The organism is Pseudomonas sp. 102515 (assembly GCF_031085165.1).
Classification (GTDB): domain Bacteria; phylum Pseudomonadota; class Gammaproteobacteria; order Pseudomonadales; family Pseudomonadaceae; genus Chryseomonas.
This window is the reverse complement of sequence record NZ_JAVHTY010000001.1, coordinates 1,410,384-1,522,351: the sequence shown is the minus strand read 5'-3', so window position 1 is coordinate 1,522,351 and position 111,968 is coordinate 1,410,384. Positions and strand designations below refer to the sequence as shown.

Genomic DNA, 111,968 nt, shown 5'->3' with positions numbered 1-111,968 from the left:
CCTCAGGTCCAGCAGGTGGTCGATGGGCGAGCGGCGATGGTAGAGCACGCCCATTGAGAAGACGGTATCGAAGCCGCCGTCCAGTACGGGCAGTTCTTCCAGCGTCAGTGGCAGGTGCCAGGTGGGCAGGTCGGGCAGATAGCGACTCAGGGCCTGGAACTGGCAGTGGAACAGCCAGTTGGGATCGACGCCCAGGACCAGGCTGGCTCCAGCACCAAGCATGCGCCATTGGTAGTAGCCGTTACCGCTGCCGACATCCAGGACGCGCTTGCCTTGCAGATCCAGGTGGGAGGCGACCCGGTCCCATTTCCAGTCGGAGCGCCATTCGGTATCGAGATGGAGATCGAACAGCTTGAAGGGGCCCTTGCGCCAGGGCCGCAGTTGCAACAGTGCCTCGCGCAGGGCCCGGTGCTGCTCCGCGGTAGGAGCGCCAGCGAGGCGCACCGCCTCTCGCAGGTCGACAGCTTCTACAGCGATTTCGGGGAGAGCATCGACAGCTGCTTGCCAGCGCTGCAGATCGCCGTGGCCACGGGCGTACTTAATGGCCAGGACGGCTTCGAGCGACTGGGACCAGGTGGCCAGTGGGGTAGCGGCAAGTGCCCGCTGCAGGGTTGCGAGGAAAGAGGGGTGGGTCATGGCAAGGCGATCAGGGAGGTGAAGTTGAGGCATTGGAACCAGGGCACGACGGTGGTGAAACCGGCGGCCTGCAGGCGCGCGCGGTGTTCCTCCAGGGTGTCGGTGAGCATGACGTTTTCCAGGGCGGTGCGTTTCTGGGCGATTTCTAGCTCGCTGTAGCCATTGGCTCTCTTGAAGTCCAGGTGCAGGCCGTTGAGCAGCGCCTGGGTCTGAGCGTCCGGGAAACGAATCTTTTCCGACAGCAGCAGGGCACCGCCTGGCAGCAGGCTGGCGCGCAACCGACGGAGCAGGCCCAGGCGCTGTTCCGGAGCGATGAACTGCAAGGTGAAGTTGAGCGCGATCACCGAGGCCGACTCGAGCGGAACCTCGAGGATGTCGCCTTCCACGACCTCGACTGGCAGCAACTCCTCATGCATCGAATCCTGGGCGCTGAGGTATTCGCGACAGCGGGTGGCCATGGCCGTGGAGTTGTCGATGGCCACTACCCGGGTACCCTCGGCGCTGACATGACGGCGCAGGGCCTGGGTCACGGCGCCCAGGGAGCAACCGAGGTCATAGAGGCGGCTGTTGGGCTGGGCGAACCGCGCCGCGATGACGCCAAGATTCTCGACGATGGTGGGATAGCCCGGCACGGATCTCTTGATCATGTCGGGAAAGACGCGCACCACGTCTTCGTTGAAGGTGAAGTCGGCAGGAGGCTGCGGCGACGCGAACAGGCGGTCGGCTTCGCTCATGGGCGGTACCTGGAAAATCGAAAAGGGACATTGTACCCCTGGCAGGTACTGCAGGACGTGGCGTCAGCGGATTTCGATACGGCAGTCGAAGCGGGCCTGGGGCTCGGCTTCGGCATCCCAGGGCTGGCGGGCCTGAAGTTCGAGATGGGCGCTGCCGACGCTCTGGGCGCGGAAGCGCCAGAGGGACTGACCGGCGCTGCCGATGCCGCCCTGATCCTTGCGCTGTTCGCGAAAGACTTCCGGGCCGAGTTGCCTGAGGTTGTCGCTGCGCTGGAGGATGGTCCAGCGATAGCCGCTGGTGGGATCGCTGGGCAGGGTCAGGGTCAGTTCCTGGCCCGTATGCATGGCCAGCGGGGTGCAGTCGCTGTCGTCGCCCAGGATGAGGTTGCCACTCGGCGGGGTACTGCTGCAGCCGGCCAGGAGCAGACAGCCGCAGAACAGAAGACGGTTGGACATGAAGACCTCCGGGGTATGACGGCAAAACGCAGAGCATACCCCAAGAGATTGGCCGGTCAGACTAGAAGAGCACCTTGGCCACGTCGGCGAAGCGCTTGGCGAAGTGAACGGTCAGCCCCTCCTTGAGATAGGCAGGCAGCTCTTCGAAGTCACCACGATTGGGCTCCGGCAGGATCAGTTCACTGATCTTCTGCCGCCGTGCTGCTATGACCTTTTCCCGTACCCCGCCGATGGGCAGTACCTGACCGGTAAGTGTCAGCTCGCCGGTCATGGCCACGTTCTTCTTCGGCGCCTGGTTGCGGGCCAGCGACAGCAGGGCGGAGGCCATGGTGATGCCGGCGCTGGGGCCGTCCTTGGGCGTGGCGCCTTCGGGTACGTGCAGGTGGACGAAGGCCTGGTCGAAGAAACTCGGATCGCCCTTGAAGTCCTTGAGATGCGCGGTGACGTAGCTGTAGGCGATCTCGGCAGATTCCTTCATGACGTCACCCAGCTTGCCAGTGAGCTTGAAACCGCGATTCAGGGTATGGATGCGCGTCGCCTCGATCGGCAGGGTGGCACCGCCCATGCTGGTCCAGGCCAGACCGGTGATGATGCCGACTCCGGACAGCACCTGTTCCTTACGGAAAGGCGGCATGCCCAGGTAGTCCTCGAGATCCGAGGCACCGATCTTGACCTTGAGCTTGGGATCCTCGATGAGCCGGACCACCGCCTTGCGCACCAGCTTGCCCAGTTGCTTCTCCAGCTGGCGCACGCCGGCTTCGCGGGCATAGCCTTCCACCAGGGCCTTGAGGGCACTGTCGGTGAGCGTCAGGCGATCCTTGGGTACCCCGGCCTTGTCCAGCTGCTTGGGCCAGAGGTGGCGCTTGGCGATGGCCTGCTTCTCTTCGGCGATATAGCCGGAGAGACGGATGACCTCCATGCGATCGAGCAAGGGACCGGGAATGGAGTCCAGGGTGTTGGCGGTGCAGACGAACAGCACCTTGGACAGGTCCAGGCGCAGATCCAGGTAGTGGTCGAGGAAGTCGACGTTCTGCTCCGGATCCAGGGTTTCCAGCAGCGCCGATGCGGGGTCGCCCTGGTAGCTCTGGCCCATCTTGTCGATCTCGTCGAGCATGATGACCGGATTCATCACCTTGACGTCACGCAGCGCCTGGACGAGCTTGCCGGGCATGGCACCGATATAGGTGCGGCGGTGACCCTTGATCTCGGCTTCGTCCCTCATGCCGCCGACGCTGAAGCGATAGAAGGGGCGGCCGAGGGATTCCGCGATGGACTTGCCGATGCTGGTCTTGCCCACCCCGGGCGGACCCACCAGCAGCACGATGGAACCGGTCACCTCACCCTTGAAGGCGCCCACGGCGAGGAATTCGAGGATGCGATTCTTGATGTCGTCGAGCCCGGCATGGTGACGGTCGAGCACCTTGCGCGCGTGCTTGAGATCGAGCTTGTCCTGGCCGTGGACTCCCCAGGGCAGGTCGGTGGCCCAATCCAGGTAGTTGCGGGTGACACCGTATTCCGGCGAGCCGGTCTCGAGGATGGACAGCTTGTTCAGCTCGTCCTCGATACGCTTCTGGGCGGCTTCGGGCAGGATCTTGCCCTCCAGGCGCTGGCGGAAGCTTTCGATGTCGCTGCTGCGATCGTCCTTGGTGATGCCCAGTTCCTGCTGGATCAGCTTGAGCTGCTCCTTGAGGAAGAATTCGCGCTGGCGCTCGTTGATCTTGCGATTGACCTCGGCGGACAGCTCCTTCTGCAGGCGCGCGACCTCGACCTCCTTGCGCAAGAGCGGCAGGACCTTTTCCATGCGCTGCAGCATGGGCACGGTATCGAGCACCTGCTGCAGTTCGTCGCCCGGCGCGGTGGTGAGGGCGGCGGCGAAGTCGGTCAGCGGCGAAGGGTCATTGGGGCTGAAGCGATTGAGATAGTTCTTCAGCTCTTCGCTGTAGAGCGGATTGAGCGGCAGCAGCTCCTTGATGGCGTTGATCAGCGCCATGCCGTAGGCCTTCACCTCGTCGCTGGGATCGGGGCTGGGGCGCAGGTGCTCGACCTCCACCAGATAGGGCGGGCGCTGCCGGCGCAGCCAGCCGCGGATACGCACCCGCGACAGGCCCTGGGCGACGAACTGCAACTTGCCGTCCTGGCGGGTGGCATGGTGGATGCGCACCAGGGTGCCATGCTGCGGCAACTGGTCGGGATCGAAGCCCTCGACATCGCCGGGCTGCTGCTCCATGTAGAACAGCGCCAGGCAATGGTGGTCGGTCTTGGCCACCAGTTCCAGGGTTTCCGCCCAGGGCTCTTCATTGACGATGACGGGCAGGACCTGCGCCGGGAAGAAGGGCCGGTTGTGGATGGGAATGACGTAGAGCTTGTCGGGAAGATTCTGGCCAGGCAGGACCAGGCCGGTCTGGCCGGCTTCTTCGCTGAGAATATCCGCTTGATTGTCCTGATCGCTCATTGGCGTACCTTGGGCTTGTATGTGAGGCCAACATGGGGCGAGGGCGGCGCTTTTTCAACGCAGGCAAAGACCTGTCCTTCTTGACCGCCGGGTACCGCTCGAAGTGCGACGGCCAGGACGAAGCCTGGCCACCGCGACGATAAAGATTCCCTCGGCACTGCCGCTAAAGCTGAAGTCACGCCGCGAAGCCGGCGAGAGTTTCCAAGGGCGCGTGGTGGAGAGCAGCGGGTGAACAAGCGTTGGTTTATGGCGGGATGGTTGGCCTTGGGCCTGGGAGCTGCGCAGGCGGCCGAGGTCGCGGTACAGGTGGTCGACGGTCAGGGGGCACCCCTGGCCGATGCCGTGGTGATGCTGTCGGGCCAGGGCCTGGTGCCCGAACGGCATCCCGCGGCCATCGATCAGCAGAACCGACGGTTCGTCCCCCATGTCCTGGCAGTGGCCATCGGGACGGCGGTGAGCTTTCCAAATACCGATGACATCCGTCACCAGGTCTATTCCTTTTCCAGTCCGAAACGCTTCGAGCTGCCGCTCTACCACGGGCTTCCCAGCACGCCGGTGGTGTTCGACCAACCCGGCGTGGTGGTGGTGGGCTGCAACATCCACGACTGGATGGTGGGTTACGTCTACGTGACCACCGCCGGGCGCTCGGTGGTGACCGACAGTCAGGGCCGCGCCCGACTGGAGGCACCGGACGGTCATTATCAGCTGGCACTGTGGCATCCCGACCTCAGCGACAAGCAGGAGGTCGCCCAGCCCGCGCTTGATGTGGCGGGCAAGCCGGTGACCCTGAAACTCCAGCTGGCGGTTCAGCCGAAGCCGCAGCCTGCGGAACCGGCGAGCTCGGCTTTCGAGGATGCCTTCCACAAGGCCACGCACGATGAAGCTCATCCATAGTTTCCAGACCCGCATCGCCGGCAGTCTCTTCCTGCTGATGCTGGTGGTCATCACCCTGGTCTATCTGACGGTCAAGGCCGCCACCGAGGCCAGTGCCGTGCGCCAGTCCTATGACCAGCTCGACACCGGGGCGCGGGTGTTCCGCCAGGTGCTGGACGGACGCTGCCGCCGGCTGAACGATGCCGTGCGGGTGCTCGCCGCCGATTTCGGCTTTCGCGATGCCGTGGCCAGCGGCGACGTACCGACGCTGAGGTCGGTGCTGGCGAACCATGGCGCCCGGGTGGGCGCGGGCGATACCTACCTGCTGGACCTGGACGGCCGGCTGATCGCCAGCACCGTGGCGGCGCACAGCGAAGGCGAGCGTCTGCCCGTCGCGGTGGTGTCGGGCAATGACGGCAGCTGTGTGCTGGCGGGTACCGGCCTGCCGCAATTGCGGGTCACGGTGACGGTCCGGGCCCCTGTGCCCATCGCCCAGGTGGTGATGAGTTTCGCCATGGATCAGGCCATGACCGAGGAATTTCGCTCGCTGATCAATCTGGACGTAGTGTTTCTCGGCGAAGCCGCGCTGATGGCCAGTACCCTGCCGGAGGAGCAGGGACGGCTGCTGCTGCATGAGCTGGCGACCTCACCCCAAGGCAGTGATATCTGGCAGATGACCCTGGGCGGCCGGCTCTATCAGGTCAAGCGGCTGACCCTCGGGACCGCCGAGCATCCGGTACAGGTTTATCTGCTGCGTTCGCTCGACGTGGCCATGGCCGAGTTCGAACCCCTGCTCCGGCAACTGGCGCTGATCGCCGGCGGTGCCCTGCTGGCGGCGCTGCTGGGCGCGCTGTGGCTGGCGCGTAACCTGGCCCAGCCGTTGCGGCAGCTGTCGGTCATGTCCTGGCGGATCGGCCGGGGGGACTATGGGGTCAAGGTGGAGGTCCAGCGCCGCGACGAATTCGGCCGGTTGGCGCAGGTGCTCGAGGAGATGCGCCAGGGAATCGCCGAGCGCGAGCAGCGGCTCAATCACAATGCCCTGCACGACGCCCTGACTGGTCTGCCCAATCGCATCCTGGCCGAGGAGCGCCTGCGGGTCTTCATCGCCACCCAATCCCAGGTCTCGCTGCTGTACCTGGGGTTGGATGGCTTCCAGGCGATCAATGAAAGCGCCGGGGTCGCCGGAGGCGATCGCATCCTCCGGATGGTGGCCGAGCGGGCGCAGGTACTGTTGGCCGGGCATGGCTGCGTGTCGCGCCCGGTGGGCGACGAATTTCTCGTGCAGATCTGCCGCGTCGGTCTGGAAGGCGCGGTGGGGCTCGCCGAGCAGCTGCGCCTGTCGCTGGCCGAACCCATCGAGTGGGAAGGTCAGCTGTATCGTCTCAGTTGCCGGATCGGCGTCGTCGAGTATCCGCGCCATGGCGACGATCCAACCCAGCTGATCGAGCGCGCGCGCAGTGCCATGCTCGATGCCGGCCAGGTGCCGGATCGCCTGCGGGTCTATGATGAAGGTCGGGATGCGGCCCAGCAGCGGCGTTTGCAACTGGTCCACGATCTGCCGCTGGCGGGCGAGCGGGGTGAATTGATGCTGGTGTTCCAACCCAAGGTGGCCTTGCAGGGCAGTGGGCCACACCAGGCCGAGGTGCTGCTGCGCTGGCGCCATGCCGAACTGGGCATGGTCTCGCCGGGTGAATTCATTCCCCTGGCCGAGCGCAGTGGCAGCATGGCCGGACTCACCCGCTGGGTGATCCAGGCGACGATCCGGCAGCTGGCGCTCTGGCAGACCCAGGGACGCGAGGTCAAGGTATCGTTGAATGTCTCGGCGGTGGATCTTGCCGATACCCAGCTACCCGAGCGGGTGATGGGTTGGCTCGATGACGCCAGTGTCTCGGCACGACAGCTGACCTTCGAAATCACCGAGAGCGCCATCATGGCCGATCCCGAAGCGGCCATCGCGCTGCTGACGCAGCTGTCCGTGCTGGGCATCCGGCTGTCGGTGGACGACTACGGTACCGGGCATGCCTCCCTGGCGCATCTGAAGCGGCTGCCGGTGGACGAATTGAAGATCGACCAGTCCTTCGTGAAGGAACTGGCGCCGGGCAACGATGACGCCGTCATCGTCCGCTCGACCATCGAGATGGGCCACAACCTGGGTCTGGAGGTGGTCGCCGAGGGGGTGGAGGAAGCCCGGGCCCTGGCGCTGTTGCGCAGTTGGGGTTGCGATGTGATCCAGGGTTACTACATCAGCCGCCCGGTGCCGGCCGCGGAATTCGAGACCTGGATGGAGCGGCAGAACCAGCCGGTGCCGGAGGCGCTGTCATGAATCACGGCTGGTGGCTGGCTGGCCTGCTGCTGGCGACCGGTGCCCAGGCCGACGGCGGCAAGCTGCTGGCCACCGGCGGCGCCAGCAGTCTGGAAGGCGCGGCGGGCGGTGGTATCACGCCCTGGGCGGTGATCGGTGGCTACGGCGAGAGCGGCCAGCCTGGCGCCACGGCCTTTGCCACCCGGGTGTGGACCGGCGACTACCGGCTCGATGCGGCCGGCGTGGCGGTGGCCTACGGCAATCGGGTGGAAGTCTCCTATGCCCGGCAGCGCCTGGACATGCCGACCCTGCACCGCTTGATGAAGCTCGAGCAAGACAGCCTCAGCCAGGACATCGTCGGTGCCAAGGTGCGCCTGGCGGGCGACCTGATCTACGACCGGCTGCCGCAGATCGCCCTGGGCGTGCAGTACAAGCATCAACGCGATTTCGGCATTCCTGCCGCCGTGGGCGCGCGGCACGACAGCGATGTCGAGGGCTACCTGGGCGCCAGCCGGCTGTTGCTGGGCGGTGCTTTCGGCTACAACCTCTTGATCAACGTCGGCCTCAGGTACAGCCGCGCCAACGAGATGGGGCTGCTGGGCTTCGGTGGCGACCGCACCGACAGCCGCCAATGGCTCAAGGAAGGCTCGGCCGCGGTGTTCTTCAATCCTCGCTGGGCGGTAGGCATGGAGTATCGCGAGAAGCCGCAGAATCTGTCCTTCACCCGGGAGAGCGACTGGGTGGATACCTTCGTCGGTTACTTTCCCAACAAGCACCTGTCGCTGGTGCTGGCCTATGCCTGGCTGGGCGAGATCGCCACCTTGGACGATCAGCAGGGTCTCTATCTGTCGCTGCAGGGAAGCTACTGATGCAGGCGAGACCCCTGGCGCTGCTGGCGCTGCTGCTGATGCTGGGTTGCACGCCGCAGCCGCCGGCGGGTGATCGGCTCTATCAGGAGCTGGGAGGCCAGCCGGGCATCACCCGGATCGTCGAGGGGATGCTGCTCAATGTGGCGCGCGACGGACGGATCCGGCACTACTTCGCCAACGTCGACATCGCGCGACTGCGCAGTCTGCTCATCCAGAAATTCTGCGCCGATGCGGGTGGTCCCTGTCGCTATGAAGGGGCGAGCATGGCGGAAAGTCATCGCGGTCTGAATCTGCAACCCGCCGACTTCAATGCCCTGGTGGAAGACCTGCAACTGGCCATGCAGCGTGAGGGCGTCCCGGAGCAGGCGCAGAATGCCCTGCTGGCGCGCCTGGCGCCGCAGCGCGGCCAGGTGATCCGCCAATAGCCTGCCGGCCGTCGCTGTTTTCGAACCTCATCCGCGCCACAGTCTCCCTAGGCAAGACGCCTACGAGAGGAATGATGCTTGAGCAAGACGACATCAGCGGCCGATCTCGGCCTGACGCTAACGTTGGACGACGAATCGGCACTGTTCGGCTGGTTCCTGGCGAGCTACCTGTTCGGCAAGCGCATCTCCCAGGCCATCGCCGCCCAGGCCTGGACGGTGCTCTACCGCACCCACGGCCGCGACACGCCGCGCAAGCTGCTCAGCCTGAGCTGGCAACAACTGGTCAACTACCTCGGTGAGGGGCATTACCGACGTTATGACGAGAGCACCGCAACGCGCCTGCTGGACGCCTGCCGCCACCTGCAGGGGGATTATGGTGGCAGCTTCCTGAGGTTGCGTGAGGCCAGCGCCGATCGTGCAGAGTTCGAGCGACGCCTGCAGACCCTGAAGGGGGTGGGCCCCAAGACCTGCGAGATCTTCATGCGCGAGGCCGGCCCCTTGCTGTTTCCCGACTGAATGGACACCGCCGGCACGGGGCCGGCGGTATCCACCACGGACGGCGGGCTGTTATTCGCCCAGGTCCGCCTTGAGACGGCTGCCGGCATAGGCCTGGGCGTCCTTGGCCTTCTGCACCACGGCAGCGGTGCCGAAGAACTCGTGGGTAACGCCCGGATAGACCTTGCGCTCCACCTGGACGCCGGCCTGGCGCAGGGCGGTCTCCAGGAAGCCACCGTCATCACGGAGGGGATCGATCTCGGCATTGACGATGGTCACCGGCGGCAGGCCGGCGAGATCGGCCCGGGTCAGGTCCAGGCGCGGATCCTTGAGGTCGGCGGGCGTACGGGTCACCTGCTCGACGAACCACAGCATCATCGGCCGATTGAGCGGCTTGGCGTCGTCATACTGCTCGTAGGACGGGGTATGGGTGTTGGTCTGGGCCACCGGATAGACCGACAGCACGTGCTTGGGCGCGGTGAGACCGGCCTTGCGTGCCGCCACGGCGGTCGCCACCGCCAGGTTGCCCCCGGCGCTTTCGCCGGCCAGGGCCAGGCGCTGCGGATCGCCATTCAGCGAGCCGGCATGGGTGGTTACCCAGCGATAGGCCGCCAGGGCGTCGTCATGGGCGGCGGGAAACTTGTATTCGGGCGCCTGGCGATAGTCCACCGACACCACGATGGCATTGGCCTGCTTGGCCAGACCGCGGGCGCCACCGTCGTAAACGTTGCGATCGGCGAACACCCAGCCGCCGCCATGGAAATACAGGATGACCGGGAAGGGACCCTGGCCTTCAGGGGTGTAGATACGGGCGGGCAGCACGCCGGCGGCACCGTCGACGGCGCGGTCGACGCTGGTCACGCCGGGCACCAGGGCCTCGGGCTGGGTGGGGCGACCTTCGTCCTGCAGGACGCCCTTGACCGCATCGGCGATGGTAGGCTGCTTGCGGGCCTGCTGGGCGGTGAGTTTTTCCACGGCCTTGGGATCGAAGCTGGCGTACTTGTCGAGCACCTTCTGCATGTCGGCATCGGTACGCGCCATGCTCTTGGCATTGCTGACCGCTTCGGCACCCAGCGAACGTTTTTCCGGATCGCGGGCGCAGCCGGTCAGGGCGAGGCCGGCGCCAACCAGAGCCAGGGCGAGGAGGGTGGGTTTGCTACGCAAGACGGACAGCGGCATGGTGAAAATCCTGTGCGAATTCGAAGGGACTACCTGCAAACCGACATACTTATCGCGCGAGAGGTTCCGGCGAGCCGCCGGCAGGACTCTGGTGATCGTCCTGCTGGGGCTGCCGGGTACCCACGCCTTCGCCGAGCCGGCGGCCTACTGGCGCTGGCGCAGCAACACGGATGGCCAGGAGTTCTGTACCCAGACGCCGCCGGGCGCGGGCTGGGTCCGGGTCGCGGGGCCCTTTCGCGATCTGCAGTGTCGCGAGCCGGGCAACCTGCCCTTGCGCCGCTGGGCCGTACCGCCGCAACAGCGCTTCTAGTTCGAGGTTTCCGCGGCCTTGACCAGGGAGGCGCCGATCTCGCCTTCGTAGCGCTGCCATACCGGCTGCATGGCCTCGCGCCAGCGTGCCCGTTGCTCGGGGGTGAGGGTGATGATCTCGCTGCCGCCCGCGGCGGCGAGGCGTGCGCGATCACGCTGGTTTTCCGCCTCGGATTGCTTCTTCACCTCGAAGGTCACCTGGTCGATGATTTCTTCCAGGGTGCTGCGTATGGCGAAGGGCAGGGTGCGCCAGCGATCGGCCTTGACGATCAGCATGTAGTCCAGGGCGCCGTGATTGCTTTCGGTGAAATAGCGCTGCTGCTGGTCGAGGCGCTGGCTCCAGTAGTTGGACCAGGTGTTCTCGGTGGCATTGACCGTGCCCGTGGTGAGCGCCTGCAGGGTCTGGTTGAAGGGCAGCCTGACCGCCGTGGCGCCGAGTGCTTCGAACTGGCTCTGCAGGACGTCGGAATTCTGGATGCGGAACACCAGCCCCTTGGCATCGCCGGGTTCGCGCAAAGGCTTGCGCGCCGCCAGCTGCTTGAGGCCGTTGGGCCAGTACGCCAGGCCGATGATGCCGGCCGGCTCCAGACTGTGCAGCAGCTGGCGACCACTGGGTCGGGCCTGGAAATGATCGAGGGCCGCGCGACTCTCGAAGAGGAAGGGCAGGTCGAACAGCTTGAGCTTGGGGCTGAGGTCGGTGAGCTTGCTGATCGCCGGTGCCAGGATGTCGACCTTGCCGTCCTGTAGCGCCTGGAGTTCGTTGGCATCGGTGAAGGCCGTGCCGCTCGGCATCACCTCCAGCTGGACCTGCCCGGCGAGGCGCTGCGCCACCAGTTGCTGGAACAGCTGAGCGCCCTTGCCCTTGGGGGTCTCCGGTGCCACCACATGGGAAAACCTCAGGGTGATGACCTCAGCGTAGGTGGACGTCATGGGCAGGGCAGCGGAGAGCAGGGCGCAAAGGCCCAGGATCGACGGTTTCATGGCAGGTCCTAGTGGTTATTCTTGGAATCCTTATAGGCGTACTTTACCAGTGCGACGTCAGGTCGCAGGGCCTGTGGGAAGGCGTTGGCTGCCGTTTGGCGGATCACCGGGAGAATCGGCATCACGCTGGCGTTCCAACGTCCACACCCATGAGAAGGATGCGTCCATGAATACCGCTCAAACCGTTCGTCTGCCCGATGGCACTACCGTTCCGGCGCTGGGCCAGGGTACCTGGCGCATGGGCGAGAACGCCGACCTGCATCGCCAGGAGGTCAGCGCCCTGCGCCAGGGCCTGGACCTGGGGCTCACCCTGATCGACACCGCCGAGATGTATGGCGAAGGCCGCGCCGAGGAACTGGTGGGCGAGGCCATCGCCGGGCGGCGGGACGAGGTCTTCCTGGTGAGCAAGTTCTATCCCAAGAACGCCACCGAAGCGGGGGTGCCCCTGGCTTGCGAGCGCAGCCTGAAGCGCCTGGGCGCCGATGTCATCGACCTCTATCTGCTGCACTGGCGCGGCCAGGTGCCGCTGATCGAGACGGTCATGGCGCTGGAGAAGCTGCGCGACGAAGGCAAGATCCGCCACTGGGGCGTGTCCAACCTCGACACCAGCGACATGCTCGAATTGAACGACGATCGCTGCAGCGCCAACCAGGTGCTCTACAACCTGGCGCAGCGCGGCATCGAGCACGACCTGTTGCCCTGGTGCCAGCGTCAGCAGATGCCGCTGATGGCCTATTGTCCGCTGGGGCAGGGCGGTGATCTGTTGCGACACCCGACTCTGGCTACCCTGGCCGAACGGCATCAGGCCACCCCGGCGCAGATCGCCCTGGCCTGGGTGCTGCGGCAGCCGGGTGTGATCGCCATTCCCAAGGCAGGCGATGCCGGACATCTCGAAGAGAACGCGCGGGCCCTGGATCTGCGGTTGAGCGAAGAAGACTTCGCCTTGCTCGACGGTGCCTTCCCGCCACCGCAAAGCAAGACGCCGCTGGCGATCATCTAGCCGCCGCGGATCAGCCGGCGCAGGGGAAAGCGAGTGGGGTGGCAGGCTTCGGCCACCCGTCGTGCCACCGGCAGGGGTTCGTCTTCCAGCCAGGCCGCCAGCAGTTCGGCGGCCAGCGGAGTGGTGATCAGGCCGCGCGAGCCGTGCGCCAGATTCACATAGAGCCCCGTACGCCAGGGCGCCGCCTGCTCCGGTACCTGGCGGGCATCGTAGGCCAGCGCCTGGTACTGCTGGGCGAAGGCGGCTTCATCCACGACCGGGCCGACCAGGGGCAGGTAGTCCGGCGAAGTACAGCGAAAGGCCACCCGACCTGCCAGCGTTTCGGCCTCGTAGCCGGCCGCCAGTGTCGGCGACAGTTCGGCGAGCAAGTGCAGATTGCTCTGGTGTTCCGCCTGGCTGGGTTCGGTATCGTCCCGGTCGAAGACGAAGCTGGCGCCCAGGCAATGCCGACCTTCCCGCGCCGGGGCGAGATAGCCCTCGCCGCAGACCACGGTCGCCAGCGCCTGGCTGTCCGGGGTTTCCGGCAGCGCGGACAATTGCCCACGGATCGCCTTGAGTGGCAGCTCAGGTAGCAGCGTCCTGGCCTGGGCGGCGCTAGCCACCACGACCACCGTCGCCGCCAGCGGCGCACCCTGGGTGCTGGCCTGCCAGCCGTGCTCGGTTTGCTGCAGGGCGGTCACCTCGGTATGGGTGACCAGCTCGATATTCGGATGGGTCAGCCAGTGGGCGCACAGGGCGGGCGGATGCACCCAGCCCCCTTCCGGAAAGAACAGGCCGCCTGCCGTCAGACCGATTCCGGCCCTGGTGCTGGCGGCTGCGCTATCCAGCGGCCGCAGCAGATCGGCGGGGAAGTGCGCCGCCAATTGTGCCTGCCGCTGGGCGTCCTTGTCCGTCAGCGCCAGTTGCAGCACCCCGCAGGGTGACCAGGCAGCGCCCGTTGGCAGGGCCTGCAATTCGCGCAGGGTCAGGCCGAAGCCATCGAGGATCAGCCGACTTAGCGGGGTGTCATGGGCCGACAGCTTGAGATAGAGCACGCCCTGGGGATTGCCGGAGGCTTCCCGGGCAGGGGCACCATGGCGCTCGACGACCCTGACCTGCCAGCCGCGGCGGGCAAGACTGGCGGCGGTGGCGCATCCGGCGAGACCGGCGCCTATGACCAGTGCCGTGCGCGGCCCCTGGGGGTGCGGTGGCCGAGCATACCAGGGCACCTGGGGCGGGGTGACGGGGCGTTCCAGGACGCCGGCCAGCATCTCCCGCTTGTGGCCGAAACCGGGCACCTTGGCCATGGCGAAGCCCGCCGCATTGAGGCCACGACGGACGAAACCGGCGCAGGTGAAGGTTGCCAGGGTGGTGCCGGCATGGGACAGCCGCGCCAGTTCGGCGAACAGCGCGGGCGTCCACATCTCGGGATTCTTGGCCGGGGCGAAGCCATCCAGGAACCAGGCGTCGCAACGGGCATCCAGCTCGGGCAGGCGCTCCAGCACATCGCCGATGAGCAAGGTGAGGGTAATGCGCCCGTCACCCAGGATCAGCCGCTGGAAGCCCGGATGGATGGCCTGGTACTGCCGCTGCAGCGCCGCGCTGTAGGGGGCCAGTTCCGGCCAGAGGGTCAGTGCCTGGGCGAGATCGGCAGCGGTCAGCGGAAAGCGCTCGACGCTGACGAAATGCAGGCGTGCAGCCCTGGGCGCCAGGGCGTCGAACAGTTGCCAGGCGCAGAGGAAGTTGAGGCCGGTGCCAAAGCCCGTCTCGCCGATGGTGAAGACCTCTCCAGCGGTCAACGCGGCGAAGCGGTCGGCCAGGCGATTCTGCTGCAGAAAGACGTAGCGCGTCTCTTCCAAACCACTGGCGCGGGAAAAGTAGACATCGCCATAGGCGCGGGAGAGGGGTTGCCCGGAGGCGTCCCAGTCGAGCTGGGCGTGCTGGAAGTCGGTCATGAGCGGCGCGGCCTGGAATTCAGGGCGCGCAGTCTAATGGATCAGGGGCAGCCGGTCAGACGTTGCTGACGGATTGGCGCATCAGTCCCTGGGCGGTTTGCAGCCGCTCGACATAGCGATCGATCTGGTTGAGGGCTTCTTCGCGGCTGAAGAAGGGGCCCTCCAGGGTACCCTCGCGGGTGGTGAAGAAGAATTGACCGTTGACCACGCTGACGCGCTCGCTACGGAAATGGGTGCTGGCACCCGGGTCGTCATTGCGTTTGCCGAACATGGGAATCTCCTCCTCGTCTTGCCAACAGACCATGCCCAGCGCCGCGGGTTGCCCCGTTCGGCCGAATTGCGGTCCGTCTGTCTTCCTTAGGTGTAGCACCCTAGCGGGCGCTACGCCTGGGCGGAAAAAGCGCGACGAAATTGTGAGGATGATCACGCGGCGCGTGACGGTGTGGTCAGGGTATGGCCCTGAACGGGTTAGCTTTCGCGTTATAACCACAGCGTGATCCGATCTTTCCCGCCCGCTCTGGCGGGCGGCATAGTGCCGCTATCCCTACCTGCATCAGGAGAACTGCCAATGACCATCCGTCTGGGCGACATCGCCCCCGATTTCGAACAGGAGTCCAGCCTGGGTCGCATCCGCTTCCATGAGTGGCTGGGCGACAGCTGGGGCGTGCTCTTCTCCCATCCGGCCGACTTCACTCCGGTCTGCACCACCGAACTGGGCCTCACCGCCAAGCTCAAGGACGAATTCGCCAAGCGCGACGCCAAGGTGATCGCCCTCTCGGTAGACGGTCTGGAATCGCACCAGGGTTGGATCAAGGACATCGAGGAAACCCAGGCCACCGCCGTGGGCTTTCCGATCCTGGCCGATGCCGATCGCAGCGTCTCGACCCTCTACGACATGATCCACCCCAATGCCAACGACACCCTCACCGTGCGCTCGCTGTTCATCATCGATCCGCAAAAGAAGGTGCGGCTGTCGATCACCTATCCGGCCAGCACCGGGCGCAACTTCGACGAGATCCTGCGGGTGATCGATTCCCTGCAGCTCACCGATAATCACAAGGTGGCGACTCCGGGCAACTGGAAGGATGGCGACGACGTGGTCATCGTGCCGTCACTCAAGGACGAGGAAGAAATCAAGCGGCGTTTCCCCAAGGGCTACACCGCGGTGAAACCCTACCTGCGCCTGACGCCCCAACCCAATCGCTGAAATCTCCTGCGACAACCAGACCCCGGCCCAGGCTGGGGTTTTGTTTTTCTGGTTATAAACAAGTGCCTAAAGGGTATTTTTAGGGAATAAACACCCGCTGCTAAGGTCCGCTCATTCCTTTTTCGAGCGGCGCGACACCGCTCTTTTTTCTTCAGGAGACGGCGATGCAGGTGGTGACTTTGGCAGGCAGTCCGGCAGCGCGGTCGCGCTCCAGCGGGGTGCTGGATCTGGCAGCGAACTGGCTGCAGGGGCGCGGCGTGGAACTGTCCCGCTGGCGCATCCAGGACTTTCCCGCCGCCGACCTCATCGGCGCCCGTTTCGACAGCCCGCCGGTGGTGGAACTGATCGCCCAGCTGAAGGCCGCCGATGGCCTGGTGATCGCCACCCCGGTGTACAAGGCCTCTCTGGCCGGTGCCCTCAAGACCCTGCTCGACCTGCTGCCCGAACGCGCCCTGACCCACAAGGTGGTGCTGCCCCTGGCGACCGCCGGCTCCAGCGGTCACCTGCTGGCCATCGACTACGCGCTGAAGCCGGTGCTCTCGGCGCTCAAGGCCCAGGAAATCCTCAACGGCGTCTTCGCCGATGACAGCCAGGTCAGCTACACCGAGACCGGGGTCGCCCTGACCCCGGCGCTGGAGCAGCGCCTGCACGAGTCCCTCGAACAATTCCACGCGGCTCTGGTGCGACGTCCCCAACCCCTGACTCCCGAGCTCCTCGCCGATCGCATCGGCCAGGCGCGTTGGGGCATCTGACCAGGAGCGTTAGTCATGCAGTTCTCCTTCACGCGTTCGCTGCTCGCCGTTTCCCTGCTGACCCTGGCCGCTGGCCTGGTCCAGGCGGAAGAGACGGTGCGTATCGGTTACCAGAAGTACGGCACCCTGATCACCCTCAAGGCCCGCGGCACACTGGAGCAGCGCCTGGCCAAGGACGGCGTCAAGGTGCAGTGGACCGAATTCCCCGGTGGCCCGCAGCTGCTGGAAGGCCTCAACGTCGGCAGCATCGACTTCGGCGTGACCGGGGAGACGCCGCCGGTGTTCGCCCAGGCCGCCGGGGCCGATCTGGTCTACGTGGCCCACGAACCGCCCGCGCCCACCAGCGAGGCCATCCTGGTGCCCAGGGATTCGCCGATCCGCTCGCTGGCCGATCTCAAGGGCAAGAAAATCGCCCTGAACAAGGGCTCCAACGTCCACTACCTGCTGGTGCAAGCGCTGGCCAAGGCCGGCATCCCCTATAAGGACATCCAGCCCGTGTACCTGCCGCCCGCCGATGCCCGTGCCGCCTTCGAGCGCGGCGCGGTGGACGCCTGGGTGATCTGGGATCCCTACCAGGCCGCCGCCGAGACCCAGTTGCAGGCACGCACCCTGACGGATGCCACGGGCCTTGCCGACAACCACCAGTTCTATCTGGCCACCCGCAGCTTCGCCAACGCCCATCCCGGGCAGGTCGGCGCCATCGTCGACGAGGTGCGCTCGGTGGGTGAGTGGGCCAAGGCCCACCCGGACCAGGTCGCCGCCCAGGTGGCGCCGTTGCTGAACCTGCCGCTGGAAACCGCCGAGCGGGTGGTCAAGCGCCAGGGCTATGGCGCCCGGTTCATCAGTCCCGAGGTGACCGCGCAGCAGCAGAAGATCGCCGACGCCTTCACCGCCCTCAAGTTGATTCCCAAGCCGCTGGTCATCCGCGACGTGGTGTGGACGCCGCCCGCCAGTCTGCAGACCGCTGCCGCCAAACCCTGATTTCGCCCGCTGGAGAAAGTCCCATGAGTCTCGATATCTTCTGGTTCCTGCCGACCCACGGCGACGGCCACTACCTGGGTACCGCCGAAGGCGCCCGCGCGGTCGACCACGGCTACCTGACCCAGGTCGCCCAGGCTGCCGACCGCCTGGGCTTCGGCGGGGTGCTGATCCCCACCGGCCGCAGTTGCGAGGATTCCTGGCTGGTGGCCGCCTCGCTGATCCCGGTCACCCAGAAACTCAAGTTCCTGGTGGCCCTGCGTCCCGGGATCATCTCGCCCACGGTAGCGGCACGGCAGGCGGCCACCCTGGATCGCCTGTCCGGCGGCCGGGCGCTGTTCAACCTGGTCACCGGCGGCGATCCGGACGAACTGGCCGGTGACGGCCTGCACCTGTCCCACAGCGAAAGATACGAAGCCTCGGTGGAGTTCACCCGTATCTGGCGCCGCGTGCTGGAAGGCGAGACGGTGGACTACGACGGCAAGCACATCCAGGTGAAGGGCGCCAAGCTGCTCTATCCACCGCTGCAGCAACCGCGCCCGCCGCTGTACTTCGGCGGCTCCTCTGATGCCGCCCAGGACCTGGCGGCCGAGCAGGTGGAGCTCTACCTGACCTGGGGCGAACCCCTGGACGCGGTACGCGAGAAGATCGAGGCGGTCAAGGCCAAGGCGGCCGCCCAGGGCCGCACGGTGCGTTTCGGCATCCGCCTGCACGTGATCGTCCGCGAGACCAATGAAGAGGCGTGGAAGGCCGCCGACCGGCTGATCGCCAACCTGGACGATGCCACCATCGAAAAGGCCCAGGCCGCCTTCGCCCGTTTCGACTCGGTCGGCCAGCAGCGCATGGCCGCCTTGCACGGGGGCCGTCGCGACAACCTGGAGATCGCTCCCAACCTCTGGGCCGGTGTCGGCCTGGTGCGTGGCGGTGCCGGGACCGCCCTGGTCGGCGACGGTCCCACCGTGGCCGCGCGGGTCAAGGAATATGCCGCCCTGGGCATCGATACCTTCATCTTCTCCGGCTATCCGCACCTGGAGGAATCCTATCGGGTGGCCGAACTGCTGTTCCCGCACCTGCCGGTCAAGCGGCCGACCCAGGTGGAAGGCGCCAACTACGTGAGTCCCTTCGGCGAGATGGTGGCCAACGACATCCTGCCGCAGAAAGCGGCGCAGAGCTGAGGGAGGCGGGCATGAACAGCACGACCGAACGTCAACTGCAGCGCCTGGCGCCCTGGGTGGTGCCGGTGGCCCTGATCGTCGCCTGGCAGCTGGCGGTCAGCAGCGGCCTGCTGTCCAGCCGCATCCTGCCGTCGCCGGCGGCGGTGCTGGCAGCGGGCTGGAGCCTGGTCAAGAGCGGTGAGCTCTGGCAACACCTGGCCATCAGCGGCTGGCGCGCCGGCATCGGCTTCGCCATCGGCGGCGGCATCGGCCTGGTGCTGGGCTTCATCACCGGATTGTCGAAATGGGGCGAGCGCCTGCTCGACAGCACCCTGCAGATGGTGCGCAACGTGCCGCACCTGGCGCTGATCCCGCTGGTGATCCTCTGGTTCGGCATCGACGAGTCGGCCAAATTGTTCCTGGTGGCCCTGGGGGTGTTCTTCCCCATCTACCTCAATACCTACCACGGCATCCGCAACGTCGATCCGGCGCTGGTGGAGATGGCCCGCAGCTACGGCCTCTCCGGGGCGCGGCTGTTCTGGCACGTGGTGCTGCCGGGCGCCTTGCCGGCCATCCTGGTGGGGGTGCGCTTCGCCCTCGGCCTGATGTGGCTGACGCTGATCGTCGCCGAGACCATTTCCGCCAGCTCCGGTATCGGCTACCTGGCGATGAATGCCCGGGAATTCCTGCAAACCGACATCGTGGTGCTGGCCATCCTGCTCTACGCCGTACTCGGCAAGCTGGCGGATCTCGCCGCCCGCGGCCTGGAACGTGCCTGGCTGCGCTGGCACCCGGCCTATCAGAAGGGAGCCCACGCATGACCAGTCTGCAAGCCGTTCCGCCGCTCTCGCGCGGCATCGCCCTGAACCTGCACCAGGTGGTCAAGACCTTTGGCGAGCGCACCGTGCTCCATGGGATCGATCTGGAGATCCCGGCCGGCCAGTTCGTCGCCGTGGTGGGCCGCAGTGGCTGCGGCAAGAGCACCCTGCTGCGCCTGGTGGCCGGTCTCGACCGTGCCAGCGGCGGCACCCTGCTGGGGCAGGACGAACCCCTGGCGGAGCACCGCGAAGACACCCGGCTGATGTTCCAGGACGCGCGCCTGCTGCCCTGGAAACGCATCATCGACAACGTCGGCCTGGGCCTCAGGGGCGACTGGAAGCCCCGCGCCCTGGAAGCCCTGGCGGCGGTCGGCCTGGCCGATCGCGCCCACGAATGGCCCTCGGCGCTCTCCGGCGGCCAGAAGCAGCGTGTGGCCCTGGCCCGCGCCCTGATCCATCAACCGCGCCTGCTGCTGCTGGACGAACCGCTGGGCGCCCTGGACGCCCTGACCCGCATCGAGATGCAGCAACTCATCGAAGGCCTCTGGCAGCGTCATGGCTTCACCGTGCTGCTGGTCACCCATGACGTGGGCGAGGCAGTGGCCCTGGCCGACCGCGTGGTGCTCATCGAAGACGGCCATGTCGGCCTGGATCTCGACGTCGACCTGGCGCGTCCCCGGGCCGCCGGCGATGCCCAGCTGGCCCGCCTGGAGGCCGAGGTACTGGCCCGGGTGCTGCAGCAGCCGCTCAATCCCGATCTACCCGAAATCGTGCAACCCCTGCCCACGCAACTGCGCTGGGCCTACTGATCGTCCATCCAAGGAGTTCTGCCATGACCATCAAGGCCATCAACGTTCGCAACCAGTTCAAGGGCACCATCAAGGAAATCATCGAGGGCTCGGTGCTCTCCGAGATCGACGTCCAGACCGCCGCCGGCATCGTCACCTCCGTTATCACCACCCGCTCGGTCAAGGAGCTGGAGCTGGTGGTGGGCAGCGAGGTGATCGCCTTCGTCAAATCCACCGAGGTGTCCATCGCCAAGCTGTGATGCGGCCCTGGTAGTGAGGAAACCCGCCCTGGTGGCGGGTTTTTTGTTGGGCGTTGGGTTGTTGGGCTTCACTGGCGCTCAGCCCAACCTACGCCCTGCCACGATTCTGCAACCTGCATCGGTTCCAATGCCGCCTTTGCCCGGAGGAACAGGGGTGCGGCGACAAAGGGGGGTGGCGCTGCTGATGGCGCTCTGGGCGCTGGCGCTGGTGGCGGCGCTGTTGCCGGTGCTGTTGGCCGAGGGCCGCGCCGAACTGCAACGGGCGCGGCTGCTGGAGCACGAGACCCTGGCGCGGACGCTGGCGGCGGGAACCGAACAGGTGGTCGCGCAGGGCCTGGTGCAGGTTGGGGCACGCCAGCGCCCCGAGTTCTGGCAGAGCCTGAGAGGCGAGGTGCTGGCCTATGAGGTGGAAGGTGCCAAGGTCCGTGCCCAGCTGCGCGATCTGCGTGGCTGCTTCAACGTCAATGCCCTGGCCGGTCCGGAACGTGACCTGGCGCTACGGCAATTGAAACAGCTGCTGGCGCAGCGACCTGGTGGGCTGGGCGAGCCGGGCCTGACGGCCCAGGGCTTCGCCGAACGCCTCGCCGACTGGATCGATGCCGACGGCGAGACCCGCGAATTCGGCCTGGAGACCCCTGACGCCCTGCGCCTGGCGCCGCCGGTGCTGGTGCCCAATCTGCCGCTGGCCGAGATAGGCGAGTTGGATCTCGTGGTACCCACGCGATCCGGTCGGCATCTGCAACTGCGCGAACTCTGCGCGCTGCCGGAAACCGCGGGCTGGCGACTCAATGCCAATGCCGTGGGGATGAGCCAGCTGCCGCTGCTGGAAGCGCTGTTTCTCGACGAGGTGCCGCGGGAGACCCTGCAGCTGCTGATCACCGCGCGGCCGGCCCAGGGCTACGCCACTGTCGAGGCCCTGCGCCAGGCCTTGCCGGGGGTAGGGGAGGAGACCTTCAGCCTGCTGACCCAACGACTGATCCTCAACAGCGGCGACTTCCTGCTCGGGGTCGAGGTGAATCGCGATGGCCAGGTCTTTCGCCAGGTACGGCAGCTGGCCGCCCAGGGCGTGAGTCGCTGGCACGCGGCGGTGCCGGCGCAGCGGGTGCGCTGGCTGGCCACGCGAGACACCACCCTCTGGGTCCCCGGACCGGACGGGGCGGAGGCGTTGCAGTAGGGCGCGATAAACCAGGGATTGATCTGTGCTGCAGAGCCGTAGCGCGGAAAACGGCGCAGCCTTTTCCGCGCGCAGGTAGAACAGGCTGGCGCTGCTGGCCAATCCACGCGACGGCTTTCGAGTCCGCTGCAAAGCAGAGGGCTCCCACGGTCGTGGCCGACCGGGGAGCCCGGTCGTCCCGGACTCGATCAGACGCCGATGGGGCCGCCGTCGAGCTTCTGGATCACCACGGTGGAGGCGCGGGGGCGCACCTTGGTGCCGGCCGGGGTGGCCTCGGTGGCGACGTCGCTGAAGGGCCAGTTGTCCGGGTGCTGAACGTTGATGAACATGGTCGTCAGGTCCGGCGTCCAGGTGATGCCGGTGATCTCGCAGCCGTTGGGGCCGACCAGGAAGCGGCGCAGGGCGGTCTGGTTGGTGGCCGAGAGGGCGACCTGCTTGCCACTGCCGTCCACCACCTGGGCCGGGATGACCGCCAGCAACTGGTCGTTGGTGTACTCGGCGACGGCGTTGTCGCTGTTGTCGGTCTCGATCCAGAGGATGCCGCGGCTGTCGAAGGCCAGGCCGTCGGGACTGGCGAACTGGTTGAGTTCGGTCAGGCCGGAGCGGTTGATGTCGGGCGCCGCGCCGGCGTCCGCGCCGAAGACGAAGATGTCCCAAGTGAAGTCGGTCTGGTTGCTGTCGTCCTTCCAACGCACGATGTGGCCGTTGACGTTGGGCACCCGCGGGTTGGCGGCATTGGCGGCGGTACGCGCGGAGTTGTTGGTGAGGGTGACGTAGACCTCGCCGGTGAAGGGGTTGACCGTGGTCCACTCCGGGCGGTCCATGGGGGTCGCGCCCACTGCGTCGGCGGCGCCGCGGGTGTTGAGGATGATGCCGGCCAGGTCGCCGTAGAGGGCGCCCAGGGTACGGCCATCCTTGGTCGGCGCATTGACCGTCAGCGGCAGCCACTTGCCGTTGCCACCATCGTCGAAGCGGGCGACGTAGAGGGTGCCGTTGTCCAGGTACTTGGCCCCGATGGCCAGGCGATTGGCCGAATTGGCATCGGCCGGATCCCAGGTGGCGGCGGAGACGAACTTGTAGATGTATTCGTTGCGCGAGTCATCGCCCATGTAGAACGCCAGCGGCTGGCCAGCGACCGGAATGCCGTAGGCCGAGCCCTCGTGGCGGAAGCGACCCATGGCGGTGCGCTTGGTGGCCGGCGCGGCGCTGTCGTAGGGATCGATCTCGACGATGTAGCCGTAGCCGCTGGCTTCGTTGCGGAAGTCCTGGTTCGCGCTGGCGCCCGTGGGGGTCAGGTCGAAGCGGCGGAATTCGTTGTCCACCTCGCTGGCATCACCCGCTGGCGTCTCCCAGCCATAGTTGCTCTTGTTGGTGATGCCGATGCGTTTCTGGTCGACCGGCAGGGTGCCCTTGTTGACGAAGATGCCCGGCCAGTTCTCTTCGCAGGTGAGGTAGGTGCCCCAGGGGGTGAAGCCGTTGCCACAGTTGTTGTTGGTACCGCGGGTACGGGTGCCGTCGGGGGAATAGGGGGTGATCAGGTTGGCGTTGCCGCGCAGCGGGCCGGCGACTTCCATGGGCGTAGCGCTGGTGAAGCGGCGGTTCAGCGCGTCGTTGGTCACCACCTGCCAGATGCCGTTGACCTTGCGGATGCGGATCACCGCCGCCCCGTGGGCGTTGATCTCCTTGCGCACTTCCTCGGCGGGGCGCTTGCCGTGGGTGGTGGTGGTCGGGCCGTTGGGGTGCAGCACCTTCTGGTCGATGTATTCGTAGTTGATGGCCAACAGGCCGTCGCTGCTGGAGTTGTTCAGCGGGAAGAAGTGCATGCCGTCGTGGTGCATGCCAGCCGCATTGGCCTGGTCGGTGGAGGTATTGCTGCCATCGCTGCGCCAGGCATTGGCCAGGTTGTTCAGCGGGGTACCCCAGGGCGCCAGGGTGCGGGCGCTGTAGCCGGAAGCCAGGACGATGGCATCGAGACGGGCGCCACGGATGGATTCGAAACCAAGCTTGAGCTGCGGCGCCGGAGTCGGCTGGCTGGGAGCCGGATCATCGTTCGAGCCGCCACCGCCGTCGAAGCAGGCGGTCAGCCCCCCGCCGGCGATCATGGCGATGGCAGCGCCCAGGCCGCCCTTCATGACGCTGCGGCGCGACAGGTAACGGTCGACGACGGCGTCCAGCGGTTCGTTGCCGCTTTCATTGCGGTTACGGTCGTCGCTCGTGAAAGTGCTCATGCGCAAAGCTTCCTTGGTTGATCACGGGAGCGGCGACTGTAGGAAGCCTCTGTGATGGTCTGGTGACCGAAAGGTTACAGCCGGGCATTTCCCGGCGGCCACCTGTAACCGTTTGTAACTGGTTGTTTTGTCATGAATTTGTAGCTTTCCGACGCCTAGGATGCCGCCCTCTCTAGCGCGCAAGGCAGACATCGGATGGGCAACTGGGCACGACGCCAATTCTTGGGTTGGCTCGCCGCGGGCGCCACGGCGCCCCTGCTGGGCGGCTGTGCCCGTGGCTTTTCCGCCAGCCCGGTCGACGCCGATCTGCAATTGCTCTATGTGGCCGACACCCTGGATGCCCGCGAACCCGGCTGGCCGGTGGTGCCGCGGGTGCGCCTCGGTCCGGCGGGCCGCATCGGTGTCGCGCCCTGGCGTACCGGGGCCGACGCGGCCCGTCTCGCCCCGGCGCTGGCGCCGCTGCTGGATGCCGGGCGTGGCGATGGCCAACGCTACGGTGGCTATGCCGCCCTGGCCTGCCAGCTGATCCAATTGCGTACCCGCCAGGGCGCGACCCGCAGCCTCACCCTGGAAAATGGTCAGTGCTGGAACGGCAGCGGCCTGACCCAGCTCACCCGTGGCGAGGCCGGGGTCGACGGCAGCCAGCTGCTGGGCAGCGAGGTCCGGGTCAGCAGCGACGAACGCCTGCTCTGGCCCGACCGCAGCACCGCCCTCTATCGCCGCTACGGTCGTCCGGTACTGGGCGCCACCCTTACCGAGGCGCAGCGCACCGCCCTGGGCGTCGCCCCCTTCACCCTGATCGAGCGGGAGGGCGTGCGCATCGCCCTGGTCGGCGTGACCGATCCCTATGCCAGCGATCAGCAAGCGCCTCTGGCCGACTGGTATGCCCGCCTGCGTCCGGTGCTGGCCGAGGCACGGGACAGAGCCGATCTGCTGGTGGTACTGGCCGATGTCGGCAGTGGGCCGGGGTTGTGGCTGGCGGAGCGGCTGGAGGACGCGGACCTGCTGCTCTGCGCCCGCGGCCAGGATCTTTGGCCGGAGCTGATTCCGGTGATGCGCGGCAGCGGTCGTCCGCTGCCGGTGTGCCTGCCCGGTGCTCGCGGGGTTGGCATCTTCGAGATCCACTGCCGAGGTGGGCGCGACGGATGGCACCTGGACGCGGCCTTCCATCCGGTGCAGGCCGAACGCGTCCCTGATCGTGCCCTGCTGGAAAGCTACCAGCGCCAACTGGCGGTAGCCCGCGCGCCCCATGCCGGCTGGCTCGACCAGCGCCTGGCCCGGGCGCCGGTGGATCTCTGGCGCCGCGACCTGCTTGGTGGCAGCTGGGACGCCCTGATCGCCGCGGCCCTGGGCGGTGGCGATGCCCAACCGGTGCTCCTGCCCGGGCTGAGATACGACCTGCCGCTGCGGAGGGGCGACTGGATCACCCGCGAGCACCTGATCACCCTCTGTGGCGGCCACGAGGCCACGGTGCTGGACCTGCCCACCTCGGCCGACGGCCTGCGCACTCTGCTGGAGGAGGCCGCCGACAATCGCTTCGGCGAACCCCTGCTGCTGGACAACAGCCAGGATCTGCCGCGGCTGATGGGTGCCCAGTGGAGCTGCCGCTACGGCGCGCCGCGCGGCCAGCGCATCGGACCGGTGCAGGTGCCGCTGGGCGTGTCCTTCACCTGTCGCACCTTCGCCCTGGGGCGCGAGCTCGGCGCCGGCGAGGCGCTCTGGCAGCGTCTGGAAACCTATCTGCGCGCCCGTCCCGCCGACTGGGGCGTGGCACCCTTGCCGCTGCCACGCCTGGAGTTCGTCGAAGGCCACCCGGGCTGGCATCCGCTGGCTGCCGTGCGGCAGCGGCTGGAGCGGCTGGCCTGATGGCGCGGTTGCTCAGCCATCCCCTGGCGCTGCGGTTGCTGACCTTGCTGTGGCTGGGCATCGCCGCCTGGCTGGCGGCGCGGGTGGTCTGCGATCTGCGCCTGCTGTGGCTGCCGACGCCCGCACCCAGCGTCCACAGCGAGCCGTCACCCGCCACAGATCTGCTGGCCGGCCACTGGCGCGCCGCCAGCCAGGCGGCACCCAGCACCCTGCCGATCCAGTGGGTCGGGGCGATCAAGGCGGTGCCCATCGACGGCTCCGTGGTGGTCCTGCGCCACGGCGATCGTCAGATGTCCCTGGTCCTGGGCGACAGCCTGGCGCCTGGCTTGGTGCTGACCGCCATCGACGCCCAAGGCCTGGTCTTCAGCCGGGCCGGCCGCGAGGAGCGGCTGCCGTGGCCTGCGCCGCGTGAGCTGGTGGGCCTCGCGGCCAGCGGTACGGCCAAGCCGGCTGCAGTCAAGGCGCCGCCCCTGCCAGTGGCGGAGGAGGGCGACCTGGCCAGCCTGCTTCGCCGCATTCGCGCCACCCCCGTGCGCGAGCACGGCGAGCTGACCGGCTACCGCCTGCAACCCGGCGCCGAGCCGGCCTTCTTCAGTGGCCTGGGCCTGGAGCCCGGCGACGTCCTGCGCCGGGTCGACGCCGTCCCCGTGGCCGATACCCGCGCGCTCCTGCAACGCCTGCCGTACTGGCGCGCCACCGGCGCCCTGACCCTGGAACTGGAACGTCAGGGCCGCGCCCTGGCCCTACCCGTGAGACTGTCCCTGTGAAGAAACGCAGCTATTGCGGCCTGCTCCTCGCCTTCTGGCTGCTCGTCGCCCAGGCCGAACAACGCTTCGAGGTCAATTTCGAGAACACCGAGATCGACCTGTTCATCGAGAGCGTAGGGCGTATCACCGGCACCAACTTCGTCATCGATCCCCGGGTGCGCGGCACCCTGACGGTACGCAGCGCCCAGCCTCTGGCCGCCGACGAGGTCTATGCCCTGGCCCTGGCCCAGTTGCGCGCCAACGGCTACGCCGCGGTGGAGCTGGACGACGGCAGCGTGAAAGTCCTGCCCGAGCAGGCGGCCCGGGCCGAACCCCTGCCGGTGGAGGTGGACGACGGTGCCCCGGCCAAGCCCGGTGCCGGCGATACCGTGGCGACCCGGGTATTCGCTGTGCGCGGCGGCAATCTCGAACAACTGCTGGGCATCGTCCGCCCGCTGATGGACGCCCGGGTCGGGGTCGCCACGCCCTATCCCGCCAGCAACCTGCTGGTGGTGACCGACTGGCGCAGCAACCTCAGCCGCATTGGCCAGTTGCTGGCGCGGCTGGATCGCGGTCGCGACGAGCCGGTGGAAATGATCGCCCTGCGCCACGCCCAGGCGCGCGACACCGCACCCCTGGTGGAGCGCCTGCTGGCCAGTCGCGGCCAGGCTGGTGGCGGGGTCCAGGTCCTGGCCGACGCGCGCAGCAATGCCCTCATGGTGCGTGGGGACGAAGCCGTGCGCCGCCAGGTGCGTCGGCTGGCGGCCGAGCTGGACGTCTCCCGCGATGCGGCCAGCGACACCGAGGTGGTCTACCTGCACCATGCCAAGGCCGGCGAGGTGGTCAAGGTGCTGCGTGGGCTGAGCGGCGAGGTCATCCAGGAGGCGCGGGTGGAGATCCCCGTGGCGGTGCCCGTTGGTAATACCACCCCTATAGAGGGTGGCGGGGAAGGGGAAAACTCCTCTGCCAAGGCGGGCGGCGGGGCCTTGGCGGCAGGGGCGCCCGGCATCCGCCTGGAAGCGGACATGGGCACCAATTCCATCGTGCTGATCGGCCCGCCGCGGGAGCTGGCCGGCTACAAGCGCATCATCAGCCAGCTGGACATCCGCCGTGCCCAGGTGGTGGTGGAGGCGATCATCGCCGAGATCACCGACACCAAGGCCAACCAGCTCGGTGTCCAGTGGCTGTTCCTCGACCGCAATGGCAACCTGCCGGCAGGAGGCGTCAACTTCACCAATGGCACGCCCATCAACGGCATCGCTGCCGCCGCGGCCAATGGCGACACCAGTGCCCTGGGCAGTCTGCTCTCGGGCATGCAGGGCATCTCCGCCGGCGTCGGACGCCTCGGTGGCAGCGGGCTGAACTTCGTCACCCTGTTGCAGGCCATGCGCAGCGAGAGCGGCTTCAACCTGCTGTCGACACCGACCTTGCTGACCCTGGACAACGCCGAGGCCTCCATCATGGTCGGCCAGGAGGTGCCCTTCGTCACCGGTTCGGTGACCAGCAACAACGCCAATCCCTACCAGACCATCGAGCGTCGCGAGGTGGGGGTGAAGCTGCGCCTCAAGCCGCAGATCAACGAAGGCGACACCGTGCGCATGGAGATCGTCCAGGAGGTCTCGTCGCTGGCCGACAACGTCCGCGCCAGCGACGTGGTCACCAACAAGCGCGAGATCAAGACCACGGTGATGGTGGAAGACAACGGCCTCATCGTCCTCGGTGGCCTGATCAGCAACGAAGGTAACGACAGCGACCAGCGGGTGCCGCTGCTGGGCGACGTGCCGGTGCTGGGCAATCTCTTCAAGTCCCGTACCCGCTCCAGCACCAAGCAGAATCTGGTGGTGTTCATCCGCCCGCGGATCCTGCGCGATCCGGCGCTGGTGCAGCAGATCAGCGAGGACAAGTACCGCGGCATGCGCGCCGCCGCCCCGGCTGCGGCCTTGCCGGCTACGCCGCCGGGCACGCGCGGCGCGCCCAGCTTGCAGAGTCTCTATCCCTCGGCGCGGGCGCGCCTGGACGGACTCTGATGACCCCGACGCTGCCCTATCGCCTGGCCCGCCAGGCCGGCATCGCCCTGGCCGCCCAGTCCGACGGCTATCGGCTGCTGTGCCGCCTGGATGCGGACCTGGCGCTGCTGCAGGAGGTGCAGCGCCGCCACGGTCCGCCGCAAACCTGCGAATGGCTCCCGCGCGAGGTCTTCGAGCAGCGCCTGGGTCCGCTCTACGAAGCCGGGCAGGCCAGCACCGAAGCTTTGGTGGAAGGCCTCGGCGAGACCGTCGACCTGGCCGGCCTGATGGAGGAATTGCCACGGGTCGAGGACCTGCTCGACAGCGCTGGCGAGGCGCCGGTGATCCGGCTGATCAACGCCCTGTTCGCCGAGGCCCTGCGCCTGGACGCCTCCGACCTGCACGTGGAGACCTTCGAGCAGGCGCTGGTGGTGCGGGTACGGGTGGATGGAGTGCTGCGCGAGCTGCTGCGCCCGCCGCGGGCACTGTCGGCCATGCTGGTGTCGCGGATCAAGGTCATGGCGCGGCTGGACATCGCCGAGAAGCGCCAGCCCCAGGACGGCCGCATCACCCTGAGAGCCAGCGGTCGCGATGTCGACATCCGCGTCTCGACCCTGCCTGGCGTCCATGGCGAGCGGGTGGTCATGCGGATCCTCGACAAGCAGGCCAGCCTGCTGGAACTCTCGCGTCTCGGCCTGCCGCCGGCCCTCGACGTCGGCCTGCGCGGCGCGCTGGCCCAGCCCAACGGCATCCTGCTGGTGACCGGGCCCACCGGCTCGGGCAAGACCACCACCCTCTATGCCAGCCTGGGGCTGCTCAACGAGGGCAGCCGCAGCATCCTCACCGTGGAGGACCCGGTGGAGTACGCCTTGCCCGGCATCGGCCAGACCCCGGTCAATCCGCGCGCCGGCCTGACCTTCGCCAGCGGCCTGAGGGCCATCCTGCGCCAGGATCCGGACGTGATCATGATCGGCGAGATCCGCGACGTGGAGACCGCCGGCATCGCCGTGCAGGCCAGCCTCACCGGCCACCTGGTGCTCTCCACCCTGCATACCAACAGCGCCCTGGGCGCCATCACCCGGCTGCGTGACATGGGGGTGGAACCCTTCCTGCTGGCGTCGAGCCTCAAGGGCGTGCTGGCCCAACGGCTGGTGCGGCGGCTGTGCGGCTGCGCCACCTGGCGTCCGGTGCGGGCGGCCGAGCGGGCGCTGCTGCCGGGGCTGGCCGGGCTCGAACGGCTGCGCGAGCCCCAGGGCTGCGCGGAGTGCAACGGCAGCGGCTATCGCGGTCGCCTGGGGCTCTATGAATTCGTCGCACTGGACGCCGAGCTGGCCGAGCTCATCTATCGCGGTGCCGGCGAAGGCGAGATGGCACGGCTGCTGGAAGGCCGCCGCGCCACCCTGGCCGAGAGCGCCCTGGAGCGCCTGGCGGCAGGCGAGACCAGCCTGGCGGAGGTGCTGCGTGCGGTGCACCAGTAAGGTCCTCGGCGGAGCGCTGCGCTGATGCCGGCCTACCGCTACCTGGCGCTGGATGGCGAGGGACGGCGCCAGCGCGATGTCATCCAGGCCGAGAGCGAGCGTCATGCCCGCCAGCTGCTGCGCGAGCGCGGCCTCTTTCCCCGCGCCTTGCAGGCGGCCGCTCCGGCGCGGGGCGTGCGCAGTCGCGCCGCGCGGCTGGATGCCAACAGCCGCACCGACTTCACCCGCCAGCTGGCGACCCTGGTGGGTGCTGCCATTCCCCTGGCCGACGCCCTGCAGATGCTGGAGCGCCAGAGTCGCCAGGCGGCGCTCAAGGCGCTGCTGCTGGATCTGCTGGGCCAGGTACGCGAAGGCTACACCCTGGCCGACAGCCTCGGTCGCCATCCCGGCACCTTCGATCCGCTGTACCTGACCCTGGTGGCCGCTGGCGAGCGTGCCGGACGCCTGGGGCCGGTGCTGGAGCGCCTGGCCGACTATCTCGAACGGGTGCAGCGCCAGCGCCACAAGGCGCGTACCGCGCTCATCTATCCCCTGGCGCTGGCCTTGGTATCCGTCGCGGTGGTGGCGGGCCTGATGACCTTCGTGGTGCCCAAGCTCACCGAGCAGTTCATCCACAGTGGCCTGCAACTGCCGTGGATCACCCGCGTCCTGGTGGCCGTCAGCGACGGTCTGCTGGTCTTCGGGCCCTGGTCGCTGGGCCTGGTATTGCTGGCCGGCTTCGGTCTGCGGCGCCTCCTGCGCCAGGTCGAGTGGCGGCGGCGCTGGCATCGCCAATTGCTGTGCCTGCCCCGCCTGGGCGAGTTGCTGCGTACCCTCGACAGCGCGCGCCTGACCCGTAGCCTGGCGATCCTGGTCGGCAGCGGCATCCCGGTGCTCGAAGGCCTGCAGGTCAGTCGCGCCACCCTGGGCAATCAGGTCCTGCGCGATGCCCTGGAAGCCGCCATCGAACAGGTCACCGCCGGCACGGGCCTGGGCCGAGCGCTGGATCGCACCGCGGTGTTTCCGCCGCTGCTGGTGAACATGGTCGCCAGCGGCGAGGCCAGCGGCACCCTCGACGCCATGCTGGAACGGGTCGCCGATGCCCAGGAGCGGGATTTCAACCAGCAGGTGGACCTGGCCCTGGCGCTGTTCGAGCCGGCGCTGATCCTCATCCTCGGCGGGGTGGTGCTGGCCATCGTCCTCGCCATCCTGCTGCCCATCATGCAGCTCAACCAGGCGCTCAACCTCTGATGCACCCCAAGGAGACTTTCGCGATGCGTTCTCACGCCGTAGCCGCCCGCCAGGCCGGCTTCACCCTCATCGAGATCATGGTGGTGATCTTCATCATTGGCCTGCTGGTGGCCATCGTCGCGCCCAACGTGCTGGACAACCAGGACAAGGCCATGCAGCAGAAGGCCCGCGCCGATCTGGCCAGCCTGGAGCAGGCACTGGACATGTATCGCCTGGACAACTTGCGCTATCCCACCGCCGAGCAAGGCCTCGCCGCCCTGGTGAGCAAGCCGACCCAGGCTCCGGAGCCGCGCAACTATCGCGCCGACGGCTATATCCGCCGCCTGCCGGAAGATCCCTGGGGCGCTGCCTATCGCTATCGCATTCCGGGCGAGCATGGGCGGGTGGATCTCTACTCGCTCGGCGCCGACGGTCGCGAAGGCGGCGAGGGCAGTGACGCCGACATCGGCAACTGGACCCTCTGAGCTGCCATGCCGGGGCGCCTGAGCGGCTTCACCTTGCTGGAGCTGATGGTCGTGCTCTTGATCGTCGGGCTACTGACCACCGTGGGCGTGGCGCGCCTGGGTGGTGGCAGTCCCGCCGGGCAGTGGCGATTGGAAAGCCTGGCGAGCGACTTCCAGCTGGCACGGGACAGCGCCCGCCGCAGCGGACGCATCCTCGGCTGGCAGGCCGACGCCACCGGCTTTCGCTATCTGGCGCTGGTGGCCGATGCCCGCGGCCCACGCTGGCAGCCCCTGGCCAGCGCCGATCTGCCGGACGGGCACTGGCCCTCGGGACTGCGCCTGGCCGAACCGGCCAGCGCGCAGCCGCGCCTGATCTGGTGGCCGAACGGCGATACCCGTGCTCAGCGCCTCGCCTTCGCCGAAGAGGAGCGGCAGTGGCTGCTGGTGGTGGACGCGCGCGGTCGCGCCTCGGTGGAACGGCCATGAAACAGACCGGCTTCACCCTGCTGGAGGTGCTGGTGGCCCTGGCCATCGTCGCCTTCATGGCCGTGGGTGTCAGCCAGGTGATCGGCCAGCGGCTGGACATCGCCGGCGTCGCCCAGTCCCGCGAACGGGCCCAGCTCTGCGCCCGGGAACTCCAGGCCCGCTGGCAGGTGGAAGGCCTGGCGGCCGGCCAGGGCGAACTGAGCCAGGGGGGCGAGCGCTGTTACTGGCGTCTGGAGGGCACAGGCGGGCCCCTGGGCGGGCAACGGCTGACGCTCTATGCCGATGCCGCCCTTAGTCGCGCGCTGGGCAGCTGGCCGATCCATGCCGGAGCCCAACCATGAGGAGCCAGGCGGGCATGACCCTGATCGAGGTGCTGCTGGCCATCGCCCTCACGGCGCTGCTCGCCGTGCTGCTCGGCGGGCTGGTCAATCTCTGGCTCGACGCCCGTGGCCGGCTGGCTGCACGGGTGTCGACCGATGCGCTGGTGCTCGACCTCTGCGGCCTGCTGGATCGCCGCCTAGGAGGGCTGGTCCTGCGACCGCTGCAGGAGCACCGCCTGCCGCTGCACAACGCCCTGCTGGACTGGCGCCCCGACGAGAACCGGCTGGACTGGGTCGCCCTGGATGCCCTGCCGCTGGGCATCGACCAGGGCGCCGGTCGCCTGCGCCGCCAACGGCTGGAATGGGATGCCGCCCAGGAACGGTTGCGACTGTGGCGCAGCGCCGAGCTGGATGCGGTGGATGCCCCGGTCTGGCAACCGGTGCTCGACCAGCCAGGCGTCGAGCGCCTGCAACTGGAATTCCACGGCGACGGGCGCTGGCTCGCCTATCCGCCCCAGACCGAGCCCGCCAATGGGGTACGGCTGACCTTTACCCTCCAGGGTGCCGGCTATGTCTGCACCTTCGCCCTGCCTCAGACAGGTTGACCCCATGCTCGCCTCCCTCCCGCTCGGGCGCTTGCTGCCCCTGCTGCGCCGCGACCTCAGCCCGGCCCATGGTTCCGCTCGCCTGCTCCTGCGCACGCGGCGACCCGGTCCTCCGGGTCCGGACAATCCGCTGGTGGCCGCGCATCTGCGGGATGCCAGCCTCCAGGCCGGGGCGACGCTGCCTGCGGCCGCCCAGCCGGTGACCCTGCTGTTGCACGGCGAAGACTGCAGCCTGTTCGACGTCGCCGCGCCCAAGGGGCTGCGTCCGCACGAGTGGGGCCTGCTGCTGGAAGACCAGCTACTGGCGGACGCCAACGGCCAGCACCTGGTCTGTCTGGGTCGCGCCCCTGGCCGGTTGCGCCTGCTGGCCTTGGATCGGGCGCTGCTGGAGGCCTGGCGTGAACATTGCGCCGCCTGTGGGTGGACGGTGGTCGCCTGCTGGGTCGACTTCCAGCTGCTGCCCGAGCCCACCGCCGAGGGTGGGATCGGTGCGCGCCTGGGCGACAGCCTGAGATTCAAGACCCGCGTCGCGGACCACGACGTCTGGCTGACCTGGCCACATACCCTTGAGGCCGATTTGCCGCCGGCCTTGTCCGCTCTGCTCGACGCCGGTCCCGAGGCAACCATCGATCACCTCTGGCCCCGGCCTACTGCCGGCGTAGCGCCCCGGGATCTCTGGCCGCGGCAAGGTCAGCGCCGGCGACCGTCTCTGGGACTGCCTCGGCCCCTGGTACTGGGCATGGCCGCTGCCGCCGTGCTGGCCACGGTGCACCTGGGGCTGCAACAGGTCCAGCACTGGCGCCGAGCCCAGGTGGACCGGGCCTATGTCGCCCACCGCCTGGGCCTGACCAGCGACCGGCTCGATGCCGGCCGCGCCGCGCGCGAACTCCAGCTGGCCAGCCGGACCCAGCGGCAGCTGGAGGCGCAATGGCGCCTCTGGCAGCGCCTCGGCGATCCGCTCGCTGCCGCCTTGGCGGCCCGGCCAGGCTTGCGGTTGGTGGAATGGTCGCTGGACGAGCAGGGCATCCAGGTGGTGCTGGAGGGTCCTGTCAGCCTGGACAAGGCCTTGCGCACCCGGCTCGGCGAGGAATTCGCTACCCTGCAGTGGCAGCGGCAGGCCGGGTGCCTGACCCTTCACCTGGCGGCCCCGACGGAGACGCGACCATGAGTATCATCCTTCAGCGCTGGCAGCGGCTATCCGCCGAGCGCCAGCGGGCGGCCCTCGGCGGACTGGTCATTCTGCTGCTGGCCGCCATCCTGCTGTTGCGCCCCACGCCAGGCAGCCGACCGGCCACGGTGGACTGGGTCCGCCTCGCCGAAGAGGCCCGCGCGCTGCCCGTCGCCCAGCCGCTGCAGGAGGCGGACTGGCGCGGCGCCGTGAGTGGCGTGACCTTCAGTGCGCTGACCCTGGCTGAGCCGGCCTGGCAACTGCGTGGCGAGGCGGTGGATGTCGGGGCGGTGGAGCGGCTGCAGGCCTGGGCGCGGGCGCGGGGCTGGTTGCCGCGGACCCTCAGGGTCCGCAGCCAGCCGACTGGCGTGGCCTTCGAGCTGGAGGTCCTGGCGGTGCTGGTGGGGCGGACGCCATGATCCGCTGGCTCGCGCGCTTGGCCTTTACCCTGTTCACTGTCCTGATCTTCGTCTCGGGCTGCCTGCTCTATTGGCCCGCAGCGGACTGGCTGCCGCGGCTGCTGCCGCCCCAGGTCACCTCGATCGGTCTGCAGGGTTCCTTGCGCGCCGGTGGCATGCAGCGCCTCGACTGGCCGGGCGGTGGTGCCGGCCCCTGGCAATGGCGACTGCAATGGCCGGGCGCATTGCAGGTCACGGTGGGCGAGTCCGAGGCCGCGCCCTGGGGCTTGATCCTGAGCGGTTGGCCCTGGCAATGGCAAGCCGATCTCGCAGGTGGCGATCTGCGCTGGTTGCAGGCACCGGGGAGCGCCCTGCTCGCCGGTCGGCTGGTCGGCGATGTCCGGCTCGGAGGCAGTTGGCGTCGTTGCCAGACGGCCAGCGGCAGCTGGCAGGGCGCTGGGCTGCAGGCCCTGGTCCCCCGGCGACTCAGCCTGGGCGAAGCCCGGTTGCAGGTGGATTGCCATACTGCGCCCTGGCTGCAGGGCGTCTTCGAGCGCACCGGCCAGCATCGCCTGGAATTGCGCCTGAGCCTGGCCAACTGGCGGGGGCAGGTACGGGGTACGGCGCAGCCCGGCAGTGAGATTGCGCCCATGCTGCAGGGTATCGGCTGGCTCAAGGCCGGTCAGAGCGAGGTGTCGGGTCGCTTCTAGGCACGAGAGGGCTCGATCAGGCGACGCGCAGGCCCTGAGCCGATCCCAGCTTCGCCAAATGGATCAGACCTTCTTCCCACTGCCGATGCCCGGAGCGGGTGTTGATATGGCCGGCACCCGGGAGGATGTCCAGCTCGCTCCCCCAGGCCTGGGCCAGGGCTTCGGCTCGGGCGAGGCTGATGGCATGGTCGTTGTCCGAGGTCACTACCCTGGAAGGGAAGGGCAGTGGCTGCCGTGGCAAGGGCGCGAAACCCAGCAGTTCCATCGGGCAACCCGGGCGCTCGACGTCGGCCGGCGCCACCAGCAAGGCCGCCAGCACCCGCTGCCGACGGGCCACCGGAGCGCTGGCGGCCCAGAGCGCGACGGTCACGCAACCCAGGCTATGGGCGATCAGTACCACCGGGGCATTGGCCTCGGCGATGGCCCTGTCGAGAGTGGCGACCCAACGCTGCGGATCGGGATGCTGCCAGTCGTCCTGTTCGACCCGCCGGGCATCCGGCAGACGGCGCTGCCAATGGGTCTGCCAGTGATCGGGGCCGGAGCCTTGCCAGCCGGGGAGGATGAGATAGCGGGTCATGGCGGTGCTCCGCGGGCGAAAGGGGAGCGTCGATAGTGCCGGTGGTTGATGCGCAGGAGAAAGAATAAAAGGCGCTTTGGTTATGCCTGGAGCTCAGGCTTTGGTTGGAAGTAATAGACCGTAGGTTGGGCTGAGACAGCTTCATCGTCGAAGCCCAACAGGGCCAATGTCGAGTTGCTGATGGGCTTCGCTGGCGCTCAACCCAACCTACCAAGGCTCCCGGATGGCCTACTCGTTCCGCCCCAACCGTTCCACTTCCTGCAACCAGCGCAATCGCTGTTCCTCGTCCGCCGCCCGCACCGGCGAGTACTCGTGGACCTGCAGCACCTGGATGCCGCAGGCCTCGAGGCCTTCCTGGATGCCCTGGCGATGGGGTGCCTGGTTGCGCAGGCGCTGCCAGGGGGAGGGCGGGGTGTCGGAGGTGACCAGCAGTTCGGCGCTGCGCCCGGTCAGCAGGGGGTCGCCGCCCCAGGTCTGGTCGCGCTGGGCGAAGGCGAAGCCTGGTTGCAGGACGCGTTCGAGAAAGCCCGCCAGCACTGCTGGCAGGCCGTTCCACCACACCGGGTAGATGAACACCAGGTGCTCCGCCCAGTGGATCTGCCGCTGGGCCTCCAGCAGGTCCGGCTCTAGGGTCTGGGAGAGGTCGTAGCCCTCGCGCAGCACCGGATCGAATTGAGCCTCGGCCAGCTTCAGCTGGCGCACCACCTGACCGCTGGCCTGGGCGCCCTGGACATAGGCGTCGGCCAGGGACTGGCAGAAACTGGTGCGCTTGGGATTGCCCTGGATGACCAGCAGGCGCCGGCCATCCCCCTCCAGCGGCGTGGCGCCGCGGGCCTCAGCCACGGCCACCGGCTTCCAGCATGGTCTCCGGGCGCACCCACTCGTCGAACTGCGCATCGGTCAGGTAGCCGAGTTCCAGCGCGGCGGCGCGCAGGGTCTTGTTCTCGGCATAGGCCTTCTTGGCGATCTCGGCGGCCTTGTCGTAGCCGATGTGGGGATTGAGCGCCGTCACCAGCATCAATCCCTGTTCCAGGTGCTCGGCCATCTTGTGCTCGTCCGGCTCCATGCCGGTGACGCAATGGGTATTGAAGTTGCGACTGCCATCGGCCAGCAGGCGGATGGATTCCAGCACGTTGTGGGCGATCACCGGCTTGTAGACGTTGAGCTGCAGATGACCCTGGCTCGCGGCGAAACCGACGGTGACGTCATTGCCGATCACCTGGCAGGCCAGCATCGACAAGGCCTCGCACTGGGTCGGGTTGACCTTGCCCGGCATGATGGAGCTACCCGGTTCGTTGGCCGGCAGCCTGACCTCGGCGAAGCCCGCACGCGGACCGGAGCCCAGCAGGCGCAGGTCGTTGGCGATCTTCATCAGCGCCACGGCCAGGGTCTTGAGGCCGCCGTGCAGGGCCACCAGGGGCTCATGGCCGGCGAGGGCGGCGAACTTGTTCGGTGCGGTGACGAAGGGCAGGCCGGTGAGTTCGGCGATTTCCTTGGCGATGGCTTCGTCGAAGCCCTTGGGCGCATTGAGGCCGGTGCCTACGGCAGTGCCGCCCTGGGCCAGTTCCAGGACCGCCGGCAGGGCGTTGCGGATGGCGCGCTCGGCCAGGTCCAGCTGGGCGACGAAGGCTGACAGCTCCTGGCCGAAGGTCACCGGGGTGGCGTCCATCATGTGGGTGCGGCCGGTCTTGACCAGGTTCTGGTAGCGCGCCGACTGCAGCGCCAGGCCGCCGGACAGCTCGGCGATGGCCGGCAGCAGGTCGTTCTGCACCGCCAGGGCGGTGGCGATGTGCATGGCGGTGGGGAAGCAGTCGTTGGAGCTCTGGCCGCGATTGACGTGGTCATTGGGATGGACCGGCTTTTTGCCGCCCATGCCGTTGCCGGCCAACTCGTTGCTGCGCCCGGCGATGACCTCGTTGACGTTCATGTTGCTCTGGGTACCGCTGCCCGTCTGCCAGACCACCAGGGGAAACTGGTCATCGTGGAAGCCGTCGAGGATCTCGCTGCTGGCCTTCTCGATCAGGGTGGCGACGTCTTCCGGCAGTTCGCCGAGGCGCAGGTTGACCCGCGCGGCCGCCTTCTTCACCGTCGCCAGGGCATGTACCACCGCCAGCGGCATCTGCTGGTTGCCGATGGCGAAGTTTTCCAGCGACCTTTGGGTCTGGGCGCCCCAGTAGACGTCGTCGGCTACTTCGATGGGGCCGATGCTATCGGTTTCGGTGCGGCTCATGGCGGTCTCCGTTGATGAGGTAGGGTCCAGCTAGTTTGGGCAGCAGGTTAGCGCCAGGGTTCCCAAATGGGAGATATTCTCAACTGGGTGGCTGTCCTCGATGAGTTCAGGCCAGGTTCAGCCGCTCTGTGGCACACTCGCGGTCCATTTTCAGCCTCCTGAAGGATGCCCATGAAGAAGACCCTCCGTACGCTTGGCGCCGTAGTCGTGCTCGCCAGCGCCAGCAGCTTCGCCCTGGCCGATGCCAAGAGCCACGCGGCCGACGCGGAGCGCTTTCTCAAGCTGGCCAACGCCGACAAGCTGACCACGCCGGTCTACGCCCAGGTCCAGCAGCTCTTCGCCCAGCACTTCGAGCAGGCCAAGGCGCCGGCCAAGAAAGCCGTGCTGGAAAGCTACACCGCCCGCGCCAACCAGGCGCTGGACAGCACCATCGGCTGGGAAAGGATCAAGCCCGAGATGGTCAAGCTGTACACCGACAACTTCACCGAAGACGACCTGGAAGGCCTGATCAAGTTCTACCAGTCCGATCTGGGCAAGAAGATGATCGCGACCCTGCCGCGCCTGTCGGCGCAGTCCGCCCAGCTGACCCAGGCCAAGCTGGAACAGGCGGTACCCAAGGTCAACGGCATCCTCGCCGAGATGGACAAGGAGCTGGGCGTGAAGCCGCCGGCCGGTGCCGAGAACGCACCGCCGCCCGCCAAGCGCTGAATCCAGCCTTTGCCCCGAAGCCCGGACCCGTTCCGGGCTTCGTCGTTTGTGGGCCGACCGGAGCGATTCCGGGCGGGCCGCGAGCCCGTTAGAATGACGCTTCTCACAGTCGAGGTATCCCCATGAGCATGCGCGAACGTATCCAGTCCAGCCTGAGCCTGTTGCAACCCGAGCACCTGCAGGTGCTGGACGAAAGCCACATGCACAGCCGCGGCCAGGAGACCCACTACAAGGCGGTGGTGGTCAGCGAGCATTTCGCCGGCCTCAACGCGGTGAAGCGCCACCAGAAGGTCTATGGCACCCTGGGCGAACTCATGGGCCAGTTCCATGCCCTGGCGCTGCACACCTACACCCCAGCGGAGTGGGCAGCCCAGGGCCAGGCACCGGATTCGCCCACCTGCCGCGGCGGCAGCACGCACGACCTGGCGGGCTGAGCCTCGAGAGCCCTGTTCAGTGGCAGTCCGTATTGGTTAAAATTTGATCGGCGCCGGCATCCTTGCCGGCGTTTTCGTCGAAGAACCTGTTTCACGACCTCGCGAGCTAGAGACAAACAAGGCGAAAAGGGCTGAGGAAGCGGATCGGACTCGCGCTCGAGTTTACGAGTGGTAAATGAGCATTCCGCAGGCCTTTTCAACGCCGTTTGGCCGACGCGTAGCAGGTCATGAACAGGTTCTAACCGGTCCGCCCTTTGCGAGGGCGACCCCTGGGAACCCGAAGATGACCGACAAGATTGTCGTGGCGGCCTTGTACAAGTTCGTCACCCTGGACGACTACGTCCAATTGCGTGAACCCCTGTTGCAGACCCTCCTGACCCATGACGTCAAGGGCACCCTGCTGCTGGCCGAGGAAGGCATCAACGGCACCGTTTCCGGCAGCCGCGCAGGCATCGACGCCGTGCTCGCCTGGCTGCGCGCCGATCCGCGCCTGGTCGACATCGACCACAAGGAATCCCACTGCGCCGAGCAGCCCTTCTATCGCACCAAGGTCAAGCTGAAGAAGGAGATCGTCACCCTGGGCGTGCCCGGCGTCGATCCCAACCGCCGCGTGGGTACCTATGTCGAACCCCGGGACTGGAACGCCCTGGTGGACGATCCCGAGGTGCTGGTGATCGATACCCGCAACGACTACGAGGTGGGCATCGGCAGCTTCAAGGGCGCCATCGACCCCAAGACCAAGAGCTTCCGCGATTTCCCGGCCTATATCCGCGAGCACTTCGATCCGGCGCGGCACAGGAAGGTCGCCATGTTCTGCACCGGCGGCATCCGCTGCGAGAAGGCGTCGAGCTTCATGCTGCAGGAGGGCTTTCCCGAGGTCTTCCACCTCAAGGGCGGCATCCTCAAGTACCTCGAAGAAGTGCCCGCGGCCGAGTCCCGCTGGGAAGGCGAGTGCTTCGTCTTCGATAACCGCGTCACCGTGACCCATGACCTCGCCGAAGGGGTCTATGACCAGTGCCATGCCTGCCGCACGCCGGTCTCGCCGGAAGACATGCAGTCACCGCATTACCGCCCCGGCATCAGTTGCCCGCACTGCTGGGATTCGCTGTCGGAAAAGACCCGCGCCGGCGCCCGCGAGCGGCAGAAGCAGATCGAGCTGGCGCGCCTGCGCAACGAACCCCACCCCATCGGCCGCGATCCGCGGCTGAACACCATGCCCAGTCCCGAGGAGGTCTAGGATGACCGGTCGCCTGCTCTATGTGATGGACCCCATGTGCTCCTGGTGCTGGGGCTTCGCTCCGGTGGTCGAGCGCCTGGCCGAGCGGGCGGCCGCCCAGGGCATTCCCCTGCACCTGGTGGTCGGCGGCCTGCGTCGCGAGCGGGTGGCCCAGGACACCGCCAGCCGGGTACGCACCCTGGCCTACTGGCAGGCGGTGCAGGACACCACCGGCCAGCCCTTCGCCCTCGAACAGGGCCCGCCGGAAGGCCTGGTGTACGACACCGAGCCGGCCTGCCGTGCCCTGGTCGCCGCCCGCCAGCTCGACGAAGAGGCCGTCTGGCCGCTGGCCAAGCGCATCCAGCGGGCCTTCTATGTCGAGGCCCGCGACGTCACCCAGCCGGCGCTGCTGGTGGAACTGGCCGAGGCCTGTGGCCTGCCGCGCATCGAATTCGCCCCGCTGTTCGACGGCGAAGCGGCGCACCAGGCCACCCAGGCCGACTTCGACTGGGCACTCAATCTGGGCATCGCCGGTTTCCCCACGCTGCTCGCCGAGCGGGACGGCCAGCTGGCGCTGATCACCAACGGCTACCAGCCGTTGGACGAACTGGAGCCGCTGCTGGACGCCTGGCTCAGCCGCGGCGCGCGGCCGGCGTGACCCTGGTCATCGACGGGTGCCTGACGCTGCCCGAGCAGGAAATCCAGCTCACGGCGGTTCGCGCCCAGGGTGCGGGTGGCCAGAACGTCAACAAGGTTTCCAGCGCCGTCCATCTGAGATTCGACATCCAGGCCTCGTCGCTGCCGGAAGCGCTCAAGGCGCGCCTGCTGGCCCTGCGCGACCAGCGCATCAGCCGCGACGGCGTGGTGGTGATCAAGGCACAGCAATACCGTACCCAGGAACAGAACCGGGCCGACGCCCTGGAACGCCTGGCCGCGCTGATCGCCGCCGCCAACGTCCAGGAAAAGCCGCGTCGTCCGACCAAGCCCACCTACGGCTCCAAGCAGCGCCGCTTGGAAGGCAAGTCGCGCCGCAGCGGCATCAAGGCCAGCCGCGGGCGGGTGGATTTCTAGGCTGAGCGCGAGCCTGAGCTAGCGCACCACGATCAGCGCACTGCCCGCCGCTTCCAGCATGTTGCGGGTGTTGCTGCCCATGAAGAAGTGGCGCAGGCGGGAATGGCCGAAGGCGCCCATCACCACCAGCTCCAGGCCATGCTGCTTGCGATAGCGCTCCAGGCCCAGTTCCACGTCGCCGTCGGTGATGGCGGTGGTGACCGTACGGCCCCGGGCCCTGAGTTCGTCGGCGGCACGGGCGAGGGCTGCGCGGCGTTCTTCCCGCTCGCGGCCGACGGTTACCAGGTGGCACGCCAGGCTGTCGAACAACCGGCAGTTGGCCACCCAGGTCACCGCCTTGCGCGCGCTGGTGCTGTCGTCATAGGCCAGCAGCACGCCGCTGGGCTCGACGAACTGGTGGCCGGCCACCAGCAGCGGGCGATGCAGGAGGCGGATGGCGCTTTCCAAGTGGCGGCCGATCAACCGCTTTGGCGGGCTGTCCTCGCCCTGGCGGCCCAGCACGATGAGGTCGAAATCCTCCTGCAGACTCTCCAGCGAACCTATCAGGTCACCGTGCTGCAGCACGGCCCCGGCGCAGCGCGCCTGCTGTTCCTCCACCCGCAGCTGGGCCGCATCGAGCAGCAGCCGACCCTGGTCTTCTGCCAGGGTGCCGCGCTGGGCATCCAGGGCCGCCAGCTCGGTCAGCAGGTGTTCGCGGTTGACCAGCAGGGGCGGCGTGGCCTGACCGGGCCGTGGAAAGCGGCGCTGATCCAGCACATGCAGCAGGGTGAGGGGGGCATCCAGGGTGGTGCCGGCCCAGGCAGCGAAGTCGCAGACGGCGGCGCTGACGGCCGAGCCGTCGAGGCAGGCGAGGATCTTGGACATGGCCGCGGGTCTCCAGGAGCAGGACATTGCTGGGAGAGACCCAGGCACGCCGTTGCGGGTTCAATCGCCGAGGGCAAGGTCGTCCGTCATCCCGCCGCGGCGCAGCAGCTGTTTGCAGCGTTGTGACAGGTGCAGCACCCGCACCCGCTTGCCAGCCTTGGCATAGCGTTCGTGCAGGGTGCGCAGCGCGGCCACGGCGGAGTAGTCGACGAAACTCAGGTGGCGGCAGTCCACCACGACCTTGGCGGGGTCGCCGGCCGGATCGAACTGGTTGAGAAAGGTGGCGGTGGAGGCGAAGAATAGGGTGCCGTGCACCTGGTACCTCTTGCTGCCGTCAGCCTCCAGATGGCTGTCGGCATAGAGCCGGCGGGCGTGCTGCCAGGCGAAGTTGAGCGCGGCCAGGACGATGCCGCAGAGCACCGCGGTGGCGAGGTCGGCGAAGACGGTGATCACGGTGACGGCGATGATCATCAGCATGTCGCTGCGCGGCACCCGGTGCAGCACCCGCAGCGAGGCCCAGGCAAAGGTCTGCTGGGCAACCACGAACATGGTGCCCACCAGCGCCGCCAGCGGAATGCGCTCGATCAGCGGCGAGAGGAACAGCACGAACAGCAGCATCAGGATCCCGGCGACCACCCCCGACAGCCGGCCGCGGCCACCCGAACTCAGGTTGATCATGGTCTGGCCGATCATGGCGCAACCGCCCATGCCGCCGAACAGCCCGGAGGCCATGTTGGCCGCACCAAGGGCCACGCACTCGCGATTGGGCCGGCCGCGGCTCTCGGTGATCTCGTCGGTGAGGTTCAAGGTCAGCAGGGTCTCCAGCAGGCCGACCAGGGCCATCAGCACCGCATAGGGCAGGATGATCCGCAGCGTTTCCAGATTCCAGGGGATGTCGGGCAGCGCCAGCCGCGGCAGGCCACCGGCGATATGGGCCATGTCGCCCAGGGTACGGGTCGGCAGATCGAAGACATGCACCGCCAGGCCCACGCCGAGGATGGCGGCCAGGGCCGGCGGCACGGCGCGGGTCAGCCGCGGCAGGAGCCAGATGATGGCCATGGTCGCTGCAGTCAGGCCGATCATCAGGTACAGCGGGGTACCGCTGAGCCAGCTCTCGCCCTGCTTGAAGTGTTCCAGCTGGGCCAGGGCGATGACGATGGCCAGGCCGTTGACGAACCCGAGCATGACCGGGTGCGGCACCATGCGGATCAGCTTGCCCAGGCGCAGCAGGCCGAAGGCGATCATCAGCAGGCCGCCGAGCACGACCGTGGCCAGCAGGTACTGCACGCCGTGCTGCACCACCAGGGCGATGATGACCACCGCCATGGAGCCGGCGGCGCCGGAGACCATGCCGGGGCGGCCACCGAAGAGGGCGGTGAGGGTACAGATGAAGAAGGCGCCATAGAGACCCATCAGCGGGTTGAGATGGGCGACCAGGGCGAAGGCGATGCACTCGGGCACCAGGGCGAAGGACGTGGTGAGACCGGCCAGGATGTCGGCGCGGGGAGAGACACTTTTCATGGCGTATCCAGAACGGGCGACAGCACGGCGGGGTGCGATCGCGGAGAGACGACAAGGCAGCAAGACACGGGTATAGGCCGCAGGGGCGGTTACCGGGGGAGGGGTGGTGCTATGGCGGCGTCGGCAGGCGCTTGGACATGGTGAGGGGGTCCGAAGGCATCGCGAGGAAAGTTAGCGAGCTTAGCATGACTTTACAGCGCTGCCGAATCGATAGGATCGGCGGGCCGCTCTACTGGCCGCCTCTTGGCATGCCCTGGCCTTGCGCACCCGTTCGCTGAGCAGCGGCTGGCCCGCGCCGATCAGCTCCCCACGGAGGGCGCACGTCCCCGCGAGATACCCGGTCCGTTCGTCAGACCGCGGCGGATCAGGGGACGGAAGGCCGACTTCCATTGATCGGCGACAACAGCGAAGCGCTCGATAAGCCAGACGGTTGGGTTACTCTCTGTGCAGGGTTCGGCTACGCACCGGACCCAGCCTGAATGAGGATAAGAACCGTGGACATGAACCGTCGGCAATTCTTCAAGGTCGCTGGAGTCGGCCTTGCGGGATCCAGCCTGGCGGCGTTAGGCATGGCTCCCACAGCCGCCTTTGCCGACCAGGTGCGCCATTTCAAACTGGCGCACACCGTGGAAACCCGTAACACCTGTCCCTACTGCTCGGTCGGCTGCGGCCTGATCATGTACAGCATGGGCGACCGGGCCAAGAACGTGGCCCAGAACATCATTCACATCGAGGGGGACGCCGACCACCCGGTCAACCGCGGCACCCTCTGCCCGAAGGGCGCCGGCCTGCTGGATTTCATCCACAGCCCCAATCGCCTCAAATACCCCGAGGTGCGCAAGCCCGGCAGCAACGAGTGGACCCGCATCAGCTGGGACGAGGCGCTCGGGCGCATCGCCACCCTGATGAAGGAAGACCGCGACGCCAACTTCATCGCCACCAACGACCAGGGCCAGACGGTCAATCGCTGGTTGACCACGGGCTTCCTGGCCGCCTCGGCGTCCTCCAATGAAACCGGTTATCTGACGCACAAGATCGCACGGAGTCTGGGCCTGCTGGCCTTCGACAACCAGGCGCGCGTCTGACACGGCCCGACGGTGGCAGGTCTTGCCCCGACGTTTGGCCGTGGTGCGATGACGAATCATTGGAGTGACATCAAGAACGCCAATCTCGTCCTCATCATGGGCGGCAATGCCGCCGAAGCCCATCCGTGCGGCTTCAAATGGGTCACCGAGGCCAAGGCGCACAACAACGCCCGGCTGATCGTGGTCGATCCGCGTTTCACCCGTTCCGCCTCGGTCGCCGACTACTACGCGCCGATCCGGACCGGCAGCGACATCGCCTTCCTGGGCGGGCTGATCAATTACCTGATCACCCACGACAAGATCCAGCAGGAGTACGTCCGCAACTACACCGACGCCGGCTTCCTGGTGAAGGAAGGCTTCACCTTCGAGGACGGCCTGTACAACGGCTACGACGCCGAGAAGCGCACCTACACCGACAAGGTGAACTGGGGCTATCAGATCGGCGACGACGGCTTCGTCAAGATCGATCCGACCCTGCAGGATCCGCGTTGCGTCTTCCAGCTGATGAAGCAGCACTACAGCCGCTACACCCTGGAAGTGGCCAGCCAGGCTTGCGGCACGCCGCCCGAGGCGATCCAGAAGGTCTGGGCCGAGATCGCCGAGACCTCGGCGCCCGGTCGCGTCATGACCATCCTCTATGCCCTGGGCTGGACCCAGCACTCCATCGGGGCGCAGATCATCCGCTGCGGCGCCATGGTGCAGCTGCTGCTGGGCAACATCGGCCTGCCGGGTGGCGGGATGAATGCCCTGCGCGGTCACTCCAACATCCAGGGCCTCACCGACCTGGGTCTGCTGTCGATCCAGCTGCCCGGCTACCTGACCATCGGTGGCGACGGCGAGCAGGACTACAACACCTTCATCACCCGCCGCGCCAGCAAGCCGCTGCGCCCGGGGCAGCTGAGCTACTGGCAGAACTACGGCAAGTTCCACGTCAGCCTGATGAAGGCCTGGTACGGCGACAAGGCCACCAAGGACAACGACTGGTGCTACCACTGGTTGCCCAAGGTCGATGTCACCGGCGCTGGCTACGACGTGCTGCGCTACTTCGACATGATGGGCAAGGGCCAGGTCAACGGCTACGTCTGCCAGGGTTTCAACCCCATCGCCGCCTTCCCCAACAAGGCCAAGGTGATGCGCGGGCTGTCCAAGCTCAAGTGGCTGGTGATCATGGACCCGCTGGCCACCGAGACCTCCGAATTCTGGCGCAACCACGGCGATCACAACGATGTGAACACCGCCGAGATCCAGACCGAGGTGTTCCGCCTGCCCACCACCTGCTTCGCCGAGGAAGACGGCTCCCTGGTCAACTCCAGCCGCTGGCTGCAGTGGCACTTCAAGGGCGCCGAGGCGCCTGGGGAAGGGCGCAGCGACATCGCCATCATGGCCGAGCTGTTCCTCAAGCTGCGCGAGGCCTACGCCAAGGAAGGCGGGGCCTTCCCCGATCCGATCCTGGGGCTGTCCTGGCCCTATGCCAAGCCCGAGGAACCGGCGGCGGAGGAGCTGGCCAAGGAGTTCAACGGCTACGCCGTCACCGACGTGCTGGATGCCAAGGGCAATGTGTCGGCCAAGGCCGGTCAGCAGCTCGCCGGCTTCGGCCAACTGATGGACGACGGCAGCACCGCCTCGGGTTGCTGGATCTTCTGCGGGTCCTGGACCGAGCAGGGCAACCAGATGGCGCGGCGCGACAATAGCGATCCGTTCCACATGGGGCAGACCCTGGGCTGGGCCTGGTCCTGGCCGAACAACAGGCGCATCCTCTACAACCGCGCCTCCGCGGACCTCAGCGGCAAGCCCTGGGACCCGAGCAAGAAGCTGGTGTGGTGGAACGACAAGGCGCAGAAGTGGGGCGGCACCGACGTGCCCGACTACAAGATCGACGCCAAGCCGGCGGACGGCATGAGTCCCTTCATCATGAACCCGGAAGGCGTGGCGCGCTTCTTCGCCCTGGACAAGCTGGCCGAAGGGCCCTTCCCGGAGCACTACGAGCCGTTCGAGACCCCCATCGGCGTCAACCCGCTGCATCCCAACAACCGCAAGGCCACGAGCAGCCCGGCGGCGCGGGTGCTCAAGGACGACTGGGCGGACTTCGGTGATCGCAAGGATTTCCCCTATGCGGCCACCACCTACCGCCTGACCGAGCACTTCCACTACTGGAGCAAGCACTGCCGGCTGAACGCCATCGTCCAGCCCGAGCAGTTCGTCGAGATCGGCGAGGTGCTGGCCAAGCAGAAAGGCATCGCCGCGGGTGACCTCGTGCGCGTCACCTCCAAGCGCGGGCACATCGTCTGCAAGGCGGTGGTGACCAAGCGCATTCGCCCGCTGCAGGTCAACGGCGAGACGGTGCACCACGTCGGCATCCCCATCCACTGGGGCTTTTCCGGTGTGGCACGGATGGGTTATCTGGCCAATACCCTGACCCCCTACGTGGGTGACGGGAACACCCAGACGCCCGAGTTCAAGTCGTTCCTCGTCAACGTGGAGAAAGCGTGATGGCAAGCCAAGATATCTACGCCCGCTCCGCGACCACCACGGCCTACACGTCGGTGCGCACCCAGGCGGAAGTGGCCAAGCTGATCGATGTGTCCAAGTGCATCGGCTGCAAGGCTTGCCAGGTCGCCTGCTCGGAATGGAACGAGCTGCGTGACGAGGTCGGCGAGAACCACGGCACCTACGACAACCCGGCGGACCTCACCGCGGACTCCTGGACGTTGATGCGCTTTACCGAGCACGAGGACGAGGCCGGCAAGCTGGAGTGGCTGATCCGCAAGGATGGCTGCATGCACTGCGCCGAGCCGGGCTGCCTGAAGGCCTGTCCGAGTCCGGGGGCCATCGTCAAGTACGCCAACGGCATCGTCGACTTCAACCAGGATCACTGCATCGGTTGCGGCTACTGCATCGCCGGTTGCCCCTTCGACATCCCGCGGATCTCGAAGAAGGACAACAAGGCCTACAAGTGCTCCCTCTGCTCGGACCGGGTCGGGGTCGGCCTGGAGCCGGCCTGCGTGAAGACCTGCCCGACCGGCGCCATCGTCTTCGGCACCAAGGACGCCATGAAGGAGCACGCCGCCGAGCGCATCGTCGATCTCAAGAGCCGCGGCTACGAGAACGCCGGTCTGTACGACCCGGTTGGAGTAGGGGGCACCCACGTCATGTACGTGCTGCACCATGCCGACCAGCCGCAGCTGTACAACCACCTGCCCAAGGATCCGACCATCAGCCCCACCGTGGGGCTGTGGAAGGGCTTCACCAAACCCCTGGCGCTGTTCGCCATGGGTGCGGCGGTGCTGGCGGGTTTCTTCCACTACGTGCGCGTCGGCCCGAACCGGACCGATGACGACGACGAGGTGGTCGAGGCGCCGCCCCGGCCCGCGGGCGATGCGCCCAGGGGCGAGGTCAAGCAGCTGAGTCCGTCCGTGCAGATCTTCGATCCGCACGACAAGCAGCCCTAGCAGGGGTACGCCCCCGGTTTGGCCGGGGGCGTCCTGGGAGATCGAGATGAAACCTGAAATCCAGCGTTACAACGCCAACGAGCGGACCAACCACTGGATCGTGGCGATCCTGTTCTTCATGGCCGGGCTGTCGGGACTGGCGCTGTTCCATCCCGCGCTGTTTCCGCTGTCGAGCCTGTTCGGTGGCGGCACCTGGACGCGCATCCTGCATCCCTTCATGGGCGTGGCGATGTTCGTGTTCTTCGCCTTCCTGGTGTTCCGCTTCTGGCGGCACAACAAGATCGGCCGCGAAGACGCCCAGTGGCTCAAGCAGATCAACGATGTCCTGAACAACCGCGAGGAGAAGCTGCCGCCGATCGACAAGTACAACCCCGGGCAGAAGATCCTGTTCTGGGTGCTGCTGGCCTGCATGCTGGTCCTGCTGGTCAGCGGCGTGGTCATCTGGCGGCAGTACTTCGCCCACCTGTTCCCCATCCCGGTGATCCGCCTGGGCGCCCTGGCCCATGCCGTCGCCGCCTTCGTGCTGGTACTGTCGATCATCGTACACATCTATGCGGGGATCTGGATCAAGGGTTCGGTGACCGCGATGATGACCGGCTGGGTGAGCCGTGCCTGGGCCAAGAAGCACCACTCGCTGTGGTACGAGAAGGTCACCCGCGAGAAGAAGTGAGTCTTTTCGTCGGGCTTCGCTGTGCTCAACCCAACCTACGCCGCCCACCATGATCGTAGGTTGAGCGCAGCGAAGCCCAACGTTCCCAACCCGCCCGCTATCCTGAATCCTCTATCTTCCACCGTTCTGCTAAGGAGCCCTGCCATGGCGGGCCAGATCCTCGAGCCCGGCGAAATCGAAGCCGCGGCCGTCAATCCCGATTTCATCCTGCTGCCTGGTGGCGAGCTGTTCGGCTATCGCGCCGACCGCCTGCGGCTGCTGGCCACCGGCAATGCGCTGAGTGACTACCTGCTGCTGATGGCCGACCTGTGCGAAGCCCAGCAAGGGGTCTTCGACCGCCTCGCGCCCCTGCCCCTGGACGAGGCCCGCAGCGCCCAGAGCCTGGCCCACGGCCTGCCACCTCTGGGTTACGACACCCTGGTCCGCGAAGGCGCCTGGCTGCCCGCGCTGGATGCCCTGCTGGAGGCCCTGAAGATCGAGCAGGTGCCGGTGCAGGCCGCCCTGGACGAACTGCGCCGGGCCGATGCCGGCCAGCGCAAGGCCTGGGCCATCGCCCTGCTGGCGGGCAGCTACGAGCGGGTGCCGGCCGGCGTGGTGCCCTTCCTGGGCGCCGCCCTGCAGGTGGCCTGGACCCACTGGCTGCAACGCAGCGACTTCACCGCCCTGCGCGAACAGGGCAGCCAGACGTCCTGCCCCTGCTGCGGTGCGCCGCCCATGGCCGGCATCATCCATCACCTGGGCAAGGCCAATGGCCTGAGGTACCTCACCTGTTCGCTGTGCGCCTGCGAGTGGCACTTCGTACGGGTCAAGTGCAGCCACTGCGAGACCGGCAAGGGCCTGGGCTACTACTCGCTGAGCACCGACGACGCCAACGCCCAGAAGGCCCCGTTGCGCGCCGAGACCTGCGCCCACTGCAAGACCTATCTCAAGCACCTCTATCGCGACCACGACGCCCGCAGCGAACCCCTGTCCGCCGACCTCGCCAGCCTGGCACTGGACGTGCGCCTGGCGGAAGAGGGCTACGAGCGCCACGCGCCCAACCTGCTGTTCGCCCCGGGCTAGACCGGGCATGGCGACCGCCCGGGGCAGGGCGGTCGCCGTTGCTTCTGTTTTCGCCTATGGCGGGCTGCCTGGGCCTGGTCATTGTTGGCGAACGCACTCCCTCTTCGCTGCGTGAGGCCAAGCCGCGCAAAACTCGGCGAAGCGGTCGTGAACGTTGCTCATCGCGCCAAGAGCGGGTCGAGAGTGCCTTGTCACTGCGGGGTCATCCTGCAGAGCCAGTCTATCGACGGGCACAAAACCTTCTATCACGCCGGGCGACGAAGCCGTCTAGTATGGAGTTTGCGCCGCTTCGTCGGTGTGCCCGTCTGATGAGGAGATAACAATGATCATAGCGTGCGCTTTTTTGCCCGAGGTAGGGCTCCCATCGACGCCGGCCCGAGCCTGGCATCGGTACCCGTCGAGCCAACAGGCCTAAGCCGCCGGAACCATGACTTCAGCAGGTCGTGATGCTGTCGCGGCCGACCACCGGATGAACAAGACCCTAAGGTAGCCAAGAAGATGTCGACCGAATCCAAGTGCCCGTTCAATCACGCCGCCGGCGGTGGTACCACCAACAAGGATTGGTGGCCCAATCAGCTCAACCTCAATTTCCTGCACCAGCACTCGTCGCTGTCCGATCCCATGGGCGAGGAATTCGACTACGCCACCGAATTCAAGAGCCTCGACCTGGAAGCGGTGAAGGCCGACCTGCGTGCCGTGATGACCGATTCCCAGGACTGGTGGCCGGCCGATTTCGGCCACTACGGCCCGCTGTTCGTGCGCATGGCCTGGCACAGCGCCGGTACCTATCGCGTCGGTGATGGCCGTGGCGGTGCGGGCCAGGGCCAACAGCGCTTCGCCCCGCTCAACAGCTGGCCGGACAACGTCAGCCTGGACAAGGCGCGCCGACTGATCTGGCCGGTCAAGCAGAAGTATGGCCGCAAGATCTCCTGGGCCGACCTCATCGTCCTCACCGGCAACGTCGCCCTGGAATCCATGGGCTTCAAGACCTTCGGCTTCTCCGGCGGTCGCCAGGACGTCTGGGAACCGGACGATGCGGTGTTCTGGGGTTCGGAAACCGTCTGGCTGGGTGGCGACGTCCGCTACGGCCAGCACAAGCAGATGGAGCAGCCCGGTGATGGCGTGCTGACCGCGCAGCCCGAGCAGCATCCGGTCGAGCACAGCCGCAACGAAGGTCCCAGCCGCGTGCTGGAGAATCCGCTGGCCGCGGTGCAGATGGGCCTGATCTACGTGAACCCCGAGGGTCCGAACGGCAACCCCGACCCGGTGGCCTCGGCCCATGACATCCGCGAAACCTTCGGCCGCATGGCCATGAACGACGAGGAAACCGTCGCCCTGATCGCCGGTGGTCACGCCTTCGGCAAGACCCACGGTGCCGGTCCGGCCACCAGCGTGGGCGCCGAGCCGGAAGCCGCCGACCTGGAGCAGCAGGGTTTCGGCTGGCAGAACAGCTACGGCACCGGCAAGGGCGCCGACACCATCACCAGTGGTCTCGAGGTGACCTGGACCTCCACGCCCACTCGCTGGAGCAACGAATATTTCGAGAACATGTTCAAGTTCGAGTGGGAGCTGTTCAAGAGCCCGGCCGGCGCCCACCAGTGGCGGCCGAAGGACGGCGCCGGGGCGGGTGCCGTGCCCGATGCCCACGATCCCAGCAAGCGTCACCAGCCGACGATGCTGACCTCGGACCTGGCGCTGCGCTTCGATCCGGCCTACGAGAAGATCTCCCGCCGTTTCCTGGAAAACCCGGACCAGTTGGCCGATGCCTTCGCCCGTGCCTGGTTCAAGCTGACCCACCGCGACATGGGGCCGCTGGCCCGCTACCTCGGCCCGGAAACCCCGGCCGAAGAACTGCTGTGGCAGGACCCGCTGCCCAAGGCCGCAGGTGCGCCCCTGGGCGAGGCCGAGGTCAAGGCGCTCAAGGACAAGCTGGCAGCCTCCGGCCTGAGCGTGTCCGAACTGGTCGGCACCGCCTGGGCGGCTGCGTCCACCTTCCGCGGTTCCGACAAGCGGGGCGGGGCCAACGGCGGCCGTCTGCGCCTGGCGCCGCAAAAAGACTGGGAGGTCAACCAGCCAGCGCAACTGGCCAAGGTGCTGGGCGTGCTGGAAGGCATCCAGCGTGACTTCAAGGGCCAGGGCAAGCAGGTCTCCATCGCCGATCTGATCGTGCTGGCCGGTAGCGTCGGGGTGGAAAAGGCCGCCCAGGCGGCGGGCCACTCGATCAGCGTGCCCTTCACCCCGGGTCGCGTGGATGCCTCCCAGGAGCAGACCGATGTCCATTCCTTCGGGCACCTGGAGCCCTGGGCCGATGGCTTCCGCAACTACGTGGGCGGGGAGTTCAAGGTCAAGCCGGAATTCCTGCTGGTGGACAAGGCGCACCTGCTGAACCTGACCGCGCCGGAGCTGACGGTGCTGTTGGGCGGCCTGCGCGTGCTGGACATCAACGTGAGCGGCGCCAAGCACGGCGTCTTCACCCAGCGGCCGCAGACCCTGACCAACGACTTCTTCGTCAACCTGCTGGACATGGCCACCGAGTGGAAGGCCACCGGTCCGGACAAGGCCACCTTCGAAGGTCGCGATCGCAAGACCGGCGCCCTGAAGTGGACCGGTACCCGGGTCGACCTGGTGTTCGGTTCCCACGCCCAGCTGCGGGCGCTGAGCGAGGTCTACGGCAGTGCCGACGCCCAGGAGAAGTTCGTCAAGGACTTCGTCAAGGTCTGGACCAAGGTGATGGAGCTGGATCGTTTCGATCTGCGTTGATCGTTGCGCTGCAACTGAAAACGCCTCCTGCGGGAGGCGTTTTTTTTGGCCTCGCCAACGAGGTACCCGTCCGTCGCCAATCGGTGGTTGCGCCGGCGAAAATCGCATTCCTGAGCTGTCGCGACTCCCATCAGGCTGACACCATCCAGCCTTAAGCAAACCCTAATTCCGCCTTAAGGAGCGCGTAACCGGAGAGATACAAACTGCGCTGAACCACCAGAGGCTGTCCCCATGGAAGCGCTTGCCGAACTCTCCCTCAGTCTGGTCGAGGGCCCCATCCGCCCCGACCTGTGTCGCGACGAAGTCCTCGCCGATCTGTTCGAGGCCACCGCGACGCGGGCGCCGGAACGGCCCGCCCTGCTCGAAGGCGAGCGCAGCCTGAGCTACGGCGAACTGAACGCCTGGGCCGACCGCGCCGCCTCGCGGCTGCTGGCGGCTGGCGCCGGGCCTGGTCGCGTGGTCGGCCTCTGGCTGCCGCGCGGTATCGAGCTGCTGGTGATGCAGCTGGCCATCGCCAAGACCGGCGCCGCCTGGCTGCCCTGCGATGCCGAAACCCCGGCCGACCGCGTGGCCCTGTGCCTGGAAGACGCCCAGGCGGTAGGCGTGATCACCGGGGCGCCCTTCGCCGATCTGCTGGCGCGTCCTGGGCTTGGCTGCTGGACCCCCGACGAGCTGAGCGCCGCCCTGGGCACCGGCGAAACCCTGCGCCGTCGTGGTCAGGTTTCTCCGGACAACCTGGCCTACCTGATCTACACCTCCGGCTCCACCGGCAAGCCCAAGGGCATCGGTATCCGCCAGGACAGCATCTGCCACTTCCTGCGCAGCGAGAATTCGCTGCTCGGTATCGAGGCCGGCGACCAGGTCTACCAGGGTTTCTCGGTGGCCTTCGACATGTCCTTCGAAGAGATCTGGATCAGCTACCTGGTGGGCGCCACCCTCTGGCTGGCGCCGCGGGAGATCACCGCCGACCCCGAGGCACTGGCCCGCGCCCTGACCGCCAATCGCATCAGCGTGCTGCACGTGGTGCCGACCCTGCTGGCGCTGCTGCCGGAAGACGTCCCCAGCCTGCGCCTGATCAACCTCGGCGGCGAAATGTGCCCCGAACCCCTGGTGGCACGCTGGAGTCGGCCGCAGCGGCGGCTGTTCAACACCTATGGCCCGAGCGAGGCCACCGTCTCGGCGAGTCTGGCGCACCTGCAGCCGGGCGACCCGGTGACCATCGGCCGGCCGCTGCCCAACTACAGCCTGCTGGTGGTGCCTGCCGATGCCAGCCAGCCGCTGGCGCTGCTGCCGCGCGATCAGGTGGGCGAACTCTGCATCACCGGTCCGGGCGTAGCCGATGGCTACCTGGGGCGGCCGGAACTGACCGCCGAGAAATTCCTGCCCAATCCCTGGAGCACCGGCAGCCACGACCTCAAGCTCTATCGCACCGGCGATCTGGCACGGGTCGACGAACACGGCCAGGTGCATTGCCTGGGCCGGGTCGACGACCAGGTGAAGATCCGCGGCTATCGGGTCGAGCTGGGCGAGATCGAAGCCACCCTGGCGCGGCAACCCGGCGTCGGGACCGTGGCCGTGGTGCTGCGCGAAGAGGGCGGCGTGGAGCAACTGGTGGCCTTCCTGGTCGGCGATGGCGGTCCGCTGCCGCGCAGCGACCTGCTGCGGACCGAGCTGGCCGGCTGCCTGCCGCTGTACATGGTGCCCAGCCGCTTCGAGTGGCTCGGCGAGATGCCGCGGCTGAATTCCGGCAAGGTCGATCGCAAGCAACTGCGAGCCCGGCCCCTGGCCATTGCCGTGGTGGCGCCGGTCACTCCGGCCAGCGGCGCCCTGGGTGCGCTGCTGGCGGCCACCGCCGAGCTGTTTCCCGGTCAGCCCCTGCACGCCGAGATGGATTTCTTCGACGACCTGGGCGGGCACTCGCTGTTCGCCGCCCGCTTGGTCTCGCGCCTGCGCCAGGACCCGCGCTATGCCAGTGCCACGGTCAAGGCGGTCTATGCCGGCCGCACCCTGGGCGCCATCGCCGAGGCCCTGGAAGCCGACGCCGCCGAGGCGGACGCAACGACGGCCACCGAGGCCTGGGCGCCGCCCAGCCGCTGGCGGCGCTGGCGCTGTGGCCTGGCCCAGGCGGTGGCGCTACCGCCGCTGCTGACCCTGCGCCTGGGCCGCTGGCTGGCGCCCTTCCTGGCCTTCCCGCTGCTGATCCATTCCGGTACCGCGCTGCCCCTGGCGATGCTGACCGCCCTGAGTCTGTTCGTCCTGGCCATCGGCCTGGAATTCGCCGTGGCCCTGCTGGGCAAGTGCCTCACCGGCCGCCTGCAGCCTGGTCGCTATCCGCTCTGGGGCCTGACCTACTACCGCTGGTGGCTCGGCGAGCGCTTCCTCGCCCTGGCGCCGGCCTACCTGCTCAGCGGCTCGCCCCTGGCGCGGGGCTGGCTGCGCCTGCTGGGCGCGCGCATCGGTGCCGAAGCCTTCGTCGGCACCCTGACCCTGCGCGTGCCCGAGTTGCTGACCCTGGGGCAGGGCGCCAGCCTGGGCAACGGCGTCAACTTCGAAAACGCCCGGGTACTGCGCGGCGAACTGCTGCTCGGCGCCGTGACCCTGGGTCGCGAAGCCCAGGTCGGCTCCTATGCCATCCTCGAAGGCGACACCGCCCTCGGTGACGGTGCGCGCCTGCAGGCCCAATCCGCCCTGCGCAGCGGTCAGCGCATCCCGGCCGGACGCAACTGGGGCGGCGCGCCGGCCCATGACCAGGGCGCCGCCGGTGCCCGCGTCCTGCCGCCAGCCCCGGGGTCCCGTGCCCAGCGCGCCCTGCTGAAAGGACTCTATGCCCTCAGTGGCCTGGCGGTCTCGGTGCTGTTCTTCATGCCGCTGTTTCCCCTGGCGCTGCTGATCGACGAACTGGAAAGCTTCGGTGGGCTGCCCTGGTGGCACACCCCTTCGCTGCTGCTCGATGCCCTGCAATACGGGGTGCTGGCCCTGCCGCTGGGCGTGGTCAGCGTCGCCCTGACCCTGCTCGGCTGCGTCCTGGCGCGACGGCTGATCCTGCCGCGCCTGGAAGAAGGCCGGTGGTCGGTCGACAGCCTCTTCTACTGGCGCAAGTGGCTGGCCAACCTGATCCAGGAGTCGGCGCTGCAGAGTCTGCAGGGGCTGTATGCCACGGTCTACTCGGCGCTCTGGTATCGCCTGCTGGGTGCCCGGGTCGGCCGCGATGCCGAGATTTCCACCGCCCAGGGCCCGGTCTCCTCGCTGCTGGAGCTGGGCGCCGAGACCTTTATCGCCGATGCCGTGATGCTCGGTGACGAACAGGTCGCCCAGGGCTGGATGACCCTGAGACGCACCTCCATCGCCCGGCGCAGTTTCGTCGGCAACGGCGCCTATGTCGCCGACGGCTGCCACCTCCCCGAGGACGCCCTGATCGGTGTCCTGGGTAGGCTCGACGAAGGCGTACCCCTGCGCCAGGGCGAAACCTGGCTCGGCTCGCCGGCGGTCCGGCTGCCAGCGCGGGAAGCCCTGACCGGCTACCCGGAAAGCCTGACCTTCCGCCCGGCACCCTGGCGCCGGGTGGCGCGTGGCCTGATCGAGGCCCTGCGCATCGTGCTGCCCACTGGCTTCACCGTGGCCGCCGGCTGCGCCATCGCCGAAGCCCTGGTGCCGCTGTGGCAGGCCGGCGCCTGGCTGCAGCTGCTCGGCGAGACGCTGCTGGCCGGCAGCGCCTTCGCCGTGGCCAGCTTCGGGGTCGTGCTGGGGCTCAAGTGGCTGGTGGTAGGCCGTTATCGCCCGCGTTCGGCGCCCATGTGGACCTTTTTCGTCTGGCGCAGCGAAGCCATCACCAGCCTCTACGAAACCCTGGCGGTGCCCAATCTGCTCGGCACCCTGCGCGGCACGCCCTGGCTGCCGCTGGCGCTGCGCCTGCTCGGCGCCCGCCTGGGGCGCGGCACCTACCTGGATACCACCGACCTCACCGAATTCGACTGCGTGCGCGTCGGTGATCATGGCGAACTCAATGCCCTGGCCGGGCCCCAGACCCACCTGTTCGAAGACCGGGTGATGAAGGTTGGCGAAGTCGAGCTGGGTGCCGGGGTCAACCTGGGGCCGCGCAGCGTGGTGCTCTATGGCGCCCGGGTCGGCGACGACGTGGAGCTGGGTCCGCTGTCATTGGTGATGAAGGGCGAAACCCTGCCGGAGCGGTCGCGTTGGGAGGGGAATCCCGTCCAGCCGCGTCGTTAGGACTGTCATACAACCATCAAGACAGCCCTGGATACTCCGCCCCGTACAACAATGACGGGGCGAGGCGATGACGGCGTGGGTACGACGGATCAGGATCGGGCGGAACGGTTGGCGGCTGGGCCTGGCCCTGCTGCTGGCGCTGGGGCTTACCCAGGGCCTGCGCAGCAGCCATCTGGACAGCCAACTGCTGTTCTGGCTCGGCCAGCAGTGGCAGAGCGAACCCCGAACCTCCCTGGAGCTCGGTCGCTACCGGGTGGCGGTGGAAGCCAAGCCGGTGGCCGGCGTCACCGAGAATCTGTCCGACCTCAGCTATGACCCGGAGCGGGATCGGCTCTGGGCGGTGGTCAACAATCCGCCGGAGTTGCTGGCCCTGAGCCGTGACGGCGAGCTGCTGCAACGCCATCGCCTGGAAGGCTTCGACGACGTCGAGGGCGTGACCTATCTGGGCAACGACCGCCTGCTGCTGGCGGAAGAGGGCGCCAACGCCCTGACCCTGGTAGGCATCCCCGAGGGCGACGACGTCCTCCGGCGCAAGGACTATCGCAGCCTGACCCTGGATCTCTTCCCCCGCGCCAACCAGGGCTTCGAGGGGCTGGACTACGACGCCGTCCGCGATCGCCTGTTCGTGGTCAAGGAGCACTCGCCGCGCAAGCTCTATGAAATCCGTGGCCTGCTCAGGAGCTTCGACGGCGACTTCGCCCTGCGCATCATCGACCGCCAGGCCTGGCTGGACCAGGCGCCCAGCACCGGTGACCTGTCCGCAGTCCACGTCGATCGCCGGACCGGCCACCTGCTGCTGCTCAGCGACGAATCACGGGTGCTGACCGAACTCGACGACCAGGGCCATACCCTGGATACCCGCTCCCTGGTGGCGCCCTTCGGCGGCCTGTCACGGCGCATTCGCCAGCCGGAAGGGGTCACCCTGGATGGGGCCGGCAACCTCTATGTGGTCAGCGAGCCTAACCTGTTCTATCGCTACCAGAAGCGCTAAGAGCCTGTTCAAAGTCTGCTGCGCGTCGGCCAAACGGCGTTGAAGATGCCCTGGAAGGCCAGCCCCGTCGGAATGCTCATTTACCACTCGTAAACCCGAGCGCGGGTCCGATCCGCTTCCTCAGGCATTTTCGCCTTGTTTGTCTCTAGCTCGCGAGCCTTTGAATAGGCTCTGATCAGACGCCGCCCAATCGCTCCAACACGGCGGGGGTGTCCTGGGCGCCCATGGCGCGGGCCACGCTCAGCGCCGTGTTGCCGGCGGCGTCCCGGGCCTTGGGGTCGGCGCCCCGGGAGACCAGCAGTTCCACCATCTGCACATGATTGAACATGGCCGCCATCATCAGCGCGGTCTTGCCGTCGGGCATGGCGCCCTCCACGGCGGCGCCGTGCTCCAGCAGCAGTTCGGCCATCGGCAGGTTGTTCTTGAAGGCCGCGCCCGCCAGGGGCGACTGGCCCATGTCGTTGGCGAGGTTCGGGTCGGCCCGATGCTCCAGGAGCACGCGACTGGCCTCCAGATGACCGTGGTAGCTGGCCAGCATCAACAGGCTGTCGCCCTTGTGGTTGCGCAGATTGGGCGTCAGCCCCTTTTCCAGCACCAGAGCCAGCACCTCGGCATTGCCGGTGCGCGCGAGGTTGAACACCTCGGTGGCGAATTCCTGGGCTTCGTCGTCGGTCATGCGCTGGGGACCGTCTGCGGTCATGAGGTTCTCCTGGGCTGAAGGCGGGCGGGACCCTCGGGATCCCGGACGATAGGAGGGCAGACCCGAACGGCAGGGGGGAGTTCTCTCGCGGCGGCGAAAGAAGACCGCCGCGAAGGCGTGAGTCGGTTATAAAACGTCGCGAGCGGTTGTCAGACAGGTGTGTGCGGCGCGCAGGAGCCGGAGTGTACGAGTAGTACATGAGGATTCCGAGCACCGCACGTACCTGTATGGCGGACGCGCAGTAGTTTTATGAGCGGCTCTCAGCCGAACGTCGCGTGGGTCTCGGCATAGGCCTGCAACTCCGCCACGCTGTAGCTGCCGACCATCAGCACCGGGCCGTGGGCCGTGCCGATCTGCGCGGGCAGGGTGTCGAGAAAACCACCGGTAGGGGTCACCCCGAGGTTGGTGTATTCGGCGGCCGGCAGATGGAATTCGGCGATCAGGCGCGCCGCTTCGGCGATCCCGGCGGCCACGCTGAGTGGATGCAGGGCCGCCCCCAGCGGATTGACCTGGCCACCATTGTCGCCGTTGAACAGATGACCGACCTTGGCCGCCGCCTGGGTCAGGTCGTGCTGGTCGGCCTGGGCGCCGATCAGGAACAGCGAGCCATAGTGCGGCAGGCTGCCGCCGCCCTCGGCCTGGCTGACGAAGCTGGGCGCGAAGGGCTGCTCGCCGCGGATGTCGGAGCTGTAGTTGGCCACCGGATCGCCGAGGGTGACCACATTGACGAAATTACCCCCGTGACCGACCGCCTGTGCATCGCGGGGAATGCCCGAGGCCTCGAAGCTGATGCCGCCGAGACCGGTCTGCTGGGCGACGTAGGCCGCGGAGATGCCACCCAGGGAGTGGCCGGTGACGAAGATGTCCTGGGTGCCGTAACCCTGCTTGACCGCCGCCTCGATCACCTGATGGGCGAAGTCCAGCGACTGGCGCTGAGCGCTGGAGACCTGCTGGCCGAGGATCTGCAGATCGCTCAGCAGGCCACCGGCGGTGGACAGGGGGTCGATCAGCAGATTTTCGCCGCGGGTCGTGCCGGCATAGGTGATGAGCACCTGGTTCTCGGCGGTGATCCAGGTATGGGCCGTCGCGCCGTTGAGCGAGTCGTGCAGCGTCAGCTGCTGGCCATCGACCAGGAAGGGCCGCATGCCGTCGGGCGTGCCACCCAGCACGTACTCGCTGATGGCGCCGTTGAGGAATTCACTGACGGTGGGGGTACTGGCCGAGCTGGTCTGCGCCAGCGGCGTGGCCGCGGCGCTCTTCAACGTGTGCAGGTAGGTGAAGTTGCCGGGGCTGACGATGTCGCTGTTATCGAGCAGGCCATCGCTGGCCCAGGGGGAGGTTTTCTTGGACATGACGGCACCTTTGTTATTGTCGTGAGATGAACGTGGTGGCCAGGGCTTGCCGGGCAGGACCGCGGTAGGCGCCTGGGAAAAGCCCGCGAAAACCATCCTAGGACGGGCTCTGGCACGCGGCAAACCGGGAACCCGGGGGTCATTTCCGGACGCCCGAGGTCTGCGTCCAGGCCACCCCACTCCAGGGCGGGCCAGGCCTGCGGCAGTCCGGCGCCCCCTGGTCGACCCGCCGCGGGTTCGGGCTACACTGGGGGTCGACTCGACCCAAGAGGCTCCCATGACCGCCATTCGCCTGCCGTCCATCGACCGCCTGCTGCGCCATCCCGCTTCGCGTCCGCTGGAGGAGCGCCATGGTCGCGAGCAGGTCCTTGGCGGCTATCGCTCGCTGCTGGACGACCTGCGCGAGGCCCTGAGAGCCGGCACCCTGACCGCCGTGGAGGTGGAGGAGGGCGTGCTGGCCGGTCGCCTGGGCGAGCGCCTGGCGTTGCACAGCCAGCCGCGGGTGCGGCGGGTGTTCAACCTCACCGGCACGGTGCTGCACACCAACCTGGGGCGGGCGCTGCTCGCGGAAGAGGCGATCGCCGCGGTGACCGAGGCCGCGCGCCAGCCGATGAATCTGGAATTCGACCTGGCCACCGGCAAGCGCGGCGATCGTGACGACCTGGTCGCCGACCTGGTGCGCGAACTCACCGGCGCCGAGGCGGTGACCGTGGTCAACAACAACGCCGCGGCGGTCCTGCTGGCCCTGCATGCCATAGGCGCACGCAAGGAAGGGGTGCTGTCCCGCGGCGAGCTGATCGAGATCGGCGGTGCCTTCCGCATCCCCGACATCATGGCCCGCGCCGGGGTCAAGCTGGTGGAGGTGGGCACCACCAACCGCACCCATGCCCGCGACTACGAAGCCGCCATCGGCCCGCGCACCGCGCTGCTGATGCGGGTGCACACCAGCAACTACAGCGTCCAGGGCTTCACCGCCAGCGTGGCCACGGCGGAGCTGGCCGCCATTGCCCGCGCCCACAACGTCCCCCTGCTGGAAGACCTCGGCAGCGGCACCCTGGTGGACCTGACCCGCTGGGGGCTGCCCGCCGAACCCACGGTGCAGCAGGCACTGCGCGATGGCGCGGACCTGGTGACCTTCAGTGGCGACAAGCTGCTCGGCGGCCCCCAGTGCGGCCTCATCGTCGGTCGCCGTGACCTCATCGAGCGGATCAAGAAGAATCCGCTCAAGCGGGCGTTGCGGGTCGACAAGCTGACCCTGGCCGCCCTGGAGGCGACCCTGGCGCTCTATCGCGATCCGGATCGACTGGCCGAACGGCTGCCCAGCCTGCGCCTGCTATCCCGCCCGGCTGAGGCCATCACCACCCAGGCCGAAAGGCTGCTGCCGGCCTTCGCCGCCGTGCTGGGCGCGACCTATGCGGTCAGCGTGGAGCCGGCGCTGGGCATGATCGGCAGTGGCGCCCAGCCGGTGGCACGCCTGCCCGGGGCGGCGCTGTGCTGTCGCCCCCAGGTCAGCAAGCGCCTGCGTGGGCGCGCCTTGCGGCAGTTGGAAGAGGGCCTGCGCCAGCTCCCCATCCCGGTGGTGGGGCGCATCGACGCCGATGCGCTCTGGCTGGATCTGCGTCAGCTCGACGATGAAGCCGCCTTTCTGGCGCAGTTGCCGGCGCTGCTGCTGCCGGAGATTCGCTAAGAGCCTGTTCAAAGGCTCGCGAGCTAGAGCCAAACAAGGCCTAGGCGGCCCCACGAAAAGACCTGAGGAAGCGGATCGGACCCGCGCTCGGGTTTACGAGTGGTAAATGAGCATTCCGACCGGGCTGGCGACCCAGGGTCTTTTCAACGCCGTTTGGCCGACGCGCAGCAGCCTTTGAATAGGCGCTAACGAACGACCCAGCGCTGCCGGGCCCAGTTGCTCAGCAGATCCACGCCCAGCACCAGCACCAGCATCCCGAGGATCACGGTGGCGGCCTGGGCCTGCTGGAACAGGCTCAGGCTGAAGTACAGCTGCTGCCCGAGGCCGCCAGCGCCGACGAAGCCGAGGATGCTGGCCATGCGGATGTTGTTTTCCCAGCGATAGAGCAGGTAGGCCAGCAACTGTGGCCAGACCGCCGGCAGGGTGCCGTAGAGAAAGGCCGCCAGCGCGCCACCGCCGGCCAGGCGGATGGCCTCTGCCGGTGCCTTGGGGGCGTTTTCCAGGGCTTCGGCGAACAGCCGGCCGAGTACCCCGGCGGTATGCAGGGCCAGCGCCAGGGTCCCGGCGTTGGGGCCCAGGCCGGCGGCCAGCACCATCAGCGCCGCCCAGACCAGTTCCGGCACCGCGCGCAAGGCATTGAGCAGCAGCCGCGCCAGCGCCAGGGCGCCCAGGCCAAGGCGACCGGCCGCCGGCAGCGCCAGCAGGATGCCGAGCAGCCCGGCGAGCAGGGTACCCAGGGCCGACATGGCCAGGGTCTCCACCGCGCCGTGGGCCACGGCCGACAGCTGGGCGAGGGAGAAATCCGGCTGGAGAAAATCCGCCAGGAAGCTGCCCATCTGCGCCAGGGCGCGGGCACTCAGCAATTCGCCGAAGGCGGTGCCCAGGTAGCTGGCGGACGCCACCAGGGCGGCGCCCATGGCCAGCACCGTCAGAGCGCCGCGGCCCCGGCGCTGGCCACGTTCCACCTGGCGCAGCAGGCGACTGAGCACATCGGCCAAGAGCACCAGCATCAGGAAGGTCAGCAGCAGGCTGGCCACCTCGCCACCGGCGAACATGCGCAGCGACAGATCGACCTGCTGGCCGAGACCGCCGGCGCCGACGAAGCCCATCACCACCGAGGCGCGGATGGCGCATTCCCAGCGGTAGACGCTGTAGGAAATCATCTCGCCCGCGGCATTGGGCAGCACGCCATAGCCAAAGGCCTGCAGGCGACCGGCGCCCTGCAGCAGCAGGGCCCGCGCCGGGCGGGGATCGACCGATTCGAAGATCTCCGCATAGACCTTGCCCAGCATGCCGCCGTAGGTGATGGCAATGGCCAGCACCCCGGCGGTGGGACCCAGGCCCACGGCGCGGACGAACAGCAGCGCCCAGACGATCTCCGGCACGCTGCGCAGGACGATCAGCACCCCGCGGACCAGGCCGCGGAGCAGGCGTGGCGAGCGGCCTGGACGTCCGCCGCGGGGCAGGGCGGAGATCGACAGCACGCGGGTGGCGAGCAGGGCGGCGGGCAGGGCGAGCAGCACGGCCAGGGCCATGCCCAGGGTGGCGATGGCCAGGGTTTCCAGGGTGGCGCGCCCGAGCACGGCGAGAAAGTCGGCGTCATGGGCGGGCGGCCAGAAGCCGGCGAGAAAGCGGCCCATGGTGCGGGCGTTGTCGCCGGTGAAGAGGCCCGGCAGATCGAATTCCGCCAGGCGCAGCGTCGGCCAGGCCAGCAGCAGGGCCAGCAGGGTGAGCAGCAGACGGGGCCGGGCGGCCGGGTCCTGGCGGGGCGAGGTCAGCATCGCGGCAGGTCGAGCGGCGTCTCGGCCGGGGCCGGGGCCGGGGCCGGGGCCGGTGCGGCAGGCTGAAGGGTGGTGCTCAAGCCCTCGTTGGCATAAAGCGCGGCGAGATCGGCCGGGGTGACGGCGCTGGCGGGCTTGTCCCACAGCAGCCTACCGGCCCGCAGGCCGAGGATGCGCGGAAAGCGCTGCAACGCCAGTTCGACGTTGTGCAGGCTGGTGACCAGGGTGGTGCCCTGGCGTGCCGCGGCGTCGCTCAGCACCTCCAGGGTATGGGCGGCCAGCACCGGGTCCATGGCCGACACGGGTTCGTCGGCGAGCAGCAGCTGCGGCTGCTGGTAGAGCGCCCGGGCGATGCCGATGCGCTGCAGCTGGCCACCGGACAGCTGATCACAGGAGGCGTAGAGGCGATCGGCGAGATCCAGCGGCGCCAGGGCCGCCGCGGCGCCGGCGCGGTCCAGCGGGTGGACCAGGCTGACCAGGCTGCGCGCCAGCGACCACTGGCCGAGACGTCCGGCCAGCACCGCGGTGATGACGCGCTGGCGCGCCGGCAAGGGCGGCGCCTGGTGGATGAGGCCGATGCGGGCGCGCAACTGGCGCCGCGCCCGGTTGCCCAGGCTCCAAGGCTCCTGACCGAGCAGCTCGAGCTGACCCGCGACCGGCCGCAGCCCGGTGGCAAGCAGACGCAACAAGCTGGTCTTGCCCGCCCCGGACGGGCCGATCAGCGCGACCTGCTCACCCTGTCGCAGGGCGAGGTCGAGATCGGCCAGGGCAGGCGAGCCGTCGGCGTGTACCAGCGTCACGCCCCTGAGGGCGAGACTCACTTGAGCAGGCCGGCTGCCAGGGCGGAAGCCTCGATGCTCTTGTAGTTGTCTGGCGAGGTCGGCACGAAGCGGCTGGCCGCCTGCAGGTCGAGGATCGCCTTGTCGGCCGGCTTGGCCGGATCCAGGTCGAGGAAGGCCTGCTTGATCTTGGCCGCCAGTTGCGGATCCAGGTTGCCGCGCACCGTCCAGTTGTAGTCGTAGTAGGCCGGGGTCGTGGAGAGGACCCGGACCTTGCTGGTATCGACCTTGCCGGCATCGACCAGCTTCTTCCACACCGAGGCATTGAGCACGCCGGCATCGGCCTTGCCCGCGGCGACCCAGGCGACGGTGGCGTCATGGGCGCCGGAATAGGCCACCCGTGAGAAGAACTGCTCGGGGACGATGCCGTCCTGCTGCATGAAGTAGCGCGGCATCAGGCTGCCCGAGGTGGAAGAGACCGAACCGAAGGCGAAGGTCTTGCCCTTGAGGTCCTGCAGGGTCTTCACGACCGGGTCGGCGGTGATGAATTTGCTGGTGAACTGCTGATCTTCTTCGCGCTGCACCAGGGGGGTCATCGGCGCCTTGCGCTGCGCCTGGACGAAGGTGAAGCCGCCGAACCAGGCCAGGTCCAGACGATCCGAGGCCATGGCTTCCACCACGCCGGCATAGTCGGACACCGGCACGAACTTGACCGGCATGCCCAGGCGTTGCTCGAGGTATTCGCCCAGTGGCTTGAACTTGCGGATCAGCTCGGTGGGCGCCTCGTCGGGAATGGCCGAGACGCGCAGTTCGTCGACGGCGTGGGAGAGCAGGGACGTCAGGGACAGGGCCAGGCCTGCTGCCAGGGCCAGCGAACGCTTGAGCATGGGTTTCTCCGGTTCAATAGCGGAAAAAAAGGGGCTGCAGTATAGGGGGTGGCGCTGTTTTGCGCAGCCGGCTCGGAGCTGCAGGCCTTGCAGGATGCAGCTGCGAATGGCCCGACGGCTCTGGGAAGCGGCTATGCAGCGGACTCGACCTGGCGTCCGAGTCCGCTGCAGTGGTATCAGGGCGGGCTGGCGAGCGCTCAGGTCTCGTCGAAGAAGCGCTCGTTCCAGTCCACCAGGGGTTGCGGCGAATTGAGCTTCTGCCCGTAGATGACCGCGTAGGCCAGCACGTTCTGCACGTATTGCCGCGTCTCGTCGAAGGGAATGGTCTCCACCCAGACATCGAAAGCCAGGTGGCGGGCGCCGCTCAGCCAGCGCTTCACCCGCCCCGGGCCGGCGTTGTAGGCGGCCGAGGCCAGCACCCGGTTGCCGTTGAACTGGGCATGGACCATGGATAGGTAGGCGGTCCCCAGCTCGATGTTCTTTTCCGGGGTCAGCGCCTGCTGCGGCGAGGCCAGGGGAATGGCGAACTTGCTGGCGGTGTGGCTGGCGGTGGCCGGCATCAGCTGCATCAGGCCCATGGCGCCCACGCCGGAGCGCGCATCGGCCATGAAGCCGCTTTCCTGGCGGGTGATGGCGAACACCCAGCTGCTGTGCAGGCCACGGGTCTGGGCCTCGCGCACGAAGCTCTCGCGATAGGCGATGGGGAAGCGGATGTCCAGGTCGTCCCAGTACTTGGCCAGGCTGATGGTGCGGATCGCCGGGAAGTACCACTGCATGTCATAGGCCATGCGCGCCTGGGCCACCAGTTCGTCGCGGTTGAAGTGGCGGCTGACATAGAACCACTCGCGGCGGGCATTGATCGGTTCGCCGCGGGCGATGAATTCCAGGGCACGCTGCACGCCCGGGGTGTTGCGCACCTTGCGCTTGAGGGCGTCGCTGAGCATCAGCGGCTTGTTGTTGAGCTGATAGGGCGCCTTGCTGCGGTCGGCGGCGAGGAAGCCGTAGTAGTCACGCTCGCGACTGACCTCGGCGTATTCGCGCAGCACCGCCGGACTCTGCGGCTGCATCAGCTCCAGGGTGCGGGCGCGCCAGTATTCCCAGCGATTGGCCTTGGCCAGACTCGGCGGGAAGCGCTCGATCAGCGCATGGGCATCGCTCCAGCGACCCAGGCGCAAGAGCAGCCGGGCACGCCATTCGCTGACGTCGTCGTCCCGCAGCTCGGGGTCATAGCGCTCCATCAGCGGCAGGGCGCGCGGATCGAAGTTCTTCGCCAGGGTCAGGCCGATCTGGCGGGCGATGGCGACCTTTTCATCGCGGGTGAAGGGCATGCGCTGGCTGTAGACGTCGAGCAGGCTCATGGCCTGTTCCGGGTCCTGGCGCGCCAGCTTGCGCAGGCCCAGGCCGACCACGTCGGCGAGGCTTTCGCTGGCCGGGGCGAAGGCCTGGACATTGGCGATCTGCTGCGGCTTCTGGGCCACGTCGATCAGCCGCTGGGCCTGCCCGGACAGGGTCGGCAACTGGGTGGACAGGGTGCGTACCAGGCCGTACTCACCCTTGTCGGCGGCCAGCTTGGCGCGTTCCCAGGCCCGCTCCTCGGTGAGCTGGCCGCGCGCCGCCCAGGCTTGGAACAGGCCATCGCAGGTGGTCGGCTGGGCCTTGCCCACCAGCCAGTATTTCTCCGCCAGCTTGAAGCCCTCGCTGGCGTTGCCCTGGGCGATCAGGTACTGGCCGTGCAGGCAGTCCAGTTCGGTGAAGTTGAAGTCCGGCGAATAGTATTTCTCGAAGCGATTCCAGTCGCCGCGGTCGGCCAGGCCGCGCAGCCAGCGCAGGCGCAGCCAGTTGGACTGCGGCAGATCGCCATGCTCGGCGAGAAAGGTCTCGATCTCGGCATCGCTGGCGCCGGGGACGCGCTTGATCAGTTCGTCGTAGGCCAGGTAAGGCTCCAACGGATAGGTCCGCAATTCTCCGCGATTGGCCAGGTAGACGCTGGCGTCGCCGCGGTCCAGCGCCGCCTTGGCCTGGTCGTAGAGTTGCCGCTGCTGCTCCAGGGGAGCGGCTTGCGAGGTGGTGGAGCCGATCAGGGGAGCGAGGAGCAGGGGCAGGATGAGGAACAGGCGACCGCGCATGGGAATTCCGTAAAAGCTGGATGCGGAGGGGGTGGCGCACGCTGCGCAAGGCAGGCGGCCGACCGTCACGGGGCAGTCTAGCTTACGTGCCGGCGCCAGGCGGCGAAAGCGTTGGCCATGGCCTGCCGTCGGGCGGTCCGGGCGTTTCGCCGGCTCGTACCGACCGGCGCCAGGGTAGGTGTCTCTGTTAGACTGGTTGGCCTTTTTCGCGGAGAAACCCATGGCGCTGCTCAAGTTCACCAACGTATCCCTGGCCTTTGGCGTCACCCCCTTGCTGGACGGGGTGTCCTGGCAGATCGAGCGGGGCGAGCGGGTATGCATCATCGGCCGCAACGGCACCGGCAAATCCAGCCTGCTGCGCATCGTCAAGGGCGAGCAGCAGGCCGATGACGGCGAGGTTTGGCGCGCCCCGGCGATCAAGATCGGCGAACTGCCGCAGGAATTGCCACGGGCCGACGACCGCTCGGTGTTCGACGTGGTGGCCGCGGGCCTGGCCGGTGTCGGCGAATTGCTCGCCGAGTACCACCACCTGACCCAGGACACCAGCGGCGAACTGGACATGGAGCGGCTCATGCACGTCCAGCAGGAGCTGGAGGCGCGCGATGGCTGGCGCCTGCAGCAACTGGTGGACAGCACCCTGAGCCGGCTGCAGCTGCCGGCGGAAAAGACCCTCGCCGAACTGTCCGGCGGCTGGCGGCGGCGCGTGCTGCTGGCCCAGGCGCTGGTGGCCGAGCCGGATCTGCTGCTGCTCGACGAACCCACCAACCACCTGGACATCGGCGCCATCGCCTGGCTGGAAGACGCCCTGCGCGGCTATCCCGGCGCCGTGCTGTTCATCACCCACGACCGCGCCTTCCTCCAGGCCTTGGCCACCCGCATCCTCGAACTGGATCGCGGCAACCTGATCGACTGGCAAGGCGACTACGCCAGCTTCCTGGTGCACAAGGAGCAGCAGCTGGCGGCGGAAGAGACCGCCAATGCGCTGTTCGACAAGCGCCTGGCCCAGGAAGAAGTCTGGATCCGCCAGGGCATCAAGGCCCGCCGTACCCGCAACGAAGGTCGCGTCCGCGCCCTCAAGGCCATGCGCAACGAACGCAGCGAGCGCCGTGAGCGCCAGGGCAAGGCCAACCTCCTGCTGGAGACGGCCGACAAGTCCGGCAAGCAGGTCATCCTCGCCGAGCACATGAGCTATGCCCATCCGGGCGGCGAACCTCTGATCCGCGACCTGACCCTGCTGATCCAGCGCGGTGACCGCATCGGCCTGCTTGGCCCCAACGGCTCCGGCAAGACCACCCTGCTCAAGCTGCTGCTGGGCGATCTGCAGCCGACCACCGGCAAGATCCAGTACGGCACCAAGCTGGAGATCGCCTATTTCGACCAGCTGCGCCTGCAACTGGAACCGGAAAAGACCGTGATCGACAACCTCGCCGAGGGTCGTGAATTCATCACCATCAATGGCCAGGATCGCCACGTGCTGAGCTACCTGGGCGACTTCCTGTTCAGCCCCCAGCGTGCCCGCACGCCGGTCAAGGCACTGTCCGGTGGCGAACGCGCGCGCCTGCTGCTGGCCAAGCTGTTCAGCAAGCCGGCCAACCTGCTGGTGCTGGACGAACCCACCAACGACCTCGACGTCGAGACCCTGGAGCTGCTGGAAGAGGTGCTGCTGAGTTTCGAGGGCACCGTGCTGATGGTCAGCCACGACCGGGCCTTCCTCGACAACGTGGTGACCAGCACCCTGGTGTTCGAAGGGGAAGGGCGGGTACGGGAATACGTCGGTGGCTACCAGGACTGGCTGCGTCAGGGCGGCTCGCCGCGCCTGTTGGGCGTGCAGACCCGCGAGGACAGCAAGGCCGCGCCAGCGGCTGCCAAGGTCGAGCCCGCACCCGCGGCGGCCCCGGTGGCCGCAGCCGCCGCACCGGCCAAGCGCAAGCTCAGCTACAAGGAGCAGCGTGAGCTGGACGCCCTGCCAGGTGCCATCGAAACCGCGGAAATCGAACTGGAAGCCCTGCAGACCGCCATCGCCGATCCTGGCTTCTACCAGCTGCCGAGTGAGGTCACCCAGGCCAAGCTCGCCCGCATGGACGCGCTACAGGCCGAGCTGGATCGCCTCATCGAGCGCTGGGCCGAACTGGAGTAATCCAGCCCGGCCACCGGATCAGGCCTTGTCTTTCTTCAGGGCCACCGCGAGGGTGTCGCAGGGCGCGCCGTGCAGCAGGTCGTTGGACGTCGAGCCCAGGAGCAGCGCCAGGCCATGACGACCATGGCTGCCGACCACGATCAGGTCGCAGCCCTGTTCCTTGGCCATGCGGTGGATCTCCTGGCGCGGCTGCCCATAGGCCAGCACGCAGTTGCCGGCCAGCTCGGCGTACTGGGTGGTGAAGCCGTCCAGTCGCTCGCGGGCCTGCTCGATCTGCTGCTGCTGCAACGACGACAGATCCATGGGCACGTCACCGCCAAAGGCCATCGCCATGGGCTCGACCACGTGCACCAGCGACACCTTGCTGCCACAGCACTGACCCAGGGCCACGGCGCGACGGATCACCGGCTGGCAATCTTCGGTCAGGTCGACGGCAACCAATATGTGTTGGTAGGCCATACACATCTCTCCTTCATGATGGGGCGCCAGACCGTACCGTGGCTGGCGCTCGATTCGCGGGCTTAAGGTTCTGGCCGAGCAGAGCCGGCTTTCGCTCGGCAACTGTTCAGGCAGACGCTCGCCCACTTGTAGTTTCGACTCCAGGAGTCGGGGATAGCTCCACGGCTATCTTGCACAGAAGTGCGCCAAGCTCAAGCGCCCGCCGCGCGAACCCCCGGTCGCGCTTTCCCCGCGTGTCCCAATTGACAAGCGCCCGCTTTTGCCAGAAGGTTGTGCGAGCCGTTCAAACGGTTGTATGAATTTTCGCCCCGGCCCGGCCGGTGCCCTCCACAGAACAATATCGGGGCTGGCGATTCTCGGCTTCCACCCAAGCCGCCGCCCGCCTCGCGACCAGGACTCAAGGGAGACCCGCTGATGATTTTCGAAGGCAAAGCCCTTTCGGTGCGCGACGTGGAGGACGGCATCGCCGAACTTCGCTTCGACCTCCAAGGCGAATCGGTCAACAAGTTCAGCGCCATCACCCTGCGCGAATTCCGCCAGGCCGTGGATGCCCTGAAAGCCCACGCCGGCCTGCGCGGCGTCATCGTCACCAGCGGCAAGGACGTCTTCATCGTCGGCGCCGACATCACCGAATTCGTCGAGATGTTCGGCCGGCCGACCGAAGAGCTGCAGGCCGGCATCGCCGAGATCAACCGCATCTTCAACGACTTCGAAGACCTGCCGGTACCCACCGTGGCCGCCGTGGGCGGCATCGCCCTGGGTGGCGGTTGCGAGATGACCCTGGCCGCCGACTACCGGGTGCTCAGCACCGCGGCGCGCATCGGCCTGCCGGAAGTCAAGCTGGGCATCTATCCGGGCTGGGGTGGCACCGTCCGCCTGCCGCGCCTGATCGGCAGCGACAACGCCATCGAGTGGATCGCTTCCGGCAAGGAAAACGACGCCGCCACTGCCCTCAAGGTCGGCGTGGCCGATGCCGTGGTCGCCTCCGAGCATCTGTTCGACGCCGCCCTGGACCTGGTCCGCCGCGCCGCCGCCGGCGAGCTGGACTACCGCGCCAAGCGCAAGCCCAAGCTGGAAAAGCTGCAGCTCAATGCCATCGAAGCCATGATGGCCTTCGAATCGGCCAAGGGCTTCGTCGCGAGCCAAGCCGGTCCGCACTATCCGGCACCGCTGGAAGCCATCAAGGCGATCCAGAAGTCCGCCAACTACGGCCGCGACAAGGCCCTAGAAGTCGAAGGCGCCGGTTTCGCCAAGATGGCCCAGACCTCGGTGTCCGCCAGCCTGGTCGGCCTGTTCCTCAATGACCAGGCGCTCAAGCGCAAGGCCAAGGTACTGGAAAAGCAGGCCGCGCGGGTCAAGCTGACCAGTGTGCTGGGCGCCGGCATCATGGGTGGCGGTATCGCCTACCAGTCCGCGCTCAAGGGTACGCCGATCCTGATGAAGGACATTCGCGACGAAGCCCTGGAGCTGGGCCTGAGCGAAGCCAGCAAGCTGCTCAACAAGCGGGTCGAGAAGGGTCGCCTGGAGCCGGTGAAGATGGCCGAGGCGCTCAATCGCATCCGCCCGACCCTGTCCTATGGCGACTTCAAGAGTGTCGACCTGGTGGTCGAGGCCGTGGTCGAGAATCCCAAGGTCAAGCAAGCCGTTCTGGCCGAGGTGGAAGGCCAGGTGCGCGAGGACGCCATCCTCACCTCCAACACCTCCACCATTTCCATCAGCCTGCTGGCCCAGGCGCTCAAGCGTCCGGAAAACTTCTGCGGCATGCACTTCTTCAACCCGGTGCACATGATGCCCCTGGTCGAGGTGATCCGCGGCGAGAAGACCAGCGAGAAGGCCATCGCCACTACCGTGGCCTATGCCCGCCAGATGGGCAAGAACCCCATCGTGGTCAACGACTGCCCCGGCTTCCTGGTCAACCGCATCCTCTTCCCGTACTTCGGCGGCTTCGCCGCGCTGCTGGCCCAGGGTGCCGACTTCCAGCGCGTCGACCGGCTGATGGAAAGATTCGGCTGGCCCATGGGCCCGGCCTACCTGATGGACGTGGTGGGCATGGACACCGCCCATCACGCCCGTGACGTCATGGCCGAGGGCTTCCCCGAGCGCATGAAGGAAAGCCGCAAGACCGCGGTGGACGCCCTCTACGAAGCCCAGCGCTTCGGCCAGAAGAACGGCAAGGGCTTCTATGTCTACGAGACCGACAAGAAGGGCAAGCCGAAGAAGGTCGCCGACCCGGCCGTGGCCGAGGTGCTGGCACCGGTCACCTACGAGCAGCGTGAATTCACCGACGAGGAGATCGTCGAGCGGATGATGGTGCCGCTGTGCCTGGAAGCCGTGCGCTGCCTGGAAGACGGCATCGTCGACAGCGCCGCCGAGGCCGACATGGGCCTGATCTACGGCATCGGCTTCCCACCCTTCCGTGGGGGCGCGCTGCGCTACATCGACAGCCTGGGCGTGGCCGAATTCGTCGCCATGGCCGACCAGTACGCCGACCTCGGGCCGCTGTATCACCCGACCCCCAAACTCCGCGAAATGGCCGCCGCTGGCCAACGCTTCTTCGGTTGAGCCTGGAGTAAAGAAATGAGTCTGAATCCGAGAGACGTCGTCATCGTCGACTTCGCCCGCACGCCCATGGGCCGTTCCAAGGGCGGCATGCACCGCAACACTCGCGCCGAGACCCTGTCCGCGCGGCTGATCGACGCGGTCCTCGACCGCAATCCCCAGGTCAATCCGGCCGAGGTGGAAGACGTGATCTGGGGCTGCGTCAACCAGACCCTGGAGCAGGGCTGGAACATCGCCCGCATGGCCTCGCTGCTGACCCGCATTCCGCACACCAGCGGCGCCCAGACGGTGAGCCGGCTGTGCGGTTCCTCCATGAGCGCCCTGCACACCGCCGCCCAGGCGATCCAGACCGGCAACGGCGACGTCTTCGTCGTCGGCGGGGTGGAGCACATGGGCCACGTCGGCATGATGCACGGCGTCGATCCGAATCCCCAGCTGTCGCTGCACGCCGCCAAGGCCTCCGGCATGATGGGCCTGACCGCCGAGATGCTGGGCAAGATGCACGGCATCACCCGCGAGGCCCAGGACCAGTTCGGCTACCGCTCGCACCAGCTGGCCTGGAAAGCCACCCAGGAAGGCAAGTTCAAGGACGAGATCATTCCCCTGGAAGGTCACGACGAGAACGGTTTCCTCAAGGTCTTCAGCCAGGACGAGACCATCCGTCCGGAAACTACCCTCGAAGGCCTGGCGGCCCTGAAGCCGGCCTTCAATCCCAAGGGCGGTACCGTGACCGCGGGCACCTCGTCGCAGATCACCGACGGTGCTTCCTGCATGCTGGTCATGTCGGCCCAGCGCGCCCAGGACCTCGGCTTGCAGCCGCTGGCCAGGATCCGCGCCATGGCCGTGGCGGGCGTCGATCCGGCGATCATGGGCTACGGTCCGGTCCCGGCCTCGCAGAAGGCGCTCAAGCGCGCTGGCCTGACCATGGCCGACATCGACTTCATTGAGCTCAACGAAGCCTTCGCCGCCCAGGCCCTGCCGGTGCTCAAGGACCTCAAGGTGCTCGACAAGATGGAGGAGAAGGTCAACCTGCATGGGGGCGCCATCGCCCTGGGTCACCCCTTCGGTTGCTCTGGCGCCAGGATTTCAGGCACGCTGTTGAATGTCATGAAACAGAATGACGGCACCTTCGGCCTGGCCACCATGTGTGTGGGGCTCGGCCAGGGCATCACCACGGTGTTCGAACGCCTGCGCTGATCCGCCGCAGCGTGCGTCATCCGACCGGGGCGCCCCCAGGGCTGCCCCGGTTTTCTTTTTTCGAGGTGGAACATGGCATTGCAGACGGGACTCTACCGGCACTACAAGGGTCAGCAGTATCGGGTGCTGGGTCTGGCCCGGCATTCCGAGACCGAAGAAGAGCTGGTCATCTATCAGGCGTTGTATGGTGAATATGGTCTCTGGGCGCGTCCCCTGAGCATGTTTCGCGAGAGCGTCCAGGTGGATGGCGAGCAGGTGCCGCGCTTCGCGCTGATCAGCGTCGAAGCCGATCCCTTGGGTCTGGATGCCACGCCGCAGCCTTGACCTTGCCGACATCGCCACTATATATAGCGGTGCCGCGTTGGCCGACCGCCCCCGGCGCACCAGACTGAAATCGGTCTGGTCCTCCATTCGCCTTTATGGCGCTCGCCTTTCGCTCGCTTACCGCCTTCAAGCAGGAATCTGACTCTCCCATGGGTAAATCGCTGGTCATCGTGGAATCCCCGGCCAAGGCCAAGACCATCAACAAGTACCTGGGCAACCAGTACGTGGTGAAGTCGAGCATCGGCCACATCCGCGACCTTCCCACCAGCGGCGCCGGCACCGCCAAGGAGCCCGCCGCCAAGACGCGCAAGACCGCCGCCGAGGCGCCCGCGCTGTCACCCAAGGAAAAGGCCCGGCGCCAGCTGTTCGCCCGCATGGGCGTCGACCCCGAGCACGGCTGGAAGGCGCACTACGAGATCCTGCCCGGCAAGGAAAAGGTGATCGAAGAGCTGCGCCGCCTGGCCAAGGACGCCGATACCGTCTATCTCGCAACCGACTTGGACCGCGAAGGGGAGGCCATCGCCTGGCACCTGCGGGAAGCCATCGGTGGCGACGACTCGCGCTACAAGCGCGTGGTCTTCAACGAGATCACCAAGAAGGCCATCCAGGAAGCCTTCTCCCGGCCCGGCGAGCTGGACATCAATCGCGTCAACGCCCAGCAGGCGCGTCGCTTCCTCGACCGCGTGGTCGGTTACATGGTCTCGCCGCTGCTGTGGTCGAAGATCGCCCGTGGCCTGTCCGCCGGTCGGGTGCAATCCGTCGCGGTCAAGCTGGTGGTGGAGCGCGAACGCGAGATCCGCGCCTTCGTCCCCGAGGAGTATTGGGAGATCCATGCCGACCTGGCCACGCCGAAGAAGGCCCAGGTGCGTTTCGAAGTGGTGCGTGAGAAGGGCGAAGCCTTCAAGCCGCTGAACGAAGCCCAGGCCGAGGCCGCCCTGACCAAGCTGGAAAAAGCCGCCTATCGCATCGCCAAGCGCGAAGACAAGCCGACCAGCAGCCGGCCCTCGGCACCCTTCATCACCTCCACCCTGCAGCAGGCGGCGAGCAATCGCCTGGGCTTCGGGGTGAAGAAGACCATGATGATGGCCCAGCGTCTCTATGAGGCCGGCTACATCACCTACATGCGTACCGACTCGACCAACCTGTCGGGCGATGCCATCGCCATGGCCCGCGGCTACATCGAGAGCGAATTCGGCAAGCAGTACCTGCCGGAAAAAGCCAATGTCTACGGCAGCCGTGAAGGCGCCCAGGAAGCGCACGAGGCCATCCGCCCGTCCGACGTCAACGTCAAGCCCAACAGCCTGTCGGGCATGGAGCGTGACGCCGAGCGCCTGTACGAGCTGATCTGGCGCCAGTTCCTGGCCTGCCAGATGCCGCCGGCCGAGTACCTGTCCACCACGGTGACCGCCGCGGCGGGTGACTTCGAGCTGCGTGCCCGCGGTCGTATCCTCAAGTTCGATGGCTACACTCGCGTCCTGCCGCAACAGAGCAAGCCGGGCGACGATGACGTCCTGCCCGAGATGAAGCAGGGCGAGGACCTCGGCCTGGTCAAGCTCGACCCGAGCCAGCACTTCACCAAGCCACCGGCCCGCTTCTCCGAAGCCAGCCTGGTCAAGGAACTGGAGAAGCGCGGCATCGGCCGGCCGTCGACCTATGCCGCCATCATTTCCACCATCCAGGATCGTGGCTACGTGACGGTGCACAACCGCCGGTTCTATGCCGAGAAGATGGGCGACATCGTCACCGACCGGTTGAACGAAAGCTTCGCCAACCTGATGGACTTCAGCTTCACCGCCAACATGGAAGGCAACCTGGACAACGTGGCCCAGGGCGAGCGGGACTGGAAGAACCTGCTCGACGAATTCTATGGCGACTTCAAGCAGAAGCTGGAAACCGCCGAGGCCGGCGAGAAGGGCATGAGGGCCAACCAGCCAACCCTGACCGACATTCCCTGCCAGGTCTGCGGTCGCCCGATGATGATCCGTACCGCCTCCACCGGGGTCTTCCTCGGCTGCTCGGGCTATGCCCTGCCGCCCAAGGAACGCTGCAAGGCCACCATCAACCTGGTGCCGGGTGACGAGATCGCCGAGGACGACGAGGGCGAGTCCGAGTCCCTGGTCCTGCGCGGCAAGCATCGGTGCCCCATCTGCAGCACGGCGATGGATGCCTATCTGATCGACGAGCATCGCAAGCTGCACGTCTGCGGCAACAACCCGGACTGCCCGGGCTACGAGATCGAAGAGGGCAGCTATCGCATCAAGGGCTATGAAGGCCCGTCGCTCGAATGCGACAAGTGCGGCAGCGAGATGCAGCTCAAGACCGGCCGCTTTGGCAAGTTTTTCGGCTGTACCAACCCGGCCTGCAAGAACACCCGCAAGTTGCTCAAGAACGGCGAGCCGGCCCCGCCGAAGATGGATGCGGTGCCCATGCCGGAGCTGCGTTGCGAAAAGGTCGACGACACCTATGTGCTGCGCGATGGCGCTTCGGGTTTGTTCCTGGCCGCCAGCGGCTTCCCGAAGAATCGCGAGACTCGCGCGCCGTTGGTCAGCGAATTGCTGCCCCATCGCGACGAGATCGATCCCAAGTACCATTATCTGCTCAGTGCCCCGGTGAAGGATTCCGAAGGCCGGCCGGCGGTGATCCGCTTCAGCCGCAAGACCAAGGAGCAGTACGTACAGACCGAGGTCGAGGGCAAGCCCACCGGCTGGAAGGCCTTCTACGACGGTAAGAAGTGGCAGGTGGAAGAAAAGCGCTAGGGCCTCTGGCGCTAGCGGCAGACAGGCGACCGGCGTGAGCCGGCGGCAGGAGAAGGGCATGGCCAACGAGCGTTATACCCGTACCAACCAGAAGCTGTACTTCGCCGGTCTGGCCCTGGAAAGCTGGCGCCTGACCCAGGCTGCGCCTTCGGCGCAAAGCCAGGGTCGCATCATGGCTGAACGTGAAGCCTGCCTGTTCCACCTGCACGGCGCCTTGCTGGGCCTCTGTCAGGAAGTGGCGGGCTTCTATCGTCATCCCAGCATGGAGGCCACGTCGCTGGCCGTCCTGCTCGCCCCCGCAACGCTCGCTGAAAGTCCTAGTCCCGAAATGGGCGAACTGATCGAATTGGCAGGCAATCCGGAAACCTGGCTGGCGCGACTGATCGCCGAGTACCAGCGGCTGCTGCAACCGCCTCAGGCACCGCGGCGACCCAAACAGGACCCGACCCTGGCTCTGATCGAGGCGGTCAGCCTGGAGCCGGCCGAGCCGGAACTGGGTCTTGAAGAGGTGGAAGCCTGGCGTGAAAGTCTCAAGCAGACGGCGCTCAGATTCCGCGGCGCCATGACCGAGTGGTAAACCCCTACCCGCTACAACGCAGCAGAGGCCGTCAGGACGAGGGCCTTACAGACCGTCGAAAAAGGCTCAGGCAAGTCAGCCTCTCAGACCCCACGCTGTTACACTATCCGCTTAGTTGTGGAGATACTGAATGACTACTGCCTACCTGGAAATCGTTGAACTCTCCGATGGTCGCATCGTGTTGCGCCGTGCAGACGACGAGGAAGCTCTGGTTACCCTGGAGTTCTCCAGCGATGCCAAGGATTTCCTGCATGGACAGCAGATAGAGGTAGCCAAGGCCATGTTCAACCTGGGCGTGCAGATGGCCGGGCGCTTGGCCGAAGGCGATAGCCTCCAGCGCGACGATCAACCGCGCGTCCTGCACTGATCTTCTGCTCGATCCGGCATTCCGTCCTGGAATGCCGCCGCTACACCCAGTCGCTCTGCCTGCTTCCTACGCGAATCTGACGTTCAAACTTTGACTGTTGCCCAGGGCCGCGGCACGTGCCAGCTGCTGCTTGCCCGCGTCACTCAGGTCGTGCAGCCAACTGATCACCGTATGACTCTGGCCCTTGCGCAGCACCTCGCAGGCCAGTTGCAAGGTCTTGGCAGCGCTTGGCGTCTGCAGCAGGAGCACGCGCTCCGGATTCAGATGGGTACTGCGCAGCCAGGCATTGCTGAGCAGCGACGGTGGCGTGACCAGGGTCAGCCAGCGGGCATCGTCCTTGTCGCTCAGCTGGCGCAGGATGGGTGCCAGCAATTGCAGGCACTGCTCCTGGCTACCATGCAGGGACATCTCGCTGAAGGTATCCGGCAGCGGCGTGGCCGGCAGTTCCCGGACCGGCTTGCCGGGCTTGGGCAGAAAGGCGGTCAGCTCCTGCAGCAGGAGCTCGGGTGCCAGATCCAGCTCTTGAACGGGCGAGCGCGGCGCATCGAACATCAGGGGAAATTGCATGGCGACCTCCTGGAGGCGACTCGATCAAATCCACTCGAGATCATGTACCACGGATACATGACGTCACTGTGCTCAGCCTGGTCTTGAGCGCTTTCCGGAGCGCGAACAGATACCCCCGATCAAGACTTCGGCGTAAGGCATAAAGGCGTGATAACGGCTGGCCCAGGGGCCAGCCTTAGACGTTAGCGGCGGATGACGCCAACGCTTAACCCTTCGATGGCGAATTCCTGGGTGGAAAGGTCGACTTCGATAGGGGAGAACTCGGGATTCTCTGCCAGCAGGGTGACCTGGTTGCCCGAGCGCTTGAATCTCTTCACGGTGACCTCGTCGCCCACCCGGGCCACGACGATCTGGCCATTGTGCACCTCACGGGTCACATGGACGGCCAAGAGGTCGCCATCGAGGATGCCAACGTCTCTCATGCTCATGCCCTTGACCCTGAGCAGGTAGTCGGCACGTGGCTGGAAGAAGGCCGGATTGATGGCGCAGTTCTCTTCGACGTTCTGTTCGGCCAGGATGGGCGCGCCCGCGGCGACCCGTCCGATGACCGGCAGGCTCTCGTCGGCCTTGCGCGTGGCATCCAGCCCCGGAATGCGGATGCCCCGGGAGGCGCCCGGCGTCATCTCGATGGCGCCCTTGCGCGCCAGGGCCTTGAGGTGTTCCTCGGCTGCGTTGGGCGATTTGAAACCAAGCTCCTGCGCGATCTCCGCGCGGGTAGGCGGAAAGCCATTGGCTTCGAGGCAACGCTTGATGAAGGCCAGGATCTCGGCTTGTCGCGGTGTCAGTTTCAGCATGATGCACGTCGCGTCGTCTAATGATGCTGTGATTATATACAGTAACTCTGGGTGGTAGGCAAGGCCGCCGCCCAAGGCTTCGGACGACAGGCCGGATTCACCGCAATATGCCTCCAGGTCGTGGATCGGCGGGCCGTTAACGCCATCGTGCAGCGCCTCGAGTCCAGGCCGCGATTGACTTAGCTAGCGTTTGAAACATATGTTTCAAACGGAATTCATCTATCGAGGAAGGTCATGGCCCAGTCGGATACCGTAGAGCGCATCCTGGATGCGGCCGAGCAGCTGTTCGCCGAGCGCGGCTTTGCCGAAACCTCGCTGCGACTCATCACCACGAGAGCCGGGGTCAACCTGGCCGCGGTCAATTATCACTTTGGCTCGAAGAAGGCCTTGATCCAGGCGGTGTTCTCGCGCTTTCTCGATCCCTTCTGTTTCAATCTGGAGCGGGACCTCGATCAGTGGCAGCCGAAGAATGGCGAGGAAGTGAGCCTGGAGGCGCTGCTGAATCTGCTAGTGGATCACTCCCTGGCCATCAAGCCGCGGCATGGCAATGACCTCTCGGTGTTCATGCGCCTGCTGGGCCTGGCGTTCAGCCAGAGCCAGGGCCACCTGCGCAAATATCTGGAACAGACCTATGGCCGCGCCTTCCGCCGCTTCCTGCTGCTGGTGAACCGGGCGGTTCCCGAGATTCCGCCACTGGAACTGTTCTGGCGCGCCCACTTCATGCTGGGCGCGGCGGTATTCAGCATGTCCGGCATCAAGGCGCTGCGGGCGATCGGCGAAAACGACTTCGGCGTCGATACCCATACCGATCAGGTACTGCGACTGATGGTGCCCTTCCTCGCCAGCGGGATGCGTGCCCCTACGGCAATGCACGCGCCAGAACTGGCCCAGGCGCAGTATCGGCCACGGCGGCCGGTGGTCACGGAGACGGCCGAGAGCTACTAGGCTGCGAGGCCGACGGTGCCTGGGGTAAGCTTGCGTCCCTTTCACGGCGCCGTGCGCCGGAGCATTCGGACGAGGTACCCATGCAAGGCTCCCTGATGGTCGATATCGCTGGCACCTGGCTCACCGCCGAGGATCGCCAGCTGCTGCGCCAGCCGGAGGTGGGCGGACTGATCCTGTTCACCCGCAACATCGAAACCCCGGGGCAGGTTCGCGAGCTGTGCCGTGCCATTCGCGCGGTGCGGCCGGAATTGCTGCTGGCCGTGGACCAGGAGGGCGGTCGCGTGCAGCGTCTGCGCCGCGACGTGGTGCGGCTGCCGGCCATGGGGCAGTTGGGCGCGCGCGCGGACAGCACGGAACTGGCCCGACTCTGCGGCTGGTTGATGGCGACCGAGATCCTGGCGGTGGGGCTGGACTTCAGCTTCGCCCCGGTGCTGGACGTCGACCATGGGCGCAGCCAGGTCATAGGCGCCCGTTCCTTCGGCAGCGCCGAGCAGGTGATCGAACTGGGTGGCGCCTTCATCGCCGGCATGGGCGACGCCGGTATGGCCGCCACCGGCAAGCACTTCCCCGGCCATGGCTGGGCCGAAGCCGACTCCCACTATGCCATCCCCACCGACGACCGCGATCTGGACACCCTGCTGCGTACCGACCTGCGTCCGTTCCAGGCCCTGTTGCCGACCTTGGGCGCGGTGATGCCCGCTCACGTCATCTATCCCGCGGTGGATCCCCAGCCGGCCGGCTTTTCTCGACGCTGGCTGCAGGACATCCTGCGCGGCGAGCTGGATTACCAGGGCGTGATCTTCAGCGACGACCTGTCGATGGCGGGTGCCCACGTCGCGGGCGATGCCGGCCAGCGCGTCGAGGCGGCGCTCACCGCCGGCTGCGACATGGGGTTGGTGTGCAATGACCGCGCAGCGGCCGAGCTGGCCCTGACCCGGGTGCAGCAGCTGGGCGTCTCGCCCTCGCCACGCCTGGCCAGCATGAAAGCCCGGCGCCACGTGGATCTCGATTATCGGCAGCAGCCGCAGTGGAGCTACACGCTGCAACGGTTGCGCCAGGCTGAACTCATCTAGAGGACTTTCCCATGACCACTTACGCCATCATCGGCGGTACCGGCCTCACCGCGCTCGCGGGTCTGGAGCTGGACCAGGCCCAGACCTTCGCGACCCCCTGGGGCGCGCCCTCGGCGCCCGTGCAGCGCGGCCACTATGCCGGCCGCCCGGTGCTGTTCCTGGCTCGTCACGGCCATCCTCATCGCATTCCGCCGCACCAGGTCAACTACCGCGCCAACCTCTGGGCGCTCAAGCAAGCCGGCGCCGAAGCCATCGTCGCGGTGAATGCCGTGGGTGGCATCCACGCGGCCATGGGCAGTGGTCATCTGTGCGTGCCCCACCAGCTGGTGGACTACACCTGGGGGCGCGGCCATACCTTCTTCGAAGGGGCGGACCTCGAGCATGTCACCCACATCGACTTCAGCTTTCCCTACGACGAGCCCCTGCGCCAGCGGCTGCTGAATGCGCTGCGCAAGCTGCAGCTGCCGCACAGCGACCATGGCGTCTATGCCGCCACCCAGGGGCCGCGATTGGAGACCGCAGGGGAGATCGTTCGGCTGGAGCGCGATGGCTGCGATATCGTCGGCATGACCGGCATGCCGGAAGCGGCCCTGGCGCGCGAACTGGGCCTGCCCTATGCGTGCCTGGCGCTGGTGGTGAATCCGGCGGCCGGCAAGGTGCAGCGGGAAATCACCATGGCCGAGATCGAAGCGGTCCTGGCCAGCGGCATCGACGAGGTTCGTCAGGTGCTGGCCGAGGTGCTGACAGGCTGATAAGAGCCAAGCCGCTCCTGGGGATACCCGGAGAGCGGCTCTTCGATCAGCTGGACGCGGGCGTCAGGCGATCGAACAAGGCTTCCAGCACGTTGAAGCGCTCTTCCGCCCGCTCCATCGGTACCTGGAACTTGAACAGGGTCGCGCCCTCCAGACGGTACTTCTTCGGCTGCGCCTGGATCATCTTCACCAGCACCAGCGGATCCACCTGGGTGTCGGCGGCGAATTCCAGCCGCCCGCCCTGGGGTCCCGCATCCACCTTGACGATGCCTAGACCCTCCGCACGCAGCTTGAGCAGCGTCAGGCGCACCAGATTCTTGGTCGGTTCCGGCAAGAGCCCGAAGCGGTCGATCATCTCCACCTGCAGTTCCTTTAGCGCGTCTTCGTCCGCCGCCGAGGCGATACGCTTGTAGAGGATCAGCCGCGCATGGACATCGGGCAGGTAGTCTTCCGGGATCAGCGCGGGAACGCGCATGTTGATATCCGGACCGCCCCCCAACGGTTGCTCCAGGTTGGGCTGCTCGCCCTTGCGGATGGCCTTGACCGCGCGTTCCAGCATTTCCATGTAGAGGGTGAAGCCGACCGCCTGGATCTGGCCGCTCTGGCCTTCGCCGAGCAGTTCGCCGGCGCCACGGATCTCCAGGTCGTGGGTCGCCAGGATGAAGCCGGCGCCCAGGTCCTGGGCGCCGGCGATGGCTTCCAGGCGTTTTTCGGCATCCGGCGTCATGCCCTTGCGCGGCGGCGTGAGCAGGTAGGCGTAGGCCTGGTGATGACTGCGCCCGACGCGGCCGCGCAGCTGGTGCAGCTGGGCCAGGCCGAACTTGTCCGCGCGCTCGATGATGATGGTGTTGGCATTGGGCACGTCGATGCCGGTCTCGATGATGGTCGAGGCCACCAGCACGTTGAATCTCTTGTGGTAGAAGTCGCTCATCACCTGTTCGAGATCGCGTTCGCGCATCTGCCCGTGGCCGATGCCGACGCGGGCCTCGGGCACCAGCTCGGCCAGTTCGCGGGCGCGCTTCTCGATGGTCTTGACCTCGTTGTGCAGGAAGTACACCTGGCCGCCGCGCAGGAGTTCGCGCAGCAGGGCTTCCTTGATCACCGCGTTCTGCTCTTCCATGACGAAGGTGCGCACCGAAAGCCGGCGGGCCGGGGGCGTGGCGATGATGGACAGGTCGCGCATGCCGGCCACGGCCATGTTCAGGGTGCGCGGAATCGGCGTGGCGGTGAGGGTGAGGATGTCCACCTCGCTGCGTAGCGACTTCAGCTGTTCCTTCTGGCGCACCCCGAAGCGGTGCTCCTCGTCGATGATGGCCAGTCCCAGGTCCTTGAACTTCACATCGCCCTGCAACAGCTTGTGGGTGCCGATGATGATGTCGATCTTGCCATCGGCCAGCTCGCGCGCGGCGGCGGCGACTTCCTGAGCCGACTTGAAGCGGCTCATCACCTCGACGCGCACCGGCCAGTCGGCGAAGCGGTCGCGGAAGCTGTTGTAGTGCTGCTGGGCGAGCAGGGTGGTGGGGACCAGCACCGCCACCTGGCGGCCACCGTGCACGGCGATGAAGGCGGCGCGCATGGCCACCTCGGTCTTGCCGAAGCCCACGTCGCCGCAGACCAGGCGATCCATGGGCGTGCCCGCCAGCATGTCGCGGTGCACCGCCTCGATGGCGGCCTGCTGGTCCGGCGTCTCCTCGAAGGGGAAGCCGGCGGAAAAGGTGGCGTAGTCGACGGCCGGGTCCTTGAAGGCATAGCCCTTGCGCGCGGCGCGGCGGGCATAGATGTCGAGCAGCTCGGCGGCCACGTCGCGCACCTGTTCGGCGGCCTTGCGCTTGGCCTTCTGCCAGGTCTCGGAACCCAGCCTGTGCAGCGGCGCCAGGGCGTCGTCGGTGCCAGAGTAGCGGGCGATCAGGTGCAGGCTGGCCACTGGCACATAGAGCTTGGCGTCGTCGGCGTATTCGAGCAACAGGAATTCCTGGGGCTGGTCGTCCAGCTCCAGGGTGATCAGCCCCATGTAGCGGCCCACGCCATGATCGATGTGCACCACCGGCGCGCCTTCGCGCAGCTCGGTGAGATTCTTGATGACGTTCTCGCCGGCGTCACGGCCCTTCTCACGACGGCGGCGCTGCATGATGCGCTGGCCGAACAGCGGATTCTCCGGGATCAGGGCGACATCGGCGTCATCCAGCACCAGGCCTTCGTCCAGCGGCGCCAGGGCGATGGCGATGCGTTCGGCGCTGGCCTGGAAGGCTGCCCAGCCCTCGACCTGGCCAGGGCGCAGATTCAGGCGGGCCAGCAGCTCCAGCAGCACCTCGCGGCGACCGGCGCTTTCCGCGGTGAACAGCACGCGACCGGGGAAATCGGTGATGAAGTGCTCCAGGGCCGCCAAGGGCTGGCTGGCCTTGGCGTCGATGGCCAGGTCCGGCAGGGCGCGTGCGGCGAAGCGCTCGCGGCCCACGCCGGCTTCCAGGTCGTCCGCGCCGATGACCACCCGCGGCCAGTTCTTCAGGCGGGCGAAGCAGTCTTCCACCGGCAGGAAGACATCGGCCGGCGGCAGCAGCGGCCGCTCCGGATCGACCCGGCGGTCCTCGTAGCGATTACGGACATCGGTCCAGAATTGCTCGGCGGCCTGCTCGATGCCGGGCAGGGAAAACACCTGGGTGTTGGCCGGCAGATAGTCGAAGAGCGTCGAGGTCTCGTCGAAGAACAGCGGCAGGTAGTACTCGATGCCTGCCGGGGTGATGCCGCTGGCCAGGTCCTGATAGATGGGGCAGCGACGGTAGTCCACGTCGAAGCGTTCGCGGAAGCGCGCGCGAAAGCCGGTCACGGCTTCCTTGTGCAGCGGGAATTCCCGCGCTGGTAGCAGGCGGATGCTGTCGACCTTGTCGATGGAGCGCTGCGTCTCCGGGTCGAAGGTGCGCAGCGTCTCGATCTCGTCGTCGAACAGGTCGATCCGGTAGGGCAGGTTGCTGCCCATGGGAAAGAGGTCGATCAGGGCGCCGCGCACGGCGAATTCGCCATGTTCGTACACCGTGTCCACGTATCTGTAGCCGGCCGCTTCCAGGCGCGCGCGGGTGGCTTCCACGTCCAGCCGCTGGCCGACGTCCAGCACCAGGCTGCTGCCGAGCAGGAAACGGGTGGGCGCCAGGCGGTGTAGGGCTGTCGCCAGAGGGACTACCAAAATGCCGTGGGAGAGCTCCGGCAGCCGATAAAGGGTGGCGACGCGCTGGGAGATGATGTCCTGGTGCGGCGAGAAGACATCGTAGGGTAGCGTCTCCCAATCGGGGAAATTCAGCACCGGCAGCTCGGGGGCGAAGAAGCGCAGCTCCTGCTCCAGGCGATCAGCGGTCTGGCTGTCCTGGGTGATCAGCAGGGTGAAGCGGCGAGTCGCGGCCTTGGCGGCTTCAGCGATGGCGAGGGCTAGCGCGGCGCCGGGCAGGTTGCCCCACTGCTGGCGGCCGGCGGTTTCAGGAATTGACGGGGTACGCAAAACTGACACGCGGGCGGAACTCCGGTGGATTTCGGGAGGGTTGGGATTGTAACGACCGGGCTTTCGCGCTGTCAGTGCAGCGACGCGTGTAGATTGCCTGGGAGAGGCAGCGCGGTCATAATGTAGTTCCTTTTTTCAGCTCCTACATAGGGAAGGATTTGTCGTGAGTCAAAAGCCTGAGCAGTGCCTTGAAGAATGGATCGATCGCGAAGCGCTCGCCGAGGCCATGATTCCCCTGATTGGTCAGCTGTACCGCAACAACAATGTTGTGACCTCGATTTACGGTCGCGGTTTGGTCAACCGTTCGGTGATCTCCATTCTCAAGGCCCACCGGTTCGCCCGCCAGATCGACAACGTCGAGCTGTCCGTGCAGGACACCTATCCGCTGGTGAAGGCCCTGAGCGAGCTGGAACTGGGTGCCGCCTCCATCGATTTGGCCCGCCTGAGCCTGAAGTTCAAGGCCGAAGCCGCCGGTCGCGACCTCAAGGACTTCCTGCGCGGCGAACTGTCCGCCGTGGTCGGCAAGCAGGGCGTCGAGCAGCGCAAGGGCAAGGACGTGGTGCTGTACGGCTTCGGTCGTATCGGCCGTCTGCTGGCGCGCATCCTCATCGAGCACCAGGGTAGCGGCGACGGCCTGCGCCTGCGCGCCATCGTCGTGCGCAAGGGTGCCGACAACGACCTGGTCAAGCGTGCCAGCCTGCTGCGTCGCGATTCCGTGCACGGTTCCTTCGACGGCACCATCACCGTCGACGAAGCCAACAGCACCCTGTGTGCCAACGGCACCCTGATCAAGGTGATCTACTCCAACGATCCCACCACCGTCGACTACACCGCCTACGGCATCCAGGATGCCATCGTGGTCGACAACACCGGCAGATGGCGCGATGCCGAAGGCCTGGGCCAGCACCTCAAGTGCAAGGGCGTCTCCCGCGTGGTGCTGACCGCACCCGGCAAGGGCAGCCTGAAGAACATCGTGCATGGCATCAACCATGACACCATCACCGCCGAAGACACCATCGTCACCGCGGCCTCCTGCACCACCAACGCCATCGTGCCGATTTTGAAGGCGGTCAACGACAAGTACGGCATCGTCAACGGTCACGTCGAGACCGTGCACTCGTACACCAACGACCAGAACCTGATCGACAACTTCCACAAGGGCGATCGCCGTGGCCGCAGCGCCGCGCTGAACATGGTGATCACCGAGACCGGCGCCGCCAAGGCCGTGGCCAAGGCACTGCCGGAACTGGCTGGCAAGTTGACCGGCAACGCCATCCGCGTGCCGACGCCCAACGTTTCCATGGCGATCCTCAACCTGAACCTGGAAAACGGCACCAGCAAGGACGAGATCAACGAGTACCTGCGTGAAATGGCGCTGCACTCGCCGCTGCACAAGCAGATCGATTTCGTGAACTCGCCGGAAGTGGTGTCCAGCGACTTCGTCGGCTCCCGTCATGCGGGCGTGGTCGATGCCGGTGCCACCATCGTCAGCGACAACCGTGTCGTCCTCTATGTCTGGTACGACAACGAGTTCGGCTACAGCTGCCAGGTCGTGCGGGTGCTGGAAGAGATGGCGGGGGTCAATCCGCCGGCCTTCCCGGCCTGAGTCTTGCGCCCTAGGCAAGACTGACTTGCAAGAAAAAGACGGGAGCCCAGGTGGCTCCCGTTTTCGTTTTGACCGGGTTTTGCGCCACAATAGCGGCCCGTGACAAGAGGTCGCAGCCCCCTGGGGCGATCTCGCGTCGGATCTGGCCTCTCATGAGGCGGTCCGGCTCCAGCCGTCGCCTGCGGACGGCTAACCTTCTGAGGAGAAAGCATGGCGGTCTATAGCTACGACGTGGTGGTACTGGGTTCGGGACCGGCCGGCGAGGGCGCGGCGATGAACGCCGCCAAGAATGGCCGCCGCGTGGCGGTGGTGGACAATCGCCAGGTGGTCGGCGGCAACTGCACCCACCTGGGCACCATTCCCTCCAAGGCGCTGCGCCATTCGGTCAAGCAGATCATCCAGTTCAACACCAACGAGATGTTCCGCTCCATCGGCGAGCCACGCTGGTTCTCCTTTCCCGACGTGCTGCGCAGCGCCGAGCGGGTGATCGCGCGCCAGGTGTCCTCCCGTACCGGCTACTACGCCCGCAACCGGGTCGACTTGTTCTTCGGTACCGCCAGCTTCGCCGACGAGAACACCATCGAGATCGTCAACCTGCGCGGCGATCTGGAGCGCCTGGTGGCCAAGCAGGTGGTCATCGCCACCGGCTCGCGCCCCTACCGCCCGGTGGACGTGGACTTCAGCCATCCGCGCATCTACGACAGCGATACCATCCTGTCTCTGACCCATACCCCGCGTCGGCTGATCATCTACGGCGCCGGGGTGATCGGCAGCGAATACGCGTCCATCTTCAGCGGCCTCGGCGTGCTGGTGGACCTGATCGACAACCGCGATCAACTGCTCAGCTTCCTCGACGACGAGATCTCCGACGCCCTGAGCTATCACCTGCAGAACAACAACGTGCTCATTCGCCACAACGAGGAATACGAGCGCATCGAGGGCCAGGAAAACGGGGTGATCCTGCACCTGAAGTCCGGCAAGAAGTTGCGCGCCGATGCCTTGCTGTGGTGCAACGGTCGGACCGGCAACACCGATCAGCTCGGCCTGCAGAACGTGGGCATCTCGGTGAACAGCCGTGGCCAGGTCACCGTCGACGAGAACTACCGGACCTCGGTCGCCAACATCTATGCGGCCGGCGATGTCATCGGCTGGCCGAGCCTGGCCAGTGCCGCCTATGACCAGGGTCGTTCGGCATCCGACAACCTCCTGCACGACAACAAGGGGCGGGTGGTCAACGACATCCCCACCGGCATCTACACCATTCCCGAGATCAGTTCGCTGGGCAAGACCGAGCGCGAGCTGACCCAGGAAAAGGTGCCCTACGAGGTCGGCAAGGCGTTCTTCAAGAGCATGGCGCGGGCGCAGATCTCCGGCGAGCCGGTGGGCATGCTGAAGATCCTCTTCCACCGCGAGACCCTGCAGGTGCTGGGCGTGCACTGCTTCGGCGACCAGGCGTCGGAGATCCTGCACATCGGCCAGGCGATCATGAACCAGGAAGGTCCAGCGAACAGCATCCGCTATTTCGTCAACACCACCTTCAACTACCCGACCATGGCCGAGGCCTACCGGGTAGCGGCCTTCGATGGCTTGAATCGGTTGTTCTGAGTCGGGAGTCTCGCTACGCTCGACCGTAGGTTGGGTTGAGCGCAGCGAAGCCCAACGAGGTCCAGGTTCAACGCGGGCTGTTGGGCTTCGACGATGGAGCCGTCTCAACCCAACCTACGCCTAGGGTTTCACAGGTTGGGTTGAGCACAGCGAAGCCCAGCACGGCATGGGCTTCGACCTGCGCCAGCGCCTACCCCAACGTTCGTCGCGCCAGACTCGGGAAGTCGGTGATCAGGCTGTCCGCGCCGAAGTCGGCCAGGCGACGCATCAGGCTGGCGTCGTTCACCGTCCACACCGAGACATGCAAGCCCTGGCGCTGGGCCTTGAGCAGTCGCTCCGGGGTGCACAGGGTCCAATTCAGCGCCAGCAGGTGGCAGTCGTAATGAGCGGCCACCTTGAGCGGATCCAGCCAGGCGTATTCCGCCACCAGTCCACGCGCCAGGTGCGGCGTATCGCGCTGCAGGGCGCGCAGGACCTCGCGTGAGGCGCTGGTCACGGTGATCCTGTCCTGCAGGCCGAATTCCTCGACCAACTGGGCGATGGCCCTGACGGTCTGGGCCGCCCGCACCCGCGAGGCGCTCTTCACCTCCAGCTGCCAGTGTTCGAAGGCGCACTTCTCGAACAGCCCGCGCAGGGTCGGAATGGGGCAGGGACGTGGCCAGGCCGGGCCCCCCTGGCGGGCATCCAGGGCGACCAGATCGGCGACGGCCTTTTCGCTGACCTTGCCGCCACGCCCGGTGGTGCGTTTCAGGGTCGGGTCATGGATCGCCACCAGTTCGCCGTCACGGGAAAGGTGCAGGTCCAGCTCGCAGCGCCTGACGCCCAGCTCCAGGCACAGCTCGAAACCGACCAGGGTGTTTTCCGGGGCTTCGCCGCGGGCACCGCGATGTCCGTAAATGAGGGTCATGAGGGCTCCTAGGGTGACGAGACCGGGCGTCGCGGTTCACGGACCGCGTCCAGCACCCGATCGTTTTCGAAATAGACGCTGAAATCTCTATGGTCCCAGCGGCGGATGGCCGGCCGACCGACTGGTGGATGCTCCCGATCGGGCAGGCCGAAGCGCTCCAGGACCTGGCTGCGACTGTCGCCAGGCAGGGGCTGCGGCGTGCCGGCATCGCCCTGCTGGCCCAGCGGGATCCGCAGGGTCTCGGTCCGGCCGGGGAGGGCGACGCCGAGCAGCAGGGGGCCCAGCCAGGGGCGTTTCACGCCTCGTCTCCGCGGTCGGCGCGCCGTACCCGCGCCTGCTGGCGCAGGACATGGCGCGCCAGCAGCTGGCGCTGGGCGTCTTCCAGGTCGACGAAGCTGGTGCCGATCTCGTAACCGCCGGCGACGGCCTGGCAACCGGTCACCTCCGCCAGCACCTGCAGGCCCAGGCCCTGGGGCGGCAGCGCCATGCGCAGGTCGAGCCGGGTGCCCAGGGCAAAGGGCTCGGCATCGACGAAGGCCAGGCCGCCTTCGGACAGCACCACGTCGCGGGTGGCGCCGCTGTCGTGCAAGAGATTCCAGGTGAAGGCCTGGCCGAGCAGGTCGAGCCGTTTGTTCACCAGGCGCAGGCAGGCGGTGACGGCGCGGTCGCGCTCGTCCAGATTGCGCAGCAGGTGGCGTGATTCGAATTCCAGCTGATGCAGTTCGCTCAGGAGTGCGAACAAGGGCGCGGTCTCGCCGGGGACCCCGTCGGCAGGGCTGATTTGCAGTGCGATGCGGTCGGTGATGCGATAGTATTCCCGCCGTTCACGCGCGTCTGGGGTGGTCATGTCGGGCCGCTCCGTGGGTGATGGCCCCGAGTGTAGCCGGCGAGCCGGCACGGTGTCGCCGTCCAACCCGCAGGGCGCCTACGTCTTTCCGCCGTGCAAGCGAGCCTATGTTCAGACCCCTGCCGATCTACCTTGGCCTGCGTTACGTCCGCGCCAAGCGCCGCAACCATTTCGTCTCCTTCATCTCGCTCACCTCCATGATCGGCCTGGCCCTCGGCGTGGTCGTCATGATCGTGGTGCTGTCGGTCATGAACGGCTTCGATCGCGAGATGCGCGATCGTGTCCTCGGCATGATTCCCCATGCGACGGTGGAGTCCTACCAGCCGGTGCCCGACTGGCGCAGCGTGCGCGAGTTGGCGCTGCAGAACGGCCAGGTGGCCGCGGTGGCGCCCTTCACCCAGTTGCAGGGCATGCTGGCCCACGACAAGGCGGTGCAGACGGTGTTGCTCAACGCCATCGATCCGGCCGAGGAGCCCAAGGTCTCGATCATCCCCAGCTTCATGCGCGAGGGCCGGCTCGACGACCTCAAGCCGGGGGAATTCGGCATCATCATCGGCTCCCTGGCCGCCGAGAAACTGGGCGTGAAGGTTGGCGACAAGCTCACCTACATCGCCCCGGAAGTGGCCGTGACCCCCGCCGGCATGTTTCCGCGCATGAAGAGATTCACCGTGGTGGGCATCTTCAGCGTCGGCGCCGGCGAGCTGGACGGCTCGGTGGGCCTGATCGACATCGAGGACGCCGCGCGGCTGCAGCGCTGGCCGGCGAACGCGGTGCAGGGCGTGCGCCTCAAGCTGCACGACCTGTTCCAGGCGCCCGACGTGTCCTGGAACATCGCTCGCCAGCTGCCGGGCAACGACTGGTACGCCCGCGACTGGACCCGCACCCACGGCAATCTCTACCAGGCCATCGGCATGGAAAAGACCATGATCGGCCTGCTGCTGCTGCTGATCGTCGCCGTGGCCGCCTTCAACATCGTCTCCACCCTGGTGATGGTGGTGACCGACAAGAAATCCGACATCGCCATCCTGCGCACCCTGGGCGCCACGCCCCGACAGATCATGGCGGTGTTCATGGTCCAGGGGACCTTCATCGGCGTCATCGGCACCGCCATCGGCTGCCTGCTGGGCGTGCTCGCCGCGCTCAACGTCAGTGCCGCGCTGGCCTGGGTGCAACGGGTCACCGGACACCAGTTCCTCAACGCCGAGGTGTATTTCATCGACTACCTGCCGGCGCAGCTGCAGCTGCACGACGTCCTGCTGGTCTGCGGCGCGTCCTTCGCCCTGAGCTTCCTGGCCACGCTCTATCCCTCCTGGAGCGCCGCCCGTACCCAACCCGCCGAGGCCCTGCGTTATGAATGATCGAGCCGTTTTGCGTTGCCAGGACCTGGGCAAGCGCTACGAGGAAGGCCCCCAGACCGTCGAGGTGCTGAGCAACGTCCAGCTGACCCTGCAACCGGGCGAGCGGGTGTCCATCGTCGGCAGTTCGGGGTCGGGCAAGACCACCCTGCTGAACCTGCTCGGCGGCCTGGATACCCCCAGCAGCGGCAGTGTCTGGCTCGACGGCGAAGAGCTGTCGGCGCTGAACGAGAAGGCCCGCGGCCTGCTGCGCAATCGCGCCATGGGCTTCGTCTACCAGTTCCACCACCTGCTGCCCGAATTCAGCGCCCTGGAAAACGTCTGCATGCCGCTGCTGATCGGCAAGGCCTCCATCGGCGAAGCCCGCGAGCGCGCCGCCAAGCTGCTGGAGCGGGTCGGTCTCGGTCACCGTCTGGGCCACAAGCCGGCCGAGCTGTCCGGTGGCGAGCGCCAGCGCGTGGCCATCGCCCGGGCGCTGGTCAACCAGCCCAAGCTGGTGCTGCTCGACGAACCCACCGGCAACCTCGACCAGCACACCGCCCACGGCATCCAGGACCTGATGCTGGAGCTGTCCACCTCGCTGCGCACCGCCTTCCTGGTGGTGACCCACGACCAGGTGCTGGCTGGCCAGATGGACCGGATGCTGCGCCTGGACGAAGGCCATCTGGTCGACGCCACGCCGGCCCGGCAGGTCTGAGGTCGCCATGTTCAGACCGCTTTCGCTGTTCATCGGCCTGAGATACACCCGCGCCAAGCGGCGCAAGTCGTTCATCTCCTTCTTCTCGCTGGTCTCCATGTTCGGCCTGGCACTGGGGGTGCTGGCCATGATCCTGGTGCTGTCGGTGATGAACGGCTTCCAGGAAGAAATGCGCGGCCGCATCCTCGGCATGGTGCCCCATGCCTTCATCAGCGCGGCCCAGCCGCTGGACGACTGGCGCCCGCTGGCAGCCAAGGCCGAGCAGCAGCCCCATGTGCTGGCGGCGGTGCCCTATACCCAGTTGCAGGGCATGCTCTCGGTACGGGGTCGCATGCAGCCGCTGCTGGTGGACGGCATAGATCCAGCCCAGGAAAAGCGCGTGTCCATCGTCGGCGAGCGCATGACCCAGGGCAGTCTCGACGCCCTCAAGCCCGGCGAATTCGGCATCGTGCTGGGCGAGATCGCCGCGCGGCGTTTCCAGCTGGAGCTGGGCAGCCAGGTCACGGTGATCATCCCCGAGGTCGGCGCCACCGGCAGCATCACCCCGCGGCTGCGGCGCTTCACCGTGGTCGGTACCTTCAAGGTCGGCGCCGAGCTGGACGCCTCTCTGGCGCTGATCAACGTCGCCGATGCCGCGCCGCTCAAGGGCTGGCAGCCAGGGCAGGTGGAGAGCATCCGCCTGGCGCTGGACGATCTGTTCCAGGCGCCGCGCATCTCCCGTGAGGTGGCCAAGGCCCTCGGCGACGGCTACCAGGCGCGCGACTGGACGATCTCCCAGGGCAGCCTGTTCCAGGCCATGCAGATGGAAAAGACCATGATCGGCCTGCTGCTCTTGCTGATCGTGGCGGTGGCCGCCTTCAACATCATCGCCACCCTGATCATGGTCGTGGCCGACAAGAAGGCCGACATCGCCATCCTGCGTACCCTGGGCGCCACGCCCGGGCAGATCATGGCGGTATTCATGGTGCAGGGCACGGTGATCGGCCTGGTCGGTACCCTGATCGGCGGCGTGCTGGGCGTCATCGCGGCGCTCAACGTCAGCAGCTGGATCGCCGCGCTGGAGCGCCTGGTCGGCCACAAGCTGTTTGGTGGTGACATGTACTTCATCAGCAACCTGCCGTCGCGGCTGGAGCTGGAGGACGTGGTGCTCATCGCCGTGGCCGCCCTGAGCATGAGTTTCCTGGCGACCCTCTATCCTGCCTGGCGCGCTTCCCGTACCTCGCCCGCCGAAGCCTTGCGCTACGACTGATCGCCTTGCCAGGCCAGGTGGCGGCATGCCCCTGGCCCTCTGGCGTCCGAACTGCTCTAATTCGCGTATCCGAAGCCCTTTCGGCTCTCCATGGATGGAGTCCTGATGCGCGCCGCTCTGCTGTCCTTCGCCCTCGGTGTGCTGCTCCTGCGCGCCTTCGCCTCGCTGCCGTCCCTGCCGCTGCTGGCGGCCCTCGCGGCGGTGGGCCTGGTGCTCCTGTTCACCCGCTTCCTGGCGCTCGGTGCCTTCGGGCTGGGCCTGGCCTGGGCGCTGCTCAATGGCCACTGGGCGCTGGACGATCGCCTGGACCCGGCGCTGGAGCAGCGGGTGCTGTGGATCGAAGGCCAGATCAGCGGCCTGCCGGCGGTGGACGCCGACTCGGTGGGCTTCGTGCTCGCCGGAGCGACCAGCCGCCGCGCGCTGAAGCTACCGGCGCGGATCCGCCTGAGCTGGCACGGAGGGCCCCGCCCGCTGGCCGGCGAGCGCTGGCGCCTGGCCGCTGAGTTGCGCGGCCCCTCAGGTCTGGCCAACCCCCTGGGCCAGGATCGCGAAGCCTGGCTACTGGCCCAGGGCATAGGCGCTACCGGCAGCGTCAAGGATGGCCAGCGCCTGGCCGCCGCCAGCGGCCTGGCGACCTGGCGCGATGGTATCCGCCAATACCTGCAGACGCGGGATCCCGCCGGGCAGGGCGGGCTGCTCGCCGCCCTGGTGGTGGGCGACGGCTCGGGCATCACCGATGCCCAGTGGCAGCTGTTCCAGGACACCGGCACCGTGCACCTGATGGTCATCTCCGGGCAGCACATCGGCCTGATCGCCCTCGGCGTCTATGCCGGGGTGGTCATCCTGGCGCGCCGCGGTCTCTGGCCGCGGCGGCTGCCCTGGCGCCTGTCCGCGGCGGTGCTGACGATCGCCACCGCGCTGGGCTACGGACTGCTGGCTGGCTTCGAGGTGCCGGTGCAACGGGCCTGCGTCATGGTCAGCCTGGGACTGCTCTGGCAGCTCGGGCGTCAGCAGGTACGGCTGGCGGACGCCGTCCTGCTGGCCCTGGCACTGGTGCTGGCCGCCAATCCGCTGGTCAGTCTGCTGCCCGGTTTCTGGCTGTCCTTCGGCGCCGTGCTGTTGCTGCTCTGGAGCTTCGCCGGCCGCCTGGGCCGACTGCCGTGGTGGCTCACCCTCGGGCGTGCCCAATGGTGCATGGCCGTGGGCCTGGCGCCGCTGCTCCTGGCGCTGGGCCTGCCCCTGAGTCCGAGCGGCCCGCTGGCCAACGCCCTGGCCGTGCCACTGATGGACCTGGCCATCGTGCCCCTGGCGCTGGCGGGGACCCTGCTGTCCCTGCTCTGGTCGCCGCTGGGGGCGCCGGCCTTGCTGCTGGCGGGTGGCCTGTTGCAAGGGCTGCTCTGGCTGCTGAGCGGATTGGCGCACCTGGCTGCGGCCTGGCAGCCGGTCCTCGCGCCCACCTGGGCGCTGTGGCTGGCGGGTTTTGGCGCATTGCTGGCCCTGCTGCCCGCGGGCGTGCCGCTGCGCGGCTTCGGCGCGCTGCTGATGCTGCCGGGGCTGTTTCCCCCGCCGCCGGTACCCGCGGAGGGGCTGGCGCGGATCACCGTACTGGACGTGGGGCAGGGCCTGGCGGTGCTGGTGCGTACCCGTGAGCATGCGCTGCTCTACGATGCCGGTCCGCGCCTGGGCAGCTATGACAGCGGCGCCCGGGTCGTCCTGCCCAACCTGAAGGCCGCCGGCATCGGCACCCTGGATGTCATGCTGCTCAGTCATGCCGATGCCGACCATGCCGGCGGTGCACCGGCCGTGGCCAGGGGGCTGCCGCCAGGGCAGGTGCTCAGTGGCGAGGCGGGTCGCCTCACGGCGGAGTTGCGCGCCCTGGATTGTGAAGACGGCGCTCGCTGGGAGTGGAACGAAGTCGGCTTCACCACCTGGTGGCATCCTGATGCGGATTCCAATGCCTCTTCCTGCGTGCTCAGGATCGAGGCCAGGGGCGAGCGCCTGCTGTTGACCGGCGATATCGATGCCCGCCGCGAAGCGGAGCTGGTGACCAGTGGCAAGCCCCTGGCAGCGGAGTGGCTCGTCGCCCCGCACCACGGCAGTCGCAGCGGCTCCAGCGCCGTCTTCATCGAGGCCGTCCAACCGCGCGGCGTGCTGATCTCGCGCGGACTGAACAATCGCTATGGCCATCCCCATCCCCAGGTACTGGCGCGCTATCGCGAGCGCGGCGTGCTGCCCTATGACACCGCCGCGCTGGGCGCCCTGAGCTGGACCCTCGGTCGCTGGGAGACACCGCGCGGACAGCGCCAGGCGCGGCACTGGTGGCGGGTCTCCCCGCCGACCCCCTGATAGCCTATTCAAAGGCTACTGCGCGTCGGCCAAATGGCGTTGAAAAGACCTGGATCGCCAGCCCGGTCGGAATGCTCATTTACCCCTCGTAAACTCGGCTTCCTCGGCCATTCTCGCCTTGTTTGTCTCTAGCTCGCGAGCCCTTGAACAGGCCCTCCGGCGTTCGTGCTAGAGTGGCCGCATTTTGCGGCAGGGGTAACGGTCTCGTGTTCGAAATGGTCAAAGCTGGCGGCTGGATGATGCTGCCGATCATTCTCAGTTCCATCCTGGCCACGGCCATCATCGCCGAGCGGCTGTGGACCCTGAGGCGCAGCCGGGTCGCGCCGCCGACGTTGCTCGCGCAGGTCTGGCGCTGGATCCAGGACAAGCAGCTCAATGCCGAGCGGCTGCGCGAATTGCGCGCCGGGTCTCCCCTGGGCGACATCCTCGCCGCGGGCCTGGCCAATTCCCGCCATGGTCGCGACATCATGAAGGAAGCCATCGAGGAAGCCGGCAGCCGCGTGGTGCACGACCTCGAGCGCTATCTCAACACCCTCGGCAGCATCGCCGCCCTGGCGCCCCTGATGGGCCTGCTCGGCACGGTGTTCGGCATGATCGACATCTTCAGCGCCTTCATGAACGACGGCATGGCCAATGCGCCCATCCTCGCCGGCGGCATCTCCAAGGCCCTGGTCACCACCGCCACTGGCCTGCTGGTGGCGATTCCCGCGGTGTTCTTCCATCGCTACCTGCTGCGCCGGGTCGATGAGCTGGTGGTGGGCATGGAGCAGGAAGCGGTCAAGCTGGTGGACATCCTCCACGGCGATCGCGAGGTGGACGTCCGCGAAGGAGCCCCGGCGTGAAATTCCGTCGCCGCGCCGGGGGCGCCGCTCGCGAAGAGGTCTATATCAACCTGGCGTCCTTCATCGACGTCATCTTCGTCCTGCTGCTGTTCTTCGTGGTGACCGCGACCTTCAGCAAGCCCAGCCAGCTGAAGCTCGAACTGCCCGAGGCCGACAGCGCCGCGGCGGCCGCCAACCAGGCCAAGACCCTGGAAATCAGCATCACCGCCGAGGGCCAGATGGCGCTCAACGGCCAGACCCTGGCGCGCAACGACCTGACCGGCCTGACTACCGCGCTGCAGCGGGAATCCGGCGGCGACAACAGCCTGCCGCTGGTGATCACCGCCGATGGCCGCGCCACCCACCAGGCGGTGGTCATGGCCATGGACGCCGCCGGCAAGCTGGGCTTCAGCCAGTTGCGCATCACCACCCTCGAGGCCCAGGCGAAACGTCCGTGAGCCTGGGCGAACGCCTGGTCCGTGCCTGGTATGCAGGACATCCGGCGCTGGGTCTGCTGACCCCGCTCGAAGCCCTCTATCGCCAGGTTGCCCGGCGCAAGCGCCAGCGCTTCCTGGCGGGGCAGGGCAGCATCCATCGCGCGCCGGTCCCGGTCATCGTGGTGGGCAATCTCACTGTCGGCGGGACCGGCAAGACCCCCATGATCCTCTGGCTGATCGGCCACCTGCGCACGCGTGGGTTGAGGGTCGGGGTGGTCAGTCGCGGCTATGGCGCCACGCCGCCGAGTCTGCCCTGGCGGGTGCGGGCCACCGACCCCGCCGCCGTCGCCGGCGACGAGCCGCTGCTGATCGTGCAGCGCACCGGCGTTGCCCTGGTGACGGATCCCGACCGCGGTCGCGCCGTCGAACGTCTGCTCGCCGAAGAGCGCCTCGATGTCATCCTCAGCGACGACGGCCTGCAGCACTATCGCCTGGCCCGCGACCTGGAGCTGGTGATGGTCGACGCGGCACGGGGTTTCGGCAATGGCCGCTGCCTGCCGGCCGGGCCGCTGCGCGAGCCCCTGGAGCGTCTGGCCGAGGTGGACGCCGTGATCCACAACGGCGCCGCCGTCGATCCTGCCGACGGCTATGGCCTGACCCTGCAGCCCAGCGCGCTGATCAATCTGCGCAGCGGCGAGACCCGGCCGCTGGACTTCTTTCCCCCGGGGCAGCGGCTGCATGCCCTGGCCGGCATCGGCAACCCCGGGCGTTTCTTCGCCACCCTCGAAGGACTACACTGGCAGCCGTTGCCCCATGCCTTCGCCGATCACGCCACCTACAGCGTCGCGGACCTGGCCTTCACGCCCGAGCTGCCGCTGGTGATGACCGAGAAGGACGCGGTCAAGTGCCGGTCCTTCGCCGCTGCCGACTGGTGGTACCTGGCGGTGGACGCCCAGCCCTCGGCCGCCTTCGTCGGCTGGCTGGATGGGCGTCTCGACCGGCTCCTGCCCGAACATTCTCACTGACGGAACCTCTGCCCATGGATCTCAAGCTGCTGGACATCCTCGCCTGCCCCCTGACCAAGAGCCCGCTGATCCTGAGCGACGACAAGACCGAACTCATCAGCAAGGCCGCCGGCCTGGCCTTCCCGATTCGCGACGGCATCCCGGTGATGCTGGAAAGCGAGGCGCGCATCATCACCACGGACGAGCGTCTGGACAAATGAGCACCGCTTTCACCGTCGTCATCCCGGCGCGACTGGCCAGTACCCGGCTGCCCAACAAGCCGCTGCTCGACGTCGCTGGCAAGCCGATGATCCAGCACGTCTGGGAGCAGGCCAGCCGCAGTGGCGCCGAGCAGGTGGTGGTGGCGACCGACCACGACGACATCCTGCGTGCCTGCGAGGGCTTTGGCGCCCGGGTCCTGCTGACCCGCGCCGACCATGCCTCGGGCACCGATCGCCTGGCCGAGGTGGCCGAACTGCTCGGCCTCGCCGATGACGCCCTGGTGGTCAACGTCCAGGGCGACGAGCCGCTGATTCCGCCGGCCGTGATCGACCAGGTGGCCGGCAATCTCGCCGCCCATCCCGAAGCCGGCGTGGCCACCCTGGCCGAGCCGATCGGGGACGTCGACAGCCTGTTCAATCCCAATGTGGTCAAGGTGAGCACCGACCTGAACGGCCTGGCGCTGACCTTCAGTCGGGCGCCGTTGCCCTGGGCCCGCAATGCCTTCGCCGCTAATCGCGCGCAGCTGCCCCAGGGTTTTCCCTACCGCCGCCATATCGGCATCTATGCCTACCGCGCCGGCTTCCTCGCCGACTTCGTCAGCTGGGGTCCCTGCGCCCTGGAAGAGATCGAAGCCCTGGAGCAGCTGCGTGCCCTCTGGCACGGCGTCCGTATCCATGTCGCCGATGCCCTGGAAGCGCCCCAGGCCGGCGTGGATACCCTGGAAGACCTCGAGCGCGTCAGACGCCTGCTGGGAGCCTAGATGACCCTGCGCATCCTGTTCGTCTGCATGGGCAACATCTGCCGCTCGCCCACCGCCGAAGGCATCCTCAGGGCCAAGCTGGACGCCGCCGGTCTGGCCGAGGGGGTGCAGCTGGACTCGGCCGGTACCGGTGACTGGCATGTCGGCAAGGCACCGGATTCCCGTGCCATCCAGGCCGCTGCGGGTCGCGGCTATGCCATCGGCGACCTGCGCGCGCGCCAGGTAGCCAAGGACGATTTCCAGCGCTTCGACCTGATCCTGGCCATGGACCAGGACAACCTCGCCTGGCTGGAGCAGCTGCGCCCGGATGGGGGCGCGGTGCCCGAACTCTTCCTGGCGCGCCAGGGCCTGGCGGTGGACGAAGTACCCGATCCCTATTACGGCGGTGCAGCCGGCTTCGAGCGGGTCCTCGACCTGCTGGAAGGCGCCTGCGACGGCCTGGTCGCCGAAGTGGCTGCCCGTCATGGTCGCTGAGCTGCAACAGCAGGTCCCGCTGCAGGGGCTCAACACCTTCGGCCTGGTGGCAGAAGCCGACCGCTATCTGGAAGCCGCGAGCGATGCCGAGGTCCGCGAGGCCCTGGCCTTGGCGCGGCAACTCGGCGTACCGCTACGGGTGCTGGGCGGTGGCAGCAATCTGGTCCTGCCCGAGCGGGTCGAGGGCCTGGTGCTGCGGCTGACGTCCCGCGGTATCCGCCTGCTGGCGGAGGAGGGCGATGCCCTGCTGGTGGAAGCCGAAGCCGGCGAGCCCTGGCATCCCTTCGTCATGGCGACCCTGGCCAACGGCTGGTACGGCCTGGAGAATCTCAGCCTGATCCCGGGCACCGTGGGGGCTTCGCCGATCCAGAACATCGGCGCCTATGGCGTCGAGCTGAAGGACAGATGCGCCGGGGTGACAGCGCTCGATCGCCATAGCGGCGAACTCCACGACCTCACCCCAGCCGACTGCGCCTTCGCCTACCGCGAGAGTCGCTTCAAGGCCGAGGCCGGGCGCTGGATCGTGCTGCGGGTACGCTTCCGGCTCAGTCGTCAGCCGCAGCTGGTGCTGGACTACGGTCCGGTGCGCCAGGCCCTGGCCGAGGCGGGCGTCATGCAGCCCACGCCCGAAGCCGTCAGCGCGGCCATCTGCGGCATTCGCCAGCGCAAACTGCCCGACCCGGCGGTGCTGGGCAATGCCGGCAGCTTCTTCAAGAATCCGGTGGTCACCGCCGGCGAAGCCGCGGCATTGCATGAGCGCTACCCGAGCCTGGCGACCTATCCGCAGGCCGATGGCAGCGTCAAGCTGGCCGCCGGCTGGCTGATCGACCAGGCCGGCTGGCGCGGGCATCGCGACGGCGCCGTGGGGGTGCATGCCGCCCAGGCGCTGGTGCTGGTCAACTTCGGCGGCGCCCGCAGTCGCGACGTCCTGGCCCTGGCCGAGCGCATCCGCGCCTCGGTGCGCGAGCGCTTCGGCGTGACGCTGGAGATGGAGCCGGGAAGCCTGACGTGACCGACGACGCTCCCGATGCCCAACGCCGCCGCCTGCTGATCGCCACCACCTCCGCCGTCGGCGGCCTGGGGCTGGTGGCGGGTAGCGTGCCCTTCGTCTGCGCCCTGCGGCCCGGCCGTTCGGCGGAAGTGGCGGCGGCGCCGGTCGAGGTGGATCTCCAGGCCTTGCGCGACGGCGAGCAACTCACGGTGCAGTGGCGCGGCCAGCCGGTCTGTGTCCTGCGCCGCAGCACGGCGGACCAGGCCCGTCTGCTGGCCGATCAGGCCGGACTCGCCGATCCGGATTCCCGGGAATCCAGCCAGCCACCCTATGTGGATCCGCGCCTGAGATCGCGGCGGTCGGACATCTTCGTCGTCACCGCCCTCTGCACCCACCTGGGCTGCATTCCCTCCCTGGCGCCAGGCGTGGCGGACCGGGACGGCGGTTATCTCTGTCCCTGCCATGGCTCCCGGTTCGATCTGGCTGGCCGGGTCTATCGCGACCAGCCGGCGCCGCTGAATCTGGCCGTGCCGCCCCATCATTTCCGTGGCGACAACCTGCTGGTGATCGGCAGCGACGGGGAGGGCGCGGCATGAAGGACAGGGAACCCGGCTGGCTGGAACGACGGCTGCCCCTGGGCGCCTTCTGGCGGCGGCACCTCAGCGACTACCGGGTGCCGCGCAATCTCAACGTCTTCTACCTGTTCGGCTCCCTGTTGCTCTTCATCCTGGCGCTGCAGGTGCTGACCGGTCTCTGGCTGCTGTTCGGCTATGAACCCACCGTGAAGGGTGCCTTCGCCTCGGTCCAGCTGTTCATGCGCGAGGTGCCCTTCGGCTGGCTGATCCGCTATCTGCACGCGGTGGGCGCCTCGGCGCTGTTCGTCTGCCTCTACCTGCATATGCTGCGCGGCCTGCTCTATGGTTCCTATCGCGCGCCGCGGGAGTTGGTCTGGAGCTTTGGCGTGCTGCTCTACCTGCTCCTCCTGGCCCAGGCCTTCTTCGGCTATCTGCTGCCCTGGGGCCAGCTCTCCTACTGGGGCGCCCAGGTGTCCCTGAGCGCGGTCGAGGCACTGCCGGCGATAGGCCCGACCGTGGCCGACCTGCTGCGCGGCGGGGTGGTGCTGTCCGACGCCACCCTGCGGCGCTTCCAGGCCCTGCATGTGGTGGGGCTGCCACTGCTGATCCTCACGCTGGTGACCCTGCACGTCGGCGCCCTGCGCCAGACCGGCTCGAACAATCCCGAGGGTGACGACCGTGATGTCAGCGGTGCCGCCGGGGTGCCTTTCCACCCCTATCTGACGCTCAAGGACCTCTGCGGCCTGGCGGTCTTCCTGCTGGTCTTTCTCGCCGTGGTACTGCTGGCGCCGGACCTGGGCGGGCTGGTGCTGGAACCGGCCAACCAGCAGCCGGCCGATCCACTGGTGACCCCCGCGCACATCGCGCCGCCGTGGTACCTGGCCCCCTTCTATGCGCTGCTGCGGGCGGTGCCGAGCAAGGCCGGCGGTCTCGGCCTGGCGGCCCTGGCCATCGCCCTGCTGTTCGTGCTGCCCTGGCTGGATCGTAGCGCGGTCCGCTCGATCCGCCACAAGGCCTGGCCGGCGCGGCTGGGCCTGTACCTGGCCTGTCTGGCCTTTGTCGCCCTGGGCGTTCTAGGCGTGGTCGCGCTGACCGATGGGCGCCTGTGGCTGGCGCGCCTGGCCGCGGGTGTCTATTTCATCAGCCTGCTGGGCATGCCCTGGTACAGTCGCCTGGGTCCCCTGCGCCGGCTGCCGGAGCCCCGCCCATGAGTCGCTATCTGCTATTGGGCATGCTGCTGCTGTGCAGTGGTCTGGCCAGCGGCGCCGAAGGCGATCCCCGGGCGGGCGCCATCACCTTCGGTCGCTATTGCCTGGCCTGCCATGGCCAGGAGTACCAGCGCTTCGATCGCGTCGCCGCCGATCTTCACCTGGACCTCGCCAGCTGGGCGCCCGGGCGCACCGCCAGTGCGCCCATGCTCGGGCTGCTCAAGCCCGAGGATGCCCGCCGCGCCTTCGGCAGCATGCCGCCGGACCTCACCCTGATCGCCGCGGTGCGTGGCGAGGCCTGGCTGCGCGCCTTCCTGCAGGAGTTCTACCTGGCGCCCGGGCGGCCGCTCGGGGTCGACAACCTCGCGGCGCCCGGCACCCGCATGCCCGACGTCCTGGCCGCCCTGCGCGGTCGCCAGCTGCGCGACTGCAGCGCGGGACGCTGCGTGCTGCGCCTGGAGCCGGGCAGTGGCGCCCAGACTCCCGAGCAGTTCGCCCGTACCGTCGACGATCTGGTCGCCTACCTCGGTTATTCCGCCGCGCCCGAGCGCAGCCTGGCCTGGCGGCTCGCGCCCTGGGTGCTGGGCTATCTGGTGCTGTTCGCCGTCCTGGCCTTCTGGCTCAAGCGTGAATTCTGGCGGCGATTGCCCGACAGTGAGCAATGAGGAGACGGCTCGTCTGAAAAGTCGCCGAGCGAAGGTGAGGCAAGGCGCAACGACCAACGGGAGTAACGGCCAACGGCTGGTCCGAAGGGTGAGCGCCAGCGAATCAAAGCGGCGGGAAGCGGAGTCTACGAGTGGTAAATGAGCATTCCGAGTCCATTTTTAACGCAGCATCACCGATGCGCAGGCAGTTTTCGGACAAAGCCTAGGTCTCGGGCCGCAAGGTGCGAGATAATCCCGCCTTTGCAGCTTCGCCCCCGACGGGGGAGGGACCCATGGGCGCCATAACCCGCCTGACCTGTTTCCATGATCCCGAGGATCACTACAGCCACCGGATCCGTCTGATCCTGGCGGAAAAGAACGTCGAGTGCGAGCTGATCGCCGTGCGCCGAGGGGAATGCCCGCGGCAGCTGGCCGAGCACAATCCCTATGGCACCGTGCCGACGCTGATGGATCGCGACCTGGTGCTCTATGGCACGGAGGTGCTCATGGAGTACCTCGAGGAACGCTATCCGCATCCGCCGCTGTTGCCGGCCTATCCGGTCACCCGCGGCCAGTCGCGGCTGCTGATGCACCGCATCGGGCGCGACTGGTGCACCCTGGTGGACGCCATCCTGCAGGCGGCGCCGGGCGCCGACCTCGCCGCCGTGCGCAAGGAATTGCGCGAGAGCCTGACCGGCGTGGCGCCGATCTTCGCGGAAAAACCCTTTTTCTTGAGCGACGACTTTTCCCTGGTGGACTGTTGCCTGCTCCCCCTCCTGTGGCGACTGCCGCGCCTGGGCATCGAACTGCCCCGGGCCGCCAAGCCGCTGCAGGACTACATGGATCGCATGTTCGCGCGCGACAGTTTCCGATCCAGCCTTTCGGTCACCGAGCGTGAGATGCGCTAGAGGAGAACCCCATGAATTCCAGTCGCCCCTACCTGGTCCGCGCGCTCTACGAGTGGATCGTGGACAACGACTGCACGCCCCACCTGCTGGTCAATGCCGACTACGCCGAGGTGCGCGTGCCGCCGGGCTATGCCAACGACGGCCAGATCGTGCTGAACGCGTCGCCCAGTGCCGTGCGTGACCTGCACATGGACAACGAGGCGGTGAGCTTCAACGGCCGCTTCGGCGGCGTGGCCTACAACCTCTATGTCCCGATCGGCGCCATCCTGGCCATCTACGCCCGGGAGAATGGCCAGGGCATGGTCTTCGACAGCGAGCCCAGCCCGCCGGATGACCAGGGCCCCGACAACGGTGGCAGCAAGCCCGAGGCGCCCAAGCCGGCACCGGCGCGGCCGAGTCTGAAAGTGGTCAAGTGATCCCCTCCAGCCTGCCGCGGAGTCCCTCTGCGGCAGGCAAGAAAAAGCCCCTGTCGGCGCTGCCGACAGGGGCTTTTTCGTGAGCGATGCGAATTCAGCGCTTGAGCGAGGCCGGCAGGTGCGGCTGGATCTGGGTCAGCAGGCCGCGGAAGCACTTGGGGTTGCCGGCGACGATGTGGCCCTTCTCGAGGAAGTCGTGGCCACCATTGAAGTCGCCGATCAGGCCACCGGCTTCCTGCACCAGCAGCGCGCCTGCCGCCATGTCCCACTCCGACAGGCCCATTTCCCAGAAGGCATCGAAGCGACCGGCGGCGACATAGGCCAGGTCGAGGGCAGCGGAGCCGGCACGGCGGATGCCGGCGGTCTGGCCGATCAGGCTGCGGAACATGCCCAGGTAGTTGTCCAGGTGATCGACGTCATTGGCACGGAAGGGGAAACCGGTACCTAGCAGGGCGCCTTCCAGGCTACGACGGTTGGTGACGCGGATGCGCCGGCCGTTCAGGGCGGCACCGCGGCCACGGCTGGCGGTGAATTCTTCCTGACGCACCGGATCCAGCACCACGGCGTGTTCCAGGCGGCCCTTGTACTTGCAGGCGATGCTCACCGAAAAGTGCGGAACGCCACGGAGGAAGTTGGTGGTGCCATCCAGCGGGTCGACGATCCAGACGTAGTCGGCGCCTTCGCCTTCGCCCGCCAGGTAGCCGGATTCCTCACCGTGGAAACCATGGGTGGGATAGGCTTTGCGCAGGGTGGCAAGGATGGTCTGCTCGGCGGCCCGGTCGACTTCGGAGACGAAGTCGTTGGCGCCTTTTTCGTCGACGGCGATCACGTCCAGGCGCTCAATCGAACGGAAAATCAGTTCACCGGCGCTGCGGGCCGCGCGCAGTGCGATGTTCAGCATGGGCTGCATGGATAAATCACCTGGGTTGTATAAGGAAAGCCGGCAATGATAGCAGACTTCGCGGCGCGGGAAGGGGTATTCGTGGCCAGCGAGCGCGTGTGGGCGTAGTATACGGCGCCGATTTCCCGCGTCCGCTCGAGGATAGCCACGTGCTGAACAACATCCGCGTCGTTCTGGTCAATACCAGCCATCCCGGCAACATCGGCGGTGCCGCCCGGGCCATGAAGAACATGGGCCTGTCGCGCCTCTATCTGGTCGATCCCGAGGACTTTCCCAGCGGCGAGGCCAATGCGCGTGCCTCCGGGGCCAACGATGTGCTCGACGCCGCCGTCGTCGTCGACACCCTGGAAGAAGCCCTGAGCGGCTGCAGCCTGGTGCTGGGCACCAGTGCCCGCGATCGCCGCATCCCCTGGCCGCTGCTGGATCCGCGCGAATGCGCCACCACCTCCCTGGCCCAGGTGGAGCAGGGGGGCGAGGTCGCCCTGGTCTTCGGTCGCGAGTACGCCGGGCTCACCAACGAGGAGTTGCAGCGCTGCCACTACCACGTGCACATCCCCTCGGACCCGGCCTTCGGCTCGCTCAACCTCGCCGCGGCGGTCCAGGTGCTGGTGTACGAAGTGCGCATGGCCTGGCTCGCGGCGCAGAACCAGCCGACCAAGATGAACAAGGTCGAAGCCACCGCCATGCTCAACACCCAGCCGGTGACGGTGGAAGAGCTGGAGCTCTATTACGAGCACCTGGAGCAGACCCTGGTGGAGATCGGCTTCCTCGATCCGGCCAAGCCGCGCCACCTGATGAGTCGCTTGCGGCGCCTCTATGGGCGTGCCGGCATCAGCAAGCTGGAGATGAACATCCTGCGTGGCGTCCTGACTGAAACCCAGAAGGCCGCCCGTGGCGAATCCCACCCGCGGACTATCCCCCCGATAGATAATGCCTGAGTGATTTGGTTGGTTTTATAGTTGACCTTTTTTGTCGGGAATCCGATAATCGAGGTCATCCGATGCAACCCGCTCGAGTTCGTCATGAGACTGACCACCAAAGGCCGCTATGCCGTAACCGCCATGCTCGACCTGGCGCTGCACGCCCAGCGGGGTCCGGTGTCGCTGGCCGACATTTCCGAGCGGCAGGGCATCTCGCTGTCCTATCTGGAACAGTTGTTCGCACGTCTGCGTCGTGGCTCGCTGGTCAACAGCGTGCGCGGTCCCGGTGGCGGCTATCAGCTGGCGCGCGACATGGGCGGTATCCATGTGGCCCAGGTGATCGACGCGGTCAACGAATCCGTGGATGCCACCCGCTGCCAGGGCAGTGGGGGTTGTCACCAGGGTGATACCTGCCTGACCCACCACCTCTGGTGCGATCTGAGCGATCAGATCCACACCTTTTTGAGTGGCATCACCCTGGCTGACCTGGTCGCCCGCAACGAGATCCAGCAGGTTGCCAAGCGTCAGGACACCAAGGCCTGTGCCAGCAAGCAATCGCCCTTGGCGGTCGAAAAAATCGAAGCGTCCACCATCGACTGAGCAGAGACGCCCGTCTGATTAGGAGTAACCGATGAAATTGCCGATCTACCTAGACTATTCCGCCACCACGCCCGTCGATCCGCGCGTCGCTCAGAAGATGAGCGAGTGCCTGCTGGTGGACGGCAACTTTGGCAACCCCGCATCGCGCTCCCACCTGTTCGGCTGGAAGGCCGAGGAAGCCGTGGAAAATGCCCGTCGTCAGGTGGCCGAACTGGTCAACGCCGACCCGCGCGAGATCGTCTGGACCTCCGGTGCCACCGAGTCCGACAACCTGGCCATCAAGGGCGCCGCGCACTTCTATCAGAACAAGGGCAAGCACCTGATCACCTCGAAGATCGAGCACAAGGCGGTGTTGGACACCACCCGTCAGCTCGAGCGCGAGGGCTTCGAGGTCACCTATCTCGAGCCGGGCGAAGACGGCCTGATCACCCCCGAGATGATCGAGGCGGCTCTGCGTGACGACACCACCCTGGTGTCCATCATGCACGTCAACAACGAGATCGGTACCGTCAACGACATCGCCGCCATCGGCGAGCTGACCCGCTCCCGGGGCGTGCTCTTCCACGTCGACGCCGCCCAGTCCACCGGCAAGGTCGAGATCGATCTGGAAAAGCTCAAGGTCGACATGATGTCCTTCTCGGCGCACAAGACCTATGGTCCCAAGGGCATTGGCGCCCTCTACGTCCGCCGCAAGCCGCGCGTGCGCATCGAGGCCCAGACCCATGGTGGCGGTCACGAGCGTGGCATGAGATCCGGCACCCTGGCGACCCACCAGATCGTCGGCATGGGCGAAGCCTTCCGCATCGCCAAGGAAGAGATGGTCCAGGAAAATGCCCGCATCAAGGCCCTGAGCGATCGCTTCTACCGTCAGTTCGAAGGCCTGGAAGAGGTCTACCTGAACGGCAGCCTGCTCCATCGCGTGCCGCACAACCTGAACCTGAGCTTCAACTACGTCGAAGGCGAGTCGCTGATCATGGCGCTCAAGGATCTGGCGGTGTCGTCCGGTTCGGCCTGTACCTCGGCGTCCTTGGAGCCGTCCTACGTCCTGCGTGCCCTGGGCCGCAATGACGAACTGGCGCATAGCTCCATTCGCTTCACCTTCGGTCGCTTCACCACCGAAGAAGACGTTGACTATGCCGCGGGCAAGGTCACCGAAGCCGTCAACAAGTTGCGCGAATTGTCTCCGCTGTGGGACATGTTCAAAGAAGGCGTAGACCTGAGTCAGGTCGAGTGGCAAGCCCACTGACCCACCCTGATAAGCGAGGATTGAATCATGGCATACAGTGAAAAGGTCATCGACCACTACGAAAACCCGCGCAACGTCGGCAAGTTCGACGCGGCCGATCCCGATGTCGGCACCGGCATGGTCGGCGCTCCGGCCTGCGGCGACGTGATGCGTCTGCAGATCAAGGTCAATGAGCAGGGCATCATCGAAGACGCCAAGTTCAAGACCTACGGTTGCGGCTCCGCCATCGCGTCCAGCTCCCTGGCCACCGAGTGGATGAAGGGCAAGAGCATCGAAGAAGCGGCGTCGATCAAGAACAGCATGATCGCCGAAGAGCTGGCCCTGCCGCCGGTGAAGATCCACTGCTCGGTACTCGCCGAAGACGCCATCAAGGCGGCGGTCAGCGACTACAAGCAGAAGAAAGGCCTGCTCTAAGGAGGAACCATGGCGATCAGCATGACCGAGTCGGCCGCCCGTCACGTGCAGCGTTCCCTCGATGGGCGCGGCAAGGGGGAGGGCATCCGCCTGGGCGTTCGTACCACGGGTTGCTCGGGACTGGCCTACGTACTCGAGTTCGTCGACGAATTCGCGGCCGAGGACCAGGTGTTCGAAAGCCATGGCGTCAAGGTCATCATCGACCCCAAGAGCCTGGTCTACCTGGACGGCACCGAGCTGGATTTCGTGCGTGAAGGCCTCAACGAGGGCTTCAAGTTCAACAATCCCAACGTGCGTGGCGAGTGTGGCTGCGGCGAAAGCTTCAACATTTGAGGCCCGTCATGGGTAAGCCCTGTCACTTCGCGCTGTTCGAGATCAAACCCGCCTTCCAGATCGACCAGGCGGGTCTGGCCTCGCGCTATCGCGACCTGGCCCGCACGGTTCATCCGGATCGATTCGCCGATGCGCCGGAGCGCGAGCGGCGCCAGGCGCTGGAGCGGTCGGCCGAGCTCAACGAGGCCTATCACGTGCTGCGCGCCCCGTCGCGTCGTGCGCGCTATCTGCTGGAGCTCGAAGGGCATGAGATGCCGCTCGAGGCGACCATCCAGGACACCGATTTCCTCATGCAGCAATTGCAGTGGCGCGAGGAATTGGAAGACCTGCAGGACGCCGGCGACAGCGCGGGCATTCCCGCCTTCCGCCAGCGGCTCAAGGATGCGCAGCGCGACATCGAGCAGGCCTTCGCCGCGATCTGGCAGGATCCTGCCCAGCGCGCGGTCGCCGAGCGCCTGGTCCGTCGCATGCAGTTTCTCGACAAGCTGGCCAGCGAGATCCGCCAGCTCGAAGAGCGTCTGGACGATTAATCACAGGTGTCGCTCCGGCACCGACAACCATAAGCCGACTAGCCAATGGCTCTATTGCAGATAGCCGAACCCGGAATGGCGCCCAAGCCGCACCAGCGCAAGCTGGCGGTGGGCATTGATCTGGGCACCACCAATTCCCTCGTGGCCGCCGTCCGCAGTGGCGTGGCCGAGACCCTGCCCGATCTGCAGGGCGAGGTGATCCTGCCGTCCGCGGTGCGCTACGCCGCCGCTGGCGTGGAAGTGGGGGCGGGCGCCAAGGCCGCCGCCGCCCAGGATCCTTTCAATACCATCCTTTCCGTCAAGCGCCTCATGGGGCGTGGCATCGCCGACGTCAAGCAGCTGGGCGAGCAGTTGCCCTATCGCTTCGTGGCCGGCGAGTCGGAAATGCCCTTCATCGATACCGCTGCCGGGCGCAAGAGTCCGGTAGAGGTCTCCGCCGACATCCTGCGGGTGCTGCGCGAGCGCGCCGAAGCCACCCTGGGTGGCGAGCTGGTCGGCGCCGTCATCACCGTGCCGGCCTACTTCGACGATGCCCAGCGTCAGGCCACCAAGGACGCCGCTCGCTTCGCCGGCCTGAACGTCCTGCGTCTGCTCAACGAGCCCACCGCGGCGGCCGTGGCCTACGGCCTGGACCGGGGCGAGGAGGGCGTGGTCGCCATCTACGATCTGGGTGGCGGCACCTTCGACATCTCCATCCTGCGCCTGACCCGCGGCGTCTTCGAAGTCATGGCCACCGGTGGCGACAGTGCCCTGGGCGGTGACGACTTCGATCACGCCATCGCCGGCTGGATCGTGCAGCAGGCAGGGCTGTCCAGCGATCTGGACCCGGGCACCCAGCGGCGCCTGCTGCAGAGCGCCTGCGCCGCCAAGGAAGCCCTGTCGACCGCCGAGCGCGTCGAGGTCAGTCACGGCGACTGGTCGGGCGTGCTGGAACGCAGCACCTTCCAGGCGCTCATCGCGCCGCTGGTCGCGCGCAGCCTCAAGGCCTGTCGCCGCGCCCTGCGCGATGCGGAAGTGGAGCCGGCGGATATCCGCGCCGTGGTCATGGTCGGCGGTTCCACCCGCGTGCCCTATGTCCGTGAAGTCGTGGGCGAACTGTTCGACTGCACCCCGCTCACCGACATCGATCCGGATCGCGTGGTGGCCATCGGTGCTGCCCTGCAGGCCGATTCGCTGGCCGGCAACCGTGCTGGCGAAGAGTTGCTGCTGCTGGACGTCATCCCGCTGTCCCTGGGCCTCGAGACCATGGGTGGGCTGATGGAAAAGATCATTCCGCGCAACACCACCATCCCGGTGGCGCGGGGTCAGGATTTCACCACCTATCGCGACGGCCAGACCGCCATGCTGGTGCATGTGCTGCAGGGCGAGCGCGAACTGGTCAAGGACGCCCGCTCCCTGGCCCGCTTCGAGCTGCGCGGTTTCCCGCCCATGGTCGCCGGTGCCGCCAAGATCCGCGTCACCTTCCAGGTCGATGCCGATGGCCTGCTCGGCGTCAGCGCCCGCGAGCTGTCCAGCGGCGTGGAAGCCAGCGTCCAGGTCAAGCCGTCCTACGGCCTGACCGATGGCGAGATCGCCAACATGCTGCAGGACTCCTTCCGCCATGCCGGTGACGACATGCAGGCTCGCGCGCTGCGCGAGCAGCAGGTCGAGGCCCGGCGGCTGGTCGAGGCGGTCACCGCCGCGCTGGCCGTCGATGGCGAGCGCCTGCTGGACGCCGAGGAGCACCAGGTGATCGAGCTGGAAATCGGCCGCCTGGCCGAACTGCTGGAAGCCACCGACGTCCAGGCGCTCGAAGAGCAGACCAAGCGTCTTTCCCAGGTGACCGATGCCTTCGCCGCACGGCGGATGAACGCCTCGGTCAAGGCGGCCCTGGCGGGTCGCCGTCTCAACGATATCGAGGAGTAGTTCCATCATGCCGCAGATCACCCTGCTGCCCCACGCCGAGCACTGCCCCGAGGGCGCGGTCTTCGAAGCCAGCGAAGGCGAAACCATCATCGCCGCGGCCATGCGCAACGGCATCGACATCGAGCACGCCTGCGAGATGTCCTGTGCCTGCACCACCTGCCATGTCGTCGTCCAGGAGGGCTTCGACTCCCTCGAGCCCTCCGATGAGCTCGAGGACGACATGCTGGACAAGGCCTGGGGCCTGGAGATGCGTTCGCGCCTGTCCTGCCAGGCGGTAGTAGGCAGCGAAGACCTGGTGGTGGAGATTCCGCGCTACACCATCAACCAGGTTTCCGAAGGTCACTGAGGACAGCTGTCATGGCACTGAAATGGACCGATGTGCTGGATATCGCCATCGAACTCAACGATGCCCATCC

The 111,968-nt window shown here is 67.2% G+C and carries 105 protein-coding genes, 1 other RNA gene and 1 pseudogene (2 of these 107 cut by a window edge); 77 read left to right on the top strand and 30 right to left on the bottom strand.

Annotated features, from left to right (window positions below; genetic code table 11):
* From cmoB to lon, 4 genes are all read right to left on the bottom strand, one after another.
* Positions 1-636 carry the 5' portion of a tRNA 5-methoxyuridine(34)/uridine 5-oxyacetic acid(34) synthase CmoB gene (gene cmoB / locus RCF34_RS07005; RefSeq protein ID WP_308707494.1) on the bottom strand. It extends 333 nt beyond the left edge of the window, so the window shows 636 of its 969 coding nt (coding positions 1-636); the start codon lies at positions 634-636; the stop codon falls past the left edge of the window.
* Complete coding sequence (gene cmoA, locus RCF34_RS07000; protein WP_308707492.1) at positions 633-1,370, bottom strand: carboxy-S-adenosyl-L-methionine synthase CmoA; 738 nt, start codon at positions 1,368-1,370, stop codon at positions 633-635. Before cmoA ends, cmoB begins: the two co-directional genes overlap by 4 nt.
* A 63-nt stretch (positions 1,371-1,433) precedes the next feature.
* Positions 1,434-1,826: a protease inhibitor I42 family protein gene (locus tag RCF34_RS06995; protein WP_308707491.1), complete on the bottom strand. Its 393-nt coding sequence runs from the start codon at positions 1,824-1,826 to the stop codon at positions 1,434-1,436.
* 61 nt (positions 1,827-1,887) lie between these two features.
* Positions 1,888-4,278: an endopeptidase La gene (gene lon / locus RCF34_RS06990; protein WP_308707490.1), complete on the bottom strand. Its 2,391-nt coding sequence runs from the start codon at positions 4,276-4,278 to the stop codon at positions 1,888-1,890.
* Positions 4,279-4,524: 246 nt separating this feature from the next.
* On the opposite strand from lon, the gene RCF34_RS06985 reads away from it, so the two are divergent.
* The 5 genes from RCF34_RS06985 (at position 4,525) to RCF34_RS06965 (ending at position 9,263) form a co-directional block, all read left to right on the top strand.
* Complete coding sequence (locus RCF34_RS06985; RefSeq protein WP_374941148.1) at positions 4,525-5,172, top strand: methylamine utilization protein; 648 nt, start codon at positions 4,525-4,527, stop codon at positions 5,170-5,172.
* Positions 5,156-7,474, top strand: coding sequence for an EAL domain-containing protein (locus RCF34_RS06980; RefSeq protein ID WP_308707488.1), 2,319 nt, complete (start codon positions 5,156-5,158; stop codon positions 7,472-7,474). The genes RCF34_RS06985 and RCF34_RS06980 overlap by 17 nt, the downstream gene beginning before the upstream one ends.
* The gene (locus RCF34_RS06975) at positions 7,471-8,322 is read left to right on the top strand and encodes a DUF3034 family protein (protein WP_308707487.1); all 852 of its coding nucleotides are present in this window, start codon (positions 7,471-7,473) and stop codon (positions 8,320-8,322) included. The genes RCF34_RS06980 and RCF34_RS06975 overlap by 4 nt, the downstream gene beginning before the upstream one ends.
* The gene (locus tag RCF34_RS06970) at positions 8,322-8,747 is read left to right on the top strand and encodes a group 1 truncated hemoglobin (RefSeq protein WP_308707486.1); all 426 of its coding nucleotides are present in this window, start codon (positions 8,322-8,324) and stop codon (positions 8,745-8,747) included. Before RCF34_RS06975 ends, RCF34_RS06970 begins: the two co-directional genes overlap by 1 nt.
* 78 nt (positions 8,748-8,825) lie before the next feature.
* Positions 8,826-9,263 (top strand): DNA methylase, encoded by a 438-nt coding sequence (locus tag RCF34_RS06965; RefSeq protein ID WP_308707485.1) that lies wholly within the window; start codon positions 8,826-8,828, stop codon positions 9,261-9,263.
* Positions 9,264-9,314: 51 nt separating this feature from the next.
* On the opposite strand, the gene RCF34_RS06960 is transcribed toward RCF34_RS06965, so the two are convergent.
* Complete coding sequence (locus tag RCF34_RS06960; protein WP_308707484.1) at positions 9,315-10,421, bottom strand: alpha/beta hydrolase; 1,107 nt, start codon at positions 10,419-10,421, stop codon at positions 9,315-9,317.
* 91 nt (positions 10,422-10,512) lie between these two features.
* Between RCF34_RS06960 and RCF34_RS06955 the strand changes: the two genes are divergently transcribed.
* Positions 10,513-10,731, top strand: a complete 219-nt coding sequence (locus tag RCF34_RS06955) for a hypothetical protein (RefSeq protein ID WP_374941147.1) — start codon at positions 10,513-10,515, stop codon at positions 10,729-10,731.
* Here the strand turns inward: RCF34_RS06955 and RCF34_RS06950 are convergent.
* Positions 10,728-11,711: a DctP family TRAP transporter solute-binding subunit gene (locus tag RCF34_RS06950; protein WP_308707483.1), complete on the bottom strand. Its 984-nt coding sequence runs from the start codon at positions 11,709-11,711 to the stop codon at positions 10,728-10,730. The genes RCF34_RS06955 and RCF34_RS06950 overlap by 4 nt on opposite strands.
* A gap of 166 nt (positions 11,712-11,877) precedes the next feature.
* Between RCF34_RS06950 and RCF34_RS06945 the strand changes: the two genes are divergently transcribed.
* Entirely contained in the window at positions 11,878-12,711 is an 834-nt protein-coding gene (locus tag RCF34_RS06945; RefSeq protein WP_308707482.1) for an aldo/keto reductase, read from the top strand.
* Here RCF34_RS06945 and mnmC read toward each other — a convergent pair.
* Together mnmC and RCF34_RS06935 are read right to left on the bottom strand one after the other, a co-directional pair.
* Positions 12,708-14,645, bottom strand: a complete 1,938-nt coding sequence (mnmC, locus tag RCF34_RS06940) for a bifunctional tRNA (5-methylaminomethyl-2-thiouridine)(34)-methyltransferase MnmD/FAD-dependent 5-carboxymethylaminomethyl-2-thiouridine(34) oxidoreductase MnmC (RefSeq protein ID WP_308707481.1) — start codon at positions 14,643-14,645, stop codon at positions 12,708-12,710. The genes RCF34_RS06945 and mnmC overlap by 4 nt on opposite strands.
* A 55-nt stretch (positions 14,646-14,700) precedes the next feature.
* Positions 14,701-14,916, bottom strand: coding sequence for a DUF6316 family protein (locus tag RCF34_RS06935; protein WP_059315913.1), 216 nt, complete (start codon positions 14,914-14,916; stop codon positions 14,701-14,703).
* Positions 14,917-15,213: 297 nt separating this feature from the next.
* On the opposite strand from RCF34_RS06935, the gene RCF34_RS06930 reads away from it, so the two are divergent.
* From RCF34_RS06930 to gspK, 8 genes are all read left to right on the top strand, one after another.
* Entirely contained in the window at positions 15,214-15,852 is a 639-nt protein-coding gene (locus RCF34_RS06930) for a peroxiredoxin (RefSeq protein WP_308707480.1), read from the top strand.
* Between the two features lie 164 nt (positions 15,853-16,016).
* Positions 16,017-16,604 carry an NADPH-dependent FMN reductase gene (gene ssuE, locus RCF34_RS06925; RefSeq protein WP_308707479.1) on the top strand — a complete coding sequence of 196 codons (588 nt, stop codon included), beginning with the start codon at positions 16,017-16,019 and terminating at the stop codon, positions 16,602-16,604.
* 15 nt (positions 16,605-16,619) lie between these two features.
* Entirely contained in the window at positions 16,620-17,585 is a 966-nt protein-coding gene (locus tag RCF34_RS06920) for a sulfonate ABC transporter substrate-binding protein (protein ID WP_308707478.1), read from the top strand.
* Positions 17,586-17,608: 23 nt separating this feature from the next.
* Complete coding sequence (ssuD, locus tag RCF34_RS06915) at positions 17,609-18,757, top strand: FMNH2-dependent alkanesulfonate monooxygenase (RefSeq protein WP_064309466.1); 1,149 nt, start codon at positions 17,609-17,611, stop codon at positions 18,755-18,757.
* 11 nt (positions 18,758-18,768) lie between these two features.
* The gene (ssuC, locus tag RCF34_RS06910; RefSeq protein ID WP_308707477.1) at positions 18,769-19,557 is read left to right on the top strand and encodes an aliphatic sulfonate ABC transporter permease SsuC; all 789 of its coding nucleotides are present in this window, start codon (positions 18,769-18,771) and stop codon (positions 19,555-19,557) included.
* The gene (ssuB, locus tag RCF34_RS06905) at positions 19,554-20,363 is read left to right on the top strand and encodes an aliphatic sulfonates ABC transporter ATP-binding protein (protein WP_308707476.1); all 810 of its coding nucleotides are present in this window, start codon (positions 19,554-19,556) and stop codon (positions 20,361-20,363) included. The genes ssuC and ssuB overlap by 4 nt, the downstream gene beginning before the upstream one ends.
* Before the next feature lie 23 nt (positions 20,364-20,386).
* Positions 20,387-20,602, top strand: coding sequence for a molybdopterin-binding protein (locus RCF34_RS06900; protein ID WP_010795839.1), 216 nt, complete (start codon positions 20,387-20,389; stop codon positions 20,600-20,602).
* Between the two features lie 154 nt (positions 20,603-20,756).
* Entirely contained in the window at positions 20,757-21,776 is a 1,020-nt protein-coding gene (gene gspK / locus RCF34_RS06895; RefSeq protein ID WP_308707475.1) for a type II secretion system minor pseudopilin GspK, read from the top strand.
* 188 nt (positions 21,777-21,964) lie between these two features.
* Here gspK and RCF34_RS06890 read toward each other — a convergent pair whose 3' ends face one another.
* Complete coding sequence (locus RCF34_RS06890) at positions 21,965-24,004, bottom strand: PhoX family phosphatase (protein WP_308707474.1); 2,040 nt, start codon at positions 24,002-24,004, stop codon at positions 21,965-21,967.
* Positions 24,005-24,199: 195 nt separating this feature from the next.
* Here RCF34_RS06890 and RCF34_RS06885 point away from each other — a divergent pair, with 195 nt between their 5' ends.
* From RCF34_RS06885 to RCF34_RS06830, 12 genes are read left to right on the top strand one after another with little or no spacing between them, the layout of a single operon-like run.
* Positions 24,200-25,870, top strand: coding sequence for a lipoprotein UxpA (locus RCF34_RS06885; RefSeq protein ID WP_308707473.1), 1,671 nt, complete (start codon positions 24,200-24,202; stop codon positions 25,868-25,870).
* Positions 25,870-26,637 (top strand): hypothetical protein, encoded by a 768-nt coding sequence (locus tag RCF34_RS06880; RefSeq protein WP_308707472.1) that lies wholly within the window; start codon positions 25,870-25,872, stop codon positions 26,635-26,637. The genes RCF34_RS06885 and RCF34_RS06880 overlap by 1 nt, the downstream gene beginning before the upstream one ends.
* On the top strand, positions 26,634-28,643 hold the full coding sequence (gene gspD / locus RCF34_RS06875) for a type II secretion system secretin GspD (RefSeq protein ID WP_308707471.1): 2,010 nt from the start codon (positions 26,634-26,636) through the stop codon (positions 28,641-28,643). Before RCF34_RS06880 ends, gspD begins: the two co-directional genes overlap by 4 nt.
* On the top strand, positions 28,643-30,100 hold the full coding sequence (locus RCF34_RS06870) for an ATPase, T2SS/T4P/T4SS family (RefSeq protein WP_308707470.1): 1,458 nt from the start codon (positions 28,643-28,645) through the stop codon (positions 30,098-30,100). Before gspD ends, RCF34_RS06870 begins: the two co-directional genes overlap by 1 nt.
* Positions 30,101-30,124: 24 nt before the next feature.
* Positions 30,125-31,330 carry a type II secretion system inner membrane protein GspF gene (gene gspF / locus RCF34_RS06865; RefSeq protein WP_308707469.1) on the top strand — a complete coding sequence of 402 codons (1,206 nt, stop codon included), beginning with the start codon at positions 30,125-30,127 and terminating at the stop codon, positions 31,328-31,330.
* 23 nt (positions 31,331-31,353) lie between these two features.
* Positions 31,354-31,794 carry a type II secretion system major pseudopilin GspG gene (gspG, locus tag RCF34_RS06860; protein WP_308707468.1) on the top strand — a complete coding sequence of 147 codons (441 nt, stop codon included), beginning with the start codon at positions 31,354-31,356 and terminating at the stop codon, positions 31,792-31,794.
* A 6-nt stretch (positions 31,795-31,800) separates the two neighbouring features.
* The gene (locus tag RCF34_RS06855; protein WP_308707467.1) at positions 31,801-32,259 is read left to right on the top strand and encodes a GspH/FimT family pseudopilin; all 459 of its coding nucleotides are present in this window, start codon (positions 31,801-31,803) and stop codon (positions 32,257-32,259) included.
* On the top strand, positions 32,256-32,600 hold the full coding sequence (locus tag RCF34_RS06850; RefSeq protein ID WP_308707466.1) for a prepilin-type N-terminal cleavage/methylation domain-containing protein: 345 nt from the start codon (positions 32,256-32,258) through the stop codon (positions 32,598-32,600). The genes RCF34_RS06855 and RCF34_RS06850 overlap by 4 nt, the downstream gene beginning before the upstream one ends.
* Positions 32,597-33,184, top strand: coding sequence for a prepilin-type N-terminal cleavage/methylation domain-containing protein (locus tag RCF34_RS06845; protein ID WP_308707465.1), 588 nt, complete (start codon positions 32,597-32,599; stop codon positions 33,182-33,184). Before RCF34_RS06850 ends, RCF34_RS06845 begins: the two co-directional genes overlap by 4 nt.
* A gap of 4 nt (positions 33,185-33,188) precedes the next feature.
* Positions 33,189-34,352: a type II secretion system protein GspL gene (locus tag RCF34_RS06840; RefSeq protein WP_308707464.1), complete on the top strand. Its 1,164-nt coding sequence runs from the start codon at positions 33,189-33,191 to the stop codon at positions 34,350-34,352.
* Positions 34,349-34,771 carry a hypothetical protein gene (locus RCF34_RS06835; protein ID WP_308707463.1) on the top strand — a complete coding sequence of 141 codons (423 nt, stop codon included), beginning with the start codon at positions 34,349-34,351 and terminating at the stop codon, positions 34,769-34,771. Before RCF34_RS06840 ends, RCF34_RS06835 begins: the two co-directional genes overlap by 4 nt.
* Positions 34,768-35,460 (top strand): hypothetical protein, encoded by a 693-nt coding sequence (locus tag RCF34_RS06830; protein WP_308707462.1) that lies wholly within the window; start codon positions 34,768-34,770, stop codon positions 35,458-35,460. The genes RCF34_RS06835 and RCF34_RS06830 overlap by 4 nt, the downstream gene beginning before the upstream one ends.
* 16 nt (positions 35,461-35,476) lie before the next feature.
* Here RCF34_RS06830 and RCF34_RS06825 read toward each other — a convergent pair whose 3' ends face one another.
* The 3 genes from RCF34_RS06825 to RCF34_RS06815 all read right to left on the bottom strand — a co-directional run bounded on the left by RCF34_RS06825 (position 35,477) and on the right by RCF34_RS06815 (position 38,267).
* Entirely contained in the window at positions 35,477-36,037 is a 561-nt protein-coding gene (locus RCF34_RS06825; protein ID WP_308707461.1) for an alpha/beta hydrolase, read from the bottom strand.
* A gap of 228 nt (positions 36,038-36,265) precedes the next feature.
* Positions 36,266-36,886 carry an NAD(P)H-dependent oxidoreductase gene (locus RCF34_RS06820; RefSeq protein WP_308707460.1) on the bottom strand — a complete coding sequence of 207 codons (621 nt, stop codon included), beginning with the start codon at positions 36,884-36,886 and terminating at the stop codon, positions 36,266-36,268.
* On the bottom strand, positions 36,873-38,267 hold the full coding sequence (locus tag RCF34_RS06815; protein ID WP_308707459.1) for a class II fumarate hydratase: 1,395 nt from the start codon (positions 38,265-38,267) through the stop codon (positions 36,873-36,875). Before RCF34_RS06815 ends, RCF34_RS06820 begins: the two co-directional genes overlap by 14 nt.
* A gap of 171 nt (positions 38,268-38,438) precedes the next feature.
* Between RCF34_RS06815 and RCF34_RS06810 the strand changes: the two genes are divergently transcribed.
* From RCF34_RS06810 to arfB, 5 genes are all read left to right on the top strand, one after another.
* Positions 38,439-38,975: a DUF2059 domain-containing protein gene (locus tag RCF34_RS06810; protein WP_308707458.1), complete on the top strand. Its 537-nt coding sequence runs from the start codon at positions 38,439-38,441 to the stop codon at positions 38,973-38,975.
* Between the two features lie 122 nt (positions 38,976-39,097).
* Positions 39,098-39,409 carry a BolA family protein gene (locus RCF34_RS06805; RefSeq protein WP_308707457.1) on the top strand — a complete coding sequence of 104 codons (312 nt, stop codon included), beginning with the start codon at positions 39,098-39,100 and terminating at the stop codon, positions 39,407-39,409.
* Positions 39,410-39,692: 283 nt separating this feature from the next.
* Positions 39,693-40,646, top strand: coding sequence for a rhodanese-related sulfurtransferase (locus RCF34_RS06800; RefSeq protein ID WP_308707456.1), 954 nt, complete (start codon positions 39,693-39,695; stop codon positions 40,644-40,646).
* Position 40,647: 1 nt separating this feature from the next.
* Positions 40,648-41,283, top strand: a complete 636-nt coding sequence (locus RCF34_RS06795) for a DsbA family protein (RefSeq protein WP_308707455.1) — start codon at positions 40,648-40,650, stop codon at positions 41,281-41,283.
* A gap of 2 nt (positions 41,284-41,285) precedes the next feature.
* Positions 41,286-41,696, top strand: coding sequence for an alternative ribosome rescue aminoacyl-tRNA hydrolase ArfB (arfB, locus tag RCF34_RS06790; protein ID WP_308707536.1), 411 nt, complete (start codon positions 41,286-41,288; stop codon positions 41,694-41,696).
* Between the two features lie 18 nt (positions 41,697-41,714).
* Here arfB and RCF34_RS06785 read toward each other — a convergent pair whose 3' ends face one another.
* Together RCF34_RS06785 and RCF34_RS06780 are read right to left on the bottom strand one after the other, a co-directional pair.
* On the bottom strand, positions 41,715-42,560 hold the full coding sequence (locus RCF34_RS06785; protein WP_308707454.1) for a universal stress protein: 846 nt from the start codon (positions 42,558-42,560) through the stop codon (positions 41,715-41,717).
* A 60-nt stretch (positions 42,561-42,620) separates the two neighbouring features.
* Positions 42,621-44,081 carry a SulP family inorganic anion transporter gene (locus RCF34_RS06780; protein WP_308707453.1) on the bottom strand — a complete coding sequence of 487 codons (1,461 nt, stop codon included), beginning with the start codon at positions 44,079-44,081 and terminating at the stop codon, positions 42,621-42,623.
* A gap of 494 nt (positions 44,082-44,575) precedes the next feature.
* Between RCF34_RS06780 and fdnG the strand changes: the two genes are divergently transcribed.
* The 7 genes from fdnG (at position 44,576) to RCF34_RS06745 (ending at position 58,325) form a co-directional block, all read left to right on the top strand.
* A complete protein-coding gene (gene fdnG / locus RCF34_RS06775) occupies positions 44,576-47,656 on the top strand; it encodes a formate dehydrogenase-N subunit alpha (RefSeq protein WP_308707451.1) in 3,081 nt (1,026 codons plus the stop codon).
* Positions 47,656-48,615 carry a formate dehydrogenase subunit beta gene (gene fdxH / locus RCF34_RS06770; protein WP_308707450.1) on the top strand — a complete coding sequence of 320 codons (960 nt, stop codon included), beginning with the start codon at positions 47,656-47,658 and terminating at the stop codon, positions 48,613-48,615. Before fdnG ends, fdxH begins: the two co-directional genes overlap by 1 nt.
* Before the next feature lie 46 nt (positions 48,616-48,661).
* The gene (locus tag RCF34_RS06765) at positions 48,662-49,285 is read left to right on the top strand and encodes a formate dehydrogenase subunit gamma (RefSeq protein ID WP_308707449.1); all 624 of its coding nucleotides are present in this window, start codon (positions 48,662-48,664) and stop codon (positions 49,283-49,285) included.
* A gap of 144 nt (positions 49,286-49,429) precedes the next feature.
* The gene (fdhE, locus tag RCF34_RS06760; RefSeq protein ID WP_308707448.1) at positions 49,430-50,347 is read left to right on the top strand and encodes a formate dehydrogenase accessory protein FdhE; all 918 of its coding nucleotides are present in this window, start codon (positions 49,430-49,432) and stop codon (positions 50,345-50,347) included.
* 498 nt (positions 50,348-50,845) lie between these two features.
* Positions 50,846-53,107 carry a catalase/peroxidase HPI gene (gene katG, locus RCF34_RS06755; RefSeq protein ID WP_308707447.1) on the top strand — a complete coding sequence of 754 codons (2,262 nt, stop codon included), beginning with the start codon at positions 50,846-50,848 and terminating at the stop codon, positions 53,105-53,107.
* A gap of 231 nt (positions 53,108-53,338) precedes the next feature.
* Positions 53,339-57,334, top strand: coding sequence for a Pls/PosA family non-ribosomal peptide synthetase (locus tag RCF34_RS06750; RefSeq protein WP_308707446.1), 3,996 nt, complete (start codon positions 53,339-53,341; stop codon positions 57,332-57,334).
* A 67-nt stretch (positions 57,335-57,401) separates the two neighbouring features.
* Positions 57,402-58,325: an SdiA-regulated domain-containing protein gene (locus RCF34_RS06745; RefSeq protein ID WP_308707445.1), complete on the top strand. Its 924-nt coding sequence runs from the start codon at positions 57,402-57,404 to the stop codon at positions 58,323-58,325.
* A 175-nt stretch (positions 58,326-58,500) separates the two neighbouring features.
* On the opposite strand, the gene RCF34_RS06740 is transcribed toward RCF34_RS06745, so the two are convergent.
* From RCF34_RS06740 to RCF34_RS06730, 3 genes are all read right to left on the bottom strand, one after another.
* Positions 58,501-59,025, bottom strand: a complete 525-nt coding sequence (locus RCF34_RS06740) for an ankyrin repeat domain-containing protein (protein ID WP_308707444.1) — start codon at positions 59,023-59,025, stop codon at positions 58,501-58,503.
* A 124-nt stretch (positions 59,026-59,149) separates the two neighbouring features.
* A non-coding RNA gene (locus tag RCF34_RS06735) (sX9 sRNA) lies at positions 59,150-59,224 on the bottom strand.
* Positions 59,225-59,285: 61 nt separating this feature from the next.
* Positions 59,286-60,377 carry a hypothetical protein gene (locus RCF34_RS06730; protein WP_308707443.1) on the bottom strand — a complete coding sequence of 364 codons (1,092 nt, stop codon included), beginning with the start codon at positions 60,375-60,377 and terminating at the stop codon, positions 59,286-59,288.
* 277 nt (positions 60,378-60,654) lie between these two features.
* On the opposite strand from RCF34_RS06730, the gene selA reads away from it, so the two are divergent.
* On the top strand, positions 60,655-62,064 hold the full coding sequence (gene selA, locus RCF34_RS06725) for an L-seryl-tRNA(Sec) selenium transferase (protein WP_308707442.1): 1,410 nt from the start codon (positions 60,655-60,657) through the stop codon (positions 62,062-62,064).
* Positions 62,065-62,249: 185 nt separating this feature from the next.
* Here the strand turns inward: selA and phnE are convergent, their stop codons facing one another.
* From phnE to RCF34_RS06700, 5 genes and pseudogenes are all read right to left on the bottom strand, one after another.
* A complete protein-coding gene (gene phnE / locus RCF34_RS06720; protein ID WP_374941165.1) occupies positions 62,250-62,990 on the bottom strand; it encodes a phosphonate ABC transporter, permease protein PhnE in 741 nt (246 codons plus the stop codon).
* A gap of 42 nt (positions 62,991-63,032) precedes the next feature.
* Positions 63,033-63,845, bottom strand: a pseudogene (locus RCF34_RS06715) (PhnE/PtxC family ABC transporter permease); the annotation flags it as partial.
* Complete coding sequence (locus tag RCF34_RS06710) at positions 63,839-64,666, bottom strand: ATP-binding cassette domain-containing protein (RefSeq protein ID WP_308707441.1); 828 nt, start codon at positions 64,664-64,666, stop codon at positions 63,839-63,841. The gene RCF34_RS06710 and the pseudogene RCF34_RS06715, both read right to left, overlap by 7 nt.
* A complete protein-coding gene (locus RCF34_RS06705) occupies positions 64,663-65,511 on the bottom strand; it encodes a putative selenate ABC transporter substrate-binding protein (RefSeq protein WP_308707440.1) in 849 nt (282 codons plus the stop codon). Before RCF34_RS06705 ends, RCF34_RS06710 begins: the two co-directional genes overlap by 4 nt.
* 197 nt (positions 65,512-65,708) lie before the next feature.
* Positions 65,709-67,637, bottom strand: a complete 1,929-nt coding sequence (locus tag RCF34_RS06700; protein ID WP_308707439.1) for a transglycosylase SLT domain-containing protein — start codon at positions 67,635-67,637, stop codon at positions 65,709-65,711.
* A 220-nt stretch (positions 67,638-67,857) separates the two neighbouring features.
* Here RCF34_RS06700 and RCF34_RS06695 point away from each other — a divergent pair, with 220 nt between their 5' ends.
* Positions 67,858-69,774: an ATP-binding cassette domain-containing protein gene (locus RCF34_RS06695; RefSeq protein WP_308707438.1), complete on the top strand. Its 1,917-nt coding sequence runs from the start codon at positions 67,858-67,860 to the stop codon at positions 69,772-69,774.
* Between the two features lie 18 nt (positions 69,775-69,792).
* Here the strand turns inward: RCF34_RS06695 and RCF34_RS06690 are convergent, their stop codons facing one another.
* Positions 69,793-70,233: a universal stress protein gene (locus RCF34_RS06690; protein WP_007162381.1), complete on the bottom strand. Its 441-nt coding sequence runs from the start codon at positions 70,231-70,233 to the stop codon at positions 69,793-69,795.
* A gap of 414 nt (positions 70,234-70,647) precedes the next feature.
* On the opposite strand from RCF34_RS06690, the gene fadB reads away from it, so the two are divergent.
* From fadB to RCF34_RS06660, 6 genes are all read left to right on the top strand, one after another.
* Positions 70,648-72,795, top strand: coding sequence for a fatty acid oxidation complex subunit alpha FadB (gene fadB / locus RCF34_RS06685; protein ID WP_308707437.1), 2,148 nt, complete (start codon positions 70,648-70,650; stop codon positions 72,793-72,795).
* Positions 72,796-72,810: 15 nt separating this feature from the next.
* Positions 72,811-73,989 (top strand): acetyl-CoA C-acyltransferase FadA, encoded by a 1,179-nt coding sequence (gene fadA, locus RCF34_RS06680; RefSeq protein ID WP_308707436.1) that lies wholly within the window; start codon positions 72,811-72,813, stop codon positions 73,987-73,989.
* A 72-nt stretch (positions 73,990-74,061) separates the two neighbouring features.
* Positions 74,062-74,313, top strand: coding sequence for a DUF1653 domain-containing protein (locus RCF34_RS06675; protein ID WP_026083700.1), 252 nt, complete (start codon positions 74,062-74,064; stop codon positions 74,311-74,313).
* A 149-nt stretch (positions 74,314-74,462) separates the two neighbouring features.
* A complete protein-coding gene (gene topA, locus RCF34_RS06670) occupies positions 74,463-77,069 on the top strand; it encodes a type I DNA topoisomerase (protein ID WP_308707435.1) in 2,607 nt (868 codons plus the stop codon).
* Positions 77,070-77,127: 58 nt separating this feature from the next.
* Positions 77,128-77,646, top strand: coding sequence for a DUF6586 family protein (locus tag RCF34_RS06665; protein WP_308707434.1), 519 nt, complete (start codon positions 77,128-77,130; stop codon positions 77,644-77,646).
* A gap of 130 nt (positions 77,647-77,776) precedes the next feature.
* The gene (locus RCF34_RS06660) at positions 77,777-78,013 is read left to right on the top strand and encodes a hypothetical protein (protein WP_007162387.1); all 237 of its coding nucleotides are present in this window, start codon (positions 77,777-77,779) and stop codon (positions 78,011-78,013) included.
* 66 nt (positions 78,014-78,079) lie between these two features.
* Here RCF34_RS06660 and sulA read toward each other — a convergent pair whose 3' ends face one another.
* Together sulA and lexA are read right to left on the bottom strand one after the other, a co-directional pair.
* The gene (gene sulA, locus RCF34_RS06655; RefSeq protein ID WP_308707433.1) at positions 78,080-78,580 is read right to left on the bottom strand and encodes an SOS-induced cell division inhibitor SulA; all 501 of its coding nucleotides are present in this window, start codon (positions 78,578-78,580) and stop codon (positions 78,080-78,082) included.
* 182 nt (positions 78,581-78,762) lie between these two features.
* The gene (lexA, locus tag RCF34_RS06650) at positions 78,763-79,374 is read right to left on the bottom strand and encodes a transcriptional repressor LexA (RefSeq protein WP_308707432.1); all 612 of its coding nucleotides are present in this window, start codon (positions 79,372-79,374) and stop codon (positions 78,763-78,765) included.
* A 234-nt stretch (positions 79,375-79,608) separates the two neighbouring features.
* On the opposite strand from lexA, the gene RCF34_RS06645 reads away from it, so the two are divergent.
* The 3 genes from RCF34_RS06645 to RCF34_RS06635 all read left to right on the top strand — a co-directional run bounded on the left by RCF34_RS06645 (position 79,609) and on the right by RCF34_RS06635 (position 82,144).
* Positions 79,609-80,319, top strand: a complete 711-nt coding sequence (locus RCF34_RS06645; RefSeq protein ID WP_308707431.1) for a TetR/AcrR family transcriptional regulator — start codon at positions 79,609-79,611, stop codon at positions 80,317-80,319.
* 80 nt (positions 80,320-80,399) lie between these two features.
* Positions 80,400-81,392: a beta-N-acetylhexosaminidase gene (gene nagZ / locus RCF34_RS06640; protein WP_308707430.1), complete on the top strand. Its 993-nt coding sequence runs from the start codon at positions 80,400-80,402 to the stop codon at positions 81,390-81,392.
* 11 nt (positions 81,393-81,403) lie between these two features.
* Complete coding sequence (locus RCF34_RS06635; protein WP_308707429.1) at positions 81,404-82,144, top strand: S-methyl-5'-thioinosine phosphorylase; 741 nt, start codon at positions 81,404-81,406, stop codon at positions 82,142-82,144.
* Positions 82,145-82,190: 46 nt separating this feature from the next.
* Here the strand turns inward: RCF34_RS06635 and mfd are convergent, their stop codons facing one another.
* Entirely contained in the window at positions 82,191-85,640 is a 3,450-nt protein-coding gene (gene mfd, locus RCF34_RS06630) for a transcription-repair coupling factor (protein WP_308707428.1), read from the bottom strand.
* Between the two features lie 154 nt (positions 85,641-85,794).
* Between mfd and RCF34_RS06625 the strand changes: the two genes are divergently transcribed.
* Together RCF34_RS06625 and sthA are read left to right on the top strand one after the other, a co-directional pair.
* The gene (locus RCF34_RS06625; protein ID WP_308707427.1) at positions 85,795-87,237 is read left to right on the top strand and encodes a glyceraldehyde-3-phosphate dehydrogenase; all 1,443 of its coding nucleotides are present in this window, start codon (positions 85,795-85,797) and stop codon (positions 87,235-87,237) included.
* A gap of 210 nt (positions 87,238-87,447) precedes the next feature.
* Positions 87,448-88,842, top strand: a complete 1,395-nt coding sequence (sthA, locus tag RCF34_RS06620; protein ID WP_308707426.1) for a Si-specific NAD(P)(+) transhydrogenase — start codon at positions 87,448-87,450, stop codon at positions 88,840-88,842.
* Between the two features lie 190 nt (positions 88,843-89,032).
* Here the strand turns inward: sthA and RCF34_RS06615 are convergent, their stop codons facing one another.
* The 3 genes from RCF34_RS06615 to RCF34_RS06605 are packed head-to-tail and all read right to left on the bottom strand — an operon-like array spanning position 89,033 to position 90,596.
* A complete protein-coding gene (locus RCF34_RS06615) occupies positions 89,033-89,749 on the bottom strand; it encodes a glycerophosphodiester phosphodiesterase family protein (protein WP_308707425.1) in 717 nt (238 codons plus the stop codon).
* An 8-nt stretch (positions 89,750-89,757) separates the two neighbouring features.
* Positions 89,758-90,048, bottom strand: coding sequence for a phosphodiesterase (locus RCF34_RS06610; RefSeq protein ID WP_308707424.1), 291 nt, complete (start codon positions 90,046-90,048; stop codon positions 89,758-89,760).
* On the bottom strand, positions 90,045-90,596 hold the full coding sequence (locus RCF34_RS06605; protein ID WP_308707423.1) for a PilZ domain-containing protein: 552 nt from the start codon (positions 90,594-90,596) through the stop codon (positions 90,045-90,047). The genes RCF34_RS06610 and RCF34_RS06605 overlap by 4 nt, the downstream gene beginning before the upstream one ends.
* A 107-nt stretch (positions 90,597-90,703) precedes the next feature.
* On the opposite strand from RCF34_RS06605, the gene RCF34_RS06600 reads away from it, so the two are divergent.
* The 16 genes from RCF34_RS06600 (at position 90,704) to RCF34_RS06525 (ending at position 104,703) form a co-directional block, all read left to right on the top strand.
* The gene (locus tag RCF34_RS06600; RefSeq protein ID WP_308707422.1) at positions 90,704-91,954 is read left to right on the top strand and encodes a lipoprotein-releasing ABC transporter permease subunit; all 1,251 of its coding nucleotides are present in this window, start codon (positions 90,704-90,706) and stop codon (positions 91,952-91,954) included.
* Positions 91,947-92,648, top strand: coding sequence for a lipoprotein-releasing ABC transporter ATP-binding protein LolD (lolD, locus tag RCF34_RS06595; RefSeq protein WP_026083696.1), 702 nt, complete (start codon positions 91,947-91,949; stop codon positions 92,646-92,648). The genes RCF34_RS06600 and lolD overlap by 8 nt, the downstream gene beginning before the upstream one ends.
* Positions 92,649-92,655: 7 nt before the next feature.
* On the top strand, positions 92,656-93,897 hold the full coding sequence (locus RCF34_RS06590; RefSeq protein WP_183628635.1) for a lipoprotein-releasing ABC transporter permease subunit: 1,242 nt from the start codon (positions 92,656-92,658) through the stop codon (positions 93,895-93,897).
* Between the two features lie 105 nt (positions 93,898-94,002).
* Positions 94,003-96,243 carry a DNA internalization-related competence protein ComEC/Rec2 gene (locus tag RCF34_RS06585; protein ID WP_308707421.1) on the top strand — a complete coding sequence of 747 codons (2,241 nt, stop codon included), beginning with the start codon at positions 94,003-94,005 and terminating at the stop codon, positions 96,241-96,243.
* A 206-nt stretch (positions 96,244-96,449) separates the two neighbouring features.
* Positions 96,450-97,085, top strand: coding sequence for a MotA/TolQ/ExbB proton channel family protein (locus RCF34_RS06580; protein WP_007162403.1), 636 nt, complete (start codon positions 96,450-96,452; stop codon positions 97,083-97,085).
* Complete coding sequence (locus tag RCF34_RS06575) at positions 97,082-97,522, top strand: biopolymer transporter ExbD (RefSeq protein ID WP_308707420.1); 441 nt, start codon at positions 97,082-97,084, stop codon at positions 97,520-97,522. The genes RCF34_RS06580 and RCF34_RS06575 overlap by 4 nt, the downstream gene beginning before the upstream one ends.
* On the top strand, positions 97,519-98,526 hold the full coding sequence (gene lpxK, locus RCF34_RS06570; RefSeq protein WP_308707419.1) for a tetraacyldisaccharide 4'-kinase: 1,008 nt from the start codon (positions 97,519-97,521) through the stop codon (positions 98,524-98,526). Before RCF34_RS06575 ends, lpxK begins: the two co-directional genes overlap by 4 nt.
* Before the next feature lie 14 nt (positions 98,527-98,540).
* Positions 98,541-98,726, top strand: a complete 186-nt coding sequence (locus RCF34_RS06565) for a Trm112 family protein (protein ID WP_007162406.1) — start codon at positions 98,541-98,543, stop codon at positions 98,724-98,726.
* Positions 98,723-99,487 carry a 3-deoxy-manno-octulosonate cytidylyltransferase gene (kdsB, locus tag RCF34_RS06560; RefSeq protein ID WP_308707418.1) on the top strand — a complete coding sequence of 255 codons (765 nt, stop codon included), beginning with the start codon at positions 98,723-98,725 and terminating at the stop codon, positions 99,485-99,487. The genes RCF34_RS06565 and kdsB overlap by 4 nt, the downstream gene beginning before the upstream one ends.
* A 6-nt stretch (positions 99,488-99,493) precedes the next feature.
* Positions 99,494-99,961 carry a low molecular weight protein-tyrosine-phosphatase gene (locus tag RCF34_RS06555; protein WP_308707534.1) on the top strand — a complete coding sequence of 156 codons (468 nt, stop codon included), beginning with the start codon at positions 99,494-99,496 and terminating at the stop codon, positions 99,959-99,961.
* Entirely contained in the window at positions 99,951-100,973 is a 1,023-nt protein-coding gene (murB, locus tag RCF34_RS06550) for a UDP-N-acetylmuramate dehydrogenase (RefSeq protein WP_308707417.1), read from the top strand. Before RCF34_RS06555 ends, murB begins: the two co-directional genes overlap by 11 nt.
* Entirely contained in the window at positions 100,970-101,548 is a 579-nt protein-coding gene (petA, locus tag RCF34_RS06545) for a ubiquinol-cytochrome c reductase iron-sulfur subunit (RefSeq protein WP_308707416.1), read from the top strand. The genes murB and petA overlap by 4 nt, the downstream gene beginning before the upstream one ends.
* The gene (locus tag RCF34_RS06540) at positions 101,545-102,738 is read left to right on the top strand and encodes a cytochrome bc complex cytochrome b subunit (protein WP_308707415.1); all 1,194 of its coding nucleotides are present in this window, start codon (positions 101,545-101,547) and stop codon (positions 102,736-102,738) included. The genes petA and RCF34_RS06540 overlap by 4 nt, the downstream gene beginning before the upstream one ends.
* Positions 102,735-103,400 (top strand): cytochrome c1, encoded by a 666-nt coding sequence (locus tag RCF34_RS06535; RefSeq protein ID WP_308707414.1) that lies wholly within the window; start codon positions 102,735-102,737, stop codon positions 103,398-103,400. Before RCF34_RS06540 ends, RCF34_RS06535 begins: the two co-directional genes overlap by 4 nt.
* 272 nt (positions 103,401-103,672) lie before the next feature.
* Complete coding sequence (locus tag RCF34_RS06530; RefSeq protein WP_308707413.1) at positions 103,673-104,287, top strand: glutathione S-transferase N-terminal domain-containing protein; 615 nt, start codon at positions 103,673-103,675, stop codon at positions 104,285-104,287.
* Positions 104,288-104,298: 11 nt separating this feature from the next.
* Positions 104,299-104,703 (top strand): ClpXP protease specificity-enhancing factor, encoded by a 405-nt coding sequence (locus RCF34_RS06525; protein WP_158892868.1) that lies wholly within the window; start codon positions 104,299-104,301, stop codon positions 104,701-104,703.
* 94 nt (positions 104,704-104,797) lie between these two features.
* On the opposite strand, the gene suhB is transcribed toward RCF34_RS06525, so the two are convergent.
* Entirely contained in the window at positions 104,798-105,613 is an 816-nt protein-coding gene (gene suhB, locus RCF34_RS06520; protein WP_263259548.1) for an inositol-phosphate phosphatase, read from the bottom strand.
* Positions 105,614-105,753: 140 nt separating this feature from the next.
* On the opposite strand from suhB, the gene trmJ reads away from it, so the two are divergent.
* The 9 genes from trmJ to iscX all read left to right on the top strand — a co-directional run.
* On the top strand, positions 105,754-106,542 hold the full coding sequence (gene trmJ, locus RCF34_RS06515; protein ID WP_308707412.1) for a tRNA (cytosine(32)/uridine(32)-2'-O)-methyltransferase TrmJ: 789 nt from the start codon (positions 105,754-105,756) through the stop codon (positions 106,540-106,542).
* Between the two features lie 84 nt (positions 106,543-106,626).
* Entirely contained in the window at positions 106,627-107,124 is a 498-nt protein-coding gene (iscR, locus tag RCF34_RS06510) for a Fe-S cluster assembly transcriptional regulator IscR (RefSeq protein ID WP_007162417.1), read from the top strand.
* A 31-nt stretch (positions 107,125-107,155) separates the two neighbouring features.
* Positions 107,156-108,370 carry an IscS subfamily cysteine desulfurase gene (locus RCF34_RS06505; RefSeq protein ID WP_308707411.1) on the top strand — a complete coding sequence of 405 codons (1,215 nt, stop codon included), beginning with the start codon at positions 107,156-107,158 and terminating at the stop codon, positions 108,368-108,370.
* A 27-nt stretch (positions 108,371-108,397) separates the two neighbouring features.
* A complete protein-coding gene (gene iscU, locus RCF34_RS06500; RefSeq protein WP_007162419.1) occupies positions 108,398-108,784 on the top strand; it encodes a Fe-S cluster assembly scaffold IscU in 387 nt (128 codons plus the stop codon).
* Between the two features lie 9 nt (positions 108,785-108,793).
* The gene (gene iscA / locus RCF34_RS06495; protein WP_007162420.1) at positions 108,794-109,117 is read left to right on the top strand and encodes an iron-sulfur cluster assembly protein IscA; all 324 of its coding nucleotides are present in this window, start codon (positions 108,794-108,796) and stop codon (positions 109,115-109,117) included.
* 8 nt (positions 109,118-109,125) lie between these two features.
* Positions 109,126-109,647 (top strand): co-chaperone HscB, encoded by a 522-nt coding sequence (gene hscB, locus RCF34_RS06490; protein WP_308707410.1) that lies wholly within the window; start codon positions 109,126-109,128, stop codon positions 109,645-109,647.
* Between the two features lie 45 nt (positions 109,648-109,692).
* On the top strand, positions 109,693-111,552 hold the full coding sequence (hscA, locus tag RCF34_RS06485; protein WP_308707409.1) for a Fe-S protein assembly chaperone HscA: 1,860 nt from the start codon (positions 109,693-109,695) through the stop codon (positions 111,550-111,552).
* A 7-nt stretch (positions 111,553-111,559) separates the two neighbouring features.
* Complete coding sequence (gene fdx, locus RCF34_RS06480; protein ID WP_017639751.1) at positions 111,560-111,898, top strand: ISC system 2Fe-2S type ferredoxin; 339 nt, start codon at positions 111,560-111,562, stop codon at positions 111,896-111,898.
* Positions 111,899-111,909: 11 nt separating this feature from the next.
* A protein-coding gene (iscX, locus tag RCF34_RS06475; RefSeq protein ID WP_308707408.1) for a Fe-S cluster assembly protein IscX crosses the window boundary here: on the top strand, positions 111,910-111,968 show its start. The gene runs 142 nt beyond the window's last position; only the first 59 of its 201 coding nucleotides appear in the window; the start codon lies at positions 111,910-111,912; its stop codon lies beyond the right edge, outside the window.

What these genes read in the sequence shown, in the direction of transcription:
- cmoA (WP_308707492.1), bottom strand. Translation starts at nt 1,370, where the DNA reads ATGAGCGAAGCCGACCGCCTGTTCGCGTCGCCGCAGCCTCCTGCCGAC.
- RCF34_RS06995 (WP_308707491.1), bottom strand. Translation starts at nt 1,826, where the DNA reads ATGTCCAACCGTCTTCTGTTCTGCGGCTGTCTGCTCCTGGCCGGCTGC.
- lon (WP_308707490.1), bottom strand. Translation starts at nt 4,278, where the DNA reads ATGAGCGATCAGGACAATCAAGCGGATATTCTCAGCGAAGAAGCCGGC.
- RCF34_RS06985 (WP_374941148.1), top strand. Translation starts at nt 4,525, where the DNA reads ATGGCGGGATGGTTGGCCTTGGGCCTGGGAGCTGCGCAGGCGGCCGAG.
- RCF34_RS06980 (WP_308707488.1), top strand. Translation starts at nt 5,156, where the DNA reads ATGAAGCTCATCCATAGTTTCCAGACCCGCATCGCCGGCAGTCTCTTC.
- RCF34_RS06975 (WP_308707487.1), top strand. Translation starts at nt 7,471, where the DNA reads ATGAATCACGGCTGGTGGCTGGCTGGCCTGCTGCTGGCGACCGGTGCC.
- RCF34_RS06970 (WP_308707486.1), top strand. Translation starts at nt 8,322, where the DNA reads ATGCAGGCGAGACCCCTGGCGCTGCTGGCGCTGCTGCTGATGCTGGGT.
- RCF34_RS06960 (WP_308707484.1), bottom strand. Translation starts at nt 10,421, where the DNA reads ATGCCGCTGTCCGTCTTGCGTAGCAAACCCACCCTCCTCGCCCTGGCT.
- RCF34_RS06950 (WP_308707483.1), bottom strand. Translation starts at nt 11,711, where the DNA reads ATGAAACCGTCGATCCTGGGCCTTTGCGCCCTGCTCTCCGCTGCCCTG.
- RCF34_RS06945 (WP_308707482.1), top strand. Translation starts at nt 11,878, where the DNA reads ATGAATACCGCTCAAACCGTTCGTCTGCCCGATGGCACTACCGTTCCG.
- mnmC (WP_308707481.1), bottom strand. Translation starts at nt 14,645, where the DNA reads ATGACCGACTTCCAGCACGCCCAGCTCGACTGGGACGCCTCCGGGCAA.
- RCF34_RS06935 (WP_059315913.1), bottom strand. Translation starts at nt 14,916, where the DNA reads ATGTTCGGCAAACGCAATGACGACCCGGGTGCCAGCACCCATTTCCGT.
- RCF34_RS06930 (WP_308707480.1), top strand. Translation starts at nt 15,214, where the DNA reads ATGACCATCCGTCTGGGCGACATCGCCCCCGATTTCGAACAGGAGTCC.
- ssuE (WP_308707479.1), top strand. Translation starts at nt 16,017, where the DNA reads ATGCAGGTGGTGACTTTGGCAGGCAGTCCGGCAGCGCGGTCGCGCTCC.
- RCF34_RS06920 (WP_308707478.1), top strand. Translation starts at nt 16,620, where the DNA reads ATGCAGTTCTCCTTCACGCGTTCGCTGCTCGCCGTTTCCCTGCTGACC.
- ssuD (WP_064309466.1), top strand. Translation starts at nt 17,609, where the DNA reads ATGAGTCTCGATATCTTCTGGTTCCTGCCGACCCACGGCGACGGCCAC.
- ssuC (WP_308707477.1), top strand. Translation starts at nt 18,769, where the DNA reads ATGAACAGCACGACCGAACGTCAACTGCAGCGCCTGGCGCCCTGGGTG.
- ssuB (WP_308707476.1), top strand. Translation starts at nt 19,554, where the DNA reads ATGACCAGTCTGCAAGCCGTTCCGCCGCTCTCGCGCGGCATCGCCCTG.
- RCF34_RS06900 (WP_010795839.1), top strand. Translation starts at nt 20,387, where the DNA reads ATGACCATCAAGGCCATCAACGTTCGCAACCAGTTCAAGGGCACCATC.
- RCF34_RS06890 (WP_308707474.1), bottom strand. Translation starts at nt 24,004, where the DNA reads ATGAGCACTTTCACGAGCGACGACCGTAACCGCAATGAAAGCGGCAAC.
- RCF34_RS06885 (WP_308707473.1), top strand. Translation starts at nt 24,200, where the DNA reads ATGGGCAACTGGGCACGACGCCAATTCTTGGGTTGGCTCGCCGCGGGC.
- RCF34_RS06880 (WP_308707472.1), top strand. Translation starts at nt 25,870, where the DNA reads ATGGCGCGGTTGCTCAGCCATCCCCTGGCGCTGCGGTTGCTGACCTTG.
- RCF34_RS06870 (WP_308707470.1), top strand. Translation starts at nt 28,643, where the DNA reads ATGACCCCGACGCTGCCCTATCGCCTGGCCCGCCAGGCCGGCATCGCC.
- gspF (WP_308707469.1), top strand. Translation starts at nt 30,125, where the DNA reads ATGCCGGCCTACCGCTACCTGGCGCTGGATGGCGAGGGACGGCGCCAG.
- gspG (WP_308707468.1), top strand. Translation starts at nt 31,354, where the DNA reads ATGCGTTCTCACGCCGTAGCCGCCCGCCAGGCCGGCTTCACCCTCATC.
- RCF34_RS06855 (WP_308707467.1), top strand. Translation starts at nt 31,801, where the DNA reads ATGCCGGGGCGCCTGAGCGGCTTCACCTTGCTGGAGCTGATGGTCGTG.
- RCF34_RS06850 (WP_308707466.1), top strand. Translation starts at nt 32,256, where the DNA reads ATGAAACAGACCGGCTTCACCCTGCTGGAGGTGCTGGTGGCCCTGGCC.
- RCF34_RS06845 (WP_308707465.1), top strand. Translation starts at nt 32,597, where the DNA reads ATGAGGAGCCAGGCGGGCATGACCCTGATCGAGGTGCTGCTGGCCATC.
- RCF34_RS06840 (WP_308707464.1), top strand. Translation starts at nt 33,189, where the DNA reads ATGCTCGCCTCCCTCCCGCTCGGGCGCTTGCTGCCCCTGCTGCGCCGC.
- RCF34_RS06835 (WP_308707463.1), top strand. Translation starts at nt 34,349, where the DNA reads ATGAGTATCATCCTTCAGCGCTGGCAGCGGCTATCCGCCGAGCGCCAG.
- RCF34_RS06830 (WP_308707462.1), top strand. Translation starts at nt 34,768, where the DNA reads ATGATCCGCTGGCTCGCGCGCTTGGCCTTTACCCTGTTCACTGTCCTG.
- RCF34_RS06825 (WP_308707461.1), bottom strand. Translation starts at nt 36,037, where the DNA reads ATGACCCGCTATCTCATCCTCCCCGGCTGGCAAGGCTCCGGCCCCGAT.
- RCF34_RS06815 (WP_308707459.1), bottom strand. Translation starts at nt 38,267, where the DNA reads ATGAGCCGCACCGAAACCGATAGCATCGGCCCCATCGAAGTAGCCGAC.
- RCF34_RS06810 (WP_308707458.1), top strand. Translation starts at nt 38,439, where the DNA reads ATGAAGAAGACCCTCCGTACGCTTGGCGCCGTAGTCGTGCTCGCCAGC.
- RCF34_RS06805 (WP_308707457.1), top strand. Translation starts at nt 39,098, where the DNA reads ATGAGCATGCGCGAACGTATCCAGTCCAGCCTGAGCCTGTTGCAACCC.
- RCF34_RS06800 (WP_308707456.1), top strand. Translation starts at nt 39,693, where the DNA reads ATGACCGACAAGATTGTCGTGGCGGCCTTGTACAAGTTCGTCACCCTG.
- RCF34_RS06795 (WP_308707455.1), top strand. Translation starts at nt 40,648, where the DNA reads ATGACCGGTCGCCTGCTCTATGTGATGGACCCCATGTGCTCCTGGTGC.
- RCF34_RS06785 (WP_308707454.1), bottom strand. Translation starts at nt 42,560, where the DNA reads ATGTCCAAGATCCTCGCCTGCCTCGACGGCTCGGCCGTCAGCGCCGCC.
- RCF34_RS06780 (WP_308707453.1), bottom strand. Translation starts at nt 44,081, where the DNA reads ATGAAAAGTGTCTCTCCCCGCGCCGACATCCTGGCCGGTCTCACCACG.
- fdxH (WP_308707450.1), top strand. Translation starts at nt 47,656, where the DNA reads ATGGCAAGCCAAGATATCTACGCCCGCTCCGCGACCACCACGGCCTAC.
- RCF34_RS06765 (WP_308707449.1), top strand. Translation starts at nt 48,662, where the DNA reads ATGAAACCTGAAATCCAGCGTTACAACGCCAACGAGCGGACCAACCAC.
- fdhE (WP_308707448.1), top strand. Translation starts at nt 49,430, where the DNA reads ATGGCGGGCCAGATCCTCGAGCCCGGCGAAATCGAAGCCGCGGCCGTC.
- katG (WP_308707447.1), top strand. Translation starts at nt 50,846, where the DNA reads ATGTCGACCGAATCCAAGTGCCCGTTCAATCACGCCGCCGGCGGTGGT.
- RCF34_RS06750 (WP_308707446.1), top strand. Translation starts at nt 53,339, where the DNA reads ATGGAAGCGCTTGCCGAACTCTCCCTCAGTCTGGTCGAGGGCCCCATC.
- RCF34_RS06745 (WP_308707445.1), top strand. Translation starts at nt 57,402, where the DNA reads ATGACGGCGTGGGTACGACGGATCAGGATCGGGCGGAACGGTTGGCGG.
- RCF34_RS06740 (WP_308707444.1), bottom strand. Translation starts at nt 59,025, where the DNA reads ATGACCGCAGACGGTCCCCAGCGCATGACCGACGACGAAGCCCAGGAA.
- RCF34_RS06730 (WP_308707443.1), bottom strand. Translation starts at nt 60,377, where the DNA reads ATGTCCAAGAAAACCTCCCCCTGGGCCAGCGATGGCCTGCTCGATAAC.
- selA (WP_308707442.1), top strand. Translation starts at nt 60,655, where the DNA reads ATGACCGCCATTCGCCTGCCGTCCATCGACCGCCTGCTGCGCCATCCC.
- RCF34_RS06705 (WP_308707440.1), bottom strand. Translation starts at nt 65,511, where the DNA reads ATGCTCAAGCGTTCGCTGGCCCTGGCAGCAGGCCTGGCCCTGTCCCTG.
- RCF34_RS06700 (WP_308707439.1), bottom strand. Translation starts at nt 67,637, where the DNA reads ATGCGCGGTCGCCTGTTCCTCATCCTGCCCCTGCTCCTCGCTCCCCTG.
- RCF34_RS06695 (WP_308707438.1), top strand. Translation starts at nt 67,858, where the DNA reads ATGGCGCTGCTCAAGTTCACCAACGTATCCCTGGCCTTTGGCGTCACC.
- RCF34_RS06690 (WP_007162381.1), bottom strand. Translation starts at nt 70,233, where the DNA reads ATGGCCTACCAACACATATTGGTTGCCGTCGACCTGACCGAAGATTGC.
- fadB (WP_308707437.1), top strand. Translation starts at nt 70,648, where the DNA reads ATGATTTTCGAAGGCAAAGCCCTTTCGGTGCGCGACGTGGAGGACGGC.
- fadA (WP_308707436.1), top strand. Translation starts at nt 72,811, where the DNA reads ATGAGTCTGAATCCGAGAGACGTCGTCATCGTCGACTTCGCCCGCACG.
- RCF34_RS06675 (WP_026083700.1), top strand. Translation starts at nt 74,062, where the DNA reads ATGGCATTGCAGACGGGACTCTACCGGCACTACAAGGGTCAGCAGTAT.
- topA (WP_308707435.1), top strand. Translation starts at nt 74,463, where the DNA reads ATGGGTAAATCGCTGGTCATCGTGGAATCCCCGGCCAAGGCCAAGACC.
- RCF34_RS06665 (WP_308707434.1), top strand. Translation starts at nt 77,128, where the DNA reads ATGGCCAACGAGCGTTATACCCGTACCAACCAGAAGCTGTACTTCGCC.
- RCF34_RS06660 (WP_007162387.1), top strand. Translation starts at nt 77,777, where the DNA reads ATGACTACTGCCTACCTGGAAATCGTTGAACTCTCCGATGGTCGCATC.
- sulA (WP_308707433.1), bottom strand. Translation starts at nt 78,580, where the DNA reads ATGCAATTTCCCCTGATGTTCGATGCGCCGCGCTCGCCCGTTCAAGAG.
- lexA (WP_308707432.1), bottom strand. Translation starts at nt 79,374, where the DNA reads ATGCTGAAACTGACACCGCGACAAGCCGAGATCCTGGCCTTCATCAAG.
- RCF34_RS06645 (WP_308707431.1), top strand. Translation starts at nt 79,609, where the DNA reads ATGGCCCAGTCGGATACCGTAGAGCGCATCCTGGATGCGGCCGAGCAG.
- nagZ (WP_308707430.1), top strand. Translation starts at nt 80,400, where the DNA reads ATGCAAGGCTCCCTGATGGTCGATATCGCTGGCACCTGGCTCACCGCC.
- RCF34_RS06635 (WP_308707429.1), top strand. Translation starts at nt 81,404, where the DNA reads ATGACCACTTACGCCATCATCGGCGGTACCGGCCTCACCGCGCTCGCG.
- sthA (WP_308707426.1), top strand. Translation starts at nt 87,448, where the DNA reads ATGGCGGTCTATAGCTACGACGTGGTGGTACTGGGTTCGGGACCGGCC.
- RCF34_RS06615 (WP_308707425.1), bottom strand. Translation starts at nt 89,749, where the DNA reads ATGACCCTCATTTACGGACATCGCGGTGCCCGCGGCGAAGCCCCGGAA.
- RCF34_RS06605 (WP_308707423.1), bottom strand. Translation starts at nt 90,596, where the DNA reads ATGACCACCCCAGACGCGCGTGAACGGCGGGAATACTATCGCATCACC.
- RCF34_RS06600 (WP_308707422.1), top strand. Translation starts at nt 90,704, where the DNA reads ATGTTCAGACCCCTGCCGATCTACCTTGGCCTGCGTTACGTCCGCGCC.
- lolD (WP_026083696.1), top strand. Translation starts at nt 91,947, where the DNA reads ATGAATGATCGAGCCGTTTTGCGTTGCCAGGACCTGGGCAAGCGCTAC.
- RCF34_RS06590 (WP_183628635.1), top strand. Translation starts at nt 92,656, where the DNA reads ATGTTCAGACCGCTTTCGCTGTTCATCGGCCTGAGATACACCCGCGCC.
- RCF34_RS06585 (WP_308707421.1), top strand. Translation starts at nt 94,003, where the DNA reads ATGCGCGCCGCTCTGCTGTCCTTCGCCCTCGGTGTGCTGCTCCTGCGC.
- RCF34_RS06565 (WP_007162406.1), top strand. Translation starts at nt 98,541, where the DNA reads ATGGATCTCAAGCTGCTGGACATCCTCGCCTGCCCCCTGACCAAGAGC.
- kdsB (WP_308707418.1), top strand. Translation starts at nt 98,723, where the DNA reads ATGAGCACCGCTTTCACCGTCGTCATCCCGGCGCGACTGGCCAGTACC.
- murB (WP_308707417.1), top strand. Translation starts at nt 99,951, where the DNA reads ATGGTCGCTGAGCTGCAACAGCAGGTCCCGCTGCAGGGGCTCAACACC.
- RCF34_RS06540 (WP_308707415.1), top strand. Translation starts at nt 101,545, where the DNA reads ATGAAGGACAGGGAACCCGGCTGGCTGGAACGACGGCTGCCCCTGGGC.
- RCF34_RS06535 (WP_308707414.1), top strand. Translation starts at nt 102,735, where the DNA reads ATGAGTCGCTATCTGCTATTGGGCATGCTGCTGCTGTGCAGTGGTCTG.
- RCF34_RS06530 (WP_308707413.1), top strand. Translation starts at nt 103,673, where the DNA reads ATGGGCGCCATAACCCGCCTGACCTGTTTCCATGATCCCGAGGATCAC.
- RCF34_RS06525 (WP_158892868.1), top strand. Translation starts at nt 104,299, where the DNA reads ATGAATTCCAGTCGCCCCTACCTGGTCCGCGCGCTCTACGAGTGGATC.
- suhB (WP_263259548.1), bottom strand. Translation starts at nt 105,613, where the DNA reads ATGCAGCCCATGCTGAACATCGCACTGCGCGCGGCCCGCAGCGCCGGT.
- iscR (WP_007162417.1), top strand. Translation starts at nt 106,627, where the DNA reads ATGAGACTGACCACCAAAGGCCGCTATGCCGTAACCGCCATGCTCGAC.
- RCF34_RS06505 (WP_308707411.1), top strand. Translation starts at nt 107,156, where the DNA reads ATGAAATTGCCGATCTACCTAGACTATTCCGCCACCACGCCCGTCGAT.
- iscU (WP_007162419.1), top strand. Translation starts at nt 108,398, where the DNA reads ATGGCATACAGTGAAAAGGTCATCGACCACTACGAAAACCCGCGCAAC.
- iscA (WP_007162420.1), top strand. Translation starts at nt 108,794, where the DNA reads ATGGCGATCAGCATGACCGAGTCGGCCGCCCGTCACGTGCAGCGTTCC.
- hscB (WP_308707410.1), top strand. Translation starts at nt 109,126, where the DNA reads ATGGGTAAGCCCTGTCACTTCGCGCTGTTCGAGATCAAACCCGCCTTC.
- hscA (WP_308707409.1), top strand. Translation starts at nt 109,693, where the DNA reads ATGGCTCTATTGCAGATAGCCGAACCCGGAATGGCGCCCAAGCCGCAC.
- fdx (WP_017639751.1), top strand. Translation starts at nt 111,560, where the DNA reads ATGCCGCAGATCACCCTGCTGCCCCACGCCGAGCACTGCCCCGAGGGC.